This is a genomic window from Marinobacter sp. NSM, from assembly GCF_052380025.1.
In the GTDB taxonomy this organism is placed as follows: domain Bacteria; phylum Pseudomonadota; class Gammaproteobacteria; order Pseudomonadales; family Oleiphilaceae; genus Marinobacter.
On record NZ_JBQTCK010000005.1, the window covers coordinates 113,391 to 228,291 of the forward strand.

The 114,901-nt window shown below is 57.7% G+C and carries 110 protein-coding genes and 3 tRNA genes (2 of these 113 only partly in view); 51 read left to right on the forward strand and 62 right to left on the reverse strand.

Going from position 1 to position 114,901, the window contains the following annotated elements:
• From ACTZWX_RS12450 to rpoE, 6 genes are all read right to left on the reverse strand, one after another.
• Window positions 1-1,275, reverse strand: partial view of a bifunctional diguanylate cyclase/phosphodiesterase gene (locus ACTZWX_RS12450; protein WP_444714206.1) — the start only. 1,452 nt of this gene lie to the left of the window's left edge; the window shows 1,275 of its 2,727 coding nt (coding positions 1-1,275); the start codon lies at window positions 1,273-1,275; the stop codon falls past the left edge of the window.
• 116 nt (window positions 1,276-1,391) lie between these two features.
• Window positions 1,392-2,870 (reverse strand): DegQ family serine endoprotease, encoded by a 1,479-nt coding sequence (locus ACTZWX_RS12455; protein ID WP_444714207.1) that lies wholly within the window; start codon window positions 2,868-2,870, stop codon window positions 1,392-1,394.
• 80 nt (window positions 2,871-2,950) lie between these two features.
• A complete protein-coding gene (locus tag ACTZWX_RS12460) occupies window positions 2,951-3,400 on the reverse strand; it encodes a SoxR reducing system RseC family protein (protein ID WP_444714208.1) in 450 nt (149 codons plus the stop codon).
• The gene (locus tag ACTZWX_RS12465; protein ID WP_444714209.1) at window positions 3,397-4,449 is read right to left on the reverse strand and encodes a MucB/RseB C-terminal domain-containing protein; all 1,053 of its coding nucleotides are present in this window, start codon (window positions 4,447-4,449) and stop codon (window positions 3,397-3,399) included. Before ACTZWX_RS12465 ends, ACTZWX_RS12460 begins: the two co-directional genes overlap by 4 nt.
• A 16-nt stretch (window positions 4,450-4,465) precedes the next feature.
• Window positions 4,466-5,029 (reverse strand): sigma-E factor negative regulatory protein, encoded by a 564-nt coding sequence (locus tag ACTZWX_RS12470; protein WP_444714210.1) that lies wholly within the window; start codon window positions 5,027-5,029, stop codon window positions 4,466-4,468.
• 15 nt (window positions 5,030-5,044) lie between these two features.
• Window positions 5,045-5,734 (reverse strand): RNA polymerase sigma factor RpoE, encoded by a 690-nt coding sequence (gene rpoE, locus ACTZWX_RS12475; protein ID WP_061332282.1) that lies wholly within the window; start codon window positions 5,732-5,734, stop codon window positions 5,045-5,047.
• A 139-nt stretch (window positions 5,735-5,873) separates the two neighbouring features.
• Here rpoE and nadB point away from each other — a divergent pair, with 139 nt between their 5' ends.
• The 5 genes from nadB to ACTZWX_RS12500 all read left to right on the forward strand — a co-directional run bounded on the left by nadB (window position 5,874) and on the right by ACTZWX_RS12500 (window position 10,181).
• Window positions 5,874-7,481: an L-aspartate oxidase gene (gene nadB / locus ACTZWX_RS12480; protein ID WP_444714211.1), complete on the forward strand. Its 1,608-nt coding sequence runs from the start codon at window positions 5,874-5,876 to the stop codon at window positions 7,479-7,481.
• Between the two features lie 34 nt (window positions 7,482-7,515).
• Window positions 7,516-7,788 carry an FAD assembly factor SdhE gene (locus ACTZWX_RS12485; protein ID WP_444714212.1) on the forward strand — a complete coding sequence of 91 codons (273 nt, stop codon included), beginning with the start codon at window positions 7,516-7,518 and terminating at the stop codon, window positions 7,786-7,788.
• Entirely contained in the window at window positions 7,772-8,233 is a 462-nt protein-coding gene (locus ACTZWX_RS12490) for a hypothetical protein (RefSeq protein WP_444714213.1), read from the forward strand. Before ACTZWX_RS12485 ends, ACTZWX_RS12490 begins: the two co-directional genes overlap by 17 nt.
• A 28-nt stretch (window positions 8,234-8,261) precedes the next feature.
• Window positions 8,262-9,245 (forward strand): CAF17-like 4Fe-4S cluster assembly/insertion protein YgfZ, encoded by a 984-nt coding sequence (gene ygfZ, locus ACTZWX_RS12495; protein WP_444714214.1) that lies wholly within the window; start codon window positions 8,262-8,264, stop codon window positions 9,243-9,245.
• 102 nt (window positions 9,246-9,347) lie between these two features.
• Window positions 9,348-10,181: an HDOD domain-containing protein gene (locus ACTZWX_RS12500; RefSeq protein ID WP_444714215.1), complete on the forward strand. Its 834-nt coding sequence runs from the start codon at window positions 9,348-9,350 to the stop codon at window positions 10,179-10,181.
• A 169-nt stretch (window positions 10,182-10,350) separates the two neighbouring features.
• Here ACTZWX_RS12500 and ung read toward each other — a convergent pair whose 3' ends face one another.
• From ung to ffh, 13 genes are all read right to left on the reverse strand, one after another.
• The gene (ung, locus tag ACTZWX_RS12505) at window positions 10,351-11,085 is read right to left on the reverse strand and encodes a uracil-DNA glycosylase (RefSeq protein ID WP_444714216.1); all 735 of its coding nucleotides are present in this window, start codon (window positions 11,083-11,085) and stop codon (window positions 10,351-10,353) included.
• Between the two features lie 4 nt (window positions 11,086-11,089).
• Window positions 11,090-12,625 carry a lysine--tRNA ligase gene (gene lysS, locus ACTZWX_RS12510; RefSeq protein WP_444714217.1) on the reverse strand — a complete coding sequence of 512 codons (1,536 nt, stop codon included), beginning with the start codon at window positions 12,623-12,625 and terminating at the stop codon, window positions 11,090-11,092.
• Window positions 12,626-12,676: 51 nt separating this feature from the next.
• Window positions 12,677-13,772 (reverse strand): peptide chain release factor 2 gene (gene prfB / locus ACTZWX_RS12515; RefSeq protein ID WP_444714218.1). Its coding sequence is split into 2 segments (ribosomal slippage): window positions 12,677-13,699 and window positions 13,701-13,772, totalling 1,095 coding nucleotides; the frame shifts between segments, so codons are not numbered across the junction.
• A 339-nt stretch (window positions 13,773-14,111) separates the two neighbouring features.
• Window positions 14,112-15,845, reverse strand: coding sequence for a single-stranded-DNA-specific exonuclease RecJ (gene recJ, locus ACTZWX_RS12520; protein ID WP_444714219.1), 1,734 nt, complete (start codon window positions 15,843-15,845; stop codon window positions 14,112-14,114).
• 6 nt (window positions 15,846-15,851) lie between these two features.
• The gene (gene thrC / locus ACTZWX_RS12525; RefSeq protein WP_444714220.1) at window positions 15,852-17,252 is read right to left on the reverse strand and encodes a threonine synthase; all 1,401 of its coding nucleotides are present in this window, start codon (window positions 17,250-17,252) and stop codon (window positions 15,852-15,854) included.
• Between the two features lie 11 nt (window positions 17,253-17,263).
• Entirely contained in the window at window positions 17,264-18,565 is a 1,302-nt protein-coding gene (locus ACTZWX_RS12530; RefSeq protein ID WP_444714221.1) for a homoserine dehydrogenase, read from the reverse strand.
• A gap of 143 nt (window positions 18,566-18,708) precedes the next feature.
• Entirely contained in the window at window positions 18,709-19,443 is a 735-nt protein-coding gene (locus ACTZWX_RS12535) for a thioredoxin fold domain-containing protein (protein WP_444714222.1), read from the reverse strand.
• A 90-nt stretch (window positions 19,444-19,533) separates the two neighbouring features.
• Window positions 19,534-20,439: a site-specific tyrosine recombinase XerD gene (gene xerD, locus ACTZWX_RS12540; protein WP_230713728.1), complete on the reverse strand. Its 906-nt coding sequence runs from the start codon at window positions 20,437-20,439 to the stop codon at window positions 19,534-19,536.
• Between the two features lie 98 nt (window positions 20,440-20,537).
• A complete protein-coding gene (gene rplS, locus ACTZWX_RS12545) occupies window positions 20,538-20,894 on the reverse strand; it encodes a 50S ribosomal protein L19 (protein ID WP_022988899.1) in 357 nt (118 codons plus the stop codon).
• 25 nt (window positions 20,895-20,919) lie between these two features.
• A complete protein-coding gene (gene trmD / locus ACTZWX_RS12550) occupies window positions 20,920-21,678 on the reverse strand; it encodes a tRNA (guanosine(37)-N1)-methyltransferase TrmD (protein WP_152437469.1) in 759 nt (252 codons plus the stop codon).
• A gap of 3 nt (window positions 21,679-21,681) precedes the next feature.
• Entirely contained in the window at window positions 21,682-22,209 is a 528-nt protein-coding gene (gene rimM, locus ACTZWX_RS12555) for a ribosome maturation factor RimM (RefSeq protein ID WP_444714223.1), read from the reverse strand.
• Window positions 22,210-22,238: 29 nt separating this feature from the next.
• Window positions 22,239-22,478, reverse strand: coding sequence for a 30S ribosomal protein S16 (gene rpsP / locus ACTZWX_RS12560; RefSeq protein ID WP_058091782.1), 240 nt, complete (start codon window positions 22,476-22,478; stop codon window positions 22,239-22,241).
• A gap of 165 nt (window positions 22,479-22,643) precedes the next feature.
• Complete coding sequence (gene ffh, locus ACTZWX_RS12565) at window positions 22,644-24,029, reverse strand: signal recognition particle protein (RefSeq protein WP_444714224.1); 1,386 nt, start codon at window positions 24,027-24,029, stop codon at window positions 22,644-22,646.
• Window positions 24,030-24,188: 159 nt separating this feature from the next.
• On the opposite strand from ffh, the gene ACTZWX_RS12570 reads away from it, so the two are divergent.
• The 4 genes from ACTZWX_RS12570 to ACTZWX_RS12585 all read left to right on the forward strand — a co-directional run bounded on the left by ACTZWX_RS12570 (window position 24,189) and on the right by ACTZWX_RS12585 (window position 29,511).
• The gene (locus ACTZWX_RS12570; RefSeq protein WP_072677909.1) at window positions 24,189-24,995 is read left to right on the forward strand and encodes a cytochrome C assembly family protein; all 807 of its coding nucleotides are present in this window, start codon (window positions 24,189-24,191) and stop codon (window positions 24,993-24,995) included.
• 75 nt (window positions 24,996-25,070) lie between these two features.
• Window positions 25,071-26,372 (forward strand): HlyC/CorC family transporter, encoded by a 1,302-nt coding sequence (locus tag ACTZWX_RS12575; protein ID WP_061332299.1) that lies wholly within the window; start codon window positions 25,071-25,073, stop codon window positions 26,370-26,372.
• Window positions 26,373-26,533: 161 nt separating this feature from the next.
• Window positions 26,534-28,747 (forward strand): DUF1631 domain-containing protein, encoded by a 2,214-nt coding sequence (locus ACTZWX_RS12580; RefSeq protein ID WP_444714225.1) that lies wholly within the window; start codon window positions 26,534-26,536, stop codon window positions 28,745-28,747.
• 5 nt (window positions 28,748-28,752) lie between these two features.
• On the forward strand, window positions 28,753-29,511 hold the full coding sequence (locus tag ACTZWX_RS12585) for a TonB family protein (protein ID WP_444714226.1): 759 nt from the start codon (window positions 28,753-28,755) through the stop codon (window positions 29,509-29,511).
• Window positions 29,512-29,519: 8 nt separating this feature from the next.
• Here the strand turns inward: ACTZWX_RS12585 and grxD are convergent, their stop codons facing one another.
• Complete coding sequence (grxD, locus tag ACTZWX_RS12590; RefSeq protein ID WP_061332302.1) at window positions 29,520-29,846, reverse strand: Grx4 family monothiol glutaredoxin; 327 nt, start codon at window positions 29,844-29,846, stop codon at window positions 29,520-29,522.
• Window positions 29,847-30,056: 210 nt separating this feature from the next.
• On the opposite strand from grxD, the gene argF reads away from it, so the two are divergent.
• Together argF and ACTZWX_RS12600 are read left to right on the forward strand one after the other, a co-directional pair.
• Window positions 30,057-30,971, forward strand: a complete 915-nt coding sequence (argF, locus tag ACTZWX_RS12595) for an ornithine carbamoyltransferase (RefSeq protein WP_444714227.1) — start codon at window positions 30,057-30,059, stop codon at window positions 30,969-30,971.
• Between the two features lie 3 nt (window positions 30,972-30,974).
• Window positions 30,975-32,048 (forward strand): ABC transporter ATP-binding protein, encoded by a 1,074-nt coding sequence (locus ACTZWX_RS12600; RefSeq protein ID WP_444714228.1) that lies wholly within the window; start codon window positions 30,975-30,977, stop codon window positions 32,046-32,048.
• A 9-nt stretch (window positions 32,049-32,057) separates the two neighbouring features.
• On the opposite strand, the gene glpK is transcribed toward ACTZWX_RS12600, so the two are convergent.
• The 3 genes from glpK to ACTZWX_RS12615 all read right to left on the reverse strand — a co-directional run bounded on the left by glpK (window position 32,058) and on the right by ACTZWX_RS12615 (window position 36,165).
• Window positions 32,058-33,539 carry a glycerol kinase GlpK gene (gene glpK, locus ACTZWX_RS12605; protein ID WP_444714229.1) on the reverse strand — a complete coding sequence of 494 codons (1,482 nt, stop codon included), beginning with the start codon at window positions 33,537-33,539 and terminating at the stop codon, window positions 32,058-32,060.
• Window positions 33,540-33,797: 258 nt separating this feature from the next.
• Window positions 33,798-35,372, reverse strand: a complete 1,575-nt coding sequence (locus ACTZWX_RS12610) for an ATP-binding protein (protein WP_444714230.1) — start codon at window positions 35,370-35,372, stop codon at window positions 33,798-33,800.
• A gap of 58 nt (window positions 35,373-35,430) precedes the next feature.
• Entirely contained in the window at window positions 35,431-36,165 is a 735-nt protein-coding gene (locus tag ACTZWX_RS12615; protein ID WP_444714231.1) for a response regulator, read from the reverse strand.
• Window positions 36,166-36,406: 241 nt separating this feature from the next.
• Between ACTZWX_RS12615 and ACTZWX_RS12620 the strand changes: the two genes are divergently transcribed.
• A complete protein-coding gene (locus ACTZWX_RS12620; protein WP_444714232.1) occupies window positions 36,407-37,168 on the forward strand; it encodes a GNAT family N-acetyltransferase in 762 nt (253 codons plus the stop codon).
• Between the two features lie 17 nt (window positions 37,169-37,185).
• Window positions 37,186-38,001, forward strand: a complete 816-nt coding sequence (locus tag ACTZWX_RS12625; protein WP_444714233.1) for a lysophospholipid acyltransferase family protein — start codon at window positions 37,186-37,188, stop codon at window positions 37,999-38,001.
• Here the strand turns inward: ACTZWX_RS12625 and ACTZWX_RS12630 are convergent.
• The 4 genes from ACTZWX_RS12630 to ACTZWX_RS12645 form a co-directional block, all read right to left on the reverse strand.
• On the reverse strand, window positions 37,961-38,437 hold the full coding sequence (locus tag ACTZWX_RS12630) for an FKBP-type peptidyl-prolyl cis-trans isomerase (RefSeq protein ID WP_444714234.1): 477 nt from the start codon (window positions 38,435-38,437) through the stop codon (window positions 37,961-37,963). The two genes, ACTZWX_RS12625 and ACTZWX_RS12630, sit on opposite strands and share 41 nt — an antisense overlap.
• Complete coding sequence (locus ACTZWX_RS12635) at window positions 38,437-40,650, reverse strand: acetyl-CoA hydrolase/transferase C-terminal domain-containing protein (RefSeq protein ID WP_444714235.1); 2,214 nt, start codon at window positions 40,648-40,650, stop codon at window positions 38,437-38,439. Before ACTZWX_RS12635 ends, ACTZWX_RS12630 begins: the two co-directional genes overlap by 1 nt.
• A gap of 145 nt (window positions 40,651-40,795) precedes the next feature.
• Window positions 40,796-41,131 carry a hypothetical protein gene (locus ACTZWX_RS12640; RefSeq protein ID WP_444714236.1) on the reverse strand — a complete coding sequence of 112 codons (336 nt, stop codon included), beginning with the start codon at window positions 41,129-41,131 and terminating at the stop codon, window positions 40,796-40,798.
• 223 nt (window positions 41,132-41,354) lie between these two features.
• On the reverse strand, window positions 41,355-42,392 hold the full coding sequence (locus ACTZWX_RS12645; protein WP_444714237.1) for an NADP(H)-dependent aldo-keto reductase: 1,038 nt from the start codon (window positions 42,390-42,392) through the stop codon (window positions 41,355-41,357).
• Between the two features lie 86 nt (window positions 42,393-42,478).
• On the opposite strand from ACTZWX_RS12645, the gene ACTZWX_RS12650 reads away from it, so the two are divergent.
• Genes ACTZWX_RS12650 through ACTZWX_RS12660 form a run of 3 tightly spaced genes read left to right on the forward strand, consistent with a single transcriptional unit; the run spans window position 42,479 to window position 44,997 of the window.
• A complete protein-coding gene (locus ACTZWX_RS12650; RefSeq protein ID WP_444714238.1) occupies window positions 42,479-43,726 on the forward strand; it encodes a glycosyltransferase family 4 protein in 1,248 nt (415 codons plus the stop codon).
• Complete coding sequence (locus ACTZWX_RS12655) at window positions 43,692-44,255, forward strand: phosphatase PAP2 family protein (protein WP_444714239.1); 564 nt, start codon at window positions 43,692-43,694, stop codon at window positions 44,253-44,255. Before ACTZWX_RS12650 ends, ACTZWX_RS12655 begins: the two co-directional genes overlap by 35 nt.
• 55 nt (window positions 44,256-44,310) lie before the next feature.
• On the forward strand, window positions 44,311-44,997 hold the full coding sequence (locus ACTZWX_RS12660) for a hypothetical protein (protein WP_444714240.1): 687 nt from the start codon (window positions 44,311-44,313) through the stop codon (window positions 44,995-44,997).
• On the opposite strand, the gene ACTZWX_RS12665 is transcribed toward ACTZWX_RS12660, so the two are convergent.
• Window positions 44,960-46,372 (reverse strand): pectin acetylesterase-family hydrolase, encoded by a 1,413-nt coding sequence (locus tag ACTZWX_RS12665; RefSeq protein ID WP_444714241.1) that lies wholly within the window; start codon window positions 46,370-46,372, stop codon window positions 44,960-44,962. The genes ACTZWX_RS12660 and ACTZWX_RS12665 overlap by 38 nt on opposite strands.
• A 164-nt stretch (window positions 46,373-46,536) precedes the next feature.
• Window positions 46,537-47,601, reverse strand: coding sequence for a DNA polymerase IV (dinB, locus tag ACTZWX_RS12670; RefSeq protein ID WP_058091763.1), 1,065 nt, complete (start codon window positions 47,599-47,601; stop codon window positions 46,537-46,539).
• A 115-nt stretch (window positions 47,602-47,716) separates the two neighbouring features.
• Between dinB and ACTZWX_RS12675 the strand changes: the two genes are divergently transcribed.
• The 5 genes from ACTZWX_RS12675 (at window position 47,717) to minE (ending at window position 50,277) form a co-directional block, all read left to right on the forward strand.
• Entirely contained in the window at window positions 47,717-47,995 is a 279-nt protein-coding gene (locus ACTZWX_RS12675; RefSeq protein WP_058091762.1) for a DUF1244 domain-containing protein, read from the forward strand.
• Window positions 47,995-48,357: a HopJ type III effector protein gene (locus ACTZWX_RS12680; RefSeq protein ID WP_444714242.1), complete on the forward strand. Its 363-nt coding sequence runs from the start codon at window positions 47,995-47,997 to the stop codon at window positions 48,355-48,357. The genes ACTZWX_RS12675 and ACTZWX_RS12680 overlap by 1 nt, the downstream gene beginning before the upstream one ends.
• A 23-nt stretch (window positions 48,358-48,380) precedes the next feature.
• Window positions 48,381-49,145, forward strand: coding sequence for a septum site-determining protein MinC (gene minC / locus ACTZWX_RS12685; protein ID WP_444714243.1), 765 nt, complete (start codon window positions 48,381-48,383; stop codon window positions 49,143-49,145).
• 64 nt (window positions 49,146-49,209) lie between these two features.
• Window positions 49,210-50,022, forward strand: a complete 813-nt coding sequence (gene minD, locus ACTZWX_RS12690) for a septum site-determining protein MinD (protein ID WP_444714244.1) — start codon at window positions 49,210-49,212, stop codon at window positions 50,020-50,022.
• A 3-nt stretch (window positions 50,023-50,025) separates the two neighbouring features.
• On the forward strand, window positions 50,026-50,277 hold the full coding sequence (gene minE, locus ACTZWX_RS12695; RefSeq protein WP_058091758.1) for a cell division topological specificity factor MinE: 252 nt from the start codon (window positions 50,026-50,028) through the stop codon (window positions 50,275-50,277).
• 14 nt (window positions 50,278-50,291) lie between these two features.
• Here the strand turns inward: minE and ACTZWX_RS12700 are convergent, their stop codons facing one another.
• Entirely contained in the window at window positions 50,292-51,299 is a 1,008-nt protein-coding gene (locus tag ACTZWX_RS12700) for a DUF2804 domain-containing protein (protein ID WP_444714245.1), read from the reverse strand.
• Window positions 51,300-51,436: 137 nt separating this feature from the next.
• Here ACTZWX_RS12700 and ACTZWX_RS12705 point away from each other — a divergent pair, with 137 nt between their 5' ends.
• The 3 genes from ACTZWX_RS12705 (at window position 51,437) to ACTZWX_RS12715 (ending at window position 54,177) form a co-directional block, all read left to right on the forward strand.
• Window positions 51,437-52,171 carry an START domain-containing protein gene (locus ACTZWX_RS12705; RefSeq protein WP_444714246.1) on the forward strand — a complete coding sequence of 245 codons (735 nt, stop codon included), beginning with the start codon at window positions 51,437-51,439 and terminating at the stop codon, window positions 52,169-52,171.
• 104 nt (window positions 52,172-52,275) lie between these two features.
• Entirely contained in the window at window positions 52,276-52,767 is a 492-nt protein-coding gene (locus ACTZWX_RS12710; protein WP_444714247.1) for a CBS domain-containing protein, read from the forward strand.
• Window positions 52,768-52,791: 24 nt separating this feature from the next.
• Complete coding sequence (locus ACTZWX_RS12715; RefSeq protein WP_444714248.1) at window positions 52,792-54,177, forward strand: PhoH family protein; 1,386 nt, start codon at window positions 52,792-52,794, stop codon at window positions 54,175-54,177.
• 2 nt (window positions 54,178-54,179) lie between these two features.
• Here ACTZWX_RS12715 and ACTZWX_RS12720 read toward each other — a convergent pair whose 3' ends face one another.
• Window positions 54,180-55,163, reverse strand: a complete 984-nt coding sequence (locus ACTZWX_RS12720; RefSeq protein WP_444714249.1) for an AraC family transcriptional regulator — start codon at window positions 55,161-55,163, stop codon at window positions 54,180-54,182.
• 114 nt (window positions 55,164-55,277) lie between these two features.
• Here ACTZWX_RS12720 and ACTZWX_RS12725 point away from each other — a divergent pair, with 114 nt between their 5' ends.
• From ACTZWX_RS12725 to ACTZWX_RS12735, 3 genes are read left to right on the forward strand one after another with little or no spacing between them, the layout of a single operon-like run.
• Window positions 55,278-56,891, forward strand: coding sequence for an FAD-binding dehydrogenase (locus ACTZWX_RS12725; protein WP_444714250.1), 1,614 nt, complete (start codon window positions 55,278-55,280; stop codon window positions 56,889-56,891).
• A gap of 4 nt (window positions 56,892-56,895) precedes the next feature.
• Window positions 56,896-58,083, forward strand: a complete 1,188-nt coding sequence (locus ACTZWX_RS12730) for an L-lactate dehydrogenase (RefSeq protein ID WP_444714251.1) — start codon at window positions 56,896-56,898, stop codon at window positions 58,081-58,083.
• The gene (locus ACTZWX_RS12735; RefSeq protein WP_444714252.1) at window positions 58,080-59,738 is read left to right on the forward strand and encodes an acetolactate synthase large subunit; all 1,659 of its coding nucleotides are present in this window, start codon (window positions 58,080-58,082) and stop codon (window positions 59,736-59,738) included. The genes ACTZWX_RS12730 and ACTZWX_RS12735 overlap by 4 nt, the downstream gene beginning before the upstream one ends.
• A gap of 9 nt (window positions 59,739-59,747) precedes the next feature.
• Here the strand turns inward: ACTZWX_RS12735 and ACTZWX_RS12740 are convergent, their stop codons facing one another.
• From ACTZWX_RS12740 to ACTZWX_RS12765, 6 genes are read right to left on the reverse strand one after another with little or no spacing between them, the layout of a single operon-like run.
• Window positions 59,748-60,173: a secondary thiamine-phosphate synthase enzyme YjbQ gene (locus ACTZWX_RS12740; protein ID WP_058091873.1), complete on the reverse strand. Its 426-nt coding sequence runs from the start codon at window positions 60,171-60,173 to the stop codon at window positions 59,748-59,750.
• A gap of 18 nt (window positions 60,174-60,191) precedes the next feature.
• Entirely contained in the window at window positions 60,192-61,259 is a 1,068-nt protein-coding gene (locus ACTZWX_RS12745) for a succinylglutamate desuccinylase/aspartoacylase family protein (RefSeq protein WP_444714253.1), read from the reverse strand.
• A gap of 6 nt (window positions 61,260-61,265) precedes the next feature.
• On the reverse strand, window positions 61,266-62,171 hold the full coding sequence (rimK, locus tag ACTZWX_RS12750) for a 30S ribosomal protein S6--L-glutamate ligase (protein ID WP_444714254.1): 906 nt from the start codon (window positions 62,169-62,171) through the stop codon (window positions 61,266-61,268).
• Between the two features lie 2 nt (window positions 62,172-62,173).
• Window positions 62,174-62,665, reverse strand: coding sequence for an ATP-dependent zinc protease family protein (locus tag ACTZWX_RS12755; RefSeq protein ID WP_444714255.1), 492 nt, complete (start codon window positions 62,663-62,665; stop codon window positions 62,174-62,176).
• Entirely contained in the window at window positions 62,646-63,533 is an 888-nt protein-coding gene (locus ACTZWX_RS12760; protein WP_444714256.1) for a mechanosensitive ion channel family protein, read from the reverse strand. The genes ACTZWX_RS12755 and ACTZWX_RS12760 overlap by 20 nt, the downstream gene beginning before the upstream one ends.
• A gap of 22 nt (window positions 63,534-63,555) precedes the next feature.
• On the reverse strand, window positions 63,556-64,368 hold the full coding sequence (locus tag ACTZWX_RS12765; RefSeq protein ID WP_444714257.1) for a hypothetical protein: 813 nt from the start codon (window positions 64,366-64,368) through the stop codon (window positions 63,556-63,558).
• Window positions 64,369-64,507: 139 nt separating this feature from the next.
• On the opposite strand from ACTZWX_RS12765, the gene phrB reads away from it, so the two are divergent.
• Window positions 64,508-65,899, forward strand: a complete 1,392-nt coding sequence (phrB, locus tag ACTZWX_RS12770; RefSeq protein ID WP_444714258.1) for a deoxyribodipyrimidine photo-lyase — start codon at window positions 64,508-64,510, stop codon at window positions 65,897-65,899.
• Window positions 65,900-66,042: 143 nt separating this feature from the next.
• Here phrB and ACTZWX_RS12775 read toward each other — a convergent pair whose 3' ends face one another.
• From ACTZWX_RS12775 to hemA, 4 genes are read right to left on the reverse strand one after another with little or no spacing between them, the layout of a single operon-like run.
• Window positions 66,043-66,789, reverse strand: coding sequence for a HesA/MoeB/ThiF family protein (locus ACTZWX_RS12775; protein WP_444714259.1), 747 nt, complete (start codon window positions 66,787-66,789; stop codon window positions 66,043-66,045).
• A gap of 11 nt (window positions 66,790-66,800) precedes the next feature.
• Window positions 66,801-67,655, reverse strand: a complete 855-nt coding sequence (prmC, locus tag ACTZWX_RS12780) for a peptide chain release factor N(5)-glutamine methyltransferase (protein ID WP_444714260.1) — start codon at window positions 67,653-67,655, stop codon at window positions 66,801-66,803.
• Window positions 67,645-68,733 (reverse strand): peptide chain release factor 1, encoded by a 1,089-nt coding sequence (prfA, locus tag ACTZWX_RS12785; protein ID WP_152437432.1) that lies wholly within the window; start codon window positions 68,731-68,733, stop codon window positions 67,645-67,647. Before prfA ends, prmC begins: the two co-directional genes overlap by 11 nt.
• Complete coding sequence (gene hemA / locus ACTZWX_RS12790; RefSeq protein WP_319636142.1) at window positions 68,730-70,019, reverse strand: glutamyl-tRNA reductase; 1,290 nt, start codon at window positions 70,017-70,019, stop codon at window positions 68,730-68,732. The genes prfA and hemA overlap by 4 nt, the downstream gene beginning before the upstream one ends.
• Before the next feature lie 234 nt (window positions 70,020-70,253).
• Here hemA and ACTZWX_RS12795 point away from each other — a divergent pair, with 234 nt between their 5' ends.
• From ACTZWX_RS12795 to ACTZWX_RS12860, 14 genes are all read left to right on the forward strand, one after another.
• Window positions 70,254-72,005: a tetratricopeptide repeat protein gene (locus ACTZWX_RS12795; RefSeq protein ID WP_444714261.1), complete on the forward strand. Its 1,752-nt coding sequence runs from the start codon at window positions 70,254-70,256 to the stop codon at window positions 72,003-72,005.
• Window positions 72,005-72,631 carry a lipoprotein insertase outer membrane protein LolB gene (gene lolB, locus ACTZWX_RS12800; RefSeq protein ID WP_444714262.1) on the forward strand — a complete coding sequence of 209 codons (627 nt, stop codon included), beginning with the start codon at window positions 72,005-72,007 and terminating at the stop codon, window positions 72,629-72,631. Before ACTZWX_RS12795 ends, lolB begins: the two co-directional genes overlap by 1 nt.
• Before the next feature lie 4 nt (window positions 72,632-72,635).
• Window positions 72,636-73,499, forward strand: a complete 864-nt coding sequence (gene ispE / locus ACTZWX_RS12805; protein WP_444714263.1) for a 4-(cytidine 5'-diphospho)-2-C-methyl-D-erythritol kinase — start codon at window positions 72,636-72,638, stop codon at window positions 73,497-73,499.
• Window positions 73,500-73,521: 22 nt separating this feature from the next.
• Window positions 73,522-73,596 (forward strand) — tRNA-Gln (locus ACTZWX_RS12810).
• A gap of 52 nt (window positions 73,597-73,648) precedes the next feature.
• Complete coding sequence (locus ACTZWX_RS12815; protein WP_061333292.1) at window positions 73,649-74,599, forward strand: ribose-phosphate diphosphokinase; 951 nt, start codon at window positions 73,649-73,651, stop codon at window positions 74,597-74,599.
• A gap of 166 nt (window positions 74,600-74,765) precedes the next feature.
• Entirely contained in the window at window positions 74,766-75,404 is a 639-nt protein-coding gene (locus tag ACTZWX_RS12820) for a 50S ribosomal protein L25/general stress protein Ctc (RefSeq protein WP_061333314.1), read from the forward strand.
• Window positions 75,405-75,425: 21 nt separating this feature from the next.
• Window positions 75,426-76,016, forward strand: coding sequence for an aminoacyl-tRNA hydrolase (pth, locus tag ACTZWX_RS12825; protein WP_444714264.1), 591 nt, complete (start codon window positions 75,426-75,428; stop codon window positions 76,014-76,016).
• A gap of 83 nt (window positions 76,017-76,099) precedes the next feature.
• Window positions 76,100-77,191 (forward strand): redox-regulated ATPase YchF, encoded by a 1,092-nt coding sequence (gene ychF, locus ACTZWX_RS12830; RefSeq protein ID WP_444714265.1) that lies wholly within the window; start codon window positions 76,100-76,102, stop codon window positions 77,189-77,191.
• A 90-nt stretch (window positions 77,192-77,281) separates the two neighbouring features.
• A tRNA-Met gene (locus ACTZWX_RS12835) sits at window positions 77,282-77,358 on the forward strand.
• Between the two features lie 102 nt (window positions 77,359-77,460).
• Window positions 77,461-78,672: a serine hydrolase domain-containing protein gene (locus ACTZWX_RS12840; RefSeq protein WP_444714266.1), complete on the forward strand. Its 1,212-nt coding sequence runs from the start codon at window positions 77,461-77,463 to the stop codon at window positions 78,670-78,672.
• Window positions 78,673-78,773: 101 nt separating this feature from the next.
• The gene (locus ACTZWX_RS12845; RefSeq protein WP_444714267.1) at window positions 78,774-80,051 is read left to right on the forward strand and encodes an O-acetylhomoserine aminocarboxypropyltransferase/cysteine synthase family protein; all 1,278 of its coding nucleotides are present in this window, start codon (window positions 78,774-78,776) and stop codon (window positions 80,049-80,051) included.
• A gap of 132 nt (window positions 80,052-80,183) precedes the next feature.
• Window positions 80,184-81,230, forward strand: a complete 1,047-nt coding sequence (gene lipA / locus ACTZWX_RS12850) for a lipoyl synthase (RefSeq protein ID WP_444714268.1) — start codon at window positions 80,184-80,186, stop codon at window positions 81,228-81,230.
• A gap of 7 nt (window positions 81,231-81,237) precedes the next feature.
• Window positions 81,238-82,458: a methyl-accepting chemotaxis protein gene (locus ACTZWX_RS12855; protein WP_444714269.1), complete on the forward strand. Its 1,221-nt coding sequence runs from the start codon at window positions 81,238-81,240 to the stop codon at window positions 82,456-82,458.
• 48 nt (window positions 82,459-82,506) lie between these two features.
• Complete coding sequence (locus ACTZWX_RS12860; protein ID WP_444714270.1) at window positions 82,507-84,984, forward strand: efflux RND transporter permease subunit; 2,478 nt, start codon at window positions 82,507-82,509, stop codon at window positions 84,982-84,984.
• A gap of 50 nt (window positions 84,985-85,034) precedes the next feature.
• On the opposite strand, the gene ACTZWX_RS12865 is transcribed toward ACTZWX_RS12860, so the two are convergent.
• On the reverse strand, window positions 85,035-85,478 hold the full coding sequence (locus ACTZWX_RS12865) for a Spy/CpxP family protein refolding chaperone (RefSeq protein ID WP_444714271.1): 444 nt from the start codon (window positions 85,476-85,478) through the stop codon (window positions 85,035-85,037).
• Window positions 85,479-85,717: 239 nt separating this feature from the next.
• Here ACTZWX_RS12865 and ylqF point away from each other — a divergent pair, with 239 nt between their 5' ends.
• Together ylqF and fnr are read left to right on the forward strand one after the other, a co-directional pair.
• Window positions 85,718-86,641: a ribosome biogenesis GTPase YlqF gene (gene ylqF, locus ACTZWX_RS12870; RefSeq protein ID WP_444714272.1), complete on the forward strand. Its 924-nt coding sequence runs from the start codon at window positions 85,718-85,720 to the stop codon at window positions 86,639-86,641.
• A gap of 275 nt (window positions 86,642-86,916) precedes the next feature.
• Window positions 86,917-87,669, forward strand: a complete 753-nt coding sequence (gene fnr, locus ACTZWX_RS12875) for a fumarate/nitrate reduction transcriptional regulator Fnr (RefSeq protein ID WP_058092256.1) — start codon at window positions 86,917-86,919, stop codon at window positions 87,667-87,669.
• A gap of 27 nt (window positions 87,670-87,696) precedes the next feature.
• Here the strand turns inward: fnr and ACTZWX_RS12880 are convergent, their stop codons facing one another.
• Window positions 87,697-88,578, reverse strand: a complete 882-nt coding sequence (locus tag ACTZWX_RS12880) for an SDR family oxidoreductase (RefSeq protein ID WP_058092232.1) — start codon at window positions 88,576-88,578, stop codon at window positions 87,697-87,699.
• Window positions 88,579-88,734: 156 nt separating this feature from the next.
• On the opposite strand from ACTZWX_RS12880, the gene ACTZWX_RS12885 reads away from it, so the two are divergent.
• Window positions 88,735-89,091, forward strand: a complete 357-nt coding sequence (locus tag ACTZWX_RS12885) for a hypothetical protein (RefSeq protein ID WP_058092233.1) — start codon at window positions 88,735-88,737, stop codon at window positions 89,089-89,091.
• 30 nt (window positions 89,092-89,121) lie between these two features.
• Here ACTZWX_RS12885 and alr read toward each other — a convergent pair whose 3' ends face one another.
• From alr to rnr, 8 genes are all read right to left on the reverse strand, one after another.
• Entirely contained in the window at window positions 89,122-90,195 is a 1,074-nt protein-coding gene (gene alr, locus ACTZWX_RS12890) for an alanine racemase (protein ID WP_444714273.1), read from the reverse strand.
• On the reverse strand, window positions 90,195-91,601 hold the full coding sequence (gene dnaB / locus ACTZWX_RS12895) for a replicative DNA helicase (protein ID WP_058092235.1): 1,407 nt from the start codon (window positions 91,599-91,601) through the stop codon (window positions 90,195-90,197). Before dnaB ends, alr begins: the two co-directional genes overlap by 1 nt.
• A gap of 147 nt (window positions 91,602-91,748) precedes the next feature.
• Entirely contained in the window at window positions 91,749-92,195 is a 447-nt protein-coding gene (gene rplI, locus ACTZWX_RS12900; RefSeq protein WP_444714274.1) for a 50S ribosomal protein L9, read from the reverse strand.
• 20 nt (window positions 92,196-92,215) lie between these two features.
• On the reverse strand, window positions 92,216-93,082 hold the full coding sequence (locus tag ACTZWX_RS12905) for a hypothetical protein (RefSeq protein WP_444714275.1): 867 nt from the start codon (window positions 93,080-93,082) through the stop codon (window positions 92,216-92,218).
• A 25-nt stretch (window positions 93,083-93,107) separates the two neighbouring features.
• The gene (rpsR, locus tag ACTZWX_RS12910) at window positions 93,108-93,338 is read right to left on the reverse strand and encodes a 30S ribosomal protein S18 (RefSeq protein WP_008937282.1); all 231 of its coding nucleotides are present in this window, start codon (window positions 93,336-93,338) and stop codon (window positions 93,108-93,110) included.
• Window positions 93,339-93,362: 24 nt separating this feature from the next.
• On the reverse strand, window positions 93,363-93,776 hold the full coding sequence (gene rpsF, locus ACTZWX_RS12915) for a 30S ribosomal protein S6 (protein WP_061333280.1): 414 nt from the start codon (window positions 93,774-93,776) through the stop codon (window positions 93,363-93,365).
• Between the two features lie 243 nt (window positions 93,777-94,019).
• Complete coding sequence (rlmB, locus tag ACTZWX_RS12920) at window positions 94,020-94,757, reverse strand: 23S rRNA (guanosine(2251)-2'-O)-methyltransferase RlmB (protein WP_444714276.1); 738 nt, start codon at window positions 94,755-94,757, stop codon at window positions 94,020-94,022.
• Window positions 94,758-94,782: 25 nt separating this feature from the next.
• Window positions 94,783-97,242 (reverse strand): ribonuclease R, encoded by a 2,460-nt coding sequence (gene rnr, locus ACTZWX_RS12925; protein ID WP_444714277.1) that lies wholly within the window; start codon window positions 97,240-97,242, stop codon window positions 94,783-94,785.
• A 251-nt stretch (window positions 97,243-97,493) separates the two neighbouring features.
• Between rnr and ACTZWX_RS12930 the strand changes: the two genes are divergently transcribed.
• Window positions 97,494-97,580, forward strand: a tRNA-Leu gene (locus ACTZWX_RS12930).
• Window positions 97,581-97,688: 108 nt separating this feature from the next.
• Complete coding sequence (locus ACTZWX_RS12935; protein ID WP_444714278.1) at window positions 97,689-99,275, forward strand: DUF6538 domain-containing protein; 1,587 nt, start codon at window positions 97,689-97,691, stop codon at window positions 99,273-99,275.
• Between the two features lie 52 nt (window positions 99,276-99,327).
• Here the strand turns inward: ACTZWX_RS12935 and ACTZWX_RS12940 are convergent, their stop codons facing one another.
• Window positions 99,328-100,221, reverse strand: a complete 894-nt coding sequence (locus ACTZWX_RS12940; protein WP_444714279.1) for a hypothetical protein — start codon at window positions 100,219-100,221, stop codon at window positions 99,328-99,330.
• Window positions 100,222-100,371: 150 nt separating this feature from the next.
• The gene (locus tag ACTZWX_RS12945) at window positions 100,372-100,917 is read right to left on the reverse strand and encodes a recombinase family protein (protein WP_444714280.1); all 546 of its coding nucleotides are present in this window, start codon (window positions 100,915-100,917) and stop codon (window positions 100,372-100,374) included.
• A 589-nt stretch (window positions 100,918-101,506) separates the two neighbouring features.
• Between ACTZWX_RS12945 and ACTZWX_RS12950 the strand changes: the two genes are divergently transcribed.
• Window positions 101,507-102,664: a DNA cytosine methyltransferase gene (locus ACTZWX_RS12950; RefSeq protein ID WP_444714281.1), complete on the forward strand. Its 1,158-nt coding sequence runs from the start codon at window positions 101,507-101,509 to the stop codon at window positions 102,662-102,664.
• On the opposite strand, the gene ACTZWX_RS12955 is transcribed toward ACTZWX_RS12950, so the two are convergent.
• Together ACTZWX_RS12955 and ACTZWX_RS12960 are read right to left on the reverse strand one after the other, a co-directional pair.
• The gene (locus ACTZWX_RS12955; RefSeq protein WP_444714282.1) at window positions 102,600-103,337 is read right to left on the reverse strand and encodes a hypothetical protein; all 738 of its coding nucleotides are present in this window, start codon (window positions 103,335-103,337) and stop codon (window positions 102,600-102,602) included. The genes ACTZWX_RS12950 and ACTZWX_RS12955 overlap by 65 nt on opposite strands.
• Window positions 103,330-103,554 carry a helix-turn-helix domain-containing protein gene (locus ACTZWX_RS12960; protein WP_444714283.1) on the reverse strand — a complete coding sequence of 75 codons (225 nt, stop codon included), beginning with the start codon at window positions 103,552-103,554 and terminating at the stop codon, window positions 103,330-103,332. Before ACTZWX_RS12960 ends, ACTZWX_RS12955 begins: the two co-directional genes overlap by 8 nt.
• A gap of 846 nt (window positions 103,555-104,400) precedes the next feature.
• On the opposite strand from ACTZWX_RS12960, the gene ACTZWX_RS12965 reads away from it, so the two are divergent.
• Window positions 104,401-104,598, forward strand: a complete 198-nt coding sequence (locus ACTZWX_RS12965) for a hypothetical protein (protein ID WP_058092241.1) — start codon at window positions 104,401-104,403, stop codon at window positions 104,596-104,598.
• Here the strand turns inward: ACTZWX_RS12965 and ACTZWX_RS12970 are convergent.
• Window positions 104,595-105,584 (reverse strand): L-threonylcarbamoyladenylate synthase, encoded by a 990-nt coding sequence (locus ACTZWX_RS12970; protein WP_444714284.1) that lies wholly within the window; start codon window positions 105,582-105,584, stop codon window positions 104,595-104,597. The genes ACTZWX_RS12965 and ACTZWX_RS12970 overlap by 4 nt on opposite strands.
• Before the next feature lie 6 nt (window positions 105,585-105,590).
• Window positions 105,591-106,190: a DUF6671 family protein gene (locus ACTZWX_RS12975; protein ID WP_444714349.1), complete on the reverse strand. Its 600-nt coding sequence runs from the start codon at window positions 106,188-106,190 to the stop codon at window positions 105,591-105,593.
• On the opposite strand from ACTZWX_RS12975, the gene ACTZWX_RS12980 reads away from it, so the two are divergent.
• The gene (locus tag ACTZWX_RS12980) at window positions 106,107-106,325 is read left to right on the forward strand and encodes a hypothetical protein (protein WP_444714351.1); all 219 of its coding nucleotides are present in this window, start codon (window positions 106,107-106,109) and stop codon (window positions 106,323-106,325) included. The two genes, ACTZWX_RS12975 and ACTZWX_RS12980, sit on opposite strands and share 84 nt — an antisense overlap.
• 86 nt (window positions 106,326-106,411) lie before the next feature.
• Here ACTZWX_RS12980 and cysD read toward each other — a convergent pair whose 3' ends face one another.
• The 4 genes from cysD to ACTZWX_RS13000 all read right to left on the reverse strand — a co-directional run bounded on the left by cysD (window position 106,412) and on the right by ACTZWX_RS13000 (window position 112,859).
• The gene (gene cysD, locus ACTZWX_RS12985; RefSeq protein WP_444714285.1) at window positions 106,412-107,326 is read right to left on the reverse strand and encodes a sulfate adenylyltransferase subunit CysD; all 915 of its coding nucleotides are present in this window, start codon (window positions 107,324-107,326) and stop codon (window positions 106,412-106,414) included.
• Window positions 107,327-107,345: 19 nt separating this feature from the next.
• Window positions 107,346-109,703, reverse strand: a complete 2,358-nt coding sequence (locus ACTZWX_RS12990; RefSeq protein WP_444714286.1) for a YbcC family protein — start codon at window positions 109,701-109,703, stop codon at window positions 107,346-107,348.
• Window positions 109,703-111,277 (reverse strand): NADH-quinone oxidoreductase subunit L, encoded by a 1,575-nt coding sequence (locus ACTZWX_RS12995; protein ID WP_444714287.1) that lies wholly within the window; start codon window positions 111,275-111,277, stop codon window positions 109,703-109,705. Before ACTZWX_RS12995 ends, ACTZWX_RS12990 begins: the two co-directional genes overlap by 1 nt.
• A 559-nt stretch (window positions 111,278-111,836) precedes the next feature.
• The gene (locus tag ACTZWX_RS13000) at window positions 111,837-112,859 is read right to left on the reverse strand and encodes a Fe(3+) ABC transporter substrate-binding protein (RefSeq protein ID WP_444714288.1); all 1,023 of its coding nucleotides are present in this window, start codon (window positions 112,857-112,859) and stop codon (window positions 111,837-111,839) included.
• Between the two features lie 194 nt (window positions 112,860-113,053).
• Between ACTZWX_RS13000 and ACTZWX_RS13005 the strand changes: the two genes are divergently transcribed.
• Window positions 113,054-114,181 (forward strand): ABC transporter ATP-binding protein, encoded by a 1,128-nt coding sequence (locus ACTZWX_RS13005; protein ID WP_444714289.1) that lies wholly within the window; start codon window positions 113,054-113,056, stop codon window positions 114,179-114,181.
• Here the strand turns inward: ACTZWX_RS13005 and ACTZWX_RS13010 are convergent.
• Window positions 114,178-114,901, reverse strand: the 3' portion of a protein-coding gene (locus ACTZWX_RS13010) for an ABC transporter permease (RefSeq protein WP_444714290.1). It continues 956 nt past the right edge of the window; only the last 724 of its 1,680 coding nucleotides appear in the window; its start codon lies off the right edge, out of view — the gene reads right to left on this strand; the stop codon is at window positions 114,178-114,180. The two genes, ACTZWX_RS13005 and ACTZWX_RS13010, sit on opposite strands and share 4 nt — an antisense overlap.

The window sequence follows — 114,901 nt, forward strand, 5'->3', positions numbered from 1 at the left end:
GACGACCGGCATCTGTTTGCCCGGAGCACGCATGGATTCCTCGAACCCGCGCTGCAGCTGGAGCAGATCGTCCGGGTGCACCTGGGCTTCAAGTTGCATTGAGTGGACCTTGTCAGGGTCGAAGCCCAGAATGTCTCGGCTGGATGGGCTGGCATAAAGGGGCTCGCCGTGGCGATCCATCACCAGCGTAACGTTGGCAGCCCCTTCCGTAATGGCCCGGTAGCGGCCTGCGCTGATCTGAGCGATCAGTCGGGAGCGAATCAACGCCAGCACAAACAGGCACAGCAGAACACTGATGGCCAGACCGGACCCAAGCACAATCGGTGGGCGAGGGTCTGCCGCCAAAAAGTCGAAGGCAGGCGTGGAGCGGGTCTGCAACAGCCAGTTCCGCCCCCCGTGGGAAATGGTCTGGCTCATTTCGAAACTGTAGTCGTTGTCCAGTGAACCGAGATTGGACCCATACATCAGTGTATCGCGGGCGGCCACCCTGCTATCGTAGATCCGCACGTCAAGAAAGGGAGAGATAAGGCCAACAATGCCATCAATCAGGTTATTCATCCGGAAGGCACTGAACACATAACCAGACAGCATCATTCGACGCTCTGCGCGAACGTCCGGGATTTCTCCGCCCTGATATACCGGGTAGTACATCAGAAAGCCGGCCTGGTCTTCCGCCAGCGATTCCTGAACCAGAACCACCTTACCCGTCACGGTTGGTACAGCATCGTCCCGGGCCCTTTCCATTGCTATCCGGTGTATCGGATCACTGAAGGCATCGTAACCCAGCGCCCTGCGGTTGCGATCTGTGCCCGGTTCCAGGTACACCATGGGGTAATAGAACGGGCCCGTACCGAGCGGCTTGACCAGATAGTTATAGACACCTTCGGCCCGCACCGAAGCGATGTGATCGGCCATATCCCGAACACCAATCCGTTGCACATACCCGATACCCTGAATACCCGGGTAGTAACGGTCGATATCGACTTTTTCGACATACTCCCGCCACTGCTCCCTGGTTACTTCCCCGGCGACCGAGAACAAACCGGAACTGCCTGCCAGCACCTGCTCATAATTGAGTAACCGTTCTTCGATGGCGCTTTTCAACTGCAGGGACTGGGTTCGGAAGTGGGCCTCGGTGCGGTCTTCCACAAGGCGGATTGACACCTGCCATAGAAGCAGGGTGGCGGCTACGGCAACAAAGAACACAAGCCAGGCAATCCAGGCATGGCGTAATTGCAGAAGCTGTCGGAGGGGAAGTTCCTTGCTGGTCATCATCGTTTTCGGTCCGTTCCATGACCCCATTTATTATCAGTTTGGGCGATTATAGCAAAAGCCCCCGGGCCTGTCGTCAAAGACACCGGGGGCTTGCGAAACGCCTGTTTTCTATGGTGTCAGGGCTTCATCACCAGATAGATGGCACGACCCTGGCGGACGATTCTGACCGAAACCGCCCGGTTAGACGGCAGCTTGCGGGTAGCGTGCCGGAAATCCTCCACTGAGCGCACCTGTTCGCGATTAATCTCGGTGATGATGTCCCGGGAACGAATCCCGGCTTCCGCTGCCGGCCCCTGGCCTACCCGGGTCACCAGCACGCCGCCCTGAACACCGGCGGCACTGGCCTGCTCCGGCGCCAGGGATTCTACCGCCAGGCCCAGCGGGTCCTGTGACGGCGCATTGTTTTCACCTACCACGGGGTCTGAACTGTCATCGCCATCTTCCGGCAAGCGGCCGATGGTCACATCCAACTCAATTTCCCGACCACCCCGCAGTACCGTCAGCCGGGCCGATTCGCCCACCGGCGTCCGGCCCACCAGCGGCGGCAGGTCTGATGACAACTGAACCGGCTCGCTGTTGTATTCCAGCACGATATCTCCGGATTCCAGGCCTCCCTTCTCAGCCGGCGACCCCTGCATGACTTCCGCAATCAGCGCGCCCCTCGGGCGTTTCAGGCCAAAAGATTCCGCCAGGTCCCGGTTTACTTCCTGAATCAACACACCAAGCCAGCCCCGCGCAACGCTGCCCTTGTCCCGGATCTGGTTGAATACGCTCATCGCATCGTCAATCGGAATGGCGAAAGAAACCCCCATGAAACCGCCAGAGCGGGTATAGATCTGGGAGTTGATACCCACTACCTCACCATCAAGATTAAACAGTGGCCCACCGGAGTTACCGGGGTTGATTGCCACGTCTGTCTGAATGAATGGCACGTAGTTTTCGGAGGGCAATGAACGACCAAGGGCGCTGACGATGCCTGCCGTAACCGTGTAGTCAAAACCGAACGGAGAACCGATGGCAAACACCCATTCGCCCACCTTGAGGTCACGTGAACGCCCCACCTTGACCACGGGCAGATCCTCACCGTTCTCGATCTTCAGCACGGCCATGTCTGAACGGGGGTCGGTGCCAACAATGGTGGCCTGAAACTCACGACGGTCGTTCAACCGCACGATGACCTCGTCAGCACCTTCCACTACATGGTTGTTGGTGAGTACATAACCATCTGTTGACACAATGAAACCAGAACCCATGGAGCGCTGGGGCTGCTGCGAACGGGGCGAGCCGCCGAATGGCGATTGCGGGCCACGGAAAAATTCCTGCAGGAACGGCGGCAACTGCTCAAGCTGCCGTTCATCGAACGGCGAACCCTGGAAACGGGAGCCCTGATTACGTGGTTCACTTGTGGTGCTGATATTCACTACCGCGCTGGAGTTCTCTTCAACCAGTTCGGTAAAGTCCGGCAAGCCGCGCGCGGCCAGGGATTGGCTCCAGAAAACTGAAACCATGACGGAAAGCGTCAGTAAGGCCGCCCAGTAGTGTCCTGCGCTCCGGACCGGAGCCAGACGGGCAACCTCTGTGTTTGATCTCGGCATGTGGAACCCCTGTTCTGCTTGTAATTACGCTGTAATTCTGGGGCCGGCAACCCGATTTTCAACTTACAAAACGGTAGGATTCACAGACATGTCACGGAATGAGCACTGTTCACTCTGATCAGCCGCGGCTGGTATCGATCTCCACCCCGGCGCTGCCATCGACGCACCCACCAGAATCCCGCCCCGAGCCCTGCCAGGGCGCCCGCGATGGCCGCGGCATCGGTGCCGCTAAACCATCGATAACCAACAATACTGGCCAACACCATCAGCAGCAACGGAGCACCATACACAGCCAACGATGCTGTCAACAGGGACTGTTCATCAATACCGATCACCACTTCATCACCAACCCTGGCACCCAAGGTATTCCCCACCAGAATCTGATTCGCGCGCCCCCCGGATACTTTGGCCAGTGCCCGCTGACCACAACCAGCTCTGGCGGAACAGCTCTGACAAGCGCCGGTGCGGATGGTTTGCACCCAGACACTATCGCCACTCAGGGCCACCACCTTACCGGTCTCGGTGATCACAGCCCTGATAACTCCAGGGCCAGGGAGTCATCTATTTCAACGGCATCCGCCACTTTCCGGGCAGTACGAGGGGGAATCTCGCCCACCACGGCAACCAGGAACGGTCTGTCGGCGACCAGGATCTCGCGCATGTATATAGTGGTTGCCCCCACCCGCGAGGCCCCTGTCGGCATTTTCAACTGGCCAACCGGTTCGACAAACACCGAAAACGCTGCCAGGCCATCCGAGAAAGCGACGGCTTTGCCCTTGCCAGACCGCGGCGCGGCCGCTGGCACAAAGCCCTCGGGCCGCCAGTTGAGAGTCCAGCCGCTCATGCGGCCGACCACCGATTGCTGAGGGTCTCTGGTCGCCAGCGTGCGGGTTATTTCGCGCCCCTGGGTCTGTATTTCCAGCTCCTCGTCGGCGATCTCATCGGTAATTTCGAGACTGGTAAACTGAAAGTGCTCCAGCACTTCGCCATCACCATCGCGGACCTGGCTCTTGACCAGCAAGCCGGTGTCTTTTTCCATCCACAGCCGATGGCTGTATCGCTCGTCATCACGGGCGGTTAACGCAATGGTCACCACATCATAACCGGCGATGCGATCTTCACCCGCAAGCTCTGAGCGATACCATTGCCCAAACGGCATCAGCTGACTGGTGAACGCCTCGGCAAACGGGCCGGAAGGAATCACTTCGTTAAGGCTCACCCGACCACGGTCAGGGAGCACACAAACCACATTCATGCCTTTACGGACAATCTCGCCACTGCCACCATCCTGCATGACCAGTCGCTCTTCCACCTGGCCATCCCGAAAACGATGGGCAATCTTCATGGAATGGACCTGATCCCCACGGGCATAGACGAAAACACCTCGGTAAGAGGTCATGTTCAAAGCCGGCCCCAGGCGCTCCAGCCACGACATCGCATCAGCGGGATCTGCAGAAACAGGTTTGTTACTCGTCTCAGCATTGGCTCCGTGAGCAGGCAGCATGATCAACACTCCGGCAAGCACACCGGCGAACACGCTTCGGCTCAGGGACACCAGGCTGCTCACCACCCACTTCATCGGCCGTTCCCCAACGTCAGTAGCCACTGCTGGCACTCACCAGCCGGGCATAACCAACAGAACCCCGGCCTGCGCCAACACTGTTGTGCTGCGCGTGTTCGAGCATAAACTGGCGCATCTGCTTAAGCTGATCTTCGTCCAGACGCTGCAAGGCAACTTCCTCGACACTGGCAGACAAAGCCAGTGCATCCTCATCAGACAGCTCGGTCACTGCCACCGCAGCTACCGGCTCCTGGGCTTGCCCATCCCATCCGGCGCCGGCGCCAAATCCAATGACCAGAGCCATAACGACCATCGCCGCCACCGGCCATCGCCAGTAGGAGCCTGCGGCAACCTGAGTCTTGAGCCTTGAAGGTTCAGGGCGTACGTGACCATCGAGAGCCTCACGGACAGCCACCGCCACATCGACGCTCTCTTCAGGGCCATGACTTTCATGCATGAGGTCACGAACCTGTTGCCAGCGTTGCCACTGGTTCCTGACCTCATCCTGATTACCATGAGACAACAGGCGACGAACCGATAGTTCATCTGCTTCGTCGTCCATCATCGCGGACAGGGTTTCTCTGAGACGCTCATCCATCGGATGCAACCTCATTTACGTCACTGAATGATTGAGCAAGGGACCCAAGTGCCGGTCCACTGCATCCCGGGCCCTGAATATCCGCGACCGAACGGTTCCGATCGGGCATTCCAGAATCCGGGCGATATCCTCATAACTCAGGCCATCATATTCCCTGAGCAGAAAAGCGGAACGAAGTTCCTCAGGCAGGCCTGCTATTGCTTCCGAAAGTGCTTTTTGCAGCTGCTCCCGCTGCAACAGCCGCTCGGGAGAAGCGACATCCCGCAGCCGACCACCATCGTCAAAATTCTCTGCGTCTGCTGAGTCCGCCGAGCCCTGCGGCCGGCGACCACGGGCTTCCAGATAGTTCTTGGCGGTGTTAACGGCAATCCGGTACAGCCAGGTGTAGAAAGCGCTGTCGCCACGGAACCGCTCGACCGCCCGGAACGCTTTGACAAAGGTTTCCTGGGTCAGGTCCATTACTTCCTGGCTGTCGTAGACGTATCGACTGATGATGGAGGCCACCCGCGACTGATACTTGACCACAAGCAGATCAAAGGCCGCACGATCGCCATTGCGAACCTTGCGCACCAACTGCAGATCCGTCTGACTGTCGGTCTGCTCACCCGGTTTCCAGTCGTTATCAGGAGTCATGGACGACGTAACAGAATGTCCTGTCTTGGTAGCCAACGGAGTGGCCTTGATAAGATTTGCTGCTTGTGTCATTCGGCTCTTCCGGCGTTCGATCATGAACCCATGGTCCTGGACAGCAACCGGCGGGCGGCTTATCCATCAGGCCAAATAGACAGCAAGCGTAAAGTTTAGTTCAATACACGTCCACATTATGGCCCGCGATAACGACTCAATGCCACAGCCCTTCGAATACGACGTTCTCATTATCGGCAGCGGCGCTGCCGGTCTGACCGTAGCGCTCAATCTGCCAGAGCACCTCAGCGTGTGCGTGGTCAGCAAGGCAGACATTAGCTCCGGCGCCACACTCTGGGCCCAGGGCGGCATTGCTGCGGTGATTGATGATGCCGACTCCGTCGAAAACCATATCCTGGATACCCTCAACGCCGGCGGCGGTCTGTGCCACGAAGATGCCGTGCGCTTTACCGTGGAGCACAGTAAAGAGAGCATCCAGTGGCTGATTGATTCGGGCGTAAAGTTCACCCGCCAGGATGACAGCGAAGACTACCACCTGACCCGGGAAGGTGGCCACAGCCACCGGCGCATCATCCATGCCGCCGACGCCACTGGTCATGCGGTGTCGACCACACTCGCCAGTCAGGCACAGGCTCGCCCGAACATTGATCTTAAAGCGGGCCGGGTGGCGGTAGACCTGATCACTAACCGCAAACTCGCCCTGCCAGGCAACCGATGCGTAGGCGCCTACATACTGAACCTGGAAGATAACCACGTAGAATTGTTCCGCGCCCGGTTTACCGTGATTGCCACCGGCGGCGCCTCCAAGGCCTACCGCTACACCACCAATCCGGACGGTGCATCCGGCGACGGCATCGCCATGGCCTGGCGGGCCGGTTGCCGAGTGGCCAACATGGAATTCAACCAGTTTCACCCCACCTGCCTGTACCATCCACATGCCAAATCGTTTCTGATTACCGAAGCGGTTCGTGGCGAAGGCGGCGTGCTGAAACTGCCAGACGGCAGCCGATTCATGGACCGGTTCGACAAACGTGCCGAACTGGCGCCCCGGGATATCGTCGCCCGGGCCATCGACCATGAAATGAAACGCCTGGGTGCCGACCATCTGTACCTGGACATCAGCCACAAACCGGCGGATTTCATCAAGCACCACTTCCCCACCATTTATGAAAAGTGTCGGGAGTTTGGCATCGACATCACCAGGGAGCCCATTCCGGTGGTGCCGGCCGCCCATTACACCTGCGGCGGCATTGTCAGCGACGAACGGGCTCGCACCGACATCAACCAGCTGTATGTGGTGGGCGAAGCTGCCTTCACCGGCCTGCACGGTGCCAACCGCATGGCCAGCAACTCCCTGCTGGAATGTCTGGTGTACGGCCGCGCTGCCGCCGCTGACATCGCCCGGCGGGAATCCGACATACCGGAGCCGCCCATCGCACCGGACTGGGATGAAAGCCAGGTGCGTGACTCCGATGAAGACGTTGTGATTTCCCACAACTGGGACGAATTACGCCATTTCATGTGGGACTACGTGGGCATTGTACGCACCACCAAACGTCTGCAGCGAGCCAAGCACCGGGTGGATCTGTTGTCCCGAGAAATCGGCGAGTTCTACAGCAATTACCGGGTCACCAACGACCTGATTGAGCTGCGTAATCTGGTCACCGTTTCCGACCTGATTATCTGCTCAGCCCTGCAGCGTAAGGAAAGCCGGGGCCTGCATTACACACTGGACTACCCAGGGCTACTGAACGATCCGCAAGACACGGTTCTGGTACCCACCACCTATCGAACAATTGCTCCCTAACCGGGAGGCACCACTCTTTTCAAGGCAACCGACTATGTCAGACACCAACGCATCCAACGACCATACCGACTTCCATCGCCTGTGGTGGCACAGCCGCCGGGGCATGCTGGAACTGGACGTTCTGCTGCTACCTTTTCTGGAGGAAGCGTACCGGGATCTTAATCCGGATGACCAGGCCCGTTTCAAGAAACTGCTGAGCTGCGAAGACAGCGATATGTTCGAGTGGTTCATGCAACGCAGCCGGCCGGAAGACCCGGATCTTCAGCGCATCGTTGACATCATCCTGAACCGTGTCCAGCCGGATTGATCTGACTCTATCCCCCTCCGGCATCGCGGGCCTGCTGGCCAGTACACCCTGGTTACTGCTCAGCGCTTTTGCCCTTGGTACGGCACTGGAAACCAGCCTCTGGTTACTGATGGCAGTGCCGGTCACAATCGCTTTCGCCTGGCGAAACTTCCGGCGCTATGGCCTGTTACGCGGGCCCAAGGCCCTTAAGTCCCTGCGCACCGACAGCGGCGGCATAACCTGCCAGTTCGGCGATGGCCATGAGACACCCGTTCGGGTCTGCGTCTCAAGTACCCTGGGTGCGTCCTGCCTGATCTTGAAACTCCACCCCCAAGACTCCAGATCAGGTAGCATCATGGTAATGATTACCGGCAAGATCGGGCCATTCCAAGCCAATGCTCCCGAGCATGAGTTTCGACGCCTGCGGGTATGGCTGAGAATCGGCCATATGCGTAACGCACACTGAACTCCGCTGACCCAACATGGAGATCACGATGAACCCCACGGAAAACCCTCGGCCACACTACTCGTCTGACGCCGGGTACACACAGCTCACCAACAGACTGGTGGTGCGCATCAGCGGCCCCGGCGCCGACAAGTTTGTTCAGGGCCAGTTTTCCCAGCATGTGGATGAGGTGATACAGGCCCAGTCTTTGCGGGCAACCGCCTGCACACCCAAGGGACGAGCTTACTGCGTAACCCGCATGGTACGGCACGGCCAGGACCTATTGATGGACCTGGATACAGAGCTGGCGGATGACACCCTTAGCCACCTCCGCAAGTACCTGATGCTGTTTCGTGGGACCAGCATGGACGTGCTGCCTTCCGCCCGAATCCTTGGCCTGATCGGTAAACCCGCCGCCATCACCGCCTGCGGAGACGCAGCCGAATCGCTTTCCCGGCCGGGGCAGACGCTGGCCACCGGTTCCGGAATCCTGATTCGAATCGAGGATACCAGTGACCAGACGGCCCGCTACGAATGGTGGCAGCTTGAGGGAGATCAACCGCTGCCGGAGGAACTGCCCGAGTTATCCATCGCACACTGGAACGCTTCCAGTATTTCCGCCGGCGTGCCTTGGCTAACGGCCCAGACTCGGGAGGCCTATGTTCCGCAGATGCTCAACCTGCAACACCTGCAAGGCGTTCATTTCAAGAAGGGCTGCTACACCGGTCAGGAAGTGATCGCCAGAATGCACTTTCTGGGGCAGCTCAAGAAGAGCCTGTTCCGGTTGCGTTTTGAGGGTTCCGGCACTGCACCGGAACCGGGCACCAGGCTACTGAGCGAGGGCAAGAACGTTGGCGAGGTAGTTAACGCAGAGCTCACGTCTGAACAGGCTGGTGAGATGCTGGCGGTTATCCGGCACGACGCTCAGCAAGGCACCCTGGCTCTGGAAGGCATGAACACGGTGACCGTGACCATGCAACCGCTGCCTTACCCGGTGCCCGAGCAACAGCCCGCAACGCAGGCAGATACATAAGTTGACAGGAAAAACCGGAAAAATTTGCTATAAATTAAACCACATACCGGTTTACCCCGTGCGCGCGAGCAGCGCACCCAGACAAGCGGAACGTTACTGACCATGGCCAACATTGTAGATACCATCAAGGCTGACCTGACCGACGCCATTGAGAACGACAAACTGGTGCTGCCAACGCTGCCGGAGGTGGCGCTTCAGGTTCGGGACATCGCCGAGTCCGAAGACTCGGCCATCGCTGACCTGGTCAAGGTCATCAGTAACGACACAGCCCTCTCTGCCCGGATTATCCGCGTGTGCAACAGCCCGCTATTCCGGGGCAGCCGCGCTATTGAAAACCTGAACATGGCGGTCAGCCGCCTTGGCATGGCCTACACCAGCAACCTGGCCATGGGTCTGGCCATGGAGCAGATGTTCCAGGCCACCTCAGACATGGTCGATAAGCGGCTGCGCGCGACCTGGCAAACCAGCACTGAAGTGGCCGGCGTATGCCACGTTCTGGCCCAGCATTACACCAAGCTCAAACCGGATCAGGCCACGCTGGCGGGGCTTGTGCACCTGATTGGGGTGCTGCCTGTTCTGCGCTATGTGGAGGACAGGGACATCCAGATCAGTAGTATCATGCTGGATAATGTCATTGATCAGCTGCACCCGCGCATTGGCGCGCTGATTCTCAAGAAGTGGGATTTCCCGAGCGATCTTCAGAATGTGCCGCTGGAGTATGCCAATTTCCAGCGCGAGGTGCCGGCGGCGGATTATGCCGATCTGGTGATGGTGGCGAATCTGCAACTGGTGGCGGGTACAGATCACCCGTGGACTGAGATGGACTGGAATACCATTCCCGCCTTTGGGCGTTTGGGGTTGGATCCGATTATCGACATGAGCGAGGAGGAGGATCTCAACGCTCAGATGGAAGCGGCGATGGCGTTGCTTCAGTAAGCTTCAACATCACGCCTGGAAGCAAGGAGCTTGACGCCCGTCTTTACGGCGGGGTTGAGCTCCCAAAACACGCTGTGAATACCTCCCTGTACGCTCTGCTCCGCCATCCCTGGCTCCGCAAGGTTTCGTGAGCTCAACCCCGCCGCAAAGACTACTCACCAGAGAGCCTTCAGCTCTTCGCATATCTCTGGATAAGCTGAAATCTATCCGGCAGTGACCAATCGACTTGAGCTATTCCCTGCTTTTGCAGCCAGTCATTAGCTTGCGAGAAGTGCTGACAACCAAAAAAACCTCGATAAGCACTCAGCGGTGACGGGTGCGGCCCTTCCAGAACCAGATGGCGATTGCGATCAATGTGCCGGCCTTTCTTCCTGGCGTAGCTGCCCCAGAGCAGAAACACCACGCCCTCCCGCTCCCGGTTGATGGTTTCGATCACTTTGTCGGTGAAGGTCTCCCATCCCTTGTTCTGGTGCGCACCAGCGTTGCCCTGTTCGACGGTGAGCACCGCGTTCAGGAGTAATACGCCCTGTTCTGCCCAGGGTTGCAGGCAGCCGTGGTCTGGCGGGGTGATGGCCAGGTCGGTTTCGATTTCTTTGAAGATGTTCACCAGGGACGGCGGCGTGGTAACGCCCGGGCGGACGGAGAAGCAGAGGCCGTGGGCCTGGCCGGGGCCGTGGTAGGGGTCCTGGCCGAGGATGACGACTTTGACCTGGTTAAGGGGAGTGCTGTTCAGGGCGTTGAAGCAGTGTCTTTGCTCCGGGAACAGTACTTTGCCAGCCTGCTCTTGGGCGGCCAGGAATTCGGCCAGCTGCCGCATGTAAGACTGGCGGAACTCGTCCGCCAGCCACTGGTCCCAGCCGCGGCCGGGCTTCAGTTGTTGAGCCAGTGCCTCGGCAGGGTGCATGGGCTTACTCGCTTTCCGGTTTCTGTTCGGCTTTGTGCTCGGGGCGCATGGCCGGGAACAGGATCACGTCGCGGATGGACGGTGAGTTGGTCAGCAGCATGGCCAGGCGGTCGATACCGATGCCCTCGCCGGCGGTCGGCGGCAGGCCGTATTCCAGGGCCATGACGTAGTCGTCGTCGTAGAACATGGCTTCGTCGTCGCCGGCGTCTTTCTCTGCCACCTGGGCCTGGAAGCGTTCGGCCTGGTCTTCGGCATCGTTCAACTCGGAGAAGCCGTTGGCAATCTCGCGGCCACCCACGAAGAACTCAAAGCGCTCGGTCACGAACGGGTCGCTGTCTTTACAGCGGGCCAGTGGAGAGATCTCTTTCGGGTATTCGGTGATGAAGGTTGGCTGCATCAGGCGGTGCTCGGCCGTCGCCTCGAAGATCTCGATCTGCACCTTGCCGAGGCCCCAGATGTCTTTCACATGGATACCCAGGTTCTTGGCCACGGCACGGGCCTGCGCGTCGTCTGCCAGCTGCTCGCGGGTAATGTCCGGGTTGTAGCGCAGGATGGCGTCAACCACGGTCAGGCGCTCGAACGGCTTGCCGAAATCGTATTCGATGGTTTCTTCGCTGCCGTCCTTGAGTACCCGGGTGTTGATCACCGTGGTGGTGCCCAATACTTTCTGGGCGATGGTGCGCAGCATGTCTTCGGTCAGGTCCATCAGGTCGTTGTAGTCGGCGTAGGCCTGGTAGAACTCGACCATGGTGAACTCGGGGTTGTGCCGGGTAGACAGCCCTTCGTTACGGAAGTTGCGGTTGATTTCAAACACCCGCTCAAAGCCGCCGACCACCAGGCGCTTGAGGAACAGCTCCGGGGCAATCCGCAGGTACATGTCGATGCCCAGGGCATTGTGATGGGTCACAAACGGACGTGCGGTGGCGCCGCCGGGGATCACCTGCAGCATGGGGGTTTCCACTTCCATGAAGTCACGGTCGGTGAAGTACTGGCGCATGGCGTTGATGATCTTCGAGCGAGCGTGGAACACGCGGCGGCTGTCTTCGTTTACCATCAGGTCCACATACCGGTGGCGGTAGCGGGCTTCGGTGTCGGTCAGGCCCTTGTGCTTCTCCGGCAGCGGGCGCAGGGATTTGGTCAGCAGCACGTATTCGTCCATGGTGACGTACAGGTCGCCCTTGCCGGATTTCGACAGGGTACCGCGCACGCCCACGATGTCGCCCATATCCCAGTGCTTGGTGTCTTTCTGGACATCCTTGGAGGCGTAGATCTGGATACGACCCGTCATGTCCTGAACCACTTTGAACGCCTTGCGATCGAGCATCATGCGGCCGGCAATGGCCACTTTGATACCCGCGGACTCCAGCTCTTCCTTGGATTTGTCACCGTATTTTTCCTGCAACTCGGCAGCGGTGGCATCGCGACGGAAGTCATTGGGGAACGGATTGCCCTGCTCGCGCATGGTTGCCAGTTTGGCGCGGCGCTCGGCAATCAGCTTGTTGTCCTCGGGCTGTGCAGCGTTCTGGGTGTGTTCAGTCATGTTGGCTCACTAAGAAGTCGGGATTGTCCGGGTATGGGTGAATGGCGCCGCTTACAGCGCCATCTTCAGACTGGCTTCAATAAACTTGTCGATGTCGCCATCCAACACCGACTGGGTGTTGCTGGTTTCCACCTTGGTGCGCAGGTCCTTGATACGGCTGTCATCCAGCACGTAGGAACGGATCTGGCTGCCCCAGCCGATGTCAGACTTGGAGTCTTCGGCTTTCTGTTTCTCTTCGTTGCGCTTCTGCATTTCCAGCTCAAAGAGCTTGGCCTTGAGCTGCTTCATGGCCTGGTCTTTGTTCTGGTGCTGGCTTCGGCCGGCCTGGCAGGCAACCACGATGCCCGTGGGGTTGTGGGTCAGTCGTACCGCGGATTCGGTCCGGTTAACATGCTGACCACCGGCACCGGAGGCACGGTACACGTCGACCCGCAGATCCGCCGGGTTGATTTCGATCTCGAAGCTGTCGTCCACTTCCGGAGACACAAACACAGAAGAGAAAGAGGTGTGTCGACGGTTGCCGGAATCGAACGGGGATTTACGCACCAGCCGGTGCACGCCGGTTTCGGTACGCAACCAGCCGTAGGCGTAGTCGCCCTGGATGTGAATGGTGGCACTTTTGATGCCAGCCACTTCACCTTCCTGCAGTTCGACGATTTCGGCCTTGAAACCACGGCGCTCGGCCCAGCGCAGGTACATGCGAAGCAGCATGTTGGCCCAGTCCTGGGCTTCGGTGCCGCCGGAGCCGGCCTGGATGTCCAGGTAGGCGTTGTTGGCGTCCATTTCACCGGAGAACATGCGGCGGAATTCGAGTTTCTCGAGTTCTTTGTCGAGGCCTTCAAGGTCGGCTTCGATTTCCTGGACGGTGCCTTCGTCGTCCTCTTCCACGGCCATATCCAGCAGGCTTTCTGCGTCGGCCAGGCCGTTGGTGAGGTTGTCGATGGTTTTGACGATCAGTTCAAGGTCTGAGCGCTCTTTACCCAGGTTCTGGGCCCGCTCGGGATCGTCCCATACGGTGGGGAGCTCGAGTTCCCGTTCTACTTCGACCAGCCGTTCACTTCGCTGATCGTAGTCAAAGATACCCCCTCAGCGCTTCGGTGCGCTCGCGAAGTTCTTTGATCTTCGTCACTATGGGATTAATTTCCATGAAACCTTGTCTCGCTTTGGAAAATGGTGCGATAAAAACAGAGGGCGGATTCTACCGGAATTTGCGGGGTAAATCAGCAGGCGGAAAGTACAGAGTATTCAGGCTATGGGCTTGAGCTCAGGTGCAAGCACAGGGTGGGAGGGAACCTTTCCGGGAGACGCTGTGAATACGTCCATGTACGCTTAGCGAAAACATCCCTGTTTTCGATACTCCCGGAAAGGTTCCCTCCCACCCCGCGCCCAGACATAGCTCTGGGACTCCCCACTCGCCGGCTACAAAGGGGTCTGACCCCTCGGGGTCAGACCCCACCCTTCTCAAGCGCCAATCTCCAATGAGAGTTCAGCCCAATGGCTCCAGATAATCCACCAACAACTGAAGGTTGGTTCTCCCCCGAAAGGTATTGGCATCCGGCTTATAAACCACCCGCGCCCCACTCCGGGTAAAGTCCGGCACTTCCGGCCCGGTGTTGAACGCAATGCCATCAATAATGCCCCCGCCCTCAACCGGCTGCAGCACCAGTTTTAGATGGTTCTCGCCGACAATGCGCTGGCTTACTACCCGGAACTCGCCATCAAACACCGGTTCGGGGAAGTGCTGCCCCCAGGGGCCGGCGCGTTTGAGCAGGTAGGCGGTGTCCAAGTTCAGTTCGTCCGGTGTCAGGGGGCCGTCAGTGGTGATGGCGGCTTCCAGGTCTTCCGGTTTCAGGGTATCACGCACGGCCCGGTCGAAGGCGTTGCTGAAACGTTGGAGGTCATCCCTAGCGATGGTCATGCCGGCGGCCATGGCGTGGCCGCCGTATTTTTTCATCAGGCCTGGATTTTTCGCGTCTACCACGGCCAGAGCATCGCGGATGTGCAGGCCGGGGATGGAGCGGGCGGAGCCTTTGAGGTGTTCGCCGTCATCATCGGGAGCGAACGCGATGGTGGGGCGATGAGTCTGTTCGCGGATTCTGGCGGCCAGGATGCCAATCACGCCCTGGTGCCAGTCCTGGTCGAACAGGGCCAGGCCCCAGGGCAGGCCTTCAACGTCGAGGGACATGGAGGCAAGCAGGTCCTGCGCCTGTGTTTTCATGTCCTTTTCGATGGTGCGACGTTCGCGGTTGAAGTTATCCAGCTCCCGGGCCAGGCGCAGAGCTTCGTCGCGGCTGTCGGCGAGCAGGCAGGCGATGCCGATGCTCATGTCATCCAGCCGGCCGGCGGCGTTCAGGCGCGGGCCAACCACGAAGCCGAGGTCCGTAGCGCTGATTTCGGTGTAGTCACGGCCCGCCACTTCCAGCAGGGCCAAGATGCCCGGCCGGGCTTCGCCCTTGCGAATGCGGCGAATACCCTGCTCGACAAAAATCCGGTTGTTATGGTCCAGCGGCACCACGTCGGCGACGGTACCCAAGGCCACCAGGTCCAGCAGGCTGCCCAGGTTAGGCTCCGGGTCCGGCAACAGGGTGTTGTCTCGCAGGTACTTACGCAGCGCCGTGAGCACGTAAAACATCACGCCCACTCCGGCCGCATTTTTGCTCAGGAACGGGCAACCGGGTTGATTGGGGTTCACAATGGCATCGGCATCTGGCAGCTCTTCTCCGGCCAGGTGGTGGTCGGTGATGACTACTTTGATGCCCAGTTCCCGGGCAGCACGCACACCTTCGATGGCGGAAATACCGTTATCGACGGTAACGAGCAAGTCGGGTAAATCGCCTTCGTCCTGTAACCGGTGAATGATGCCCGGCGTCAGGCCGTAGCCATCGGAGAAGCGGCTGGGCACCCGGAAATCAATGGCTGCAACACCGAGCATGGACAGCCCGAGCATGGCGACGGCAGTGCTGGTCGCGCCGTCGGCATCGAAATCCCCCAGCACCATCACCCGCTGCTTCTGGGCAACGGCCTCGGCCAGCAGTTCAACCGCGCGATCTATGCCACGCAACTGCATGGGCGACGCCAGGTGTTTCAGGGTGTACTGGAGCTGGTCGTCGGAATGCACACCTCGGGCGGCGTACAGGCGGCGAAGGATGGGGGGCAGGTTTTGCCCCCAGCCCGTCACGTCTGACGGCTGGGGACGACGCAGGATTTTTTTAGGAGTCATGCCGGATCAGGCGTTCTTCCAATGCTTGGCGATAAAGCCCTGCACCTCGGACACGTTGTTATCCAGCACGGTGTAGCACTCTTCCCGCTCAAACAGGTCCGCCATGTGGGCCGGCAGTTGCGGCTTCACAACCAGGCCAGACTCGGCGATGGCGTCCGGGAACTTGGCCGGGTGGGCGGTACCCAGGGTAATCATCGGCACCGTGCTGTCGCGGCGGCAGTTGCGGGCGGCGCGCACGCCGATGGCGGTGTGCGGATCCAGCAGGTATTCATTCTGCTCATAGATGTCCCGGATGGTGTCGCAGGTGGCTTTGTCGTCCACCGCATCGCTGTCGAACAGCTTGCGGGCGTGTTTCCAGCGGTAGTCTTCGATACTGACCGGGCCCTTGGCGGCGCGTTCCAGCAGATCTTTCACGGCAGCTCCGTCACGGCCATGCAGGTCGAACAGCAGGCGCTCGAAGTTACTGGAGACCATGATATCCATGCTCGGCGACAAGGTATGCTCCAGCTGATGCTGCTCATACTTGTTGCCGCTCATGAAGCGATGCAGGATGTCGTTCCGGTTAGTGGCAATCACCAGCTGGGAAATCGGCAGGCCCATTTTCTTGGCCAGGTAACCGGCAAAAATGTCACCGAAGTTGCCGGTGGGTACCGAGAACGCCATGCTGCGATCCGGGCCACCCAGGGCCAGGGACGCCTGAAAGTAGTAAACAATCTGGGCCATGATCCGCGCCCAGTTGATGGAGTTCACCGCTGCCAACTGGGTTTTGCCACCCAGGAATGACTGGTTGCCGAAGCTTTCTTTTACCATGCGCTGGCAGTCGTCGAAGTTCCCCTTGACCGCGATGTTATGGATGTTGTCACCCTGCACCGTAGTCATCTGCCGGCGCTGTACTTCCGATACTCGCTGGTACGGATGCAGGATAAAGATATCCACATGCTCGCAACGGCGGCACCCTTCGATGGCGGCAGAGCCGGTGTCACCGGAGGTGGCACCCATGATCACCACATGCTGCTTGCGCTTTTCGAGCACATAATCGAGCAGACGACCCAGCAACTGCAGGGCAAAGTCCTTGAACGCCAGCGTGGGTCCGCGGAACAACTCCATCACCCACTCATTGGTGTCCAACTGAACCAGGGGCGCTACCGCCTGGTGGGTAAACACGCTGTAGGTTTCATCCAGCATCTTGCGAAAGTCATCCGCCGGAATAGCGTCTTCTACAAACGGATACATGACTTTGTAGGCCAGCTCTGCATAGGAAAGCCCGCGCCAGCTGCGGATTTCTTCCACGCTGAAATGCGGGAGCGATTCCGGCACATACAGGCCGCCGTCTGTGGCCAGGCCAGTCAGCAGAACGTCTTCAAAGCCCAGAGCGGGCGCTTCACCCCGTGTACTGATGTATCTCACGTGCGTACCTGTCAGTTAAAGTTTTCAGCGCGAATACGGACAACCTTGCCATCGATGTCGGCCAGAGCTTCCATTTCCTCGATGGCCAGGTTCATCTGGCGTTCCTGAACCGTGTGGGTCAGGATGATGACCGGGATGCGGCCATCCTTGAATTCGGACTCTTTCTGCATGATCGATTCGATGTTGATGCCATGCTCACTCAGGATCGCGGCAATCTTGGCCAGCACACCCGGATGGTCAAAGGCCTGGATACGCAGGTAGTACGCCGACTGAACATCTTCCATCGGCAATACCGGCAGGTCCTCCAGAGCCTCGGGGCGGAAGCCCAGATACGGGATGCGTTGCTGACTGTTGCTGGCAACGGCACGGGCCACATCAACAATGTCGGCGATCACAGCAGACCCAGTGGCCTCGTCGCCAGCACCCGGGCCGTAATACATGGTCTGACCAACGGCGTCACCGTCTACCAGTACCGCATTGAGTACGCCATCCACCTGGGCAATCAGGTGACTTTGCGGCACCAGCGTTGGGTGGACACGCAATTCAATACCGTCATCACGGCGGCGGGCAATACCAAGGTGCTTTACCCGATAGCCAAGCAATTCCGCATGGGAAATGTCGTAAGGGGTGATGCCGGAAATACCCTCGGTGTATGCCTTCTCGAACTGCAGCGGCACACCGAAACCAGACGCCGCCAGAATCGTCAGCTTATGGGCTGCGTCGATGCCCTCAACATCGAAGGTCGGGTCTGCTTCGGCATAACCGAGGGCCTGGGCTTCTTTCAATACTTCGCCGAATTCGCGACCGGCGCGCATCTCGGTCAGGATGTAGTTACCCGTACCGTTGATAATACCGGCAATTGTATCGATACGATTGGCCGCCAGGCCTTCCCGCACTGCTTTGATCACCGGAATACCACCAGCCACGCCGGCTTCGTAGGCGACAACAACACCGGCTTTTTCGGCCGCTTCAAAAATCTCGTTGCCGTGCACTGCGATCAGAGCCTTATTGGCGGTTACCACATGCTTGCCTTGGGCAATCGCAGCCAGCACCAGCTCTTTGGCGGCATCATAGCCACCGATCAGCTCCACAACGATGTCAATTTCAGGATCATTAACCACATCGAAGATGTCGGTACTGAAAGGAACGCCGCCAAGCTCCAGGTCATCCCGGCTGTGACGACTGGCCACCCGGGTAATCCGGATATTGCAGCCCGCACGCCCCGCAATAATCGCGGCATTGCGAGTCAGGACATTGAATGTACCGCCGCCAACGGTTCCCAGTCCGCAAATTCCGACATTAACGTCTTTCAAGCTCTCACCTCTGATCCCGATGGGGTGCTGATGGATTGCAACAAAGGGCAATAGTATACCGATTCGGGGCCCTCTGAATAAGCCCCGAATCAGTTGCAGTTAACACGATAAACGTCGGAGCTGTGCGACAGCTCCGGGGAAAATTACAGAATCCCGAGACCTTCGGCCAGGTTTCGCGCAGGTACGTAGCCCCGGACCATGTTACCGTCTTCGAGAAGAATGGCCGGCGTACCGGTGACCCCTACCTGACCACCCAGGCGGTACTGTTCTTCAACCGGGTTATCACAGGTTTTCTGGGCCACAGACTTGCCACCCTTGGCGGCATCCATTGCTTCCCGCTGATCTTCGGCGCACCAGACCGACTCATACTTTCTGAATGACGGGGTTCCCGGGCCAGAACGGGGGAAACCGTAGTAGTTCACGGTGATACCGTATTCGTTTAACTGCGGCACTTCATCGTGCATTTTCCGGCAGTAGGGGCAATCAATGTCGGTAAACACATCAATCACCGCCTTCTGCTCACCCTTGGCCGGATAGGTAATCACACCCTTGCCGGCAAACGCCGCCATCTGCTCTTGCCGCTGCCCGGCCCGCGACGCCTCTGACACGTTGGCAATACCGTTGTCGGTAATCTTCAACAGATCACCGGTCAGCAGGTATACACCGTCAGCCGTGGTGTAAATGGTGTCGCCATTGTTGCTTTGCACTTCGTAAAGGCCTGCCGCCTCGGATTCCCGCACCGAGGTCACTTTCAGACCCGGCACCGCATCCATCAGGCGCTTGGCAATTTGATCCTCGGTGTCGGCAGCACTCGCCCCGGAAACCCAGGTCAGTGACATCGCCAGACCCGCCACAACGGCCACAATATTCAGATTCATCGGTTTAACTTACCTTCTGTGTTTGTAATTTCGAAACCTTGTGATGCGACACCGCCACTCAGCAAAAGTTCATCCGGCTAACATACCAGATTAACCCCGGGGATGGTGCGCCTGGTGCAAATCCTGAAGCCGCTGACGCGCCACATGGGTGTAGATCTGAGTCGTGGAAAGATCGGAATGTCCCAGCAACATCTGCACCACCCGCAGATCGGCCCCGTTATTGAGCAGGTGCGTGGCAAAGGCATGGCGCAGGGTATGCGGTGAAATGGGCTTGCGAATGCCCGCACGAACGGAATAATGCTTGATTCTGTGCCAGAAGGTCTGGCGCGTCATGGCCGTGGCCCGATTACCAGGAAACAGGGCGTCGCTACTTTTACCTTTCAACAATTCGTTGCGGGCCTCCTTCATGTAACGAACCAACCAGTCCACGGCCTCCTCGCCCAGCGGCACCAACCGCTCTTTACCACCCTTGCCACTGATACGAACAACCCCCTGGCGCAAATTGACCTGATCAACGGTCAACCCGGTCAGCTCCGACACCCGCAGTCCGCAACCGTATAGAATTTCCAGCATAGCCCGGTCGCGCAGTTCAATCGGCTCCTGTGGGTCCGGCTCTGTGAGCAAGGCATCTACATCATCTTCTGTCAGGGTATCCGGCAGCCGCCTGGGCAACCGCGGACTGTCGATTCTCAGCGTCGGATCTTCGGCGATCAAACCTTCACGCAGCAGGAAACGATAGAAACGACGAATACCAGACAACCGCCGGGCCGCGGTACTGGTTTTGATACCATCCGCCAACCCCCTCGACATCCAGGCCAGCAGATCGGTGCGCCGGGCAGCACGGAGCGTTGGCGAACCGGGCTGGGCCTGCAACCAATCGGCCAGCCTGAACAAATCGCTGGCGTAGGCTTGACGGGTCTTCTCACCCAAGCCGTCTTCCAGCCAGATGGCATCGGAAAACCGGGCTATCAGTTGCTCATCGTCTGGCCGGGGCAAGGTTATACCTCTTCACTTGCTGCCTGTAGGCATTACAGCATAAAAAAAGCAGCCCCTCGAGGCTGCTTTTTTTGCAACTGATTAGCCAGGGGCTTGAATCAGTTAAGCTTTTCCTTGATACGAGCTGCCTTACCAGACAGATCGCGCAGGTAGTAAAGCTTGGCCTGACGCACGTCACCACGACGCTTCACGCTCACGCTGTCAATCAGCTTGGAGAAGGTCTGGAAGGTACGCTCAACGCCCACGCCGTAAGAGATCTTACGAACGGTGAAGGAAGAGTTCATGCCACGGTTGCGCTTGCCAATAACCACGCCTTCAAACGCCTGCAGACGCTCACGGTTACCTTCAGTTACGCGAACCTGAACAACCACGGTGTCACCCGGCGCGAACGCAGGGATTTCCTTGGTCATCTGTTCTGCTTCAAGTTGACTGATGATGTTGTTCTTGCCGCTCATCGTAATGCTCCTGATACCCAATCTTTCAATGCCCTGATGACTCAGAGACACCCGGTTCGTTCAAAATTTCTTCCAGAAGCTGACGCTCTTCTTCCGTAAGCACCCGCTTTTCCAGCAGGTCGGGGCGTCGCTCCCGGGTTCGCCTCAACGATTCTTTCAATCGCCAACGCCGGATCTGTTCATGGTGACCGCCCAAAAGAACTTCCGGCACCGCCTGACCTTCGTAAACCTCGGGCCGGGTATAGTGCGGACAATCCAGCAAACCGTCAGCAAAGGAATCCTGCTCCGCTGACTGCGCATGACCCAGCGCTCCGGGGATGAGGCGTGTTACCGCATCAATCACAGCCATCGCCGCCAGTTCGCCACCTGAGAGTACAAAATCCCCCAGAGACACTTCCCGGTCGACTTCCGCCGATATCAGGCGCTCATCAACGCCTTCATAACGACCGGCAACGAGAATCAGCTGCTGTTCGGCGGCCAGAGACTCCACCACCGACTGATCCAGCCTTTCACCTTGTGGCGAAAGGTAGACCACACAGGCCTTGCCGGGTGCCGATGCCCTGGCCTCATGGATGGCATCCCGGAGGGGCTGAATTTTCATCAGCATTCCGGGGCCGCCGCCATAGGGCCGGTCATCCACCGTGCGATGTCGGTCGTGGGTATAATCCCGGGGATTCCAGCAGCTGAAGGTCAGTAACCCTTCACGAACTGCCCTGCCGGTAATACCGTAATCCGTCACCGCAGAAAACATATCCGGGAACAGACTAACCGCGCCAATCCACACCCGTCAGAACTCCGGATCCCAGTCGACCACCATGCGCGAGTTATCCAGATCCACCCCGTGAACCACCTGATCAGGCAGATAGGGGATAAGCCGTTCGCGCTGGTCAATGGAGCTCGCCGTCGCGCGCACCACCAGGACATCGTTGGAGCCTGTTTCCAGCAGGTGATGCACCTTACCCAGGCACTCACCCACAACCGTGAACACTTCAAGTCCCTCCAGCTGGTGCCAATAGAATTCCCCTTCAGGCAATTCCGGCAATTGCTCGGTTGGAACCCGGATCTCGGCACCGCCATAGGAGCGGGCCAGCTCACGGTCATCTATACCTTTAAGTCTGACGACGATCCCCTGCCCCTGGCGGCGACCTTCCTCAAGCTTTACCGGGATACGCTTACCATCAAGAACCAGAGTCCAGTCACGATAAGTGAGTATCCCTTCCCGGGGCTCAGTGTAAGAGAAGACTTTAAGCCAACCCTTGACCCCGAACACCGAGGTGATCTGGCCGATCACAGTTTCCTGTGGATGCTGTGTCATGCCTGTCAAACCCCGGTCTTTACGTGCAATTAACCAGCAGTTTTGAGCAGCTGGGCAACGCGATCACTTGCCTGGGCGCCCTGGCCCAGCCAGAAATCAACGCGCTCACGATTTACACGCAGACGCTCTTCCTGGCCGCGGGCAACCGGGTTAAAGAAACCAACACGCTCAATGAAACGGCCGTCACGGGAGTTACGGCTGTCAGTGACTGTCAGATGGTAGAACGGGCGCTTCTTGGAGCCGCCACGAGCCAAACGGATTGTTACCATTTCGACCAATATCCTGTTCTGTTGTACGAACTTTGTACGATTCCCACCATGCCGACTGGCGGCTGACGAGAAGACCCATACTCGAAAGGGGCGCTATTCTATGCCAAAAAAGCGCCAATGAAAACAGGGAAACGCTCGGTTTCCCCATTTTATATGTAAGGCTTTTTACATACGGCCGAACGGGGGCATGCCACCACCACCGCCGGGCGGCATCATACCACCAAGACCACGCATCATGTTGGCCATTCCGCCTTTCTTGCCAAATTTCTTCATCATCTTCTGCATCTGCTTGTGCTGCTTCAGCAGTCGATTCACATCCTGTATCTGGGTACCGGAGCCGGCGGCAATCCGGCGTTTGCGGGAGTTGTTGATCACATCCGGGTAACGGCGCTCCTTGGGCGTCATGGAGCAGATGATGGCTTCCATCTGGCCAACCGACTTGTCATTTACCTGCTGCTGCGCCATCTGGGCCATCTGCCCCATGCCCGGCAACTTATCCAGCAGGCCACCAATGCCGCCCATATTTTTCATTTGCTGGAGCTGGTCACGAAAATCTTCCAGATCAAAGCCCTTACCCTTCTTGATCTTTTTGGTAAGTTTCTCGGCCTTCTGTTTATCCAGCTTGCGCTCTGCTTCCTCAATAAGGGAAAGCACATCCCCCATCCCCAGAATGCGGGACGCAACACGGTCTGGATAAAACGGCTCCAGGGCATCGGATTTCTCACCAACACCCAGGAACTTGATCGGCTTGCCAGTGATATGGCGTACAGAAAGCGCCGCGCCGCCCCGGGCGTCGCCATCGGTCTTGGTCAGCACCACACCGGTCAACGGCAGGGCATCGTTGAACGCCTTGGCGGTATTGGCGGCATCCTGACCGGTCATTGCGTCAACCACGAACAGGGTTTCCACCGGGTTCACGGCCTTATGCAGCCGACCGATCTCACCCATCATCTGCTCGTCTACGTGCAGACGACCGGCGGTATCGAGAATCACCACATCAATATGCTTGCGGCGCGCCGCCTCAATCGCCCCGCTCGCAATGTCCACGGGGTCCTGTTCGGTGGTGCTGGGGAAAAACTCGACACCCACTTCACCGGCCAGGGTTTCCAGCTGCCGGATGGCCGCCGGCCGATAGATATCGGCACTGACCACCAGCACGGATTTTTTCTGACGCTCTTTAAGGAAGCGGGAGAGCTTGGCCACCGTCGTGGTTTTACCAGCACCCTGCAGGCCGGCCATCATGATCACCGCAGGCGGGCGGGTGGACAGATTGAGGGACTCATTACCCTCACCCATCACCCGCTCCAGCTCCTGCTGGACAACCTTTACAAACACCTGGCCCGGCGTGAGACTGCGCTGGACTTCCTGGCCAATCGCCCGCTGCCGGACACCCTCAATGAAATCCTTGACTACCGGCAGCGCGACGTCCGCTTCCAGCAGCGCCATACGAACTTCACGAAGCGTATCTTTAATATTGTCGTCGGTCAGGCGTGCCTGACCAGAGATCTTGCGCAAGCTGCCGGAAAGCCGGTCCTGGAGATTCTCAAACATGTTGCTCTTCCGTACCCCGGAGAAATTGTTCACACAAATCAAGAAGCCAGCCCGGGCTGCTTGATTCCTGTTGCATAATCGCGACATTATACCCAGACTACGGAGCCTCTGAACAACTCCGTGCCCGCTTTCATTACAAGGCAATACACTAAGGATGTCATGGGAACGCTGATTCTCGCGGTTACCGCACTCTTTCTTTACAGCGTTGGAACCGCCCTGCAGGCGCTGCATTTCAGGGGGCGGGTACAGAGTAATCTGGCCATCACCACCCTCATTGGCATCCTGGCACTGATTGGCCATGGCCTGCTGATTGCCCAGACCGTGCACATGGATGGCGGCTTCGATTTGAGCTTTTTCAAAAGTTCCGTGCTCATTTCCTGGCTGATCGTGTTTTTGTTATTGGGACTGAACCTGACCAAGCCCGTCGCAAGCCTGTTCCTCGGCGCCTACCCGATCGCGGCACTGACGATTGTGATGACACTGATCACCCACACTCCCTCCCGCCTTGTGCCGGACCAGAGCTATGGCATGCTGTCGCACATCGCGCTTTCAGTGACAGCTTACAGCCTGTTCACCCTGGCGGCCATTCAGGCGGTACTGCTTTACTTCCAGAACCGGCAGCTCAAACACAACTACAACAGCCTGCTGGTCCGCAACCTGCCACCACTGCAAACCATGGAATCCCTGCTGTTCGAAATGGTCTGGGCGGGAGTTGTCCTGCTGGTACTGGCCATTGTCACCGGAGCAGTCTTCATCGAAGACTTGTTTGCCCAGGACTTGGCCCACAAAACGCTGTTTTCCATGCTCTCGCTTATGGTGTTTATTGGCCTGCTGGTAGGCCGGTACACCAAAGGGTGGCGGGGAATGACGGCCAGCCGCTGGACTCTGGCCGGGTGCGCCTTGCTCATGCTGGCATTCTACGGCAGCAAATTCGTGCTGGAACTGCTGTTCCAGAGAGGCGGCTGACCACCTGAATCGCTTGACACCACAAACCAATTCACCCTATTTTCCACTCTTGTCGTCAATATAAGGGCTTTTCTTTTGAACGAAACATCGCTGACGGCGCTGTTCATTCTTCTTGTCTGCCTAATTATCCTTTCAGGCTTCTTCTCCAGCTCAGAGACGGGAATGATGTCCCTCAACCGGTACCGCCTGAAACACATGGCGAAAACCGGCCACAAAGGTGCGCTCCGGGCGCAGAAACTCCTGAACAGGACCGACCAGCTGATTGGCGTCATACTGATCGGCAACAACTTCGTCAATATCTTTGCCTCGGCCATCGCCACAGTGATCGCCATCCGGATCTGGGGCGATGCAGGCATCGCGATAGCCACCGTTCTGCTCACCATCGTTATCCTGATCTTTGCCGAAGTCACCCCGAAAACATTGGCGGCACTGTTCCCGGAGAAAATTGCTTTTCCTGCCAGCTTCGTGCTCAGGCCGTTACTGAGAATCCTCTACCCACTGGTGTGGTCCGTCAACCTGTTCACCACCGGCATTTTGCGCGTGCTCGGCGTATCTTCAGCCCAGGCCACGGAGGATCACCTGAGCCGGGAGGAACTCAGAACTGTCGTCAATGAAGCCGGCGCGCTGATTCCCGCCAAACACAAAGATATGCTGGTTAGCATACTGGACCTGGAAAAAGTCACGGTGAACGACATAATGGTGCCCCGCAATGAAGTAGCGGGTATCGACCTGGACGACGACACGGACACTATCGTCCGCCAACTTAGAAGTAGTCAGCACACCCGGCTCCCTGTATTCAAGGGCGATATCAACAATATTCAGGGTATCCTTCATATGCGCAGCGCCGCAAAACTGCTGCAAGAGCCGGAAATCAACAAAGCTATGGTGATGCAGCTAAGCCAGGAGCCCTATTTCATTCCGGAAAGCACCCCCCTGAATACCCAGCTTCTCAATTTCCAGAAGGGCCGGCGCCGCTTTGGCATCGTAGTGGATGAATACGGAGAGGTTCTGGGCCTGGCGACACTGGAAGACATCCTTGAAGAAATTGTGGGCGAGTTCACCACCGATTACTCCGCCACTTCACAAGACATCATTCCACAGGATAACGGCACTTATATCATCGACGGCGGTACAGCGGTCAGATCCATCAACAAGACCCTGGGCTGGAAACTGCCCACCGACGGACCAAAAACCCTGAACGGCCTGATCACCGAAACCCTGGAAAACATTCCGGAAACCAACGTCTGCCTCAAGGTGGGTGGACATCGCGTGGAAGTGCTTCAGATCAAGGACAACGTGGTGAAAGCGGCGATTGTGCACCCCAAACGCCTCGGCAAACGGTCTCGGCCGGCCCTGGAACCCCGACCGGCTCGGTAAACTGGACACGGCCGATGAGGCCTGCTTTTTGAATGACGTCCCAGGTTAGCGTTTATTCATGTTAATCCAACCAAAAATGCGCTAAGTTTAACCAATAATTCAGAATAGAAGAAGAGCAAGCTCGGTCATGTATCCGGTTGAGGCGTAAACAGGAGTCGGCCATGAACAAGCAGTCCGGCATACATTACCTCCGCGAACACCGGGAAGCCGCAAGCTCCCGGCCGGTTCCCGCGGAGGTAACCCGTATCCGTGACACGGTTGTCGCGGGACTGGGAGATTTGCTGCAAGGGGCTTTTGACGCTGTCGATGATTCACTCTTCGAACTGGCGAATAATGCCCGTAGTAATAACGAACAGAACCGGTACTTTGAAGCGATGCGGGAAATCCGCATAAAGCGCAAAGGAGTTGAGCGGCATTTCCAGAACGCCGTTGCCCAATTCTTTGCTAACCCGCCTCACGCCGGACAACTGCAAGCCCAGGACACCACCCAACAGGCGAGCGTAGACACCCTGTCGCTGGTCGGCGATGATGATCTGGAAGAACAGGTTGCCCTGAACGCCATGATTACCAAAGCCAAGGCGCACTTTCAGGGGCCCCTGATTCAACTGCAGGCAAGATTCACCGAGGTATACCCGGACGCCTCAGAAGAGGTGCCAGTTAACCCTATGGCACCGGAACACCTGTGCAGCGCGTTTACCGAGGCCATCCAGGCACTGGAAATCCAGATTCGGGAGCGGCTGATCGTTCTCAAGCAGTTTGACCGCTACGTGGTGTCTAACCTGGGTATGCTGCTGGACGAAGCCAACCGAATACTGATCCAGGCCGGCGTCATCCCCAACTTCCGATTCCACGGCAAGGCTGGCCAACAGCAAAAAGCCTCTGGCAAGCCAGCCCAGGGCGAAGCAACCCAGACTGGAACCGGTGAAGCCGTCGCTTACGAGCAGAGACCGGAAGATACCGCCCTGTTTGACCAGATTCGCCAGATGCTGGCGCTGCAAAAGGCCAATTCAGGCATGCCACCTCGTAGTGCCGATCCCGCCTTGCGCGTCGTCGGAGGGCCGGAGCTGGCAGATATGCTCAATACTCTGCCCAGCCACTTCAACCTTCAGGACAGTGACGATCTGAGCACCGGCGAACCGGTGGAGATCGATCTGCGCCAGGTTGTGCAGCAATTGCTGGCAAGAGCCGAAGGCCAGGATGGACGCAAGCCGGCACTGAATGAAGTAGACGAAGACCTGATCAACCTGGTCTCCATGTTGTTCGAGTTCATACTGGATGACTACAACCTGTCTGCTCCGGTACAGGTACTGATCAGCCGGCTGCAGATTCCGATATTGAAAGTGGTCATCAAGGACAAGAGCTTTTTCAGCAAAGCTACCCACCCGGCCCGCAAACTGCTCAACTCCCTTGCCCGTGCCGGTATTGGCTGGAGCTCCAGTGATGAAAAAGCCAGAGACAAGCTCTATGGCCAGATTCATAACGTCGTACAGCGAATTCTCAATGAATTTGACGGCGATATCGCCCTGTTCGAAACACTGAACCAGGAGTTCGAACAGTTCCTGGAGCGCGAAAACCGCAAGGCGTCTCTGGTGGAGCAACGTACCCGGGAGTCTGAACGGGGCCGCATCAAGTCCCAGAAGGCCCAGGAAGCGGTCGACCGGCTGATCAAAGAAAAAGTCTCCCGATACCGCCTGCCCGAGCCGGTTCACGATATTCTGACTAATGGCTGGAGCCGGGTCATGTTTCTCGCTTACCTGCGTGACGACACCGAGCACCGCTGGCACGAGACGGCCCGGGTGGTGGACGACCTGATCTGGTGCCTGCATCCCCACGAGGAAGACGAAGAGCGGGATCAATGGGTCCGGGTTGTTCCTGCCTTACTCAAGACACTCCGGGCGGGGCTGGAGGAGGTCTCTTACAACGCTTCCCGTCTGGACCAGATGATGGGGCAGCTTAAGCACGAACTGGCAGAAGCCTTCCGCACCAATGCGGCCATCGAGGCACGCCAGGACAGCCCTGAAGAGATCGAAGAAGAAGCACCCACCGTGCATCAGACCGCCGTTGAGCGCCAGCAGGAACTGGAAGATGCTGCCATTGCTGAGTATGTAGCGAAGCTGGATGACATCGAGATCGGCAACTGGGTCGAGTTCAAGCTGGTCAACGGTGCCAACTTCCGATGTAAACTGTCTGCGGTTATCGAAGAGGCTGATTGTTTCGTGTTCGTCAATCGCATGGGCCTGAAGGTGATCGAGAAAACCAGGGTGGAACTGGCCCACGAAATGCGCCGGGGCCGCCTGACGCTTCTGGAACAGGGCGCCCTGATCGACCGCGCCTTGAATGCCGTCGTGGGCAACCTGCGCACCAAAACCGCCTGATTGCGATGTCAGAGCCAGGCCTTCGACCTCCGTCGATCCCGGCGTCCCATCGGCTAATTCTGGCCATCTCTCTGGCCCTGACAGTGCACACCTTGCTACTGGCCGTGCTTCCCTCCCCCCTGAGGGAAGCACGGGAGTTCAGTCATCGCCTGGTGTTTACTCTCCAGTCCCCGGCCTCCGAAACCAGCACCGCATCCAGCCCCAACGCCGCTGAACCACAACCCCCGAGGCATCCGGATTTTACCGTTGAGGCCCCAGAGCAAATCACGACCGCCTCAGCAAACCGACCTGTTGCCGAGCCAGTCTCGACCCACACCGCCCGGCCCACCCCAAAACCAGCAGCCAGAACCGAAACCAGCCGACCCCGCTCACAACAGCATCCGGCCAGTCCTGAATCGATGGCATCCACACCGTCAACCTCAACCACCAAAGACGAGCCGGAAGCGATTCAGCGGATAACCATGTCGCCGTCAGAGCAGGACCCGTACCTGATTCTGCTGGCCACCCATCTGGCGGAACAACTTGAACAGGAGCGAGTGCCTGCAATAGCGGGCCTGCAGGAGACACTCACGATGGCACTGGAATTAAGACTGCTCGCCAATGGCGCGCTGACCCGGGCACGGGTTGTGGAGTCGACGGGTGTCCAGGGGATTGATGATGCAGCGTATCGTGCAGCGCTGGCTGCCAGCCCCTATCCGGAGCCAAAAGGAGAGGAGCGGGACCGCTTCGAGGTAAAGCTGGTGTTCACCCCGAAGCGCCGCTAAAAGAAAGCTCAGGCCTCGGCTTGCTTGACCGCGTCTTTAACCGCCTTGGCCAGTTCACCGCTCTCGGACATTTCCAGAACAATGTCACAACCGCCCACCAGCTCACCACCAATGTAGAGCTGCGGGTAAGTCGGCCAGCTTGAATAGACTTTGAGGGCTTCGCGAAGCTCCTGATTGTCCAGAATGTTCACGAACGCAAACCGCTCACCGCACGCCATCAGAGCCTGAACGGTACGGGCGGAGAAACCGCACTGCGGTGCCTGCGGAGTGCCCTTCATGTAAAGAATGACCGGGTTCTCTTCGAGCTGGCTCTTGATGGTTTCATTGATATCCATGAACTCATACCTCTGGTTGAAATCAGGTTTACCGTTACACGGCACTTAACCGCCATTGTACACGGCTGGTCGATTAGCCACCAAACCGATGTGTTTGACCCAGAGCAACCACCCCACCCCCGGCGTTGTTTTACGGGTTGTGAAGGGCTAGACTTGATGCCCTTTTCAGATGCTAACCGTACAGCAGTTTCCTTGAAACAGGGGCCTTTCATGGCGGCAAGACATTTTCTGACTCTGAACGACATGACCACCAGTGAGCTGGAACAGCTCCTTGATCATGCGTCCAGGCTTCGTAAAGAGTGGCATGCGGGTAAAACCCGGGATTCCCTGAAAAACCGGGTATTGGCGATGATCTTTGAAAAATCGTCCACCCGCACACGGGTATCCTTTGAAGCGGGCATGACCCAGCTCGGTGGCACCGCCATGTTCCTGTCTCCCCGGGACACCCAGCTTGGCCGGGGCGAGCCCATCGAGGACTCCGCCATCGTGATATCCAGCATGGTGGATGCGGTGATGATTCGGACCTTTGCCCACGAAACCGTTGAGCGCTTTGCCTCGGCTTCCAGCAAGCCGGTGATCAATGCCTTAACCGACGAATTCCACCCGTGCCAACTGCTGGCGGATATGCAAACCTATCGTGAACATCGCGGCAGCATCCGCGGAGCTACCGTTGCCTGGATTGGTGATGGCAACAATATGTGCCACTCCTACATCAACGCGGCGGCCCAGTTCGATTTTCACCTGAACGTAGCCTGCCCGGAAGGGTATGAACCAGACAGTAACCTGCTGAAAGCCCACAGTGATCGCGTAACCGTGGTGCGCACACCGGAAGACGCTGCAAAGGGTGCCAACCTGCTGGTCACCGACGTTTGGGCCTCCATGGGCCAGGAAGACGAGCAGAAAGCCCGAGAGAAAGCCTTTCAGGACTACCAGATCAACCAGGGACTGATGTCTTTGGCCGCCAAGGATGCCTTGTTCATGCACTGCCTGCCTGCCCACCGTGGCGAGGAGATTTCCGCCGACATGATGGAGCACCCGGGTTCAGTGGTGTGGCATGAAGCGGAAAACCGCCTGCACGCCCAGAAGGCCCTGCTCGAGTTCCTCATTCTTAACCGCCTGGACTGATCCATGCCTGAATCTTTGCTGCCACCGGCCGACTGGCTGCTGGAAGTCAACAACCTGTCCTGCGGGTATGGCGGCGACTCTGTCGTTAAAGACGTCAGCTTCGCCCTGAGCCACGGCGACATTGGGTGCCTGCTCGGCCCCAGTGGCTGTGGCAAAAGCACCATTCTCAGAGCCCTGGCCGGCTTTTTGCCTTTAAACAGCGGGGAAATCCAGCTCCAGTCCCAGTCAATCAGCCTTCCCGGACGCACCCTGGCTCCTGAAAAGCGCCGTATCGGCATGGTGTTTCAGGATTACGCGCTATTCCCCCACCTGACCATCGCCGACAACGTCGGGTTTGGCCTGAGGAATATGACCAAGGCCGAACGTCGCCAGAAGGTCATGGAACTGCTCAACCTTGTGCACCTGCAGGACCTGGCAAACAACTATCCCCACGAGCTATCCGGCGGCCAGCAACAGCGGGTCGCCCTGGCCAGGGCACTGGCGCCAGAGCCAACGCTGATTCTGCTGGATGAGCCGTTCTCGAACCTGGATACCGACCTTCGGCGCCGGCTGAGCCTGGATGTACGGGATATCCTGAAAACACTCGGCATCAGCGCTATCCTCGTCACCCATGACCAACAGGAAGCGTTTGCCATGTGCGATCAGGTGGCGGTGCTCAAAGACGGCACTCTGCAGCAATGGGACGTACCCTACAACCTGTATCATGAACCCGCCAACCGCTTCGTAGCCAGCTTCGTTGGCCAGGGCGGCTTCATTCCCGGTACCGCCCTGGGGCCGGACACCATTGAATCCGAACTGGGGGTTATCCACGGCAACCGGGCCTATAAATGGAAGCCGGGCACGCTGCTGGATGTGCTGATTCGCCCGGACGATATCGTCTACGATGAGCACTCCGACCTGAAGCCTAAAGTGGTGGAGAAGACCTTCGCAGGCACGTCAACCCTTTATCGGTTCCGGTACTCGGAAGATACCGAATTCGAGGCCCTGTTCCGGAGCCACCTGGATTTCCACATGGGCGAGCACGTGCCGGTGCGTGTCGAAGCCGATCACCTGATTGCCTTCGAACGCACCAGTTGAGAGAGCGGGTCAGTTGTTACAGACCCGCTCGACTGCATCCAGCCAACCCGCATACAGCGATTCCCGAAGCGCCGGCTTCATATCCGGCCGGAATTGCCGTTCGCACTCCCATAGGTCGGAGATCTGCTCCAGGCTTTCGAACACCCTGGTCTGTAATCCTGCCAGATACGCCGCGCCCAGGGCCGTGGTTTCCGTTACCTGAGGCCGGTCGACAGTGACGTTCAGGATGTCGCAAAGAAATTGCATCACCCAGTCATTTACCGCCATGCCACCGTCTACCCGAATCGACTCCAGGCGCGCACCATCGTTGCGAATGGCCCTCACCAGATCCTTGGTCTGATAACACACCGACTGCAGGCCCGCAGTGACGATCTCAGCAATACCGGTGTCCCGTGTCAGGCCGAGAATGGCGCCTCTGGCATTGGGGTCCCAGTGAGGCGCCCCCAGCCCAGTGAAAGCCGGCACCAGGTAAACCGGGTTGTCCACGCCCACCGTCTCGGCATGGCCTGCCGACTCACTGGCATGGGTAATCAGACGCAGACCGTCCCTAAGCCATTGCATGGCCGCACCGGCGACAAAAATACTGCCCTCGATCGCATAGCACGGCTTGCCATTCAACCGGTAGGCCATGGTGGTCAGCAACCGGTTTTCCGAACGCAGCGCTTCGTCACCGGTATTGAGCATCAAAAAACAGCCCGTCCCGTAGGTGCTCTTGGCCATACCGGGCTCGAAACAGGCCTGGCCGATCAGCGCCGCATGCTGATCACCGGCAATACCCGCCACCTTGACCGGCGCACCGAGCCATTCCGCATCGGTATCTCCGTACTCATCGGCACAGTCCAGAACCTCTGGCAACAACGCCCTAGGTACCCGAAATAGCGCCAGCAGGTCATCGTCCCAATCCTGGTTATGGATATTGAACAGGGCCGTTCGTGATGCATTGGTGGCATCGGTGTAATGAGACTGACCGTTGGTCAGGTTCCACAGCAACCAGGTATCGACGGTACCAAACGCCAGCTCACCGGCTTCAGCTCGCTTGCGGGCACCTTCCACATTGTCCAGCAGCCAGGCAACCTTGGTGGCAGAAAAGTAGGGATCAATCAGCAGGCCCGTGCGTTCAACGACCAGGGCCTCATGGCCATCCGACTTGAGCTTGGTGCACAACGATGCGGTGCGGCGATCCTGCCAGACAATGGCATGGTGGATCGGCTCGCCGGTCTCACGGTCCCATACAACTGTCGTTTCCCGTTGATTGGTAATCCCGATGCCGGCCAGGGCAGACGCCTGGACCCCGGCTTTGTCCAAAGCCTCGCGACACACCGCCAGGGTGCTGTCCCATATCTCCACGGCGTCATGTTCAACCCAGCCGTCTCGGGGAAAATACTGGTGAAACTCCTGCTGGGCGACTGCCACCTGCGTACCCCTGGCATCGAAAACGATGGCCCGGGAGCTGGTGGTACCCTGATCAATGGCAAGCAAATAGCGGGACATTCAGATCTCCTTTTTTCAGTAGAGTCTACCAGCCCGAGAGCAGTCCGAGTGTGAATAACCACTATTGGCGGGAAATTTTGCATAAAAAAAGGGCCGGATAAATCCGGCCCTCAAATGACGAATGAAACAAGGAAAGTTCGTAAGAACTACAACCTCAAAAGTCATCCCTTACGCCGTCTATTCTCAGCCCGGAAGCTGACGAATTCAGTAGCTATTCTGTAGAGCTTTGTTACATCAGGTGAGGTCGTGAGCACTGGCTCACAAAATGGCGTCATCCGGCTTACGTCTTGGCCAAACCAGGCTGAATCGCGCGCCGCCGAGCTCGTCACTGCGCCCAACAAAGGCCTGACCGCCATGCCAGTAAAGAATGCGCCTTACGATGGACAACCCCAGGCCATAGCCACCCGAGGTTCTGGTGCGGCTGTCATCCAGCCGGGCAAAGGCGGTGAACACCTTCTCCCAGTCTTGCTCGGGGATCCCCGGGCCGTCGTCTTCCACGTCAACCCGGCAGTTGTCCTCGTCAAGATGGCAGTTCACCAACACCCGGCCAGCAGCATACCGGCCAGCGTTGCCCACCAGATTCTGGATAGCCCGGTGGATGTACCTGGGCTCCACATCCGACAGGGCCCAACGCTCGGATTCCTCATCTATACGACACTCAATCCGGATCTCCGGGCGGATCATCTGTTGTTCAGAAACCACTTGCCGAACCAGGTCTGTTACCGAGTCCTCTCGCAAGCTGAACACCGGCCCACCCTGCTCCAGGCGGGCGTAGGTCAGTATTTCATCGATCAGCTCATCGAGCTCCTGGATATCACCATCGATACCCTCCAGCTGCTTCTCGAGAACCTCCGGGCTGCTTCCGGATTCGATCATCTGGACACCAAAGCGAATTCGGGCTACCGGAGTGCGCAACTCGTGGGAAACGGCGTGGATCATTTCCCGTTGAACCTGAACCAGCCGCTGTATGTGCTCCGCCATACTGTTAAACGAACAGGCAAGCCGCGACACCAGTGTGCCATCCTCAGACTCCACCCGGGCACCCATTTCGCCACGGCCAATACGCACTGCCACAGATTCCACCTTCCGGAGATGGCCATCGACAAACCTCATGGCCAGGAACAAAGCGGCCGCCAGCACCGAGCCCACCACGATGCCAAGCAAGACAATCATTCGCCAGGCCCAGGGATTGAACGGTGACGGCATGCGAACGACAACCAGATCACCTTCCTCAAGACGCAGCAGCACCTGGGTGTTTCGGGTGCCCTGCTCATTGAAAACCACCAGCCCCGTGTTGGCGATGTCTTCGATAACGTCCTGATTGGGCAGCGCCTTCAGGTCCTGTACCGGTTCAACACGCACGCCCAGGGCCTCCGCCAGTTGCGCGGCAACATCGGCCCGCTGCTCAGCGCTCACCGTTTCCAGATGCCATCGAACTACCAGGGCAACTGCCTGGGCCATTTCCCGGTATGGTTGCTCAAGGCGCAGGCTGACGAGGCCACCCTCGAAAGAGCGAACCAGATAACGAAACCCAACATCGGTACGTTGCGCCACCACCTGCCCATACCCCAGCCGCTCCATGGCCACTTTGTCCAGGTCGAACTGTTCAGGCGGGCCAGATCGTAGGTCGAACAGGGAGGGCATCCAGTGATACTGCCTTGTGGGCGCGGGCGTCGCCGCCAGCCAGCGCATCAAAGGGTTCGCGAACCGTTCATGCCAGAATTGATGACGAACGGAGTTGATACCGTTGAACAGAAGAACACACAGCAGAATGACCAGCGCGGTGACACCGGCCAGGCGAGCATAGACTGTCAGGAAAAATTTCAGGGACATTGGGCCTACCCTGGTAACACGGCCTGCCCACCAGGGAGGACAGGCCGCGGAAAAACGGTCAGGCTTCTTTTACGAACAGGTAGCCTTTACTGCGTACCGTTTTTATTCGACGAGGGTGAATGGGATCATCTCCGATTTTCGGCCTTATACGGGACACCCGAACATCAATGGAGCGGTCCTGGCCGTCGTACTCGATACCACGCAAGGCGGTAAAGATCTCTTCACGGCTGAGCACCCGACCGGCATTACTGGCCAGCAACCAAAGCAGGTCAAATTCTGCGCTCGTCAGGTCAATGCTTACTTCACTGAGCCAGGCCTCCCGCATGGAGCGATCAACCACCAGGTCATTGAACTGCAGGCGCGCAGGCTCCTCACCACCTTCTTCCGGATTACCGGCAGGGGCGGTTTCCATCCGCCGGAGCATGGCGCGGATTCGGGCCAGCAGAACCCTTGGCTGTACCGGCTTGCCGATGTAATCATCAGCCCCCATTTCCAGACCAAGTACCTGATCCAGGTCGTCGGTTCGGGCAGTGAGCATGATGATGGGGCCAGCATAGAAGGGCCTGACTCGACGGCAGATCGACAGGCCGTCTTCGCCCGGCAACATGAGATCCAGCACAACAAGATCTGGCTGCTCATTACGGATTCGTTCAACTGCGGCTCCACCGTGAGTTTCCAGGGAGACTGTCAGCCCGTTGCTTTCGAGGTACTCGCGGGTAAGGTCCGCAAGCCGTTCATCGTCCTCTACGATCAGGATTCGCCAACTCTCGTTTGTCTGTTCCACGCCATCCATCTCTGTTTTTTTATTCCGGTTTTGGGGGTCGTCCACCCGACAATACAGGCAACGTACCGTTACGGCAATTATACATGCTATACAGAAATATACATGGAACGGTCATAGCGTTACAGCCTGTGACACAAATCCGGTTAGCGACAGATCCCGGCCATTGTCATATAGACGTCACCGGCAGTTCACCTCACTGTCACAGGAGCTTCATAGCCTTGGCGTGTAATTGAAACAAGAGGCCAAGGCCATGACAGCACAAATCGCCCGTTCCCAGCCGCGCCGGGGGCGCCAGCTGAAAACCACCCTGACACGGTGCCCACAACTCATCGAAACCGCCCAGCGACTGCGTTACAGGGTTTTCTCCGAGGAGTATGGCAGTGATCTGGGCGCCACCACGCCGGGTATCGATGCCGATGCCTACGATGCCCTGTGCGACCACCTGATCGTTACCGATGGCGGCACCGGTGAAGTGGTTGCAACCACTCGCATCCTGCACCAGAGCGACGTGCCTTCGGTTGGCGCCTTCTATTCTTCAGGCGAGTTCGATCTGAGCAACCTGGGTAAATTGCCGGGCACCCTTGCGGAACTGGGCAGGACCTGCGTTCATCCCGATTACCGCAATGGCGGCACCATCACCCTTTTGTGGGCGGCCCTGGCGGAATACCTGGATAGCCGGAACGTGGACTATCTGATTGGCTGCGCCAGTATCAGCATGGCCGATGGAGGCATGAAAGCCTGGCGGATAGCACGGCACCTGCAGAATGAATACCTTGCCGCTCCTGCATTCCGGGTAACCCCACTCCGTGCCCTGCCACACCTGACCCGCGCCGAACACGAACACAGCGATGACGTGCCAGCCCTGATTCGCGCCTACATGCGCCTTGGCGCAAGGGTGTGCGGCGAACCCTGCTGGGACCCGGACTTCCGCTGCGCGGACCTGCTGGTGGTTCTGGAAGTCAGCAAACTGACCGCCAGGTATAGCCGGCATTTCATGGGGCGCACTGCCTGAAGGCAAAGGAGCAGCAGATGGGGTGGATACGATTACTAATCCGGCTTACCGGGTTCCTGGTGTTTCTTGCGGGCACCTGCGCCCTGGCCATCACCCTGAAACTGGTCGACCTGTTCCGACGACAACCTGTCGACCGCTCACCCTGGGCCGCTTTCTGCTTCCGTCGGGCCTGCCAATACCTCGGGTTCCGTATCCGGGTGCACGGCCAGCCCGCGGAAGCCCATGCACTCTACGTTGCCAACCACATCAGCTGGTCTGACATTCCCATATTGGGGTGCATAACGCCGTTGAGATTCCTGTCCAAGGCTGAGGTGGGCAACTGGCCAATTATCGGCTGGCTCGCTAGGCAAGCCGGCACCTTGTTCATCCAACGCGGAAGCGGCCAGGCCAGGCGAATAAAAACGGAGATAAGCCGATGTCTGAATGCCGGCGAGTCTGTCCTGGTGTTTCCGGAAGGCACCACCAGCTCGGGATTGGCTGTGCTACCGATCCACGGTTTTTTGCTGGCCTCCGCCCGCGACGCCAACACACCGATCCAGCCAATAACCATCGGTTACCGCAGAGAACATCGTCCGGATCCGATCGCCCCGTTCATCGGTGACGACAGCTTCCACGCCCACCTGATCCGGCTGCTCAGGCAACCGCCGACCCAGGTGGATGTGGTGATTCACCCGACCATAGACCCGGCCTGCCCGGAATCGAGTAACGCCCTGACCGCTTTAATCCATCAGCAGATCAGTGCCGGTTTGAAGCGTATTCACGCAGGCGAATTCGAGGCCACGCCCACCGGCCTCAGGACAGCGGACGCCCCTGGGCTACCTCGTCTTCCGTAGCCTCTCTGCGACCGACGATCTCCAGGTCAAAATACAGGGTAAAGCCAGCCAACGGATGGTTGGCATCTACCTTCACCAGGTTGCCATCGATGGACACCACCTGCACCACCTGGGCCTGATCGCCGGAATTGGTCTGGAACTTCATACCAACCTGCAGGTTCTCCACACCTTCAAACAGCGAGCGGGGCACTTTGCGGACCAGGTCTTCGCGGTAGTCTCCGTAGGCCATTTCCGGCGGAATGGTGACTTCGAGGCAATCGCCCACCCGGCGGTCTTTCACCGCTTCCTGGATGCCCGCGATGATTTCCGGGGTGCCGTACAGGAAATGCAGTGGCTCACTGCCTTCCGAGGTATCCACCAGCTCACCTATACGGTTCTTGAGCACGTAATGGACAGTGAATACTTCGGGCTTGAGTTGCGGCTTATCGGCTTGCATCAGCTTGTTTTGTTTCCTGTTTCTTTACGGGGTTCGAGTTTTTGCAGGCCATGGATTACCAGCTTCCGGTCCAGTTTTTCCCGGAATCCTGACGGCTTTTTCAAACCCATTCGATCAAGCAGGGCGTCATAGCGCCCCTCTTCGTCATCCGCCTTCAGGGCCTGCCAGATGGTCGCCAGTTTACCACGGGGAGTAGAGGTTGCGGCTTTCAGCCCCTTAAGGGCTTTCCCTAATTTCAACTCTTCGTCGGTGAAATCCTTGCCAAACGGGAAGGCCGGGAACCAGTCGCCTTCCCCCCCGGCCTTCAGGGCCCGGGCGACTTTCTCAGGGGTATTCTGGCGCCAGTGCGCCGGGAGTTTGAAGTCCGCTTTTACCTTGCCCGCTTTCTTGGCCTGCGCCAGCAATGACTCCTGGAATCGGGAGTCGGCAATCCGGATCAGCCTGAGGAACACTTGTTCATCGGACTGCCCACGAAGGTCCGCGATGCCGTATTCGGTAATCACGATATCCCTCAGGTGTCTTGGGATGGTGCAGTGGGCGTAGTTGAATACAATGTTCGAGACGGTCTTACCAGCGGAGACCCGCGTGGCTCTCAGGGCCAGGATGGAGCGAGCCCCCGGCAACTCATGAGCCATGGCCACAAAGTTGTACTGGCCGCCGACACCACTCACCACACGGCCATCCGCCAGCCCGTCCGACACCGCCGAACCGTTGAGAGTGTACATCATGGCGGAATTGATAAACCGTCCATGGACCCGTTGTGCCACCTTGAGCTTCTGATCACCGAAGCGATGGTCATAAAGGTGATTGATAAAATTAACACTGGTCATGCAGATCTTGTCGCGCTGGTCGTCCGACAGCTCTCTCAGGGCCTGATAGAACTTCTCCGGGCCAACGTAGAAACCACCGTGCAGGGCAATCCCACCAGCCAGCTTGTCGCCCAGCGCCAATGCCTCGAGCGCTTTACGGGTGTCGGCATTGGATAGATCCGCCTCAACCGATACCTCCTCATTGAGTCGTATCCTTCCGCCCTTGAACTCAACATGGTCGCGCAGCACCCCGTGCCGGACCAGCCAGTTCACATCCCGCGCCCGCAATGGTGAGGCGATCAGGCCTGCGTTGTGCAAAACGTCCAGGGCCTCCAGGCTTGGGGTCTCGGTGAGTTCACCCCGGTTGATCAGGTTCTGCAATTCCGGGTGGTTGTAGACTTCGCGCTTGAGAATACCTTCCTGAAGCAGGTAGACAAAACCGTCCACCATCATTTCGCTGCATCCATACAGTCCCTGTTCAAAAGGTTCTGTACCACCATACTCCTGCACCACCGGAAACTGATCCTGCACCTGCAGGTGATCGAACACGGCTTTCCAGGCGTCATTATGCTTGTGTCTGGTGATGGCACTGTGTACCAGGGCAGCGCCAAGAGACCCGATCCCCACCTGCAGAGTGCCGCCATCCTTCAGCAAGCTGCTAGCGTAAAAGCCGATCAGGTGGTCCGCGGGGCTCACCGCCATCTGGGGCGCGGAGAATAACGGATAGTCGGAGGCCCGGTGAGACAGGATCACGTCAAACTGGCTGGCTTCAACCTCGGCGTGATGACCGAACCACGGCAGGTGGTGATTGAGCTCTGCCACCATGGCCACCGGTGTGCCAGCGGCTTCCCGTTCCCGAAGCAGCGGGAGGATGTCCAGGGTCAAATCCGGATTACAACTGAAGCTGAGGTGTCCTGGCTGACCATGATCTTCGCCAGGCGACATCAGCTGGCCCAGCACATTGACGCCCTGCGCCATCAGGTCCCGGACGGCGTGGGTATAGTTGGTACAAACGTAGTGGCGCTGCTGGCTTTGATTGTTGAGATAACTGCCGGCCTTGAAGAAGAATTCCGAGACAGTCACGTTGTCTGGCAACCGGTTACGATTGACGTCTCGCGCGTAATCCAGCTCAGGAATGTTGCCATAAAGGCGTTTGGTAAAAGGCCCCAGAAAACGCTTCTCCAGCGACGATGCGCCCTCGGGAGCCAGTAACGACAACGCAGTGACAATATGCAGCTGAATTTCCGGATCATTCTTGGCGCGCTGGTAAAGGGCATTCGCAAAGCGAACGGGCTTACCAAGACCGAGAGGTAACCCCAGAGTAATGCGCTTTCCTACCCGTTCGATTACCCGGTCCACGCACGCGTTCGCGTCGTCGTAATAGACTCCGTTCTGTTCTGCCATCACCAGCTCTCCACTTTTTGAGAATCGCAACGGGTTCGATGATCACACGACAGAATGAAGCTGACAATGCGTCAGGTCATGAGATTGGCTGATTGGTGGGAGTAACGTAGGAAGATACGGTTAAAACAGGGGCCTTGAAGATGGTTCAGAAACGCCAGCGCAGGTTAAGAGCCGCACCCTCGTTCAACAGACCGATGCCATGATCCGGCTGCGCGGGGTCAGATGCGTAGGTTTTCTCCTGCGTACGGCGGCTCAATCCGATACTCAACAAACGCGAACCGATAGCGGCAAAAGCATCCAAATGGTCGTCTTCGTAATCTCCAGACATCCATTCCTGAAGCTCATAGATTTCCTCGGCCGATACCATGTCATCACGCTCAGCCATCATACGATCGGTCAGAATCGGCTCAGCGGCTTCGGCGCGCACTACGAACGCGACGAAGTTGAGGGCCAGCAGGGCGATAAACAGACGAATGATCATGATGACAACAAGCACCCGGAAAAATGATTTCGGAACATTAACGCTTCAGTACCAAAGTCTAATGATTCTCCCTGAAAATGGTGTGACTTTGTACACAAATGCGCCAGTAGCCCGACGCAAACTGGTCACTTTTTTGTCAACAAATGATCACTTGTATTGCAATCTGTAACCGCCCCGCCCCGAGAAACCGGAAACAGGGCAACCTCGCCGTAGGCTGCCTCCCTCAGGGACAAGGGTAGGTAAATTCGTCGTGAATAGCCTCCACGGCCGCCACCAGATCGGGGCTGAGCCGGATATCTGCAGACCCGACATTTTCCTTCAACTGGTCCATGGTGGTTGCACCGATAATGTTACTGGTCACAAACTCGCGGCTATTCACCCAGGCCAGAGCTAACTGCGCCGGGGTCAGCCCATGATGATGGGCCAGCTCCACGTAGGCACGGGTTGCATCCGCAGCCCGTTCCCCGGTGTATCGGCTGAAGCGCTCGTAAAGCGTCAAGCGGGCCTTCTCCGGCCATTTTCCGCCCAGATACTTGCCTGTCAGCATACCGAACGCAAGGGGTGAGTAGGCCAACAACCCGGTGCTTTCCCGGTGGGCAAACTCCGCCAGGCCCAGCTCGAAAGATCGATTCAGGAGGCTGTAGGGGTTCTGGATGGAAGCCACCCTGGGCCACTGTTTCTCGCGGGCCAGACGCAGGTATTCCATGGTCCCCCAGGGCGTTTCGTTGGACAATCCCACGTGGCGCACCTTGCCCTCTTTGACCAGCTCTTCGAGGGCGCCCAGCGTTTCCTCGATAGGGGTCGAGGTTTCGTCCGGGTTACGCTGATACCCCAGCTTGCCGAAGAAATTTGCACTGCGGTCTGGCCAGTGCACCTGGTAAAGATCGATGTAATCGGTTTGCAGGCGCGCCAGACTACTCTCACAGGCTGCGCGAATATGCTGCCGGGTCAGCCTCGGGCCGCCGCGCAGATAACTCAAACCATTGCCCGGTCCAGCCACCTTGGTGGCAATCACCAGATCCTCCCGGCGCCCTCTTCGAGCAAGCCAGTTGCCCAGATAGGTCTCGGTCAGGCCCTGGGTCTCCGCTCGTGGCGGCACCGGATACATCTCGGCCACATCGATGAAGTTGATGCCTGCCCCGATAGCGTATTCCAGTTGTTCAAACGCTTCCTGCTCGGTGTTCTGCTCCCCCCAGGTCATGGTTCCCAGGCAGATCAGACTGACATCAATGTCGGTTTGTCCAAGTTTTCGCGTTTGCATGAGATCTCCTCGTGCACATAGAAGACGTAAAGGGAATGTCACAAAGTTGTCGCATGGCTGTCATGCCGGATTTCCATAGTAGAAGCATGACAGCGACATATTCAGGACGCACCGTGACCAACCCCAAGCTGGCTGACCGGCGCCCGCAACACATTACCATTGTTTCGGAGACGTTTCCGCCGGAAATCAACGGCGTGGCCAACACCTTGAAGCACCTGTGCCAGGGGTTGATGCAACGGGGCCACAAGATCACGGTGGTAAGGCCAAAGCAGGCCCATGAGCAAAAAGGGTTGTTTGAAAGCACCGGTGACGGCCTCTTTACCCGTGAACTGGTGGTCACCGGCCTGCCCCTGCCCGGATACAGCGATCTGCAGTTCGGCGTGTCGCGCCCGGCCACCCTGAAAAAACTCTGGCAAAGTCAACGACCAGACGCCATCTACGTTGCCACCCAGGGACCGCTGGGTGTAGCAGCGGTATCCGCCGCCCGAAATCTTGGCATCCCGGTGTCGTCCGGCTTTCACACCAACTTCCATAGCTACTCCCGTTACTACGGTGCCGGCGGCCTGGAACGATTACTCTGCGCCTATGGCCGCTGGTTTCACAACCGGACCGCCATCACTCTGGTGCCAACCCGCAAAATGCAAACGGTTACGCAAGCCATGGGCATCCACCCGACCGGCCTGTGGAGCCGCGGCGTGGACTGCCATCGTTTCACTCCCCATAAGCGTGACCATGACCTGCGCGCCCGCTGGGGGCTGACCAACCGTGACCGGGCGGTACTTTACGTGGGCCGACTGGCCGCCGAGAAGAACCTGCGCATGGCGGTCGCCTGTTTTGAACGGATCCGGGGCCTCCATCCCAATGCCCGCTTCATTCTTGTGGGAGACGGCCCAATGCGCAAACAACTGGCGGAACGCCACCCGGAATACATTTTCTGCGGCACCCAACGCGGAGAGGATCTGGCCAGGCATTATGCGTCGGGCGACCTGTTCCTGTTTCCAAGCAAAACCGACACCTTTGGCAACGTGGTTCTCGAAGCCATGGCCAGTGGGCTCGGAGTGGTCGCCTTTGACGACGCGGCGGCCGCTGAACACCTTCGCCACGAAGAAAACGGTCTGAAAGCAGAGCTGTCGGAGGACGAAGCCTTTATCAACCACGCATTGCGACTGGCTGACCAGCCCACCCTCTTGAGCCGGGTTCGCGCCCAGGCCCGCCTGGATGCGCTGGATCTGAGCTGGAACAGCCAGATTGAACAATTTGAACACCTGGTACTCAACCAACCGGCACAGGCCCGATACCATGGCATCAACAAACAAGGCATCTCGCTTCTTTGACCTGGCAGACCAGCGTGAATATGCGCTGTGCCAGGCCATCAACCGTGCAGTCCGGTTCCGGCCTGTACTGAGCTATTTTCGGGTCGTCAGCCGCCTTGGCGACGGCTGGTTCTGGTATGCACTGATTCTCGCCCTGCCCCTGCTGGCTCCGGAACAGGGGTTGGGGCTGGCGGTGCTGATGGCCTTTACCGGACTCACCTGCACCCTCACCTACAAAGGCCTGAAACACAAACTTATCCGGGAGCGCCCGTTTATCTCGTTTCCGGCCATCAATTGCGGCACACCACCGCTGGATCGCTACAGCTTCCCTTCCGGGCACACCCTGCACGCAGCCTGTTTCCAGGCCATGCTGTTCGTCGCCATGCCAGTGGCCGCCTGGTATGTTCTACCCTTCACCCTGTCGGTAGCCGCCTCCCGGGTGGTTCTGGGCCTGCACTACCCGAGCGATGTTGCCGCGGGGGCTGTCATCGGCGCAGGCATGGGCTGGGTGTCAGTACGGATGTTCGGCGCGACCTTCGCCACGCTTTAGTGTCCCTGAGAAACTGGTCTAAACTGGTTCCGAAGCCTTATTGCCGGAGCCCGTCATGAAGCACGGAAAACCCTTCATCATTGCCGTGGCCACCGCAGCAGCACTGGTGTTACTCTGGCCTGAACCGGCCGACACACCACCAGGGCAGGTCAACGACCAGCCCCCCAACGCCCCCCTTTCACAAGCCCCTGCAGACACGCCAGTGCCGATCGATCTGGCCCCCGAGCAACGGGCATTGCTGGAAGACCCCAGAATCATTCAGTTCGCCCAACGACTCGATTTCGAAGAGGAACTGCAACGCTTTTTCCAGGAAGCCGCCGAACTGGACGCCCAGCAAAGACAGAACCGGGCCGACCAACTGGAACAGCAGCTTGCACGCTACGAGCAGGAAACCCAGGTCAGCGCGCCAGAAGCGCTCATGATCAGACTCGCTCTGCTACAGCTGCTGGAGCAGGACGAAGCGGCCGCCAAGGCGGCGGCCACAGAACTGATCGAACGCTATCAGGCCCGGTCTGAGGAACGCCTTGAGGCCTGGCGATCTGCCCCCAAACCCGAGTTTGATCGCTACAAGGTCCGGGAGAAAGAGATTGTTGAAGAGGTCATGGCTCTTGACCGGATACCCGGAGGGCTGACCCGCGACCAGTATCTGCGTCAACGCCTGCTAGAGGCGCGGATCGAGACCATGGGCCAGCCCGAACAAACCCTCAGAGCAACTGGTCCAGCGACCAGTAGAGCAGATTGAACGGTTTGTTGTAATCCGCCACCGTGTCAGTCTCTGAAGCCTGCATAACCGCACCGCTGCCGTTCATCACGTTGTTCACGAAGTGGTACAGTTCCAGGCCCAGTTCCTGAATATCCGAATTGGCGAACTCGATGATTGAGGTGCAGTGGCTTTCATTCACATCCCGGAACATGGCCAGGTAGTAACCGAAGTTATCAAGCCCGGCCAGGGTGTTTTTCAGGCGTTCGGTATCCTGCACCCATTTCTGGTGAAGCAGGGCCTCCTTGGTAGCCTGATCCGGCGCCTGTTCGATGTCATCGAAGAAACGTTCGTAGGAATAGGATGAGTAGTTCAGGTCGCGCCAGAAATGAGTATGCCCCTTGCGGTCCTGAGGTAATGCGCTGGCCAGGGCGGGATACAGCGACCCAAGGTCACTCAGGTTCAATCCGGGCAAGCCAGACTTCAGATAGGCCAGAGGTCCATTGGCCTGATCCAGCCCCCACACCTGCCGGATCAAACCCTGCAGCAGGACCGATGGGTACTGTTGCGGATCTGCCCCTGCCGGCGCACTGAATGCCGGCCCGGAATCGTTGATCAGAAAACTGCGGGTGGGCGCAATGTCCCGGCGGGCCGGATAATAGTTCGTCAAGCCACCGATACCACCTGCGCTGCAGCCAGTTGTCAGCATCTGCCCGGGCCGCTGGAGATTGTCTTTCAACCAGGAAATAACCGCCCGGCTATTACGCAGCCCGTTGTGGTGCCAGACCAATGGTTCAGCCTCGCCCTCCGGGTCCTGGTACACCGCTACCCGGTCGCCGGAGTATATGTCGCCGGTGCAATAAGGCACGTAGACCATATTCCAGTTCTGGGTTTTAACCCGGCTCCAGGGATGCAGGCGCACCACAAACGGGCTGACCAGGCTTGCGCCGGGGTTCAACAACGACAGGTAGTCGTCCGGTATACCATCGGGGTTACGGGCACCACGAATGCCAGTCTGACCGCTGCAACTTTCATAGTCCCAGCAGGCACCACCACCTTCAAAATAAACCACCGTATTGGAGGTGTTGGGCACCCGGTTTACAAAGAACTTGTATTCGGAACCGTTGCCACATACCGCACCGGTTTCCGGCGCCAGTGGAACAGTCTGCCACTGGTAGTAGGCACCGGGCGAAAAGCCGTCGTTATACCCTGGCGGATTTGCCAGCAGGGGGTAGTCTCCCTGGCGCTGGTCAGAGGTAACCGGATTATCCGCTTCGGGCGGCGAAACCAGATTCCCCAAGGTTCGCCAGAACCCGTAATCACCAAGTTCTGCAGCGGCGGGGGCGGCAAAGGCTAATAGTAACAACCCGGCCAGCGCACTATGGCGACACCGGGACCACCTGCCAGGCTTGTTCATTTTTTGCTCTCCCGCACTTGTTATTTTAATGGGCGGGCCTGGCCCGCAACGATTACAGCAGGAAATCGTCAACCTAAAACTAGATATGACACAATGTCACGTCAAAGAGAGCGCAAGACCGATTTACACTAAAAAAGGCGGGGATATAGCCACTTGGGAAGAGATCAGTCGAACAGCCTCAGCTGGGTAACCGGGGCTTCATCGTTGCGAAAACGCACACCCACCCCCAACAAACGGACTGGGCGATCGGCCCGGGTAACCAGTTCATCCAGCAGGGGCTGGTAATCGGCAACCTCTGGTTCGGCCACCGATTCCCGTACCCGCTCCAGGGTATGAGTTGAAAAATCACTGTAGCGGATTTTCACAAACAGCTTGTGGATGGGCTTCTGCCGCCCCTTTCTCGCCAGTCTCAGATTGAGATCCGCCACCAGGGCGGGCATCACGGTTTCACAGGCAGTTTTGTCCGGCAGATCCTGGGAAAACGTCCGCTCCACGCTGACCGATTTCGCCACCCGCGAGACAATTACCGGCCGCTCATCCCGGCCCGCGGCCATTTCAAATAACCGGTAGCCCTGCTTGCCGAATTTCTCAATCAGGGTGTCCACCCCCAGCAACTGCATGTCACCGCAGGTTTTCACGCCCATGGAATGCAGCTTGGCGGCCGTCACCTGGCCCACACCGAACAGCTTTTCCACTGGCAGGGATTCGACAAATTCCGGCACCTGCTCCGGCGTGATCACAAACAGGCCGTCGGGCTTGCGCCAGTCACTGGCAATCTTGGCCAGAAACTTGTTCGGGGCCACGCCGGCGGAGATGGTAATACCCACCTCCTGCCGAACCCGCTCTCGCAAATGCCGGGCCATCAGGGTGGCGCTGCCCCGGTGTTCGGTTATGTCAGACACATCCAGAAAAGCTTCATCCAGCGACAGGGGCTCAACCAGATCGGTCATTTCCCGGAGAATGGCCATTACTTGCTGAGACGCGGCCCGGTATCGCGCCATATCCGGTGGCACGGTCACCAGCCCCGGGCACAGCCTGCGGGCTTCACTGCCGGGCATGGCCGAGCGCACACCAAAGGCCCTTGCCCGGTAGTTGCACGTCGTCACCACGCCCCGGCCCTCGGCGCCGCCAACTGCCAGGGGCACGTCCCTCAGCGTTGGGTCGTCGCGCATCTCGACCGCCGCATAGAAGCAGTCGCAATCCACATGAATGATCTTGCGCTGGGGCATGGTCCTTGGGCTCGCGTAAACAATCTGTACATTTATACAGCCTTGTATCTTAAGCTAACATGCAGAGAATGTCAGGAACCCGAACATCAAACCGGAACGTCATCTGCGAGGCCCCATGACCAACCCCATACCCGAGTCTGACCGCACTGAGATCGAAGCCGCTGCTTTCAGGCGCCTGGTGGAGCATTTACGCCAGAATACCGACGTGCAGAACATTGACCTGATGAACCTGGCGGGCTTCTGCCGCAACTGCCTGTCCAAATGGTACCGGGCAGAAGCACAGGAAAGAGGCTTTGAGCTATCCGATCCGGACGCCCGGGAAGAAATCTACGGCATGCCCTATGAGCAGTGGAAAGAAAAATATCAGATTGGTCCGAAGCAGGATCACAAATAATGAACATAAATGAGACAGTGCGCATCCACCTGGCTTCCCTCGACGCGGGCCACGCCAATTTCGATGACACCCTGGCGCTGATCGACCAGCATTTTGAGTTTCAGCCCACGGGCTTCAACAATGGCCCGGTGCGAAACGATGCCGGTGAAAATGCCGGTTCCTGCCGGGTGTTCGCACTGGGCCAGTACTGCAACCTGAGCGAGGTGGATACCCTGAACCTGTTTGCCCAACACTATCAGCAGGTCCTGGGCGACCCAGCAGGCGACAGCCATGGCAACATCCGTCAGTTCATCAGCACGGGCTGGTCTGGCATCCGGTTTGATCAGCAGCCACTGCGCGCCCGCACCGAACCCACCCAGTAAGCCACCAGGGAAGACACTGATTCATGAGCGATACCGCCGCCTCCGGGCTAAAACAGAGTTTCCAGCTGAAAAGTGCCTCTGTTTCGCTGACAGCCCTGGAACTTTATTACTTCGACAACGACGAGTTCGAAGCCAATCTTCGGGACAAGATCAGCCAGGCTCCGGGATTTTTCAAGGACATACCCCTGGTGATCAGCCTGGAGAAATACGAGGGGCTGGACAGTGAGCTGGACTTCTTCAAGATGATCGGCACCTGCCGCCGCCATAACATTCATGTGATTGGCGTTCGCGCCGGTAACGACGACCAGCGCCGCCTGGCCCGCGGAGCCTCACTGGCCCTGTTTCCCGGCAGCAGCGTGCGGGAACAGGCGCCGGCCAGCGCGCAGTCTGAAGAGAACGCCGCCCCGGACATTGAGACCGCCAGCCCAGCCGCTCCCACGGCGATCGAACCGGCGCCGGCAAAAATCATCAACCAGCCCGTTCGTTCCGGCCAGCAGGTATACGCCCCGGAAGGCGATCTCATCATTCTGGCTCCGGTTCAGGCCGGCGCCGAAGTGCTCGCCGCAGGCAATATCCACGTGTACGGACCACTCAGGGGGCGCGCGTTGGCGGGCATCCATGGGGCTGAAACCGCCCGGGTGTTCTGTCAGTCACTTGAAGCAGAGCTTGTGTCCATCGCCGGACACTATAAAATCTCCGAAGATCTTCAGGACAATGGCTGGAAAAGCGCTGTGCAAATCCAGCTCAGGGACGACCTGCTGGTGGTGACGCCACTGGACAAGGCCTGATGTTGTGACAGCCAATAACAACGTTGAAGACATGACGAATCCACTGCGAAACAGGAACTGAACCTTGGCTAGAATCATTGTCGTTACCTCAGGAAAGGGCGGCGTTGGCAAAACCACCACCAGCGCCTCAATCAGTACCGGCCTTGCCAAGCGCGGCCACAAGACCGTCGTAATCGACTTCGATGTGGGCCTGCGCAACCTCGATCTGATCATGAATTGTGAGCGCCGCGTGGTCTATGACTTCGTCAACGTGATTCAGGGCGAAGCCACACTCAACCAGGCGCTGATCAAAGACAAGCGGGTAGACACGCTGTTTATTCTGCCCGCCTCCCAGACCCGTGAAAAAGAAGCACTGACCAAAGACGGTGTGGAAAAAGTCATCAACGAGCTGTCGGAAACCTTCGATTACATCGTCTGTGATTCCCCGGCCGGCATCGAGCACGGTGCTCTGATGGCCCTGTACTATGCCGATGAGGCCATTGTGGTCACCAACCCGGAAGTCTCCTCTGTACGGGATTCCGATCGAATCCTGGGCATCCTCCAGAGCAAGTCGCGGCGGGCCGAGATGGGACAGGACCCGGTCAAGGAGCACTTGCTGCTCACCCGCTACAACCCGGACCGGGTAGAGCGTGGCGAGATGCTGTCTGTCAGCGATGTTGAGGAGATCCTTGCCATTCCGTTGCTCGGGGTTATCCCGGAAAGCCAGGTGGTACTCAACGCCTCCAACCAGGGCCTGCCCGTCATTCTGGAAGACCAGAGCGATGCCGGCCAGGCCTATGATGATGCCGTTGCACGACTTCTGGGTGAGGAGCGTGAACACCGCTTCATGACCTCTCAGAAGAAGGGCTTTTTCTCACGGATGTTCAAGGGGGGCTAAGGGATGAGTTTTCTGGATTACTTCAGGAGCAAGAAGACCAACACGGCAAGTGTGGCAAAAGAGCGATTGCAGATTATCGTGGCCCACGAACGTGGCCAGCGCGACATGCCGGATTACCTGCCACAACTTCAGCAGGAACTGCTGGATGTCATTCGCAAATATGTGCAGATCAGTGACGATATGGTTCAGGTGGACGTGGACCGCAACGAAAGTTGCTCGGTCCTGGAACTGAACGTCACGTTGCCGGAAAAGTAATCGCTGCGCCCGCCTTACCAGCGGGCATAGTGATCTTCCATCAGTCCCCGCAGTCCGTCTACGGGGACTGACTGGCCCGCCTCATCTCTCACCGTTCCCCGGAAGGTGCCCACAAACTGCCGGAAATTGGAAGCAAGCACGCCGGCGTTCAGGCGTTCTTTGCGCGTGCCGGCTGGCACAAAGCTCAGATCCACCAGGCCGTCCTCAGTGGTCACCCGCCAATCAGCCCCCGGCTGATACCGGTCAAACTCAAAGCGGGCGGCACCCAGTTTCACGCACCGGCCATCCAGCCACAGGGCGTTCTCGGTCATCCCGGTTTCATTCACTCCGGCCGCCAGATTCAGCCCGATCGACACTCCCTGCTCCGTTACCCCGGCCAGACAGGCCCAGTTCCAGGCAGTTTCCCGGCGCATAAAGCCACAACTCCAGTCGATGGAGCCGCGGGTTTGCTCATCACAGCGCCATACCTGCTGGCCCCAGCGCACTTCGCCCTCAACCGGTATACCGGCGGATTTGCGGGTAAAAACCCAGCCGTTGTAGCCCGCCGGGCAGACCAGCCTCAGGGGTTGATCGGTATCTTGCAACTCCAGGTCCACCTGAATATTTCCCGGGGCCGTTACCCGAATGTTGCGGCCTCCGGTGGCCGGCTCGATGGCCAACGACACGTCACCTTTGCGGAACCGGGCATGGCCATGCTCAGGATAGGGTTCAATCTCGGTGTGCCGGGCCAGTGGCTGGATAAACGATTGCTCGAACATTTGCCCGCTTTCAAAATCGAACAGGTAAAAGAACCCGTTACCCAACAGTTTCAGGTCCACAATCGCCATGCCGAACACCCAGCCGGGCGCCATGGCGCTGACGAACTGGAACTGATTGAACCGCCAGTGCCGGGCCAACCGGGACCGGGGCCGGTCCATAACCGTGCGCAGGTCAAAGTCCATGTAGTTAATGGTCTCAACCGGCTGGTGCAACACACCCGGTACAATTCTGCCCCTGGCATCAATCAGGTTCTTTTTGTTCATAGTTATCGTCAGATCAGGCCATTCATGAGTTGTGGCGCACCAGTTCGCAACCTGGTTCACAATCCCTTATTCCCGCCAAAAAGCAGAAACCGGCACCGTGTTAGACTCAGCGCACCTTCATCAAGGAAGTGTAGCTTATGACAATAACCAGAGCCCATGGCTTCAAGGGCATGATGGCGGGCCTGCTGACTTTTCTCATGTTTCTGCCCCTGCCCAGCCTGGCCAGTGACCACCCATCCCTGCCCTCGGAGGATGCCCCGGAGTGGTCCCTGCGCAAGGAAGTCGACAACATCCGCATTTACACCATGGACCAGAGCAATTCCGGGTTTCAGGCCTTCAAAGCCGTGGCCGATCTGGACGTTCCGCTGGAAAACCTGATGGCGGTGATGATCAACCCGGAATCCTGCAAGGAGTGGGTTCATAACTGCACCGAGTCCTACGCCTTTGGTCAGGGCAGCTTTCACGATCGCTACGCCTACTCCGTCAACGATATGCCCTGGCCGGTAACCGACCGGGACTACGTTCTGCGCATTCAGACCCGTGGCGATGCCAAAACCGGCGAAGTGGTTATGGACCTGAACGCCGTGCCCGATATGCGGGCGGAGTTCAAGAGCAGGGTACGGGTTGATCGCTCAGACACCCTTTACCGCTTTACCCCGGACGGCGACGACAAAACCCGGATGGTCTGGGTGCAGCACACCGAACCCAACGGTGCGCTACCCGGCTGGCTGGTCAACAACCTGCTGGTCGACATACCGATGAAGTCCATGCAATCGCTGGAGGCCGTTGCCAAAGAAGAGAAATATCAGGGCCATCGCCTGGAATGGTCGGAGAACGGTAATCTGCAAGCAGTTGTGCCGGCTAACCGTTAACCGGCCACGCCCGGCGCTTGAACAAGGCGCAGATACAGGGGTGACTGAAAGCCAAGGAACGGCTAAGCTTCCTCAAAAGGACTGCAAATGGAAGATGCCCACCAATGAGCGTTCTCGCCCATGAAATCATGACCCCGACCGTCAAAGCCGTGCCACACCACTGGACCATGGACCGTCTGGCTCGTTTCCTGACGGACAACGAGATTACCGGCAGCCCGGTGACAGACGACAATGGCGATATCATCGGCATCGCTACCCTCAAAGACATCACCGAGTTTCGCTGGAACGCCAGCCGTACCGGTGATCAGCCCCAACTGACTCCCGAAGAACAGGAAGAAGCCCGCCGGTTGCGCATGGTTATTTTTGAAGAAATGGGCAAAGTGCCGGTTGAAGTGCGCGATATCATGACGCCCATCGTATTGTCGGTTGACGAAGATACCCCGGTGCGAGACATTGCCAACATTATGATGCGTGAGCACCTGCATCGCATTTTCGTCACCAGGGATTCAAAAATTACCGGCATCATAACTACTTACGATATGCTGAAGCTAATTTCCCACCAGGAACTGACGCAACGCTGCGCCGAGAACGACTGAGCCACCAGAGAGGTAGCCCTACCTATGCCAAGAGCACCGCAAGCTCGCCGAAAAATGTACGTCCTCGACACCAACGTCCTGATTCACGACCCGAATGCCCTCCTGAATTTTGAAGAACACGACGTCATCATTCCGATGACGGTCCTCGAAGAACTCGACAGCCTCAAGTCCGGCAAACAGACCGTCGCCGCCGATTGCCGCCAGGCCATTCGCAACATCGACAAATTGCTGGGCGATGCCAGCCCGAAAGTCATTGAAAAAGGGGTGCCGATTGTACGCGGCAAAAAGGCCGAGCCGCTGGGCACCCTGTCCATCATCATGAGCACTGAGGGTACCGGCGCCCATTCCCTGCCGGAGCACCTGAACGACAACAAGATCATCAATACCCTGGCCGCCCTGCAGGCCCGGCACAAATCCCGTGACATTATCCTGGTTAGTAAAGACATCAACATGCGCCTGAAAGCCCGGGGCTTTGGTGTGGAAGCCCAGGATTACCACAACGACCAGTTGCTGGACGACATCGATCTGTTACCCAAAGGCTACAAGGAGTTCCAGAACTCCTTCTGGGATAACATCGCCAAGGTAGAAACGGTACAGCGTGAAGGGGTCACCGAACACCTGCTCAAACGTGAGGGCGAACTGGCCAGACTGAACATCAACGAGTTCGTGATTGATGAACACGGTTTTGTCGGCCAGGTGGTGGACATCTCCGACGACCAGCTGGTGATCAAAGACCTGCACCAGCACGACCTGATGAACGAGGAAGTCTGGGGGCTGGTGCCACGGGATATCTACCAGGCCATGGCCCTGCACCTGCTGCTGGACCCAGACATCCACCTGGTCAACCTGACCGGCTCCGCCGGCTCTGGTAAAACCATTCTCGCGCTGGCCGCCTGCATTGAAATGACCGTGGCCAGCAAGCTTTACAAGCGGATTATCGCCACCCGCTCTACCCAGGGGCTGGACGAAGACATCGGCTTTTTGCCTGGCACCGAGGCCGAGAAAATGGAGCCCTGGCTGGGCGCCATCGTGGATAACCTGGAAGCCCTGCATGAAGACGATGAGAACATGACCGCCAGCGTCGACTACATCCTTAGTAAGGTGCCCCTGCACTTTAAATCGATGAATTACATCCGGGGCCGCAGCTTCCAGCACAGCCTGATCATTATTGACGAGTCCCAAAACCTGACGCCGCACCAGATCAAGACCATCATCACCCGGGCAGGTAACGGCTCAAAGGTGATTTGCCTGGGCAACCTGGCGCAGATCGATACGCCGTACCTCAGCCCTTTGAGCTCCGGCCTGACTTACATGACCGAGCGCTTCAAGGGCTTTCGCCACGGAGGCCACATTCACCTGCAGGGTGTACCGAGGTCGGTGCTGGCGGAGTTCGCCGAAGCCAACCTGTAAGCCTAAACTGCCTCCAGCTTGCGCCAGCGCGCCGGGGGCATCCCTGTCCAGCGGTGGAACGCCCGGTAGAAGGTACTCGGTTCGGCGAAGCCGAGGGATAGTGCAATATCCGCCAGGGACTGGCGGGATGCTCGTACGGCCGCCAGGGCAAGTTCCTGGCGCACCTCATCCAGCAAGCTGTTAAACGTGTAACCCTGAGTCTCCAGCCTGCGCGCCAGCGTCCGCTCACTGATACCCAACGCTCCCGCTGCCTCTGCCCGACGGGGCAAGGTTGGCCCGACACGTGCCACCAGCCATTGCCGCAGATCCTCTGCCGACACCGCTCCCTTTTCCAAGGCGGCCAGGCGCCCGGCATTGTATTGCTCGTGTACCTGAGCCAGGGCCGGGTCTGCCTGTGGCAGAGGCTTGTCCAGCATCTCATGACTCACCAGCAGACCGCTGAATGCCTGTTCAAAATCCACTGGGCAGCCAAACACCTCCCGATAACCGCGAACCGGCCCCAACCGGGCCTGACTGAACTGAACCCGCACCGGCCGCACCGCCGATCCCGCTATCCAGTCTGTCAGGCTCACCACCGCCGACAATACGGCCTCAATCTGGTGCGGACTGAATGCCAGCCGGCCCTGCCTTGGATGGTAGACAATCCAGGTACCCCGGCTGCCGGGCAACATCTGGAAGCGCCCACCGTCGGAGATCAGGCGCTGATACTTCTGCACCAGGGTAATGGCTTCGCGCAGTGTCGCTGCACTTTGCATGGCAAAACTGACGGCATCAATGCTGGCCGGGCGCACGCCCGTGCCCACTTTCAGACCAAAACCCGGATCGTGGGTACAGCGCTCGGCAGCGTGCCAGAGCCGGGTAATGAAATCGATGGGCCAACGCTCCCAGGCCAGTGCCTGTGCTGGCAAGCCCGCAGTTTCGAGCAACACCGTGTCGCCAACCCCCAGACGGCGTGCGGCATCGATCACGGTGTTGACCCATCCCATGGAAACGGTGGCTTCTAAAGTCAATTATTCTGGCCTCTGAAGTCAATTCAGATCCGATCATAGCGTTATATGGTCTGTAACAACAAAACCAAAAACACAGTTTGGACATGCACCATGGCAAAACCTGATTGCTCAGACATCCTGATTGCCGGCGGCGGCCTGGCGGGCATGGTTACCGCCCTCGAAGCCCTGCGGGCGGGCAAGACTGTTACCATCGTTGACCGGGACACTCCCGAACGCTTTGGCGGCCTCGCGTTGTGGGCCTTTGGTGGCATGGCGCTGATCGACACCCCACTGCAGCGGCGTATGAAAATCGCCGATTCGCCGGAACTGGCCCTTCAGGACTGGCTGCGCTTCGGCGAGCTGGACCCGAACGATGAGTGGCCCATGCAGTGGGCCCGCTATTACGTTGAACATTCCCGTTCCGAGGTGCACGACTGGCTCGCCAACGAGGGCATTAAATTCATGCCTGCGGTGAACTGGGTAGAACGTGGTCGGTTTGGCGATGGTAACAGCGTGCCCCGCTATCACGTCACCTGGGGCACCTCCCGGGAACTGGTGCGTTGCATGGTTAACGCCCTGCATGAGGAAAATGCCAGCGGCCGCCTCACCATTCATCATCGCCACCGGATCACCGGGCTGGACCATCAGGCGGGTGAGGTCTGCGGCGCCGTTGCCATTAACGAGGAAACCGGCGAAGAGGTCAGGTTTGAGGCCCACAATGTGGTACTGGCCATGGGCGGCATCAACGGCAGCCACGCTGAGTGCCGGGCGAACTGGCCACGTACTCGCCCGCAACCGGCCACCATGCTCAATGGTGCCCATCCGTTTGCCGATGGCAAACTGCATCACTGGGCCAAAGACCATCTGGGCGCGCTCATCACCCACGCCGGTGAAATGTGGAACTACGCTGCGGGCTTTCCCCACCCCTATCCGCATTTCCCGGGCCACGGCCTGTCGACCATTCCGTGTAAATCGGCCCTGTGGCTGAACCACCGGGGCGAACGCATTGGACCGGAACCCCTGGTGACCGGTTTTGATACTCACTGGCTGTGCCAACGGGTAGCTGAACAGGAAAAACCCTGGACCTGGCACCTGCTGAACCGCCGTATCGCCCTGAAAGAATTTGCCATCTCCGGTGCCGAACACAACGCCCGCATCCGGAACAAGCAATTCCCCCTGTTCCTGAAAGAACTGCTGCTGGGTAACAAACCGCTGGTCAACCAGATGCAGAATGAAAGCCGTCACTTCCTGGTGGATGACACCCTGGAAGGGCTGGCGAAGAAAATGAATGCCCTTACCTGTTCCCTGGACATCGACGCTGCCACTCTGAAAGCCACCGCCGATGCCTTCGACGCCAATTTCAGCAAGGGCAATCAACTGAACAACGATCCGCAAATCCGCATGATTCGCCACGCCCGCCAATGGGGGCCGGACCGGCTGCGTACCTGCAAACCGGCGCCGCTGCAGAAGCCAGGGGCCGGCCCCTTCATCGCCATCCACATGCAACTGACCACCCGCAAGAGCCTGGGCGGCCTGCGTACCGACCTGCAAAGCCGGGTGCTGGATGCCAGCGGCCAGCCCATCCGAGGCCTGTACTGTGTGGGTGAAGCGGCCGGTTTTGGCGGCGGTGGCAGCAACGGCAAACGGTCATTGGAAGGCACCTTCCTGCCCGGTTGCATTCTGACCGCCCGGGCGGCCGCCCGTTCCATCACCAACGGAGGCTGACACCATGCCCCTGAGTTATCCGGCCACCGCCGCCGATTATCAGCAACTCGCCCGGCGCAAACTGCCCCGGTTTCTAGCGGATTATCTGGACGGCGGAGCCACCGAAGAGCAAACCCTGCGGGCCAATGTCAGCGGCTGGCAGGACATCGCCCTGCGCCAGCGTGTGTTGATTGATGTCGACAACGTAGACACCCGCGCCGAGCTGGCCGGCCAATCCTGCAGTATGCCAGTGGCCCTGGCCCCTCTGGGGCTGGCCGGCATGATGGCACAGCGGGGAGAGGTTCAGGCGGTAAAAGCGGCCAATGCCGCCGGGGTGCCGTTTACCCTATCCACCGTTGGCATTTGTCCGCTGGCAGAGGTGAAAGCCGCCGCCAGCGCGCCCTTCTGGTTCCAGTTATACATGATTCGTGATCGGGACTACGTAGACACCCTGCTGAGAAAGGCCTGGGACGTCGGCTGCCAGACGCTGATCTTTACCATCGACCTGCCACTGCCTGGCCCCAGGCACCGGGATACCCGCAACGGCCTGAACAGCGCCGGCGCACGATCTGTCGGCCTGAAAGCCCAGCAACTGCTGTCGCGGCCGGGATGGCTCTGGCAGGTGGCCATAAAAGGCAAACCCCTGACCTTCGGCAACCTGAGCGACGCAGTGCCAGAGGCCAGCAATCTGGATTCCTTCAAACAGTGGGTGGATACCCAATTCGATGCCTCCGTTACCTGGCAGGCCATCGAATGGCTGCGGGAACGCTGGCCCGGCAAGCTGATCCTCAAAGGCATTCTGGAGGTGGACGATGCCAAAGCAGCCGTCAACGTGGGTGCCGATGGCATCGTGGTCTCCAACCACGGCGGTCGCCAGCTCGACGGCGTGGCCGCCACCGCCAGCAAACTCCCTGATATCGTTGCCGCCGTTGGTAAAGACACCGAGATCCTGGTGGATGGCGGCATCCGCAACGGCGTGGACGTTTTCCGGGCCCTAGCCCTGGGGGCTAACGGCGTGATGGTTGGCCGCCCCTGGGCCTGGGCCTTGGCGGCGGAAGGCCAGGCAGGATTAACCCGACTCCTGAACACCTGGCAGCAGGAACTGAAGCTGGCCATGACCCTGACCGGCGTCACCCGAATTGCCGACATCAGCGCGGCCCACCTGGACCTGCCCAACACACATAAATTGACCCAAGCTGGAGAACAACAATGACCAACGGCGCTCAGGCACTCATGAAAACTCTGGTGGATTCGGGTATTGAAGTCTGCTTTACCAACCCGGGCACCAGCGAAATGCATTTTGTCGCCGCCCTGGACAGCGAACCCAAGATGCGGGCCGTGCTGGCGCTGTTTGAAGGCGTCGCCACTGGCGCAGCGGATGGCTATGCCAGGATGGCGGACAAACCTGCCGCCACCCTGCTGCACCTGGGCTGCGGCCTGGGCAACGGCCTGGCCAACCTGCACAACGCCCGCAAGGGTAAGGTACCGGTGGTCAACATTGTTGGCGACCACGCCACCTACCACGTGAAGTACGACGCCCAGTTGCAGTCTGATATCGAGACCGTGGCCCGCAACATCTCCCCTGGCTTTGTGCGCACGTCACAAAGCACCGAAGCCCTTTGCCAGGACGCCGCCGAAGCCATCACTGCGGCCCGGGGTTTGCCGGGCCAGGTAGCCACGCTGATTCTGCCGGCGGACGTGTCCTGGGGCGAAGGCGGCAAACCTTGTGCAGCACCAACACAGCCGCAGGCACCGGCGGCCGATGACCACGCCGTTCAGGCCGCCGCCGAAGCCATTGGCAGTGGCAAGAAAACCGCCCTGCTGCTGGGTGGTCGGGCGCTGCGTGAGCCCGCCCTGCTGGAAGCAGCCCGCATTGCTGCCCACAGCGGTGTCACCCTGTTCGCCGAAACCTTCCCGACCCGTATCGAACGGGGCGCCGGGCTGCCGCCGGTGGAGCGGATTGCCTACCTGGCGGAACTGGCGACGCTGCAGCTTTCCGAGTTCGACCACCTGATTCTGGTGGATGCCAAGGCGCCGGTATCGTTCTTCGCCTACCCGGGCAAGCAAAGCTACCTGGTGCCGGATAACTGCACCGCACACACCCTGAGCACCCCGGAGCAGGATGCCGCCGCCAGCCTGAAGAAACTGGCCGACACCCTCGGTGCCAGCAACGCCGAACCCAAGCTGCAGGCGCCCGGGCGCCCCGGCCTGCCGAAAGGCAAACTCACCGCCGAAAAAGTTTGCCGGGCGGTGGGCGAACTGATGCCCGAGAACAGCATCATCGTGGATGAATCCATCACCTCCGGCCTGATGCTCAACGCCATGACCGCGGGCTCACCAAGGCACGACATGATCACACTGACCGGGGGCGCCATCGGGCAAGGCATGCCCAATGCCGTCGGCGCGGCCATCGCCTGCCCGGATCGCCAGGTTTATGCGCTGATCGGCGACGGCACCGCCATGTACACCAACCAGGCACTGTGGACCATGGCCCGGGAAAACCTGAACGTGACCACCATTATCTTCAACAACGCCTCCTACTCCATCCTGAACGTAGAACTGGAACGGGTCGGCGCCGAAGAAGCCGGGGCCAAAGCCAAGTCGCAACTCGACATCAGCGGCCCGGTTACCAACTACGCGTTACTGGCCCAGAGTATGGGCGTGCACGGCACCCGGGTAACCACCGCCGAAGAGCTGATCAAAGCCATGGAGTACGCCAAACACAACCCCGGCCCGCACCTGATTGAAGCGGTGGTACCGGAATCCCTGAATGGCGTAAAAAGAAAGGTACTGCCCTGGCTGCTGAAATCGCTGCCGAGCCTGCCAAGGCCGCTGACCAAGGCGCTGAAGAAGAAGATTGCGCCCTGAAAAGGGCGCCTACCACCGCCCCTGCAAGGTAGCCACAATTTTCCGGCTACCCGCATTGTCACGGTGTTCACACACATAAATGCCCTGCCAGGTACCCAGGGCCAGATGGCCATGGCTGATCGGCAGTGTCAGTGACGGGCCGATCATCACACTCTTGATGTGGGCGGGCATGTCGTCCGGGCCTTCCATGGTGTGTTCATAATGCGGGGCATTCTGGGGCACCATGACGTTGAAATGGCGCTCCAGGTCACCCCGCACATCGGGATCGGCATTCTCGTTGACCGCCAGTGAGGCGGAGGTATGCTGGATGAACAGGTGCAGCAGCCCCACCTCACAGTTGGTCAGCTCCGGCGCCTGAGCCAGGATTTCATTGGTTACCAGGTGGAAGCCCCTGGGCAGTGGAGCCAGCTCAATGGTGTTTTGGTGCCAAATCATATGTGCTCCAACGTTCGGTTATTTCTGAAGTTCATCCCAGGGGTGTACCGGCACCACGGCCTCTTCCGACACTTCGTTCTCGAAGGAACTGCGGAAGTAGTCCATGGCCTTTTCCGCCTCACCCAACTCATCAAACCGGGCCACATGGTAGATGGCCTCACCTTCGTTCACCAATGGCAGATTGTTCACGCAGATGACGATCCCGGAACAGGGTGAGGTAATCGCAACTTCGGTCTCGCCAAACGGATCGGCTACCATGGCCAGCCGTTGGCCCTTGCGTACCTTCTGGCCCAACCGTGCCACCGGGCGCATAATGCCATCGATGTCTGCCCGTACCCACTGGGAATTGGCCGCCGTTTCCGAGCGTTTTTTCGGTGCTTTGGGGCCTTTCTTGGCCGGCACCATTTCCAGCTCCCGCATCACCCGGATAATACCTTTCACACCACTGGCGATCACCACATCATCAAAGCGCAAGGCCTCTCCACCTTCGAAGGTGATGACCGGAATATCCAGGGAATCCGCGTAGGCCCTCAGACTTCCCTCCCGCAACCCGGCATTGATAATGATGGGAGCACCAAAGGCTTCCGCCATCCGGGAGGTTTCCGGATTCTGCAGCTCTGCTCTTATCTGTGGCAGGTTAAAGCGGTGAATAGCACCGGTGTGCAGGTCGATGATGTGAGTAACCTTTTCCATAATCTGGGTGCGCAGCAGGTAGGCAATACGCCCCCCCAGAGAACCGGTTTCAGAGCCTGGAAAGCAACGGTTAAGATCCCGACGGTCCGGCAGGTAGCGGGTGCGTTGGACAAATCCGAAGATATTGACAATGGGCACGGCCACCAGGGTACCGCGCAGATAACGCAAGGCTGAGTTTTTCAATACCCGGCGGATGATTTCCACTCCGTTGATCTCGTCGCCATGTATCGCACCACACACCATGAGAACCGGGCCGTCACGGCGGCCGTGCACCACCTCCACAGGAATGTGCAAGGGTGTGTGGGTGTAGAGTTTGGCCACCGGCACTTCCACAGTTTCCCGGGTGCCGGGTTTTACCTGCACCCCGGCGATTTCAAACGGAGCTCTTGCCATGCGCGCTTATCCCCTGCCCCGGGTTTTGGTTTTCCAGGGTTTGTAATTCTTCTCAGTCCAGTTGATGATCATGCCGGCTACGTTCTTGCCAGTGGCGTTCTCTATACCTTCAAGGCCTGGAGAGGAGTTCACTTCCATCACCAGCGGGCCACGGCTGGAGCGCAGAAGGTCCACCCCGGCTACGTTCAGGCCCATGGCCTTGGCAGCGGTAATCGCGGTGCGGCGCTCTTCCGGAGTAATCCGTACCAGCGAGGCGGTACCACCCCGGTGCAGGTTGGAGCGGAATTCACCTTCGGCGCCCTGGCGCTTCATGGCGGCAATCACCTTGTCGCCGATCACAAAACAGCGAATATCGGCGCCACCGGCTTCCTTGATGAACTCCTGCACCAGAATGTCGGCTTTCAGGCCCATAAAGGCTTCAATCACACTCTCGGCCGCCTTACGGGTTTCCGCCAGCACCACACCGATGCCCTGGGTACCCTGAAGCAGCTTGATCACCACCGGTGCACCACCCACCATTTTCAGAAGCTCAGGCACGTTGTCCGGCTTGTTGGCGAACCCGGTCACCGGCATGCCCACGCCCTTGCGGGCCAGCAACTGCAGCGAACGCAGTTTGTCCCGGGAACGGGTAATGGCAACGGATTCGTTAACAGGGAAGACACCCATCATCTCGAACTGGCGCAGTACCGCCGTTCCATAGAAAGTCACCGAGGCGCCTATCCGCGGAATCACCACGTCGAAGTCTTCAAGCACTTCCTCGTGATAATGGATCAGCGGGTTCGCAGAGGTGATATTCATGGAGCAATGCAGGGCGTCAATCACTCTCACTTCGTGGCCACGATTGATGCCTTCCTCCACCAGGCGCCGGGTTGAGTACAGGTGACGGTTTCGCGACAGTACCGCAATTTTCATATTCAGGTCCTTAATGCCGGGTTACCGGCCAGGTAGGAAGCTTCAGGGTAAATCAGGGATCGGCCCGCCATGGCGGTGCGCCCCAGTAACATCCGGAATCGCATGGAATCCCGGTTGGTCAGTGTCATTTCAATCGGCCAGCTCTGGTCACCAATCACCAGCGTGGTTTCAATTACCAGGCGCATCTCTTTGTGACCTCCGGAATCCGACACCGTCCGCTCATCCAGCACTTTGGCATCGCACTCCACCACCTGGTGCAAATCGTTCTGCACAGGGTGCACCCAGAATTTCACCCGGCGTTCGCCGTTCTCAGTATACGGCTCGGTGCGAAACGTATGCAGGCAAGAGGTGCGCGCGCCGGTATCAACCTTGGCCTTGATGCGGCTGATATCCAGATCCGGTAAGGCCACCCATTCCCGCCAACCCAGGGCGACCTTGTTGTCCGCCTGGGTGGGTTGAGTCGTCTTGATTACTTCAGTGGTCTCGGTCGACATCCGGGGAGTCCTTAGTTTTTTGTTGTTCCGGGCCCATCAGTTGCACCCGGAAAGGCGCGGAATGGCTACCAGCATAAATGCTGGTGTGGGGAAACGGAATCTCGATCCCTTGTTGATCCAGTATCTTCTTGATCGCCACCATCATGCCGCCACGGCCCTCAAAGAACTTGTCTTTGGGCACCCAGAAAGAAAACTGCAAATCCACAGAGGATGCGCCAAAACCGGTTACCAGTACAAAGGGCTTGGGCTCTTCCAGGCACATCGTGTTTTTTTCCGCCAGCTCCAGCAACAGGTTGCTGACACGCTCAACATCTTCCGCGTAGGCAATACCAACAGCCACATCAATCCGGCGAATCGGAAAGCGGGATCGGTTAACCACCCGGGTTTTGATCAGGGTTTCATTCGGGATTCGCACATAAAGATTGTCTGGTGTGCGCAGTTTCACGCTGAGCAGATCAATAGAGACGATCTCGCCAATCGTGGCGTCTACCTCAATAAAATCACCAATCTCGAAGGGTTTCTCCATAACCAGGAACAACCCACTGATGATGTTGGAGGCAGAGGTCTGCGACGCAAAACCGATGGCAACGGTCAGAATGCCGGCAGCTCCAAGCACCACCTCCAGTGAAAACCCGGCTTCCCGCAGCGCCGCCATGGCAAACAGGAGAAAAATGACATAGAAAAACAGCCGCCGGATCAGAACCTGGTGGTGCCTTGAGGTACGTTTTTCTACCAGCCTGCCAACGCTCCGGGCCAGCCAGGAACCGAGAACAATACCCAATACCAGCAGGAAGGCGGCAGACAACCACTTGCCCCAGGCGATACCGTTGATCACCTGGACCACCGTCGTTTGTATTGCGTCAAACACTCAAATACTCCTGTTGCCGGTATCAGCCAAACATATGATCAAAGGCTCGGACCAGTCTTCGACCCTTGGCCAGTTTTTCCCTGGCCGGTGCGATGGTCTCGCACCAGCCAGCCTCGGCAATCACTGACGGCTCAATGTGCAGACTGGCTGAGCTCATATCGGTTTCGCACTCTACCGTAATGCCGGGGGTCCAAAGCTGCCCTTGCCCGTTCCTGTGCAGCGACAACAAAGGGGTCGGCATGCTGAAACGCTCCAGCAACAGCGGTTGTGCCCTGCTGTTGATAATGGTGACTGGCGTAACTGCTCGCCAGGGGCGTTTGGGTACTGCTTCCAGGGCGAGCCGCCCGTAGGTGGACGAGGCATAGCACAGCTCCCCTTCGCAGGTGTTTCTGCCCAGCCAGGTCAGTGATGGCGGTGCCAACGGCACCTCCGCCAGCTCCACCTGGGCTTCGCCCACGCACACCTTCATCCACAGTGCCGTTCCCACATAAAGCACACAGCGGGCGCCGGGCGGGATGGTCAGTGGCTGGTAGGGTCGAATGACTGTGGGCAGGCTGGCCATGGCGGGATAAAAACTCACCATGCCGTTGTCCCCCGAGCGAACAAACCGCTGGACTGCAATATCCGCAGACGGCAGAGTGTGACCAATACTTTCCACCCAGAGCTGGGGGTCTGCGTCTGCATCCACCTTCTGTTCGCGGATCTGCCACTCCAGGTCCAGCAGCGTTACCCACAACCGGGTATAACCAAGCAGATGCTGTTGGGTCTGGCCCGAAGCCAGTTGATAAGAATGCGCCCATAAACCGTCGCGCTGGCTTTCGGTAGTTTCCATCATGCCAAGAGAAAGGCTCCTGTATCGTGGCCCGCTTGTCTGCTTAACTATAATCCAATCCGGGAGTTGCAGCGAATATACAAGCCAATGATTTATTGCCTGTAATTTCACCTATGCCACATACTCAAGGGTACGCATCCTGATGACAGAACTGGTCTGGTTCCGCAACGACCTCCGCCTGGCTGACAACGCTGCCCTGACTGCCGCCTGCGGCCGCAGCAAGCCCGTTAAAGCCTGTTTTCTGGTCACGCCCGGGCAGTGGCAAGAGCATGACTGGTCCGCCGCGCGGGTTACGTTTGTTCTGGAACACGCCAATACCCTGGCCCGGCAGTTGGCCAAACTGGGCATTAGTTTGTCGTTTCTGCATGCGGATACCTTTACGGCCAGTCTCGACAAGCTCGAAGCCTTCTGCAAAGACCAGCAGATCACGGGCTTGCACTTCAACGAAGAGTACGGCATCAACGAGCGGCGACGAGACAAGCAGGCCCACGACCGGCTGACCGCCCTCGGCATTCGGGTGGCCAAGTACCGGGACCAGACCGTGGCCCCGGTGGGCGAGATTCTGACTCAGCAGAATGAGCCCTATTCCGTTTTCACCCCGTTTTCCCGCCGTTGGCGCAGCTGGATTGAAGAAACCCAGCCCACGCTTTATCCAGCGCCATCCTCCATGGGCCCGCAAGTAGAGCCGGAGCAAACCGATACCCTACCGGCACCATTCAAGGATGCGCCCGAGCCACTGGTAACCACAGGCGAGGACGCTGCCCACAGTCAGCTGGAGGCATTCCTGGCCGAACGGGCGAAAGACTACAAAGACAACCGGGACTTCCCCGCCGTGGACGGCACCAGCCAACTCTCGCCCTACCTGGCCAACGGCGTTTTGTCCGGGCGCCAGTGCCTTATAGCTGCAAGGCAGTCTTGTCTCTCGGGCGACGGCATCGAAACCTGGATCAATGAAATCGCCTGGCGGGATTTTTACGTTCACATTCTCTATCACTACCCGCGCGTCAGCATGCACCGGGCATTCAAACCAGAAACGGAGGCGCTGGTATGGAATAAGCCGGGAGACCACTTTGAAGCCTGGAAGGAAGGCCGAACAGGAATCCCGATTGTGGACGCTGCTATGCGTCAGCTCAAAACCACTGGCTGGATGCATAACCGCCTGCGGATGATCACCGCCATGTTCCTGACCAAGAACCTGTTTATCGACTGGCGGCTGGGCGAAGCCTGGTTCATGCAGAATCTGGTGGATGGTTTTTTGGCATCGAACAACGGGGGCTGGCAGTGGAGTGCCTCAACGGGAACCGATGCAGCGCCCTATTTCCGGGTGTTTAATCCGGTAACTCAGAGTGAGAGGTTTGACCCGAAGGGAGAGTTTATTCGGCAATGGGTGCCTGAGCTGGCCAGACTGGATAACAAACGGATTCACGATCCTTCCAAGGGCGGAGTTATCCCGAAAGGCTACCCAAGACCGATCGTCGATCTGAAAGAGAGCCGGAGAGAGGCCATTGCGAGATTTCAGGCTTTGAAAGATTGAGACTTTGGAGTCTTGTTACCGGTCAGGGTTGGGGACGGCCTTTCCAAAACACGCCGTGAATACGTCCCTGTAGGCTCCGCTCCGCCATCCATGGCTCCGCAGGGTTTTGGAAAGGCCGTCCCCAACTCTGACCTACCTTTGAGCTAGCCGGCACAAACCGGGCAATTGGGGTCCTTCGCCAGCTTCATTTCCCGCCATTCCATTTGCCAGGCGTCCAGGATTAGTAAACGGCCCACCAACGGCTTACCGACTTCAGAGATCACTTTGATGGCTTCCATAGCCTGGGCTGAGCCGATCATTCCCACCAGGGGAGCTATAACACCCGCCTCGGAACAAGTCAGGTCTTCATTACCTTGCTCAGGATACAGACAATGGTAACAAGGACTATCCACCTGCCGCGGATCGTAAACGGACAACTGCCCTTCACCACGGATGGCAGCACCGGATACCAGCGGGACCTTGTTGGCGACCGAAGCCCGGTTCAGGGCAAAGCGGGTATTGAAGTTGTCGGTGCAGTCCAGCACCAGCGTGGATTCAGCAACCAGCTGTTTGAGGTCGTCGCCATCCACCCTCCGATTCACCGCACTAACGGTGATCTCCGGGTTGATCGCCCTTACCCGCTCGGCCAGGCGCTCCGCTTTTGAATCGCCAAGCCAGCTCTGTTCAAACGCAATCTGCCGTTGCAGGTTGGCCAGTTCGATCTGGTCATCGTCTACCAGAGTCAGATGGCCAACGCCGGCTGCGCCCAGATACAACGCAACCGGGCAACCTAAACCACCGGCGCCGATGACCAGTACATGGGCGGCCTTGAGTTTTTCCTGGCCGGCGATGTCGAACCGGGGCATCAGGATCTGGCGGCTGTATCGGAGCAGTTCTTCATCGCTGAGCATGAGGGGTCTCGCTACTGGTCGCTGGCCGGCTTCCGGGCCAAAGTCATTCGGTCGTTTCCGCCGTAGTCTTTACGGGTTTCTATGTTGAGCCATCCGGCCCTGGCAAACAAATCCCGCACGGCATCGCCTTGATCATAGCCGTGTTCCAGCAGCATCCAGCCACCGGGATTCAGGCGTTTGAAGCCTTCGGTGACCAGCAACCGGATGTCGTCCAGGCCATCGTCACCCGCCACCAAAGCGGATGACGGTTCAAAGCGTACGTCGCCTTCGTTCAGGTGATGGTCACTGGCGGGTATATAAGGAGGGTTGGAGATAAGCAGGTCAAAGCCCCTCTCTGGAATCTGGTCGAACCAGTGGCTGCGCACTACGGTAATCGGCAGCTGCAGGGACCGACTGTTTTCACGGGCCAGTTCGACGGCCTCTTCAATACGATCGCTGGCCATAATCTGCCACTTAGCTTTCTCGCTGGCCAGCGCGAGCGCAATGGCGCCAGTACCGGTGCCCAGGTCCAGCACGCGGGCGTTTTCAGGCAGCGGTAGTTCCAACGCGGTTTCCACCAAGCACTCGGTGTCTGACCGGGGAATCAGGGTGGAAGGGCTGACTTTCAGGGGCAAAGACCAGAAATCCTGCTGTCCCAGCAGGTAGGCGATGGGTAAGCCCTTGACTCGTTCAGCCACCAATTCACGAAACGCTTGCGCCTGTTCCGGCGTTACTTCCCGCTCGGGCCAGGCCCGGAAGCTGGTGCGGCCCAGGCCGGTTACGTGGCTCAACAGTAATTCGGCGTCCAGTCGGGGAGAGTCACCACCGATCCGTTCAATGGCGTTATTCAGAAGGGCTTCACAGGTCAGCGAGGACTCACTGCTCATTAGCCAGTTCTGCCAGCAATTCAGCCTGGTGTTCCTGTTGCAGGGGGACCACCACGGCGTCGAGATCGCCGGCAATCACCTCGTCCAGCTTGTACAGGGTGAGGTTGATGCGGTGGTCGGTTACCCGGCCCTGGGGGAAATTGTAGGTGCGAATACGTTCCGAGCGGTCGCCACTGCCCACCAAACTTTTGCGGGTTTCCGCCATGCTCTTCTGCTGTTTCTCCAGCTCGGCATTCTGCAACCGGGACGCCAGCAGGCTCAGGGCCTTGGCGCGGTTCTTGTGCTGCGAACGTTCTTCCTGACACTCCACCACAATACCGGTGGGCAGGTGGGTAATGCGGATAGCAGAGTCGGTTTTGTTGACGTGCTGGCCACCGGCGCCGGAGGAGCGGAAGGTGTCTACCCGCAGGTCAGCTTTGTTGATTTCGATGGCTTCGGATTCATCGGCCTCCGGAATCACGGCCACGGTGCAGGCGGAGGTGTGAATGCGGCCCTGGGACTCGGTTTCCGGTACCCGCTGCACCCGGTGGGCTCCAGACTCAAACTTGAGCGTTCCGTAGACGCCATCTCCGGACACCCGGGCGATGACTTCTTTATAGCCGCCGTGCTCACCCTCGTTCTCGCTCAGCACTTCCACCTGCCAACGGTGTTTTTCCGCATAACGGGAATACATGCGGAACAGGTCGCCGGCAAAAATCGCGGCTTCGTCACCGCCGGTACCGGCGCGCACTTCCAGGAACACATTTTTGGTGTCGTTCGGGTCTTTCGGCAGCATCAATCGCTGCAGCTCTTCATCAAGCTCTTCACTACGCGCTTCGGCGGCGGCCAGCTCTTCTTCCGCCATGGCCCTCATCTCGGCGTCGCCGTCTTTGGCCAGTTCCTTCGCTTCCGCGATATCCTCATGGGATTGGCGCCAGGCCTGGAAACACTTTACCACCGGCTCAATCTCAGAAAATTCCCGGGACAGTTCCCGGAATTTGTCCTGGTTGGCAATCACCGAGGCATCGCTCAGCAACGCGTTGACCTCCTCGAACCGTTCAACAAGCTGTTCGAGGCGGGACTGGATCGATGGCTTCATAATTTTTCCGTGGTGGTGGGCTCGTCAGCTTCCAGGGCATCAAGCTGATACAGCTCCCGCAGGCATTCGGTGACTTCGGTGCGGCCCTCGGCCATGGCTTTACGCACTTGCACAGAGGGCTGGTGAAGCAGTTTGTTGGTGAGGCCACGTGCCAGGCTGCGCAGCACCGTTTCCGGGTCGACGCCGTTGCGTAAGGCACGCAGGGCCTTTTCAGATTCAATATCCCGCAGCAGTTCGGCACGCTGGCGAAACACTTTCAGGGTAGAGACCGCATCCAGGGCCCGGAGCTGGTCCAGGAATTCCTGTACGCCACTGCTGATCAGGTTCTCGGCTTCGCGGGCAGCGCCTTCACGGGAACGGATGTTTTCTTCAATCACCTGCCGCAGATCGTCAACGGTATAGAGATACACATCGGCCAGCGACCCCACCTCCGGCTCAATATCCCGGGGAACCGCAATGTCGACCATGAAGAACGGACGGTGTTTGCGCTTCTTCAGCGCGCGCTCCACCGCTCCCTTGCCAAGTATTGGCAACGGGCTGGCCGTAGAGGAAATGATGATGTCGACGTCCGCCAGGTGATCGGGAATTTCCGACAGAACAATGCCCTTGCCACCGTGCAGTTCGGCCAGCGCCTGGGCACGTTCCAGGGTGCGATTGGCCACCAGGAAGTCTTTCACGCCGGCATCGGCCAGGTGGCGGGAGACCAGTTCAATCGTTTTGCCCGCGCCAATCAACAACGCCTTGTTGCGGGACATATCGGCAAAGATATGATGCGCCATGCTGACAGAGGCATAGGCCACCGACACCGGGTTTTCCCCGATGGCGGTCTGGGTTCGAACCCGCTTGGCTACCGAGAATGTCTGCTCAAACAGGCGGGACAGGAAAGAGCCGGTGGCACCGTGCTCACGGGCCAGGGAGTAGGCATCCTTTAGCTGACCGAAGATCTGCGGTTCGCCGAGCACCATGGAATCCAACCCCGCCGCTACGCGCATCATATGGCGAACGGCCTCGGAATCCCGGTGAACGTAGAGCACGTCTTCCAGGTCGGCCACATCCAGCTCATGAAAACCGGCCAGCCAGCGCAGTACCGTGGGCGCGCAGTCGTCGTCCCCGGCCAGATAAAGCTCGGTGCGATTGCAGGTAGACAGAATGGCCGCTTCACTGGCACCGGACGCCGCCCGGAGTTCCGAAAAGGCTTCCGCCATCCGCTCCGGGGTAAACGCCACACGTTCGCGGATCTCCACGGGTGCGGTTCGGTGATTGATTCCCAGTGTCAGCAATGCCATTTCGAGGTTAAAAAACCTTATGCCAGTCGTGGATAATATTGTGCCATTCTACCGGTGAGGGCCACCGCCTGCCACCCGAAAACACGCCGCCTTCGGGAACTGCGGACAGGTTGGGCAAGTTATAATCCTTATGCCATTATAGAGGCTCGGCCACGGCCTAAACCCGATCTGCCTCAATTCTACGGCAGAACAGAACATACTCTGACGTACTGCCGACAGCACACGGGAAGTTGCATGCAAAAATCCGCACCGTATCTGGCTACCAGCCTGCTGGCCTTCACCATTGCCGCCCTGCCCGGCTGCGCCAGCTTTTCCGAAACGACAGAACCAAAGGCTGATGAACCTACCCCCGTAGCGGTCACCCCGACGCCACAGGAAGAGATTCGTTATGCGGATTTCGAGCCAGAAGTGCTTTACCAACTTCTGGCGGCGGAGATTGCCGCCCAGCGTGGGCGCTACGACGTAACCCTGGTCAACTACCTGCAGGCAGCCAAAACCTCAAAAGATCGCGGCGTCATTACCCGTGCCATGCGCATTGCCCAGTCCCTGAATGCCGATAACGCGCAGCAGCAACTGGCAGACCTATGGCTGCAACTGGAGCCCGACAACCTGCTGGCACACCGGGTCTCCGCGATTCAGGCGGTCAAACGTCAGGATCTTGAAACCGCTCTGGTCCACATGGAACGCATTATGGAGCAGGGAGAAGATGCCGACTTTGACAGCCTGGCGGCGATGTCTGCCAACCTGCCACCGGCCCAGCAACGGGAACTGCTGCAGCTATACGAGCGACTGGCTGAACGGCACCCGGGCAATCCCGAGCTTGAGTACAGCATTGCCCTGCTCCTGAAAATCACCGGCGCCCCGGAGCAGGCCCTGGAGCGCATTGATCTGCTCACCAACCAGCAACCCAACTTCCAGCCCGCCATCGCACTCAAAGGCGACCTGCTGTACCAGACCGGTCAAACAAGAGAAGCCCTGACCTACCTGACCACAAACACCCGGCGATTCCCGGCCAACCGGCAACTGGGCACGCTTTACGGCCGCATCCTGATTAACGAGGGAGAGCTTCAGGCTGCCCAGGACGAGTTCGAGCGACTGGTCAAACGCTATCCCCAGACCCCCGGGCTGCGACTGTCGTTCGCTCTGGTTGCCCTGGAGAATCGTCAGCCGGAGCTGGCCAAAGAAGAGCTTACGGAACTGATCGAACAGGGCCACCACACCGATGAGGCCAGCTACTACCTCGGCCGCATCGAGGAGGAAGAAGGCAACATCACCCACGCCATCGGTTACTACATGAGCGTAGAAGGCGGAAACTACTTCTTCCCCGCCCTCGCCAGGGCAAGTGAACTGCAAGCCGAGACAGGGGATCTGGATAGCGCACTTGCCAAGATTGACACACTGAGGGATTCAAACCCGGGGCAGGCTGAAAACTTCTGGCTCCTTGAAGTCAACCTGCTGCTCGACCAGCAGCGCGAACAAGACTCCATGGCAGCCGCCAACCATGCCCTTGAGGCCTTTCCTGAAAACATTCAGATCCGGTACGCCCGCGCCATGCTGCACGACTCTCTCGGCAACACCGAACTGGCGGAATCGGACCTCAGGGCCATATTATCGAAGCAACCCGACAACGCGGTGGCGCTGAATGCGCTCGGGTATATCCTGACCATTCGTACCGAACGTCTGGATGAAGCCCGCGGTTACATTGAACAGGCACTGGCCCTGGACCCGAATAATCCCGCCATTCTCGACAGCATGGGCTGGGTGCTGTTTCGCCAGGGCGATACCGAAGCTGCCCTGGAATACCTGGCAGACGCCTGGGCCGCCTACCCGGACCCGGAAGTAGCCGCCCACTATGGCGAAGCTCTCTGGGTCAGCGGCAATGAGGAACAGGCCCGCATCGTCTGGGAAGAAGGCCTGGAACAGGATCCGGACCACGACATTTTAATTGAAACCATCCAACGCCTGACTGGCAACGGAAGCTCCTGATGCTGAAGAATCTGTTTGCTGCTCTGCTGGTACTAAGCCTGCTGGGCGGCTGTACCACCATTCAGCTCGAACCACTCCCGGAAGGCATGACCGACCAACCCCCAGCTGACTGGGCCGAACGATCCCGCACGCTCGGCCAATTCGAGCGCTGGCAACTTTCCGGAAAACTCGCAGTGCGCCAACCGTCAGACAGCGGTACAGCGGTGATTAACCACTGGGAGCAGCAAGGCGAATACTACGACCTGGCATTGTCATCATCCTTTCTAGGAATGGGCAGCACCAGCCTGCGCGGCACGCCAGGTTTTCTTGAGCTGCAGATGGCCAACGGCGACACCTATCAATCATCCAACCCGGAACAGCTAGTGCAGGCGGCAACCGGCTGGCAGCTGCCCATCGACAGCCTTACCTGGTGGGTTCGCGGACTACCCGCACCGGACGGCAACTTCCGGTTATTGTTTGATGACCAGCAACGATTGGCCATCATTCGCCAGGACGGCTGGGAAATACGCTACGATCGCTGGCAGGCGTTTATTGACGACCTGCCCCAGCTTCCCGCCCGAATCACCGCCCTGAAGGACGACAAGCGCGTACGTGTGGTCATCAGCGACTGGCAGAGAAAGGATTGAGAACGTGAGTAACAGCATTACCCTGCCCTCGCCGGCCAAACTTAACCTGTTCCTGCACATTGTGGGCCGACGACCGGATGGCTATCACGAACTGCAAACCCTGTTTCAGTTTCTCGATTATGGCGACGAGATCACCTTCACCCTGACCCCGGGGGATGCCCGCATACGCCTTGAGGAACCGGTTCCCGGGGTACCTGACGACGACAACCTCATTATTCGCGCAGCCCGTGCCCTGGCCGAACGCGCCAGCCATGCATTGCCCGGCGTGACGATCCGCATTCAAAAACGACTTCCCATGGGCGGCGGCCTCGGGGGCGGCAGCTCCAACGCCGCGACCACCCTGGTGGCACTAAACCACCTCTGGGAACTGCATCTTGATGAAAACGAGCTTGCCGAGCTGGGCCTGGATCTGGGCGCCGATGTACCGGTGTTCGTTCGCGGCCGCTCCGCCATTGGCGAAGGGGTGGGTGAAAAGCTCACGCCCGTCAATCCGCCGGAAGACTGGTTTGTGGTCCTCAAGCCTGACTGCGAAATAAACACCGGGAAGATTTTTTCGGAAGAAGGGTTGACAAGGGACACCCCAAAAATGAAAATAGCGCCCGCTTTTGAGGGAGACGCCTCGAGGTACCGAAACAACTGTGAGGATGTAGTTCGAAAACTGTATCCTGAGGTTAACAAGAGCCTGGAATGGCTTTCACAATTCGGACCTGCAAGATTAACCGGAACCGGGGCTTGCATTTTTGGACGTTTCCCGACAGAATCCGCAGCCCGGATTATCTGGGAAAGCAAACCCTCCGGCATCACGGGGTTCGTAGCTAAAGGGGTGAACCATTCACCTCTGCACAAAAAGCTGACAGAGCTGAAATGATGCCAAGAAAGCACGATGATATTGGGGTGTCGCCAAGTGGTAAGGCAACGGGTTTTGATCCCGTCATGCGCAGGTTCGAATCCTGCCACCCCAGCCACCTTTCTCCCGCTTCTTCTGAATCAAACGCCGATACTGAGAAGGATGCTGTCGTGTCCAAATTGATGATCTTCGCTGGCAATGCCAACCCTGAACTGGCGCGCGATATTGCCAGGAAACTGCATATTCCCATGGGCCAGGCCACCGTTGGCCGTTTCAGCGATGGTGAGACCACCGTTGAGATCAATGAAAATGTTCGTGGTCACGACGTTTTCATTATCCAGCCCACCTGCTACCCCACTAACGACAACCTGATGGAACTGATCGTGATGGCCGACGCCCTGCGCCGCGCTTCCGCCACACGGATCACCGCCGTTATCCCTTACTACGGATACGCCCGCCAGGATCGTCGCGTTCGCTCTACCCGGGTAGCCATCAGCGCCAAAGTGGTTGCTGACATGATTTCCAGCATCGGCGTCGACCGTGTGCTGACCGTCGACCTCCACGCTGACCAGATTCAGGGCTTCTTCGACATCCCGGTGGACAACATCTATGCCACCCCGGTGCTGCTTGAAGACATCGAAAAGCAGCGCTTCGAAAACTTTGTCGTGGTATCCCCGGATGTAGGCGGCGTTGTACGCGCCCGCGCCGTTGCCAAGCGCCTGGATGATGCCGACCTGGCCATCATCGACAAACGCCGCCCGAAGGCCAACGTTTCCCAGGTTATGCACATCATCGGTGACGTCAAAGACAAAACCTGCATTCTGGTTGACGACATCGTCGATACCGCCGGCACCCTGTGCAAGGCAGCCAACGCCCTGAAAGAGCACGGCGCCTCCCGCGTAGTCGCCTATATTACTCACCCGGTGCTGTCTGGCCCGGCCGTCGAGAACATCAACAACTCGGAGCTGGACGAACTGGTGGTGTGCGACACCATTCCACTGGGTGACAAAGCCAAAAATTGTGCTAGAATCCGCCCCCTCAGCATGGCTGGACTGCTTGCGGAATCGATTCGTCGCGTGAGCAACGAAGAGTCCATCAGCGCCATGTTTGAGAACGTCTGAACGGGCCAAGCTCCGTAACACTCAGACTTTAAAGGCAGTTTTCGGGTCGGGAGTCCAACAGGGCTCCCGACTCTTTTAGTCGATCGGAAAAAATCCGATCATTCAAAGAACTCATCTGTCCCGAGCCTGGTCGCGGGCCGCTCAGATGAACAACGAGGTACATACCATGTCTCAGGAATTCCTTATTGAAGCATTTCCTCGTGACGATCAGGGGAAAGGTGCGAGCCGCCGCCTGCGTCGCGAAGAGCGTAAAATCCCGGCCATCATCTACGGTGGCGGTAAAGACGCAACGCCAGTCTCCATCTGGCACAACGAGCTGAAAAAGGCCCTCGAAAACGAAGCCTTCTTCTCTCACATCCTGACCATCGACATTCAGGGCAAGAAAGAAAGCGTGATCCTGAAGGATCTGCAGCGCCACCCGTACAAGCTGCTGCTGACCCACGCCGACTTCCTGCGCGTAGACAAGGATCACGAGATCCACGTTAACGTACCGCTGCACTTCCTAAACGAAGACACAGCGCCGGCCGTTAAGCTTCAGGGTGGTATTGTTTCCCACACCATGACCGAAGTGGAAGTTATCTGTCTGCCGCAGAACCTGCCTGAGTTCATCGAAGTCGACCTGACTGACGTCGCCATGGACCAGGTTGTCCACCTGAGCGACCTGAAACTGCCGAAAGGCGTTCGTGTTGCTGCCCTGCTGCAGGGTGAAGACCACGACCAGCCGGTTGCCTCTATCCACAAGCCGAAAGGTGCCAAGGCGGACGACGCTGCGGACGCCGAAGGCGAGGAAGGCGGCGAGGAGTAATCACTCCGGGGGCAAAGGCGAATGGCACAGGATATTGTCATGGTGGTTGGCCTGGGAAATCCCGGTGCCGACTACGAGAATACCCGCCACAACGCCGGCGCCCTGTTCGTCGAAGCGCTGGCCCGCCATGCGGGCCAGACGCTTCGCCCCGAAAAGAAGTACCACGGGCTTTACGCCCGCATTCAGTGGCAGGGCCTCGACCTGCACCTCCTGAACCCCAGTACTTTCATGAACCGCAGCGGCATTGCCATCAAGGCCCTGGCGGATTTCTTCAAGATCTCTCCTGAACAGATTCTGGTTGCCCACGACGAGCTCGATCTGCCTCCCGGCACGGCCAAGCTGAAGAAAGGCGGCGGTCACGGTGGTCACAATGGCCTGCGGGACACCATTGCCCACCTCGGCACCAACGACTTCCAGCGACTACGCCTCGGCATCGGCCATCCCGGCGACAGCCGTAAGGTCACCGGTTTTGTACTGGGCCGACTCGGCAAACTGGAAACCGAGCAGCTGAGCGCCGTGTTCGACGAAGTCATGCGAGTTTTGCCAGACGCCGCCAACGGCAAACTGGCTGCCGCCATGAACCGGTTACACAGTTTCAAACCGACCCCCTGAGCAAGGCACATCCCCTGACTCGCACCCGTACCGATACCCCGGTATAATCCGCCCAAATTTTTCAGTTCCAGCAGAGGCATTCCATGGGATTTAACTGCGGCATCGTCGGCCTTCCCAACGTCGGCAAATCTACCCTGTTCAACGCACTGACCAAAGCCGGCATCGGCGCAGAGAACTTCCCGTTCTGCACCATCGAACCCAACGCCGGCGTGGTGGCCATGCCCGACCCGCGCCTGACCAAACTGGCCGAAATCGTAAAGCCCGAGCGAGTCGTGCCCACCACCATGGAATTTGTCGACATCGCCGGCCTGGTCGCCGGCGCCTCCAAAGGCGAGGGCCTGGGCAACCAGTTCCTGGCCAACATCCGCCAGACCGACGCCATTGCCCATGTAGTGCGCTGCTTCGAAGACGGCAACGTCATCCACGTAGCCAACAAGGTTGACCCTGCCTCAGACATCGAAGTGATCAACACCGAGCTGGCCCTGGCCGACCTGGACACCGTCGAGAAAGCCATCAAGCGTGTACAGCGCGTAGCCAAGAGCGGCGACAAGGAAGCCAAGGCCCAGCTGGAGATGTTCGAGACGCTGCTGCCGGTACTGAACGAAGGTAAACCGGTGCGCAGCATGGGCCTGGACAAAGACCAGATGGCCCTGGTGCGGGAACTGTGCCTGCTCACCGTCAAGCCCACCATGTACATCGCCAACGTGAATGAAGACGGCTTCGAGAACAACCCTCACCTGGACAAGGTTCGCGAAATTGCCGCCTCAGAGAATGCCGTGGTGGTGCCCATCTGCAACAAGATGGAAGCCGAAATCTCTGAACTGGAAGACGAAGAAAAGGCCATGTTCCTCGATGAAATGGGCATGGACGAGCCCGGCCTGGACCGCGTGATCCGCGCCGGCTACGGCCTACTGGGCCTGCAAACCTATTTCACTGCAGGGGTGAAGGAAGTACGCGCCTGGACCGTCAAGATCGGCGCCACCGCCCCCCAGGCAGCGGGCGTTATCCACACCGACTTCGAACGCGGCTTCATCCGCGCCGAAGTAATCAGCTACGACGATTTCGTGCAATACAACGGTGAAGCCGGCGCCAAGGACGCCGGCAAATGGCGCCTGGAAGGCAAGGAATACATCGTTAAGGATGGCGACGTAATTCACTTCCGGTTTAACGTGTAATTTTTCCGGATTTTTGGCCCCAAAGCCTTGACACCTTGGGCCCAAATACCGAAAATACGCGCCTCGTTTGGGGCACGCCTCGATCGAAATGGCAAGGTAGCTCAGTTGGTTAGAGCACAGCACTCATAATGCTGGGGTCGGCGGTTCGACTCCGCCCCTTGCTACCAGTATTCTTAAAAGCCCGGTTCGAAAGATCCGGGCTTTTTTCGTTCTGGCCCAACCCCGGTTGAGAGCCCGATTTGGTGTCACCTAACACAGGATAACCTGCCATGCCGGAATCTCTCGTTTCAGGTCTTTCTCTGGATCGCATGGGGCGGCTCAGCGAGCACTTAGAGCAGAACTACCTGCAACCCGGCAAACTCCCTGGCTATACAGCCCTGGTCGCGAGACACGGCGAGGTCGCCTGGTGTGATGCACGGGGCCTCCGGGATGTAGAGCGAGACCTGCCCATGGAACGGGATACGGTATTCCGCATCTACTCCATGACCAAACCCATCACCTCCATCGCGATGATGCAGCTGTACGAACAGGGCAAGTTCCTGCTGAACGACCCGGTGCACAAGTATATTCCGTCCTGGCGCAACCTGCGGGTTTACAAGGGTGGCAGCTACCCGGATTTCAAAACCGAACCGGCAGCTACCGCCATGACCATCCGGGACCTGATGACCCACACTTCGGGGCTGACTTACGGTTTCACCGAGCGAACCGAAGTGGACGCCGCCTACCGTCAGCTGAAGCTGGATGGCAGCTCCATCCTGACTCTGGACAAGCTGGTGGATCGGCTGGCTGACCTACCACTGGAGTTTTCGCCAGGGACCGCCTGGAACTACTCGGTATCTACAGATGTGATCGGCTATCTGGTCCAGTTGTTCTCCGGTCAACCGCTGGATGACTATTTCCACGAGCATATATTTAAACCACTGGGTATGACCGAGACAGGCTTCCAGGTTCGCCCGGACCAGCAAGACAGGTTCGCCGCCTGTTACCTGCACCAACCCGGCGACACCATGAAACTGCAGGATGACCCGCAGCGCTCGAAATACCTCAAGCAGCCCCGCTTCCTCTCTGGCGGTGGCGGGTTGGTCTCCACCATTGATGACTATTACCGGTTTGCCCAGGCCTTGTGCCAGGGTGGCGAGTATCAGGGCCAATGGATTATCGGGCGAAAGACCCTTGAGTTCATGCGCCTGAACCATTTGCCCGGGGGCAAGGATCTGCCGGCGCTCTCAATTGGTGGGTTCAGCGAAACGCCCTACGCGGGCAGCGGCTTCGGCCTGGGCTTTTCGGTCAAAACCGATGTCGCCAGGTCAGCCACCATCGGCTCAGAAGGTGAGTTCGGCTGGGGCGGGCTGGCCAGCACCAGCTTCTTTGTCGATCCGGTAGAAGACATGGTAGTGATCTTCATGACTCAGCTAATGCCCTCCTCCTCTTATGCAATTCGTCAGGAACTCCGAGCTCTGGTTTATGGAGCCCTGGACTGATCTGTGGCGATTGACAGGCATCATCCTCTTCTGGAAACCTCTGTGCCATACTTCAGGGCCTCAAACCAATAACGAACAAACCACCAGCAAGGAATGTTGTGATGAAAGCGGAAACCCTCGCACTGCACGCCGGCTTCAAGAGCGACCCGACCACCAAGGCCGCCACCACACCCATTTACCAGACCACGTCTTACACCTTTGATGACACCCAGCACGGTGCGGATCTGTTTGATCTTAAGGTGCAAGGCAACATCTATACCCGCATCATGAACCCCACCAACGCGGTTCTGGAAGAGCGTATGGCAGCGCTGGAAGGCGGTATCGGGGCCCTGGCTGTGGCCTCCGGTATGGCGGCCATCACCTATGCCCTGCAAACCATCTGCAAGGTTGGCAACAACATCGTCAGCACCAGCCAACTCTATGGCGGCACCTACAACCTGTTCGCCCACTCCCTGCCCAACCAGGGCATCGAGTGCAAGATGGTGCCCCACGATGATTTTGCGGCGGTGGAAAACGCCATCGACGACCAGACCCGCGCCCTGTTCTGCGAGTCTATTGGCAACCCGGCAGGCAACGTGGTGGATATCCAGAAGTGGGCGGAGATTGCCCACAAGCACGGCATTCCGCTGATTGTCGATAACACCGTCGCCACCCCGTTCCTGTGCCGACCCTTTGAGCATGGCGCCGATATCGTCATTCACTCCCTGACCAAATACATCGGCGGCCACGGCACCACCGTAGCGGGTATTGTGGTGGATTCCGGCAAATTTGACTGGAAAGCCAGCGCCGACAAGTTCCCGATGATGAACCAGCCGGACCCGTCCTACCACGGTGTGGTTTACACCGAAGCCCTGGGCGAAGCCGCCTTTATCGGCCGCTGCCGCGTTGTGCCCCTGCGTAACACCGGGTCTGCCTTATCGCCATTCAACGCCTTCCTGATCATGCAGGGCCTGGAAACCCTGGCCCTGCGCATGGAGCGCCACTGTGACAACGCCCAGAAAGTTGCCCAGTTCCTGCAGGACCACCCTGCCGTGGAGTGGGTGAACTACGCCGGCCTGACCGCCAGCCCCTACAAGGCCACCTGCGACAAGATCTGCGGCGGCAAGGCCTCCGGCATTTTGAGCTTTGGCATCAAGGGTGGCCGCGAGGCCGGCGCCAGGTTTATCGATGCGCTGGACATGATCCTGCGCCTTGTAAACATTGGCGATGCCAAGTCCCTGGCTTGCCACCCGGCCACCACCACCCACCGCCAGCTCAACGCAGATGAGCTGAAGAGTGCCGGTGTCAGCGAAGACCTGGTGCGCCTGTCTATCGGCATTGAACACGTAGACGACATCATTGCTGACATCACCCAGGCCCTGGACAAATCCCAGGCTTGATAACCATCAACCGGGTACGACCAAAGTCGTGCCCGGTTACCCCGTGATTGCCCGTATCTGCCTTGTAACTGCTCGCCCCGCCGATTAACCTTTAAGGTTCTCCATACCTTTTCTGCGAGAGTCTCCGGCCCAATGAGCGAAAGCGCAAAGCCCCGCATTACCAGTGGTTCCAAATTCCGTAACGAACACGGCTTTTCCGCCATCAAGGACGGCGTGAAAAGAACAGCCTCCAGCACGGAAGACAAACCCCTGGAGCGCAAGCCAAAATGGCTGAGAGCGCGCATGCCCGGTGGCGAACGCTACGATGCCGTGCGCCGCAACGTCTCGGAACACCGCCTGAGCACCGTATGCCAGGAATCCCACTGCCCCAACATCGGCGAATGCTGGACCAACGGCACCGCCACCATCATGGTAATGGGCTCGGTGTGTACCCGAGCCTGTAAATTCTGCGCGGTCGACACCGGCAACCCAAAAGGCTGGCTGGACCCGGAAGAGCCAGAGAACACCGCCAAGTCGGTGGAGCTAATGGGCCTGCGCTACATCGTTCTGACCTCGGTAGACCGGGACGATCTGGACGACGGTGGTGCCGCGCACTACGCCGCCTGTGTCTCTGCCATCAAACAGCGCACCCCGGAAGTGGCCGTTGAAGCCCTGACCCCGGATTTTGACGCGGTGATGAGCGACGTGGAAAAAGTGGTGGATTCCGGCCTGGACGTGTTCGCCCAGAACGTGGAAACCGTCAAACGCCTGACTCACCGTGTGCGCGACCCCCGTGCCGGGTACGAGAAAACCCTGAGCGTACTGGCCCACGCCAAGAAGCACCGGCCAGACGTACTCACCAAGACCAGCCTGATGCTCGGCCTGGGTGAAACCGAAGAAGAAATCCTGGCAACCATGGATGACCTACGGGCTATTGGCGTCGACATTCTTACCCTTGGCCAGTACCTGCGCCCCACGCCCAACCATCTGCCGGTGGAACGCTACGTGACCCCGGAAGAGTTCAACCGCTACCGCGACATCGGCCTGGAGAAGGGCTTCATGGAAGTGCCATCAGGCCCCATGGTGCGCTCCAGCTATCGGGCTGACCGGGTGTTCGACAAGAACAACCTGGGGCTGGCCGTGCCCGACGTTCCGCAGGCGAGCAACGCCATGCAGATTCCCGTTAAAGCCGTCGACTGAGGCGCCCATGCTGACACTGCTGCGCAATGCCCGGCTGAAGTACAGGTTCTGGTTGCTGAATATTGTGGTGTTTGCTGTGCTCTGCCTGCTGGTGCTTTACGCCATGCAGCTGATCGCTGACCAGTCTGGTGCGACCTTCTCACAGGTATTTGCCGACACCGCACCGGGGTTTGCCCTGGTGGTTGCCGTGCTTATGGCACTTGAGATGGCCGGTTCCCAATTGCTGATTTCCTTTATAGAGCGGCACATACACCGCCTCAAAGACACCATGGTGTCGGTTCAGGCCAGCGGCAATCTCAGCGAGCGGGCCCCGGTGGATTCCACCGATGAGATCGGCGAGATGGCTACCGCTTTTAACGCCATGCAGGATCGTACCGTCGAGGTTGTTCGCAGCATGAAGGAGGCTATCGAGCGTCTGAACCGGGAGGTTCAGGAACTGACGCTCGCAGCGGAATCCCGACGGGATAATCTGGCACGCCAGCAGGCCGGGGCCGATCGCTCTGCCGAAGTCATCGAAACCATGCTGCAGAGTTTCGTTGGCATTGCCGAGCAGTCTGGCATTGCCAAAACCCTGTCCCACGAAGCCCGCGATACGGCGCTTGCCGGCCAGGAACGGGTGGGCAGGAGCGCCGACAGCATTCGCCAGCTCGAACAGGTTATCCGCAACTCGGCCAGCAGCGTCGAATCCCTGGCCGAGAACAGCCAGGCTATTGGGCAGACCATCACCGAAATCAAAGGCATAGCCGAGCAGACCAATCTGCTGGCGCTTAATGCCGCCATTGAAGCCGCCCGCGCTGGCGAGCAGGGACGAGGCTTTGCCGTCGTCGCGGATGAAGTGCGCAAACTGGCCCAACGGGTGCAGGATTCCACCGACCAGATCCAGACCAGACTGGACAAGCTGCTGGCCGCCATGAACACCTCGGTACAGCAGATGACCGGCAGCTCAGAGAGCGCTGCCCGCTGCGTGGAGGAGTCGGAACAGGGGCGCCAGGCCCTGGAAGCCATCAATGAAGTGGTTACCCGCATTGACCGGACCAACCAGGAAATAGCGGACATGTCCGCCGAACAGACGGCCGGTACCGATGACGTGCTGGCCAATGTTCAGGGTATCCGGGACACCACTCAGAGCATGGTCACCCAGCTTTCCGACAGCGCCGAGATGACCCGCCGACTGAAACACCTGATCGAATCGCTCGAAGACGCCGCATCAAAGGTCAAAGTTCACTGAGGTTTGTGGCACACTCTGCAGTCGTTTTTCACTGCAGAGTCCTGATCCATGAACCGCATCGGCGCCTTTTACGATCGTTTTATCCTTCCCCACCCCTGGATTGTCCTGGTGCTGTTCGGAGCCATCCTGGCCCTGGCGGCCTTGCGCTTTGACCAGTTCCGGCTGGACGCCTCGGCGGAATCGCTGGTGCTTGAGAACGATCGCTCACTGGAAGAGTACCGGCAGGTAAACCGCACCTTCACCACCTCAGACGACTTCCTGGTGGTGACCTACACGCCCCACGAGCCACTCTTCACCCCGGAAGGCCTGGGCCGCCTCAAAGCCCTGCGGGACGAATTGCAGGCGCTGGAAGCCGTCAGCTCGACCAACAGCATCCTGAACGTACCGCTGCTACACAGCCCTGACCTAACGCTGGATACCGTCGACACCGAGATCAAGACCCTGGACGAACACAAGGTTGCCCCGGACACCGCGCGCCAGGCGCTACTGGACAACCCCATGTACCCGAACCTGTTGCTCAGCGAAGATGCAGGCACCACCGCCATCCAGGTTAACCTGCCCACACCCGAGCGCTATTTCGAGCTGCTGAACCAGCGCGACAACCTGCGGGACAAGGTGAACTCCGGCAACGCCAGCGCCGATGACCAACGGCAACTGGAACAGGTCAGCCAGGAATTCATTCGTTACACAGAATCCCTGGGCAAGGAGAGGGATGCCACCATCAAGAAGGTCCGGGTGATCCTCGATAACCACCGGGAGCACGCCAGCATTCACCTGGGCGGCGTACCGATGATTGTGGCCGATATGATTCGCTTCATTCAGAACGATCTGTCTACCTTTGGCCTGGGTGTACTGGCGTTCCTGCTGCTGACTCTGGCGATTATCTTCCGGCAATGGCGCTGGGTTCTGGTGCCCCTGTTGTGTTGCGGCTTTACCGTGTGGCTGATGATCGGCTTCCTTGGCTGGGCCCAGTGGCCCGTCACCGTCATCTCATCCAACTTTATTTCCCTGCTGCTGATCATGACCCTGTCGCTCACCATTCACCTGATTGTGCGCTACCGGGAGTTCCAGCACGACGAGCCAGGTGCTGCGCCCCGGGATGTCCTGCGCCGCACCGTCATGGCCATGATCAAACCCTGCTTCTATATGGCCATCACCACCATTGTCGCCTTCGGGTCCCTGACCTTCAGCGGCATTCGACCAGTGATCGATTTCGGCTGGATGATGACTCTGGGGCTATCCGTAGCCTTCATCATCACCTTCCTGGTGTTCCCTGCCCTGCTCAGCCTGCTGCCGCCACCTTTGGACAGCCGGGTGACCTCGGACAGGATTCCGTTCACCGATGCCTTTGCCCGCTTTACAGAGCGGTTTGGCGGCACCGTGCTTGTGGGCTCCGGGGTGATTGCCGTGCTGTGCGTGATTGGTCTGAGCCGGCTAACCGTGGAGAACAGTTTCATTGATTACTTCAAATCCTCCACAGAAATTCATCAGGGCATGATCACCATTGACGACCGGCTTGGCGGCACCACGCCGCTGGATGTGGTGATCACCGATGAGCCGCCACCTGAGAACTACAGCGACGACCCCTTCGCCAGCGATTGCGATCCGTTTGTGGAAGACTGCGACGAAGAAGACTACCGGGACACCTGGTATACCTACCAGAAAATGCGCCAGCTTGGTGACGTGCACGACTACCTGAACAGCCTGCCAGAGACCGGCAAAGTGCTGTCGATCAGCACCACCCTGGACCTGCTCGCCCAGATCAACGGCGGTACGCCACTGAACGCCGTTGAGCTGGCGTTTGTGCCCGCCGCGGTGCCCGACGATTTGCAGGACATTCTTCTGACACCCTACATATCGGAAGAGCAGAGCCAGGCCCGGTTCAGCATCCGGATTCTGGAAACCATGCCGGATTTGCGCCGGCAGGACCTGCTGGACCGCATACACAACCACCTGACGACGGAGCTTGGCTATGCCCCGGAACGAGTCCAGCTCTCGGGTATGACAGTGATGTACAACAACATGCTGCAAAGCCTGTTCGACTCCCAGATCAAAACCATCGGGGTGGTTTTCGCAGCTATTATGGTGATGTTTTTGATTCTGTTCCGGTCACTCAAACTGGCGCTGATCGGCATGGCCCCGAACCTGATAGCGGCTGGCTCGGTGCTTGGGTTGATGGGCTGGCTGGGAATTCCACTGGATATGATGACCATCACCGTGGCGGCCATCACCGTGGGCATTGCCGTGGATGACACCATCCACTATATCCACCGGTTCAAAACCGAGTTAGCCAAAGACGGCGACTACGTGGCCACCATGCACCGATGCCACCGCAGCATCGGCCAGGCCATGTTCTTCACCTCGCTGACCATCATCTCCGGGTTCTCGATTCTGGTGCTGTCCAACTTCATCCCGACCATCTACTTCGGCCTGTTCACCGGCTTTGCCATGTTCATGGCCCTGGTGGGAGCCCTGACGCTGCTGCCAAGGCTGATCATCCTGTTCAAGCCTTTCCCTGCCCGATAATAAAAAACCCCGCCGGAGCATCGCTCGGGCGGGGTCTGATTCAGCCGGTTTTACTGGCCAGGCTGCATCATCTGCTGTTGCTGACGCATCTGCTGCTGCATTTCCCGCATGCGACGATCCAGCTCATCACGCTGCTCTTCGGTGAATACCGCATCCACCTTTGCCTGCATCAACGCAGACAGCGCGGCGATCTCGCCTGTCACATCACCCAGCTTCTCGGCGTTGTCCCGAATGGCAGATTCGCTGTAGTCCGCCTTGATTTCAGCCTGCAGTGCCTGCTGCAGTGACTGGGCATTCTGACGCAGCGCACCAATTTCGCCCTGCATGTCGTCAATGATGCCGCGAATTTCAGTTTGCTGGTCATCAGACAAACCCACCATCTCGGCCAACTGGTCTACCTGGTCAGGCTGGCCAGGGGCGGCTTGCTGGGCAAATGCAGGCATTGACAGGCTCATGGCCACCAAAGCAGAACCAATAATTTTTGCAATCTTCATAAGTTTCTCCAAATGGCCGGTGGCCACGCTCTAACCACCGGATTTCGTTGCTTTCACTGTTCAAGGCTGTACACACTAAAACATTCCAGCCCCACTTTTCACCCCGATCACCCTTCTTTTTGTACACACTTCCGAAAAAATCTCCGTCGGCTCCCGGCACACGGGGGTCGCAGCGACTATGAAAATTTAGTCATTCCCCTGCATAATGGCGCCTTTAAACAGCGAGCGGAGCACACAACATGGCGATTAACTGGTTTCCCGGGCACATGCACAAGGCCCGAAAGGAGATCAAAAAAGTCATGCCTCAGATGGATCTGATCATCGAGGTAGTCGACGCGCGCATTCCGTTTAGCAGTGAGAACCCGCTGGTGCCCTCGCTTCGTGGTGACACCCCGCTGATCAAAGTCCTGAACAAGCGTGATCTGGCAGACCCGGCGATCACCGATCAATGGCTCCAGTGGCTGGAGCAGGAACGGGGCGTTCGTGCCATTACCCTGACCCATAACGAACGTAAGGAAGCGTTGGGTATCCTCAAGCTGTCCGAGGAACTTACCCCTGGCCACGATCGGCAGAAAGGCGCGCTTCGGGTGATGATCCTGGGCATTCCGAACGTTGGCAAGTCTACCCTGATCAACACCCTTGCCGGCCGGCCGGCCGCCAAGACCGGCAACGAGCCGGCGGTTACCCGGGCCCAGCAAGCCATCAAACTGCCAGACAACATACTGCTCTATGACACGCCAGGGTTCCTCTGGCCCAAACTGTCCCCGGAACAGTGCGGTTACCGGCTGGCCATTTCCGGCGCCATTCGCAGCGCCGTGCTGGACTTCGAAGATGTGGCGATGTTTGAGGCGGACTACCTGGTCAAGGCCTACCCGGAACTGGTGATGGCCCGCTACGGACTGGAACAGCAACCGGCCGATGGCCTGGCGCTGATGGATGCCATTGCCGCGAAACGAAAGTTCTTCCGCCGGGGTGGTGTGCCAGACCTCCACAAAGTGTCGGAGATCCTGCTCAATGAATTCAGGGCCGGAACCATCGGCCGGATTTCCCTGGAAACACCTGAGATGGTAGAGAGAGAACTTCAGCAGGCCCGGGCCGATGAAGAAGCCAGGGAAGCCGAGAAGCAGGCCCGTACCGAGCAACCCAAGAAGAGGTCGTCCTGAGCGAATACCCACCGTTTGGCCACCGGCCCGGTTAGACCAAAGCCTTCTTAAAATCCACGCATAAGACTAGACTCTTTTGCTATACTTGATTTTGATCAATGTATGAGAATCCAGATGTCTCAGCATTGTCACCCATGGCGGTCCGCTAAACTTTAAGCGTATCCGGATTGGCCATGGTCTTGCTTCCTGAGCAGGGGCAATCCTTGCCAACCAGGAATGAGGACGGCTGCGCATGACCGCAGCCTGATATGGATCAACCCGGATGGTTCGTCAATATGGCCCAGGCAATTCGACTTCACCAAGTGTCTCCCCTCAAGGCCTCCTGCCAGCAGTGCAGCCTGAGTAACCTGTGTCTTCCCCTGGCGGTGGAAGAAAACGATCTGGAGCGGTTGGAAGACATTGTCCAGCAGGGACGGATTTTCAATCGCGGCGAGCACATCTTTGATCAGAGCACGCCATTCCGCTCGTGCTTTGCGGTCAAGAGCGGTTCCATCAAAACATCCATCATTACCGAAGGTGGAGACGAGCAAGTGACGGGCTTCTTCATGCCCGGCGAACTGGTGGGCCTCGACAGCATGAGCAGCGAACACTATGCCTGTACCGCGAAAGCCCTGGAACGGACCAGCGTGTGTGAATTCCCGGTAGACAAGCTGGAAGAACTCACCGGCAAGCTGCCGGAACTGCAGCACCACATGTATCACCTGATGAGCCAGGAAATCCAGAACAGCCATCAACTGGCCATGCTGCTGAGCAAGAATACCGCCGAAGAGCGCATCGCTGCCCTTTTGCTGTCGCTGTCCAGCCGGTTCCGTCGTCGCAGAATGTCGCCCACCAACTTCAGCTTGCCCATGGCGAGAAACGATATCGCCAATTTCCTGGGGCTGGCCGTGGAAACCGTGAGCCGGGTGTTCACCCGCTTCCAGAATCAGGGCATCATCCGGGCCAAGGGCCGGGAAGTGGAACTTCTTGATGTTGAAGCCCTGCAGATGGTCACTCGGGATTTCGCTCGCCAGGGCTGCCAGCAGTAAGCCCGGGGACCAACAGCGCCGGCAGCTTCAGGAGCTCGCCGGCGCCTTGTCTGGCTCTACTTCTGGCGTCGTTTTCAGCATCGCCACCTCTTCCGACAACCACGTTCGCCAGGGCAGCTGCTTGATGCCAAAGGTATTGCGAATCTTGCTGCACACCATGGTGGTATTCACCGGCTCCAGATGCCCCCACCCAGGCACTTCGTCCACTATCCTTATGTCTTCGGGAATACCGGGCATCCCAGCAATGGCCAGCCCCAGCTCATAGAGGTTGATTTCTTCAGCCCCGGCGTACTGATAGGTGCCCCATACCTCAGCACCACAATCCACCTGCAAAACCACCGCGGTAATCACCCGTGCCAGATCCTGCACGGCCACCGGCTGGCCCTTGCAACGCCCAGGCAAATGCAGCCCTTCGTTACCCGCCGTGCTTTTCTGGACCTTCTCGATAAACCGGGCGAGGCTCCAGCCGGTTCTCAGCAGTATGTGCCTGGGCAATACGGTGCGAAGCGCCTGTTCACACTCCCATTGCCAGCGGCCCAGTTCATTGACTGGTTGCCCGGGATTGGAAGCAATGTAAGCCGCCTGCTTACGGCCATCAAAGACATAACAGGACGATAGCTGTAACAGGGCCATGTTCCGGTCACGGGCAAACTCCGCCAGCGCCAGGGGTAGGGAAAACGCCGCCTGGTGCGTTGCCTCGCGATTATCCTCGGCCTTTTCGGGGTCTACCAGCCACAGGGCATTCACAATCAGGTCAGTGTCTTCAGGAATCCAGTTTTCCAGGGCGTGCAAGTCGGCGTTGGCCGGGTCGCTGACCAGTAACGGGCTGACCTGAAGATGGGTTCTTCGCAGCCGCTCCAGCAACACCCTGCCAAGAGGGCCATAGTCGTGAACCACAAGTACATGCACGTTGAATCACTGCCTCCGGAATATCACTGATATGACGGGCGCTGGCAATCACTCAGGCCAATGGCCCGGGCAATCCATTTGCTGCACTATCATGCAACTTCGAGCGCCGGTGTAAAACCCATTCTCACTGACGAGCATACAACAACAGGAACCTCTATGCTGAAACAACAAAGCCATATCGTGGCCCCCATCCCGGACGAACTGCGCACCCGGGCCCTGTATACCGTAAGCGAGCTCAAGGGGCGCGGTAAAGCCGATAAGGAAGCCATCGAAAAGCTGTACAACCTGATTGTCGAGCTGACTGAACAGGGCCTGGATTTCTTCTTCCTGGAGCCCCTGCGGCGCCTGAATGCCAGCAGCATGATGATGGGCATGGCCAAAATGGGCATCAGCAGCATGCTTAAAGGCAGCAAGATGGTTGTTCACAAGGTGCTGAAAAAGCTGGATGACCGGAGCCTGGCGGCGATTCTCGACTTTATCGAAGAAATCATTCACGAACCTGAAGCCCACTAAACTCGCCCAAGAGCCCTGTGGGTCTGCCTTTTACTCGCAGACCCTGGGCACTCTGGCGGTGACCCCGGTCAGCAGCTCGTAGGCTATGGTACCGGCACAGCTTGCGACTTCGTCGACGCTGACCGTCGTACCCCACAGCTCCACGGGATCACCCTCACGGGCCTCTGGCGCACCGGTCAGATCGACTGCCAGCATATCCATGGATACCCGGCCCAACAGGCGAATGCGCTTGCCACGAATGGCTGCCGGCGTTCCGGTACCGGCATGGCGAGGATAACCATCACCATACCCGATGGCCACCATACCCATTCGGGTATCCTCCTGAGCCACCCAACTTGCACCGTAACCCACAGATTCTCCGGCGCGAACAACCCGCGTGCTGATCAATGGCGCCTCAAGAGTCATCACTGGCTGCAGCCCCAGCTCCGGGCCGGTCTTGCCGATCATGGGCGAGGCCCCGTACAGCATAATACCGGGCCGACTCCAATCATAGAGCGGCTGGCCCGGCCGAAAATGGGCCGCAGAATTGCCCACACTGCGCATTAACGCTGGCCAGGCAGCCGTGGCGCCCGCAAACAAACGGGTTTGACAATCGGTCATATCGCTGGTGAGGTCATCAGCACAGGCGAAATGGGTAACAAACCCCAGCAATGGCCCCCTCGTCGCTGACGGCCCCAAGGTGGCAACCACGGAATCCAGTTCTTCCGGGCGGAACCCCAAACGGTTCATGCCAGAGTTCACTTTCAGCCAGAACCGGGGGGGCGGGCCGGCAACCAGCCAGTCAAGTTGCCCGTGGCAATGCATCACGGGCTCGAAACCATGCTGTACGCAATCACGCAAGTCGTCAGGGGCATGCACGCCCTGCAGCAACACGACAGGCTGCCCGAGGCCGGCGCTCCGGATTGCCAGCGCTTCCTCAATACAGGCCACGGCAAATTTTTCTACCTCACCGGCCAGAGCCCGGACAACGTTAACAATCCCGTGGCCATAGCCATCCGCCTTGACCACAGCCATGGCACGGGCGCCACCGGCCCTCGCCTGAGCCAACCGATAATTATGCCTTAGAGCATCCAGATCAACGCGGGCAACGGTACTGCGTGGCATTAATAATCACCACCGTAATCGCTGTAATCCCCATGGGCCAGGTCTTCAAACTTGGTGTATTTACCGATAAACGCCAGGCGAATGGTGCCGATAGGACCATTCCGCTGCTTACCAATAATAATTTCCGCGATGCCCTTATCCTGGGTGTCTTCGTTGTAGACCTCATCCCGGTATACGAACATGATAACGTCGGCATCCTGCTCGATCGCACCGGATTCCCGCAGATCCGAGTTCACCGGCCGCTTGTTGGGCCGCTGCTCCAGGCTACGGTTAAGCTGTGACAGCGCCACGACCGGGCAACTCAGTTCCTTTGCAATACCCTTGAGTGAGCGCGAAATCTCGGAGATCTCCGCAGTACGACCTTCGGTATTGCCAGGCACCCGCATCAACTGAAGGTAGTCGACCATAATCAGGCCGATTTTGCCGCCATTCTCCCTGGCAATCCGCCGTGCCCGTGACCGCATTTCCGTCGGGCTCAGGCCCGGCGTATCGTCAATATAGAGGGGTTTGTCCTTGAGCAGGCTCACCGCAGAGGTCAGCCGAGGCCAGTCGTCCTCCTCCAGCTTACCGCTCCGGACTTTGGTCTGGTCTATCCGCCCCAGGGAAGACAACATACGCATAGCCAGAGCATCTGCCGGCATCTCCATACTGAACACCAGTATCGGCGTGCCGGTACTGATCAGAGCGTTCTCGACAATGTTCATAGCGAAGGTGGTCTTACCCATGGAGGGCCGGCCTGCAACGATAATCAGGTCCGCTGGCTGCATACCGGAGGTCTGGTCATCCAGATCACGGAAGCCTGTGGTCAAACCCGTGGTCTGTTCACCGGATTCAAACAGCTCTTCAATACGGCTCAGCGTTGTCGCCAGAATGGGGTTGATCGCCTTGGGGCCAGAGCCTTCCTTCGACCGGGATTCGGCGATCTGGAATACGCTGCGCTCGGCCTCGTCCAGAATCTCGCTGCTCTTTCGCCCCTGGGGATTGAACGCAGAGTCGGAAATCTGGCCAGAGACCTCCACCAGTTTCCGAAGCACCGAACGCTCACGGACAATCTCGGCATAGGCACGGATATTTGCCGCACCCGGCGTTTTCTCTGCAAGCTCGGCCAGATACGACAAGCCACCGGCATCTTCAATGTCACCGGCACGCTCCAGAAACTCGGCCAGGGTAACCACATCCAGGGGTTCACTTTCACTGGCGAGGCGCTCCACGGCACCAAAAATCAACCGGTGGTCCTGGCGGTAAAAGTCAGCAGCAGAAATGATCTCGGAGACTTCATCAAAACGCCGGTTATCCAGCATCAAACCACCGAGCACCGCCTGCTCCGCTTCAACAGAATGGGGCGGAACCTTGATACGGCTGGTTTCCGGATCAATGGATGCAGGTTTCAGAGTGGGATTGGCCATAAACACCAGACAACGTTGAATTGAATAACAGGAAACAAGAATACCAGAAAGCAACGGGCCCGAAACCGTTTCCGGCTCGGGCCCGTCTCAGAATGTTCAAGCCGTTGGCTTCAACACTCCACGCTTACATCAATCAACGATGACCGATTACTCGGCAACAACCGCCAGCTTGATGGTTACTTCTACGTCTGTGTACAGCTGCAGTTCGATCTCGAACTCGCCAGTGGTCCGGATAGGACCTTCCGGCAGACGAACTTCGCTCTTCTCGACTTCCGTGCCACCGGCAGAAACCACGTCTGCGATGTCACGAACACCGATAGAACCAAACAGCTTGCCTTCGTCACCAGCCTTGGAGGTAATGGTGAAGGATGCACCTTCCAGAGCTTCGGCACGGGCCTGGGCAGCAGCCAGCTTCTCAGCAGCGGCTTTTTCCAGCTCAGCGCGACGCTCTTCGAACGCCTGTACGTTTGCGGCCGTGGCAGGAACAGCTTTGCCGTACGGCAGCAGGAAATTACGACCGTAACCGGCCTTAACCTTTACCTTGTCACCCAGGGAGCCAAGGTTTGCTACTTTCTCGAGCAGAATAACTTCCATCTCGTTAACCTCTTCGTGCTTTATTCAGCTGGCCCGGCGGGTTGTATACGCCCCCGGATATCCAGCCAGCTATCCACAAAAGCCAGAACCAACAACAGCAACATCAGACTCGGACCCAGCAATACCAGCGCCAGATAAAACATGGCCAGCCAGTTACCGCTCAACTGCTTACGACCAACAACACCGTGAACCAACCCCAGCGCAGCGATGAACAGCGGCGTACCCGCTGCCCAGGCCAACAGCATGGAATTGAGCCCCAACACCGGGCCAATCACCATGGTGAGTGCACAAACCACCGCAATGGCCGGCGACAACCTCAGGGCGTGGAATTCCTTCCGGAATCCGCCTGGGTTATAGAGCCCCGCCTGCCAGGCCCTCGCCAGCATGGTCATACCAACCGCTGTCGCGAAGTAAGTGCCCGCCATACTGGCGTTCATGGTGTCCCGGATGATCAGCTCGAGATCGCTGCCCAATGACCGGGCCACTTCGGCGTTGTACTGCTCGTAAAAGCTGACACCGGTCTGAACCAGATCGTTCAGCAGTGCCGGATACATGACGGGCAACATCAGCCCGCTCAGTATTGCCAGAAAAGCACCCGACAACAGTGCTTTCTCCCAGGCCAGGGTTGTTCGCAGGATGGATGCCATCAGCATCACCTGCAGCAGCACCACCAGTGACGTTGGATCCTGGCCGTAAACGGCCCAACCCAACGCCGGCATTAATGCCCAGAGGCCGATATTCAACCCCTGCCGGATGCCCAGTCTGAGAATGACCAGGCCGATAACCGCTGCGCCAATCCAGAACAACAGGGGCACTGCAGTGGTAACTGCTGCAACCCCGCTAGCCTGCAGGGGACCGCGCATTACATATTGTGCCAGTGCACGCATGGTCCCGGGTCCTGTCTATCTGTGCTTAGTGGTCGTGGCTGTCCGTATACGGCAGCAGTGCCAGGTAGCGGGCACGCTTGATAGCGGTAGCCAGCTGACGCTGATAACGTGCTTTGGTGCCGGTGATACGGCTGGGCACGATTTTGCCGGTTTCAGTGATGTAGCCTTTCAGGGTGTCCAGATCTTTGTAATCGATCTCTTTCACACCTTCTGCCGTGAAGCGGCAGAACTTACGACGTCTGAAAAAACGAGCCATAACGTAACTCCTAACTCCGGTTGATTACTCTTCTTCGTCCTGGGATGCGCTCTGACGATCTTCAGAGTCAGCTGAACGACGCGGACGATCGTCTCCGCCGGAACGACGGTCCTCACGGGACTCGGCAGCTTTCATCGGAGACATGTCGGTAACAGCCTCATCGCGACGCAGAATCAGGTCACGGATGATGGCATCGTTGAACCGGAAGTTATGAGTCAGCTCGTCCATAGCGGCTTGTGAACATTCAGCGTTCATCAGCACGTAGTGAGCCTTGTGGATCTTGTTGATCGGGTAAGCCAGGTGACGACGGCCCCAATCTTCCAGGCGATGTACCTTGCCGCCATCTTCAGTGATGACGCTGGTATAACGCTCGATCATTGCGGGCACCTGCTCGCTCTGATCCGGATGTACCATAAAAACGATTTCGTAGTGACGCATGAGTTCTCCCTACGGTTTAAACAGCTTTCTTCTGCGGCGGGCGCGGTTAAGCCCCGAGCCCGAGCATGAAAGCAAGGAGGTGACAGCAAAGCTGCCGGCTTCTTTTTGCTTTTATCAACAAGACCTTAAACGCAAAGGCCCGATCAAAAGCCAGGTTCTGCCTGCCTGCATTCAGGCAATACAAAACCACCCCTTGGAAAAGGGGTCACGTATTCTAGGCGTATGAGCGGTGTTGTGCAAGACTTAACCGAGCCGCTGGCGCAGGGCTTCATACAGGCAAACTCCGGTCGCCACCGACACGTTCAGGCTATCGACATGCCCCAGCATGGGAATGTTGATCAACTGGTCGCAGTGTTCCCGGGTTAAACGGCGCAGACCCTTACCCTCGGCGCCCATCACCAGGGCCACCGGCCCCTTGAAGTCTGCCTGATACAGGTTTGCACTCGCCTCGCCGGCCGTACCAATCAGCCAAACGCCGAGTTCCTTGAGCTCGCGCAGGAAGCGAGCCAGGTTGGTCACCCGAACAAACGGCACGGTCTCCGCCGCACCACAGGCAACTTTTCGGGCCACCGGAGTCAGCGAAGCGGATTTGTCCTTGGGCACAATCACCGCCTGTACTCCCACGGCATCTGCCGTACGCATACAGGCACCGAGGTTGTGCGGGTCGGTCACCCCGTCCAGAACCAGCAGGAATGGTGGCTTGCCACTGGCGGCCAGCTGGGCCAGCAAGTCCGCTTCGGTCCACTCACGGCTTTCCGCCACGGCGGCAACAATACCCTGGTGAACACCGGCGACCCGCTCATCCAGCTCACGACGATGCACCACCTTCCAACGCACACCCAGGCTATCCAGAGTGTCGGTAACCGATTTAACCCGCTTGTCCTGCCGCCCGGTCTGAATCCAGACTTGCTGCAGGCGCTCCGGCTCCCGCTTGAGAACGGCATCGACAGCATGCCAGCCAAATACATATTCCTGTGACACTGACGCTTATTTCCTGTGCAACGGTTTACTTTCGGGCCTTACGGGCTTTACCGCCGGCAGAGGGCTTGCCCCTGCCGCCTTTTCGGGACGCCGCCCTGGCCGCCTCGGCTGCCAGCTTCTCTTTGGCACTCTCGGGCTTGCCGGATTTACCGCGCTTTCCACCCTTTCCGCCCTTACCGGCACGATCACCTTTGCCGCGGGTCTCGCGTTTGGACATGTCCAGAGCGTCACGATCTGCCGTCCGCTTTCTGGGCGTACTGACCAGTTCCAGATCGATCTTGCGATCTTCCAGGCCTACCCTAACAACCCGAACGCGAACCTCATCCCCTAACCGGAAGCTCACCGCGGTGCGCTCACCGATCAGGCGGTGCTTGGCGGAATCGTGGTGAAAGTAATCGCCACTGAGGGTGGACACGTGCACCAGCCCCTCAATATAGATATCGGACAGCTCGACGAAGAAACCGAAGGGTGTGACGGCCGCAATCACACCGTCGTGCTCCTCGCCCACGTGATCCCGCAGGAACTCGCACTTGAGCCAGGCCATCACGTCACGGGTGGCATCGTCGGCACGGCGCTCGGTCATCGAACAATGCTCACCCATCTGCTCCATACGGGCATAGTCGTAGGGATACACCGCCAGCTCCGGATCGTAGCTTTTCGGCGACACCACGTCTTTCTGAACTTCAGGATTGTGAATTCGGGACTTGATGGCCCGATGAACGATCAGGTCCGGATACCGGCGAATGGGCGAGGTAAAGTGGGTATAGCTGGGGAAGCCCAGACCAAAATGGCCGGCTTCTTCAGGGCTGTATACCGCCTGACTGAGGGAACGCAGCATCACCATCTGGATCACATTGGCATCTGGACGGTCGGCAACCTGGGCCAGCAACTGCTGGTAATCCCCGGAAGTTGGTTTGTCACCACCCCCCAACTGCAATCCGAGCTCACCCAGGAACAAGCGCAGGTTATTCAGGCGCTCCTCGGAGGGCCCATCATGCACCCGGTAAAGCGCCGGCACCTGATGCTTTTTCAACAGCCGGGCCGTAGCCACGTTCGCGCAGAGCATGCACTCCTCTACGATCTTGTGGGCATCGTTGCGGTGTACCGGCACGATTTCCTCAATCTTGCGCTCGGCATCAAAAACGATCTTGGTCTCGGTAGTCTCGAAATCAATCGCCCCACGCTCAGTCCGAGCACGGCGTAGCAGCTTATAGAGCTCATAAAGGTTATGCAGATGCGGCAGCAAATCGGCGTAATGGGCCGACAGCTTGTAGCCCTGCTCCGAGTCCGGGTGCTCCAGCATGGCACTGACCTTGTTATAGGTCAGCCGGGCATGGCTGCGCATAACCGCCTGGTAGAAGGTGTAGCCACTGATATTACCGGCTGCGCTGATGGTCATATCCGCCACCATACACAGTCGATCAACACCCGGGTTCAGTGAACACAAGCCATTGGAGAGCTTCTCCGGCAACATGGGCACCACATGGTCCGGGAAGTACACCGAGTTACCTCGGCGAATCGCCTCCTCATCAAGCGGTGAGCTGGGGCGAACATAATGCGACACATCCGCAATGGCCACTACCAGCCGGTAACCGCCGCGGGGGCGAGGCTCACAATAAATGGCATCGTCAAAATCACGGGCGGTTTCGTCATCAATGGTGACCAGCCGCATGTTGCGGATATCCACCCGGTTGGCCTTGTCTTTCTCGGCAACCTCTTCAGGAATCCCCGCTGCCTGCTCACCCACGGCACTTGGCCAACTGTGGGGAATCTCATAGGAACGGATTGCCACATCGATTTCCATGCCAGGAGCCATGTGCTCCCCCAGGACCTCGATAATCCGACCTGTCGGCTGGGTGCGTACGGTGGGCTGGCGCAGAATTTCCACCACCACGTACTGGCCGTGCACAGCCTTACCGGCGTGCTCATCCGGCACCAGAATTTCGTGATTGATGCGGGCATTCTCGGGCACCACAAATGCAATGCCGCTTTCCTTGAAGAAGCGACCAACCGTCTGACTGGTGCGATGCTCCAGAACCTCGACAATTACCCCTTCACGGCGACCACGATCATCCACGCGGTCCACCCGGGCAGCTACCCGGTCACCATGAAACACCTGGCGCATCTGGCGCGCGGTGAGGAAAAGATCGGAGCCGCCGTCATCGGGAATCAGGAACCCGAAGCCATCTTTGTGTCCAGTCACCTTACCCGTGACCAGATCCGCCTCTTCAATGGGCAGGAACGCATCCCGGCGGTTACAGATCAACTGGCCATCACGGCACATGGCAATCAGCCGTCGCCGCAACGCCTCGATACCTTCCTCGGACGTTTGCCCCAGTTCCTGGCACAACGTCTCATGAGTGGCCGGCGCACCTCGCTCTTTAAGGTGCTTGAGAATAAACTCCCGGCTCTGGATAGGGTTTTCATACTTCTGGGCCTCACGTTCAGCGTGAGGATCCCGTCCTTCTTTCTTCCTGGAAACCATTCGGATCCTTGTTATCAGGCCGCAAACACTGCGGCGGAATTCATTATTCCAGCAGTATAACGTCGGTAGGCCGTACCTGCCTAACCGCGGGCTGATTTATAGGCATAAATACGGCAGAAAGATTTTTTAAAAAATATTTGACAGCGTTCGGGGGAATTATTAAAGTACGCGCCATCGGTTGAGGGGCAACTTCTCAACACGAGCAAAACGCTAAGTTTTCAACAAACTAACAGCGATTTTGCAAATCACCTGCCGAGGTGGTGAAATTGGTAGACACGCTAGCTTCAGGTGCTAGTGGGGGCAACCCCGTGGAGGTTCAAGTCCTCTCCTCGGCACCATCGCTTTCCCCAAGTGATGAGAATCAAGAACTTACCTTAGAATCAATAGTTTAAGACGCTCTCTGGTACACAAGACTGGTACACAGAGGTTTTGTTGTGGGTTTAAGAATGGCCACACCCTATAGACCGTCGAATAGCGGAAACTACTGGATTCGGAAACGAGTACCCCAGGAACTACGCCCCATCATTGGGAAGCTCGAAATAAAGCGTTCCCTACGAACACCCGACCCTAAAGAAGCCAAACTTCGCGCCCCCACCGTCCTTGCAGAGATTGAGCTAGAGCTCGCCAACGCTCGTCGCTCACTAACCATGGGAGCAGAAGAGGTAAATAGTCTGGTCGGTGAGTACTGGCGAGATAGGACGGAAGCCATTATCCGAGAGGCCCGAAAGGAATATTGGTCTCCCGAGGATCTGGCTTATTTTCGGGATACCCTCGCCGAAATCCCTGAGGCGACCCCGCCTCAACGCCTCGATGACGAAGCCTACTCAGAGTATCGAGACACTGTCGCCGCCCAGTGGGGATTGAATGCCGCACAACCTATACTCAAGCGCTATGGGATCAACCCTCCGCCAGCTATAGCCTTTAGACTAGGAGGCCAGATATTCAGGGCTGAAAGAGCGGCTTATGATGCAGCAATCGCTCAGATTTCTGCAGATCCAGATTTCACTCCCCCAAGCTATGCATCTGCTCGCCTGGAAAGCACACTGACTCTGCCTGAGCTCTTCACCGAATACGCTAAGGCCGCCAACCTGGCACCGAGAACCGAGGATGGCTGGCGGACCTACATCAACAGAGCACACAATTTCCTTAAGGGTAAGCGCGCAGGTGCCATTACAAAGCAAGACATCTGGGCATTCGCTGAGGCCCTCCAGCGCGGGGACAGAGAAGCCAATCCGAAAGGACGGGCGCTAACGGCGAAATCGATCAACGACAACTACCTAACCTCCCTGTCCGCTCTTTTCAGCTGGGCAATGAAACGGGATTTGCTATCCGGCGACCCAACAGGAGGTGTAAGAGTTAAAGCGAGAACGTCTGAGTCTCGACCAGTCCAGGCTTACACTAGAGAGCAAGTGGCCGCAATTCTAAAAAGTACTAGGCTCCCCCAAGGACAGAGGGTCAAACCCGAAACCGCAAACATCAGACGCTGGGCACCATGGCTATGCGCTTTCACAGGTGCTCGAATCAGCGAAATCTTGTGGCTAAGGAAACGCGATATTCAACAGACCCAAGGGGTCTTCTTCATAGACATCTACGCAGACAGCACGGGAGCACGGCGAGTCAAGAACACCAACTCCATGCGCTGCACCCCGCTGCATCCAGCCATTATCAACGAGGGATTCCTTGATTACTGGAAATCGTTACCCGATGAAGAGGAATTTCTTTTTCCAGGAAACTGGTCAGATAAGCACGGGGACAGAGCGAAGATCCCCGCAAACAAACTGGGCGACTGGATAAAAAAACAGCTTCCCGACGCCGATTGGTCGCGCTTAAGTCCCAATCATAGCTTCCGCCACTGGCTAGTTTCTGAGTGTCGTACTGCGAAGATTGACGGAGACCGCCAGCGAGTGATTACCGGACATGGCCATAAAGACGTTCACGGGCGTTACGGTGCTGCCGATGTGCACACCCTCTATAACGACATTAAAGCCATTGAATCCCCGCTGCCCCCAAAACAACAAAAAAACAACAGGTAATCGGTCAGAAGGGGCCGGAGTTAACCTACCTCCAGCCCACTCCCTCAGCCTGTTAGAAGTCTGGACTTTCCGCATAACACAGCGCTTCTGCTCGCCCTGCTTCGTATGCCGCCCATCCCCCCAACTCGCCAAAAGCTGCCATTAATTCTTCAAAGCGAGTACCCGAGAATCTTTGAACCGCAGCCGCAAAGGTCTCTGTGGTATGGAACTCAAGCTTTCCGAAAACTTCCCGCAGTTTGATATGCATTCGCTCAATCGCCTCGTCATCGTTGAATTCCTCCAACTCTTCTTCACTATTAAACGTGGCCATTCGCGCTTTAATCCATGTTGGGTATGTTTCTGCATCGAACCCTTTTTCCTCCAGCAATCTCTTGGTTTGCCTCATGTACCCGACCATACGTTGCGAGACCCCTGACTGTTGTGCCGTTTCTCTTTTGCTCAACTTTCGCCCGCTAGAAACATAGAACCAGGCAACATCAGCCCGCTCTGCCTGGGTTAAGGGCAGAGAACGCTTGCGATTGGTCTCAACGGCTTTATCTAGGGCCTCCGCTGGGGTTCCGTTGAAGACTGAAACCGGGATACCCCGTTTCCAATTCACCGCCTTGTACGCTTCCAGGCGCAGATATCCATCGGCGACAGCCCAACCCCGAGATGTCCAAACTATTCGGATAGGATCCAAGCGCTGGCCGTTTCGCAGGTCTCTCGACAGTTCCTCAATAACTACTCTCTGCGTGTAGTCTTCTTCGATTGGCTGCCTGAATGAGAAAACCTCAATCGCTAGGTGCAGTTGGTCAATCCCAAGCCTTCTAGGTCTCGTCCTGGGGGCAGGTGTTGTGGGTTTGAGGGCTTTCAAAGCTTCACTGCGGCGTTCGGGAAAATCGCTACCAGAGGTGCCGTGGAGTTCTTGGAGGTCAGATATGCTGCTCGAATGGGGAGTGTCCTGCATCGTTTTATACCGACATGCTTGGTTGAAGGGACCTACGCAAGGTGTGCAAATTGCACAACGTAGGGGTGCACACCGTCCCCCTTGGCTGCTAATGCCAGTAAGCCGCGCCAACCAAGGGAAATCGGTGCTTTATCTAAAGGTGGCCCCTAATCACTTCTGCTTGTATTTGTAGAAGACCGCCCGACTGATTCCGGTAACCTTAACGGCCTCTGTAACCGCCCATCCCTGTTCGACCAATTCTTCTGCCCGCTTCAGCTTCTCTGGGTCAACAGGAGCTCCTCCTTTATATTTCCCTGCAGCTTTAGCCTTTGCGATCCCCTCCGCCTGTCGCTCAAGCATTAGCTCCCTTTCAAATTGGGCAATGGCACCCAACATGGTGAGCATGAGCTTTCCTGTCGGTGTTTTGGTGTCCAAATTGATATTGAGCACTTCAAGCCCCGCCCCCAGCTCTTCAAGCTCCTCCGCGATTTTTAGCAAATCAGCAGTAGACCGTGCTAGACGATCAAGCTTACAGACAACCAGCGTATCCCCTTGCCCCAGGACATGCTGAAGAAGTCCTTGGAGCTCTTCCCTCACAGCCGTCTTGCCCGACATCTTCTCTGATTTGATCCGATGGCATCCTGCAGCTTCAAGCTGTTCAATCTGAGACTCGAGACTCTGACCAGTAGTACTCACCCTCGCATAACCATACTTCATAGACGTCCTCCAAATGTCCACACAGGGTCTGTCTACAAAATATCTGTCTACGACTGTGAAAGTCAACTCTGTATAGACACTTTTAGGAGCCGATGGAGTGTTTTCTGGTGTCCACGTAGACCGTGGTCTGTATGGACGCCTAGCTTCCTTGATTTGCTCCTCACCGCACACTTGATTGTGGATGCCAGCACGAAAGAAGCCTAGAGCCTTTACAAGGAAGCCGCAGCATATTGATCTGCTTTGGTCGGTATCACAGAAGCATGTGAAACCAGGTGCATATCCGCGACCCACGACAACCACCGCCATGCAACTGTACGAAAACACCGGTACAATTACGCCAACGAAATTAACGATTACTCCCGAGCTTATCGTCAATCACAACTAAGCCGACCTTAGTGGGTCGAGACTATCCTTAGGCGATACATTCAATGTATCTAATCGGCGGGCACTCTATTGGGCACTTGCAATGCATTTGAGCTGCAGAACGGTTTTTATTGATGGACCAAGCGTCTCAGCGTAGGCGCCAACTTTACACGCAACTCTAGATTGAATACTATGAGTAACAATGGGACTTTGAATGGGGGAGAATGTGAAAGCGATTGACCTTTTCTGTGGCTGTGGGGGTATGTCGGCTGGGCTGAGAGATGCCGGTTTCAACCTTCTAGCCGGGGTTGATATAGAGCCCAAATACATCCGTACTTTCACGGAAAATTTCCCGGAGAGCCGTTCCATATGTGCAGACGTGAGCTCGATTGACATCCTGGATCTGCTTGAACAGTTTAACCTAAAGCAGGGGGAACTTGATCTCATAGCTGGAGGTCCACCATGTCAGGGTTTTTCCAAAAATGTGCCCAGGTCACGGCGTGCCATAGATAGCGACAACAACAAACTCGTCAATGCGTTTTTGGATCAATGCGAAAAGGCCCTCCCACGCTGGATTCTTATGGAGAATGTAGCGGAGATGAGAAATGGCTTTGATCAATACTACACTCAAGCTGTTGTGGAACGCTTGGAAGCCGCAGGATATAAAGTCATTCACGGCGTCCACAATGCCGCTGACTTTGGCGTGCCCCAACGAAGGCGACGGGCCTTCTTCATGGCTAGACGAGATGGGATTCAGCCAATAGAGCCGCGACCAACTCACTCGAAAGAAGAACTTGTCGACCTTTTTTGTGAGACGAAGTCTCATATCACGGTTTGGGATGCAATCAGTGACCTTCGCTCTCTGGAACACGGTGAAGATGCTGAAACAGATACTTATGTATCGCCACCTCAAAACGAATATCAAAGATTGATTCGTAACGGCTGCACTCATACTTTCAATCACATTGCACGGCGGTTAAAGCCGTTACAGTTGCAGAGAATTCAATCACTCGAACCTGGGCAAGGCATCAAAGATCTTCCACCTGAACTTCGCCCCAAGGGAGGGTATAGCGGTGCCTATGGGAGGCTTACCAAAGATATGATCATGCCGACTATCACCCGCTGGGTCTTTCATCCGGGGTCAGGTCGCTGGGGTCACCCTAAAGATTATCGCCTGATCACCATTCGTGAGGCTGCTCGCCTTCACGGCTTCAAAGACTGTTTCAAATTCGTGGGCTCATACAATGATCAGGCCGGGCAAATAGGCAACGCTGTTCCCCCGCTCCTTGCAAAGATCATGGGCGAAGCGTTTTTAACAACTAACTCGCATCCTTCAGAAGTTGCATCAACTCGTCTTGTGAAAGGCGAGTTTCTGGAAACCTAAAAACAACGTGGTGGTCATCCGTCGCCTTTGGCCACCACTCACTTTCTCCGCTAAAGTGCAATTGGTTCTCACCCAAGCCGTGCCAAGCGAACCATTTTTTACCTGTCTTTACGTGGGTTCCATGAAGTGCTGGCAACTGCTCTTTGCTTCCCTTTTTCGTCTTCTTCGGGGTAGACCAATGCCATGTGAAGTCGTCTTCAAAGAACACTCTCGGGTCGTCCGCGGTGCAGAGCAGTCTCTCGTAATATGTGATTCTTCCATCACTGTGCACAACAAGTCGAGAAAACCCTATCTCGTCAAGCGCATACTTCTGAATACTATGTTCTGCATGTTCGTTGCAGAACCGAATAATCCTGTTTCCTAAGTCTTGAAGTGCGTCAACGCTTTTACGTGACTCTTCAATAAGTCGGGCAGATCCAGCGATTTTTGCGCGCTTCCAAGTGACGGGTGTAGTGTCCTTCGTTGACTTAATTTGCCAACCAACTTTGTCAGCCGCAGAAATAACATCAACAAAGTCATACGTATTTAGAACAGTTGCGCCTCGAACACTCCCAATTACGTTTTCTAAGAGAGTACCTGGCACACTGTCCCCAGAAAACGGCAATTTAAGATAGCCAATCAACGCCTTCGAAATTTCTGTACGAGCAGCCGCACTCGAGAAAATCTTACTCATCATCCACACCCTCGATTAAAGAACTAACCGTCATGTCGAGAGCACAGGCAATAACAAAGATCGTAGTGAGCGTAGGGTTCCGTGCACCCCGCTCCAAGGAACTAATATAGGTTCGATGCAACCCCGAGATTTCCGCAAGCTGCTCTTGGGAAAGTCCCCTGTTTTTCCTGATTTTTTGAAGCCTGGCCCCAAACTTTTTGACGATATCCATGGGCATGACTATCGACGCATCGAACACTATGAGTCTACAGACTATGAGTAACGTTAATTCAGCGCGTCGAATCTTTGCCGAACTCCGCCGTTACACCAGCTGCCTCCCTTCAATTTTGGACTGCTCGGAATGTCCGCAAGTTCTCCGAGTCGGGCTTCTGCGGTGGACCAGAAAGCCAATCTCCAGTTAACCCTATCGCTAAAACTCATTGCAGAGGTCACCGAGGTCTAGGAGAGTTATACGGAGAGGCCAAGATTCACAATGGATCGCCCTCACCTAGGAATAGCCTAACGGTCTAATCCACATGAGAAATTCAATAACTTTGGCACCAACTGCATAGGGGACAGGGGGGGAGTCCACGGCTGTTAGCTAGCTCAGTGGGTGCTCAGAAATTTCTAATAAAATATTCATCGTATGGTGCATTGCGCGGGGAGCTGGATCGGAATCAAATTAATGCTTATATTACAGCAGTGTGTAGGCACTGAAGCTAGTACACACGGACAAACGGAGATATCTTAAGCCATTGATTCTAAAGTAACTTACTTGATGGAGTAACAGTCCTCTCCTCGGCACCATCACTTTCCCCAAGTGATGTAGATCAGAAACTTAATCTAGAATCAACGACTCAACACTCTCTTTTGCACACAGATATTTTGCTGTGGGTATAAGAATGACCGCAGCCCATAGACCGTCGAATAGTGGAAACTACTTTATTCGGAAAAATATACTAGGCACTGTGCTCCATCACCAAGAAGCTGCTTTAAAGTTGGCGACTTCGGGAGGCCTGTAGTAAAGCCGCCCGAGTATAAAGTGTCTCCGAAATCCAACACTCGTCGCAATTAAGAAAACAAGATGCCTATTCTGGCTCAGCTGAGGATGGGCCCCATCAATGCAGGTGTCAGCGTCGATCAGCTTTTGGTTGCACTCGATAACCAACGTTTTTCCGGCCATAAGCTAGCTGCGTTGCTTCTGGACCAGTTTTTCATTTTGCAAATAAGTAATGACCTCCGCCCTGAATTCTCTCTCAAAGGTCAGGCTGTGCCGGGTTAAGTGAATTGTTCGCTACAGGCCCGTCCCAGCCGATCGTGAACGGCCAGCCATTGGCTTTCCCGGGGCGGAAGCTCAATCACGATCCGATCGACGTTTGCCTTGTCCATGGAGTGCATGGCGGTGTACAGCATGCGAGCGTACTCATTTGGATCAGCACTGAGCATGATGGATTCGGATGCCCGTTCGCCCGGTGGCGACTGCCACCAGATAACGCCAATCTTTTCGCCTGCCGGCGTGACGTCTGGCAGAAGCCCGGTGAACCGATCCGTAGCCACGCCAACGGTAGGTGTGACCGGCTGATAGTGGCGCTTTACGCTCCCCGGCACGGCCTGACTGGCGCTTTTGCCTGGCGCGAGCGTGATGCCCAGGCAGGCTTCGATATCACGCTGTGCGATCTGCCCGGGCCTGGCAATGACTGGCGTATCGCCGGTCAGATCGATAATGGTGGACTCGATGCCTACCGAACAGTCCCCTCCGTCCAGTACCGCCTCGATTTTGCCGGACAGGCCTGCGAGGACATGCTCTGCGGTTGTAGGACTGATCCTGCCATAGGGATTGGCGGACGGAGCAACCAGATCCCGCCCAAGCTTCTCCATGGTCGCTAGCGTGGCCGGGTGCGCCGGCATTCTTACCGCCACGCCCGGATTGCCGCCGGTAATGAAATCGCTGATGCCTCTTTTCTTTGGCAGTAGCAGCGTTAATGGGCCCGGCCAGAATTCCTTGATCAACTGCATGGCGGTTTCCGGGATATGGTCTACCCAGAGCCGGACCCTGTCCACTGAGGCAACATGCACGATCAGGGGATGTCCGACCGGGCGCTGCTTTGCTTCAAAAACTTTTCTGACCGACTGTTCGTTGCTGGCATCGGCCGCCAGTCCGTACACAGTTTCCGTGGGCACGGCGACAAGGTGGCCGGCGAGGAGCAGGTCAGCTGCTTTCTCAATGTGAGCAGATTTTGTTGCGTCTAACTTGATGGTTGCGGGCATAGGGTCTCAGGGATTACAGGTTGGGCAAAAATCGGGTTCGGTTGTCACGGCCTCCACGGGGCGTGATTCTTTGTAGTCGCATGCTTGGCAGGACCAGACATAAGTTCTGGGTCGGCTTGTAGGTGTATCGCACGCACTGCACGGTAGTCCTCTTTCAAAATCGGTTATCCAGAAGCCGGGCAGAACACAACTGGGACACAAGCTTGCCATTTTGGCTCGGAGGTTTTCTGCAGCAAGGCCAATGTTGGCCATTCTACCTGGAGAATGATGTGCGCGAAGGTCGTATTCGACGAAAACCTGTCCAGACGCCGAGTTGCCTCGAAGCGCTCTGAACCGGGCATTGATTTCATGCTGGTGATGCAGTCCCTTGTGAATGTCCGGGTGCCCTGCATGCTCGGGCCGCATTACCAGCCCCTGACCCGTGGGGCAGCGATCCATAAACCTCTTCAGTTCTTCAGCAGAACTTATGGAGGCCTGTTCAAGGCCAAACGGCGCCGCGTGTTCTCCGTAAAGAGTTAGGCCGTGTTTCTGGTCAAACAAGCACACAATCTCCAGATTGATGCAGAAAAAACCACCGCCAAAGGCTCCTTCGCTGCCGAGGCCAATACGATTTTCGCCCTGCTCCGAAGCGATTTTCGCTTTCTCGAGCGCAGTCTCCCGTTGACCGGCGAAACGCTCTATTTCTCGGGTAAAGGTCCCGAGGCGATCGGTGTCGAAGCTGCTGTCGCAGGTTACTGTTAACCCCAGCTGTTCCAGTGGCCGCGCAATGGCGGGTAACTTGCCATGCCGGGTTAGCAGGATCGCTGAACGGGCGTTCCAGTGCGACATCAAAAATAGCCTTCACGTTTTTTCCGTTCCATGGAGGCTGTTTGATCCTTGTCCAACAGACGACCGTCACGCTCACTTGTCCGTACCGACATCATTTCCAATACAATATCTGAGGCCGTCGTCGCGGTGCTCTCGACGGCACCTGTCTGCGGGTAGCATCCAAGCGTTCGGAATCTGATGGTTCGTGTTTCGAGCGAAGCCTCTTCAGAAGGCGTTAGATGAGGCAGCATTCGGTCGTCATCAAGAGCCAGGATGGTTCCTGTGTCGTCGTCCAACCAGCTCAGGCGTGGGGAAGAATAGTACAGGGGCACTATCTCAATGTTTTCCCGAAGGATATACATCCATATGTCGAGCTCAGTCCAGTTTGAAAGAGGGAAGACTCGAACTGATTCGCCCTTGTTGATCTTGGTGTTGTAGATGGCCCAGGGTTCTGGACGTTGATTCTTTGGGTCCCACTGCTGGGATTCGTCTCTCACGGAGAAGATGCGCTCTTTGGCTCGTGATCTTTCCTCGTCCCGTCGAGCGCCGCCCAGTGCTGCATCGAATCGATAATGGGCAAGCGCTTGCTTCAAAGCCTGAGTTTTCATTTGGTCGTTATATACGACAGAACCGGATCGGATCGGGTGGACGCCAGCATCTAGCGCCTCTCTGTTAATCCATACCCGTAGGTCAAGGTTGAGCTTTTCCACCAAGGCGTCCCGGAACCGCCCCATCTCGGCGAATTCCCAGGTTGTATCTATATGCAGCAGGGTGAACGGCACGTTGCCGGGCCAAAAGGCCTTCCGCGCAAGGTGCAACATGACTGTTGAATCCTTGCCGATGGAGTAGAACATGCAGGGCTTTTCGAAGCATGCGGCCACTTCCCGCATGATATGAATCGCTTCTGCTTCAAGATGTTCCAGATGGGTCAGCACGTTTTGTCACCCCGCTCCGTCAGCCAACTTTTGCGCCGGTTTCCCACTGATTCCGGCAAAACCGTTCGATCAATGTTTGCTCGTCATCGATCCGGAACAGATATAACCACTCATTATCGATCAGTTCCTTCACCACTTTGTGCTTTGTCGCTATCTCAGCAATGGCTTCTTTGGGGGCAGCAATGTAGACGCTCAGACGGAGTGGTTCGTGCATCCAGCGTTGGCCGTCGTGTACTGACTGTAGTGGCAGCCCGATGCGCAAATCGCCGCCGTTGCCCTCGAAAACGCCCAGGTGGCCGCCAACCACGTTATGCAGGACCTTGTTTCCGCTGCCGTAATGAAAGTTATCGGTAACGGACATGAAGTACTGCAGGTTGATCCAGTGGGTGACCACCATGGGCGCGGTCATGATCAGCTCGAGGATTCCGAAGCCCTCGTCCTCGCGCCAACGGTAGTCGTGGAGGAAGCTGCGCCCCCCCAGATCCAGGTGTCGTGTAGCTGAGCGAGGCGCCACGATAAAGCTGGCGTTCCCGGCTAGCCCCCATTCGGGGCGAACTTCGGACCAGTCCTGGCTGCGTTTTCTGATGGCGCTGTCGACGTCATTTTCGGTCTCGATTCCAAGACGAACCGCTCGTTCACGGCGTGCCTGGGCACCGGCCCTGGCCAGGAAATGCCGGATGTCGTCGGGAACGTCACCGGCGCACTCTATCTCGTCGGTGGTGGTGTTATGCAGTGCTCCCACGAAACGGGTTTCCGACGGGATGGAAATTCCCTGTTCAGCCAGGACCGCGCGTACCTCGGTGTCGTTGAGTATGCCGGCGAGCACACGAACATTCACTGAGCCGGTCTGCCCGCCGCAGGCGCCGCAGTCAAGGCCAGCGGCGTGGGGGTTGTTACGGGTGCTACTGCCGTGCCCGACCAGCAGTACGGTGGGCGCAAACTCATGAGTCAGGGTCATGGCCCGGAGAATGCCGCCAGCCAGTTCTGCTTTCTCTTCCGCCCCCAGCAGGGCGCCATTCTGACGGATCTCGAACTCGGTATGTCCTTGATGGAGTTGGTCAACCGGGTTAGCCGAGGATTTGCCAAAAAAGGTCTTGCGCACCATGCGTCCCAGGCCCGCCAGCCCCATGCTCTCGATAAAGCTGAAGCTGGCCGGCCCCGCGTTGGAAAACTGGGACCAGTGGGAATGGTTGGCCAGTGACTGCCGACTGAAGCGTCCAGACGGCTCGGCCTCTGTGACCTCTAGCGCGGGCGCCAGCAAACCCGGTAGTTGGGGCCGGGAAAACCCAGTGCCTTCGGGGCGGTACGAAATCGGTAGCCCGAAGAAACCCGCAAACCCAAGAGTCTGGATCGCGGAGTCCTGGGCTTCCAGCGCACGGCGAAAAACCTCCGAGCGAACATCAATGCAGAAGGCGGCCTGAAGTTTGGGTGGCTGGTCGTCCGTCGAATGCTTTTCAGGTTTTGACAGGAGTTTATCGGCCAGCTGTGACTGGTAGGCCGTCTCGGCTTCTGTAAGCTGGCGCCACCCCATGGTCTGGGATTTTTCATGGATCTCCAGCATTTCGGGCCAGGTGTCCCACTGTTGAAGCCAACCCCGTTTCAGCTCGGCGAAGATGGCGCCGCCAATGTGTTGAACATGCCGCCAGATGGCCAGTTCCCAGGCCAGCCGGATGGCTAACAGGCCCGGCAGTAAATCTTCCTCGCTGCCACGTAGTCTTGCCTGCCAGCGTAGGTAGGCGGCCCAGGATGACCATCCGTTGATATCCAGCAAGAGCGCGTGGGCATAGTCCGCCGTGTAGGAAGGCTCTGCCGCGAGGGCGTTGAAGGCGTCTGTGATCAGCTTATCGTGCTGATCGGGCAGGACCTGAAATTGGGAAGGCAATGATGGTTCTTCCATGACGATGGCAATGCCACGGTCCGCCCGGGTCATTTCCAGCCAGCTTTGATACAGATCCTGGGCATCCGCCCTGAAATCTCCCGCATCCAGGCGCTGGAAGTAGTCTCCGCAGAACTGACTGATCTGGTGAATAACCTCGTCCTGCCAGCCTACGTGATGGGCGGTATCGCGGTTGCGATCCAGTTGGGCGCTGAGATTCTGCCAGTGCTCCGGCATGCTGGCAGTTTTGGCCGGGACAGCACCATCGCCCTGGTGTAAAAGCGCGGCCTGATTCTGACAGCAGGTGCCGTTGAGTGCCGCCATGCGTGAGGCTACCTTGGTAAACGGCAGATCCCGCATTTCCCAGAACGGGTTAACCGCGATCATCTGATCCAGCGGCCAGGACGGCGCAATCCGATTGCAGGCATCGGTGACGGCTTCCTGCCAATCCGGCGTGTCGGTGTTTGCTTCGGTGGTGGCATCAAAATCGGACGCTAACATTACACGGACTCCCTGGAACCAGAAGTTGAGGACACGCTGACCACGGCCCGGGGCCGCACAACATCGGGCAGTTTCGCCGGCCAGATTTTCAGGGTCAGGCGCGTGGACCACTCATCGAGATAGCCTGCGGCAAACAGGAATCGGTAAAGCCTGGCGCCGGCGGGTGAGAAACGGTGGTAGCGAATCTGGTAGTAGCCGCGCACGAGCAGGGCGATCAGGATAGCGACGAAACCCACGGCTACCAGTCCTGCCTGGCTATCCGGTGGCGTCAGCACCAGACTGAAGAAGGTTTTCTGAAGCCAGTACAGAGCCCAGAAAACGGCACCAAGAATCAAGCCTCTGCCAAGGGTGAAAACGCCACCGCCCGCAGCTAGGAATTCTGAAAGCAAAATCGTCAACGCGATGCCAGGCACGACCCATGAAAAAAGATCTGCCGGTCTTGCCTCGCTGGCCAGGAAGATGGTCGGCAGTATGAACAGGGCCGAAAAACAAACAGCGGTCAGCCATTGCCCAGGGCCGGGCTGGTTGATTTCAACCAGACGTTTTTTCATCGACAGCTCGACCGTGTTGCCCGCGTTAAGGAAGGTGTGTGCCTTGTAGGCGGAATGGGCCACGAGGTGCAGGAGCGCCAGCTCGTAAAGGCCTAGAGCGCACTCAACCAGCATCCAGCCCATTTGGGCGCAGGTTGACCAGGCCAGCCTCACCTTGATGGAGATGCGCGTCATCATGACGAGGCTGGCAAACACAGCAGTAGGTCCCGCCACCAACAATAAAAGCCATTGGGCAGCGCTTGCCTGGACAATCAGCGGCGCCATCAGAATCATCAGGAAGCCGCCAAGGTTAACAACGCCAGCGTGAAGCAGCGCAGACACCGGGGTGGGTGATTCCACCACCTGGATCAACCATCCGTGGAAAGGCATCTGGGCGCATTTAAAGAGGGCAGCCGCTGCCATCAGGATCGCAGCAATTTGCGCTGTGGCGGGCAGTTCTGATGAAGCGGATACCTGGGCCAGGATCCGATCAATAAATGGTGTGTCGTACTGGACATAAAGCAGGAGGAACGCCAGTGCCAGGCAGAACTCCGCAATTCGCGCAAAGATGAATTTTTTGTGCGCGGCCAGGGCGGCGCGTGGGCGATCAGGAAAGAACATCAGCAACTGGTGCAGGCTTGCGCTGATGGCAATCCAGCTAACTAGAAACACCAGCAAATGATTGGTGATGGCGATCATGGAAACGCTGGCAAGGATCCCCTGAAGCCAAATCATGAAGCGGCGCTGGCCCGGTTCCCCTGCAAGATACCTCTCCGAGAAACGTCCCAGCACCATTCCCAGCAAAGTGGTCAGCAGCAACATGATCGACGCCAGAGGCGCTTGACTGAACCAGACGCCATCGACCGGCCACCACCAACTTCCGATTGCAGCGGCCACAGCAGATACAAAGGCAAGCTTGAAGGTCAATGACCGTGCGAGAAGGCTGTTCTGGTTGGTTGCCAATCCGGTCGCGATTGCCCCAACACCGAAAAGCAGCGGTACCAGCAGTGAGAACGAGAATTCGATCGCCTGAACATCGAGCATGCGCGGACCTCGGGATCAGAAGTATTTAGTCCGCGTAGTATCCAAGGCTTTTGCTGCAAACAAAAATATATATATCTTATTAGATTGTTCGATATTAAAGAACGGACTAGGCGATTTACAAACACACTGCAAGACAGCCATCGCAACCACTTTGATGACCATGTGACGATCGTGCCTCCGCTGTCGCTGTGGATCCCTCTGATGGATGACAGTATGATCTGAGTCACCTCTGCCCATGCAGGCTCAGGGCGAGATAACCAAGCTTAACAACCGCTGGCTGACAGTTTCAAAAATCGGCACATAAGACGTGTGGGGAAAGGACTACGGCAGCTTTGAATCGTCCGACACCTCAGAACTGCTCCTTTGCAAAGAACACCACCGCTTCGCACAAAAAAGCCGCTCACTGGGCACAATGAGCTTTTTCGAAATGTTCACCGCAACTGGATAAAGCTCAATTGAAGGTCAAGACAGAAAGCAAGTGGGCGCCAAAGTAGCGCCCACTTGTTTTCATTCAACAGATCTTCTCAAATCCTACCCGTTTAGGGCAGCGGCGCTGCAATCAACGCCAACCAACCCTATCAAAGATCTTAACCGCTTCCGGATTGTTGGTACCCAGTACACTGACATTAATGTCATCAATGTTCAGGTTACCCCAGGAATCCAGCACCGGGTTCTTCAGAACACCCTCTACTGCCGGGTACTCGTGGTTGCTCTCGGCGAAGATCTGCTGGGCCGTATCGGAAGCCAGGAACTCCAGGAACCGCACCGCGTTGTCTTTGTTCGGTGCAGTGGCTACGACGCCCGCACCGCCGATGTTGGCGTGCACGCCACGGCCGTCCTGGTTCGGGAAGATGATGCCGACTTCACGGGCCACTTCACGATCAGCAACATCGTCGGAGTTCAGCAGACGGGCATAGTAGTAGTGGTTGCCCACCGCCAGGTTACATTCACCGGCAGCTACAGCACGAATCTGATCGGTGTCACCACCCTGGGGATCACGAGCCATATTGTCGACAACAGCCTGGGCCAATTCCTGTGCCCCCTCTTCACCGTGGTGCTCGACCAGGCTGGCCAGCAGAGACTGGTTGTAGATGTTGCTGGATGAACGGATGCAGATTTCGCCCTTGAACTCGGGCTTCGCCAGATCTTCGTACTGGCTGATCTGGGCCGGATCGAAATCAGAGCGATCGTAGTAGATCACACGCAGGCGCTGACTGAAACCAAACCAGTGGCCCTCAGGGTGACGCAGGGTATCCGGCAGTCGGCTGTTCAGGGTTTCAGAATTGACCGGCTGGAAAATGCCTTCCTGGTCGGCACGCCAGAGGTTGCCCGCATCGACTGTGATCAGGATATCCGCCGGGCTGGCGACGCCCTCGCGCTTGATCCGCTGGATCAGTGCATCCGACTTGCCTTCGATCAGGTTAACCTTGATGCCGGTTTCCTGGGTGAAAGCATTGTAAATGGCCTGGTCGGAATCATAGTGGCGTGCGGAGTACAGATTCACTTCGCTCGCAGATACACTGGTTGCCGCGAGGGTGGTTGCCAATATAGAAGCTGCCAATTTCGCTTTATAAGATACCACGGGTTCAATCTCCTTGGTTGTTGAGCGTTATTAAAGGTGATAACGATTTATATTTACGACGATTAGACCCAACTTCTTTGTGGAAGTCAATAAATAGGAATCAGTCGCTTTTACGTATTCAATACACAATTAGATGCAAGAAGATTACAATCTCATTTTCACCACAGTTTGTACCGGAAGGTTGGATTGGCAACATGAGCATTTATCAGCAAAGCCTCACCTACAACGACCAACTTGAAAACGGTCTGTCGGGCCCGTCACTCATGCTTGACCGGGTGCATTGCCAGTTTCATGGCGCTAGCGTTGTCAGAGACATCAACCTCCACTTGGAGGCGGGCGAGGTGGTGTGTCTGCTCGGGCCATCGGGTTGTGGTAAAACGACCCTTTTACGGATCGCAGCAGGGCTTCAGGTACCTTCCAGTGGCAAGGTGTTTCTGGGTCGGTCGCTGGTCTCGGCCCCCGGTGGCGTACAGGTGCCACCTGAGAAACGCAACGTGGGCCTGGCCTTCCAGGAATCTGCACTTTTCCCGCACCTGACTGTGCTTGAAAACGTCTGCTTTGGCATCAGCACTCTACCCAAGAAGCAGAAACAATCCAGAGCGCTGGATCTGTTGGAACGCCTGGGCATGGCGGATGCCGCCAATGTTTACCCACATACACTGTCGGGTGGCCAACAGCAAAGGGTCGCCTTGGCCAGAGCTCTTGCGCCGTCTCCCAGGGTGATGCTGCTGGATGAGCCCTTTTCCAGCCTCGATGCCCGCCTGCGTGATCAGATCCGCGACGACACCTTGCATGTGCTAAAAGAGCTGAACACGGCGACCCTGCTGGTCACCCACGATCCCGAGGAAGCCATGTTCATGGCGGATCGAATCGCCCTGATGCGCGATGGCGAGATTGTGCAAACTGGCTCGCCTACAGAACTCTACTGCAACCCGGCCGAGCCGTTCGTGGTGAATTTCTTCGGTCAGGTGAATGAACACGTCGGAATTGTGCATGACGGCCAGGTAGCGACGCCTCTGGGCCGACTGGACGCGTCACGATTCGACGAAGGCGCGAATATCAGGGTTCTGATACGACCTGAGGCGGTCAGAGTGACGCCCCTGGAGGGGAAGGTCGCTGAAGATCGCACCAGCCATGTCATTATGTCCCGCCTGCTGGGGCCGACCAGCCTGTTGCATATTTGCGCCCATGGACCAGACGGTCAGGAGATGCACCTGCACGCCAAAGTGCCGGGGGTGTTTCTGCCAGAGGAGGGTCAGGCAGTCTCCCTTGAGCTGGACATGTTCCAGGTTTTCCTGTTTGAGGCAGAAACCTGGCGTTAAACCCGGTCATTGCCCGGACGAGATCGGCGCATCGCCAGGCTGAGAATCACCACAGGAATGATGCCCACGGCAACAATGGCTAGAGAGGACATGGCGGATTCTGCCAGCCGCTCGTCAGAGGCCAGGCTGTATGCACGCACCGCCAGCGTGTCAAAGTTGAATGGCCTGAGAATGATGGTGGCCGGCAGTTCCTTCATCACATCCACGAACACCAGAATACCTGCTGCCAGCAGACTGCTGCGCATGATTGGCGTGTGCACCTTGCGCAGAGTCCCACCTGCTGTTTGGCCCAGCGTGCGGGCCGCTGCGTCCATGGACGGCGTCACTTTCCCGAGACTGGCCTCGACGGTGTTGAACGACACCGCCAGGAAACGCACGGTATAGGCATAGATCAGGACAAATGCACTACCACTGAGTACCAATCCCACCATAAAGCCAAAGCTATCCCGGAGAAAAAGATTCAACTGCTGGTCTGCCCAGGCCAGGGGGATCATGATGCCAACCGCAACAACCGACCCCGGGATGGCATAGCCCATGGCTGCAATCCGATTGGCGCCCCTGACCCAAGGACTGGGATTCAGGCGTGCACCATAGCTCAGCATAACTGCAAGACCAACGGCCACCAGCGCCGCGCTCGATGCCAGGATGAAGCTGTTGAACGCGAACTCCAGGAAGCGAGTACCGAAAAGGGCATCGCCGGTGGTAATGGCCATTTCCAAG

Bases quoted from the DNA above. Each gene is read 5' to 3' on its own strand.
- ACTZWX_RS12995 (WP_444714287.1), bottom strand. From the start codon at position 111,277: ATGCTCGATGTTCAGGCGATCGAATTCTCGTTCTCACTGCTGGTACCG.
- ACTZWX_RS12625 (WP_444714233.1), top strand. From the start codon at position 37,186: ATGGGGTGGATACGATTACTAATCCGGCTTACCGGGTTCCTGGTGTTT.
- rpsR (WP_008937282.1), bottom strand. From the start codon at position 93,338: ATGGCTCGTTTTTTCAGACGTCGTAAGTTCTGCCGCTTCACGGCAGAA.
- fnr (WP_058092256.1), top strand. From the start codon at position 86,917: ATGGCCCAGGCAATTCGACTTCACCAAGTGTCTCCCCTCAAGGCCTCC.
- ACTZWX_RS12955 (WP_444714282.1), bottom strand. From the start codon at position 103,337: ATGAGTAAGATTTTCTCGAGTGCGGCTGCTCGTACAGAAATTTCGAAG.
- ACTZWX_RS12705 (WP_444714246.1), top strand. From the start codon at position 51,437: ATGACAATAACCAGAGCCCATGGCTTCAAGGGCATGATGGCGGGCCTG.
- ACTZWX_RS12860 (WP_444714270.1), top strand. From the start codon at position 82,507: ATGAACCGCATCGGCGCCTTTTACGATCGTTTTATCCTTCCCCACCCC.
- ACTZWX_RS12580 (WP_444714225.1), top strand. From the start codon at position 26,534: ATGAACAAGCAGTCCGGCATACATTACCTCCGCGAACACCGGGAAGCC.
- ung (WP_444714216.1), bottom strand. From the start codon at position 11,085: ATGCACCCTGCCGAGGCACTGGCTCAACAACTGAAGCCCGGCCGCGGC.
- ACTZWX_RS12725 (WP_444714250.1), top strand. From the start codon at position 55,278: ATGGCAAAACCTGATTGCTCAGACATCCTGATTGCCGGCGGCGGCCTG.
- ACTZWX_RS12665 (WP_444714241.1), bottom strand. From the start codon at position 46,372: ATGAACAAGCCTGGCAGGTGGTCCCGGTGTCGCCATAGTGCGCTGGCC.
- rimM (WP_444714223.1), bottom strand. From the start codon at position 22,209: ATGACACAGCATCCACAGGAAACTGTGATCGGCCAGATCACCTCGGTG.
- ACTZWX_RS12905 (WP_444714275.1), bottom strand. From the start codon at position 93,082: ATGCGTGCACTGGCACAATATGTAATGCGCGGTCCCCTGCAGGCTAGC.
- alr (WP_444714273.1), bottom strand. From the start codon at position 90,195: ATGCCACGCAGTACCGTTGCCCGCGTTGATCTGGATGCTCTAAGGCAT.
- ACTZWX_RS12940 (WP_444714279.1), bottom strand. From the start codon at position 100,221: ATGCAGGACACTCCCCATTCGAGCAGCATATCTGACCTCCAAGAACTC.
- rimK (WP_444714254.1), bottom strand. From the start codon at position 62,171: ATGAAAATTGCGGTACTGTCGCGAAACCGTCACCTGTACTCAACCCGG.
- prfA (WP_152437432.1), bottom strand. From the start codon at position 68,733: ATGAAGCCATCGATCCAGTCCCGCCTCGAACAGCTTGTTGAACGGTTC.
- ACTZWX_RS12585 (WP_444714226.1), top strand. From the start codon at position 28,753: ATGTCAGAGCCAGGCCTTCGACCTCCGTCGATCCCGGCGTCCCATCGG.
- prmC (WP_444714260.1), bottom strand. From the start codon at position 67,655: ATGAGCAGTGAGTCCTCGCTGACCTGTGAAGCCCTTCTGAATAACGCC.
- pth (WP_444714264.1), top strand. From the start codon at position 75,426: ATGGCACAGGATATTGTCATGGTGGTTGGCCTGGGAAATCCCGGTGCC.
- ACTZWX_RS12640 (WP_444714236.1), bottom strand. From the start codon at position 41,131: ATGATCATTCGTCTGTTTATCGCCCTGCTGGCCCTCAACTTCGTCGCG.
- dnaB (WP_058092235.1), bottom strand. From the start codon at position 91,601: ATGGCCAATCCCACTCTGAAACCTGCATCCATTGATCCGGAAACCAGC.
- ACTZWX_RS12820 (WP_061333314.1), top strand. From the start codon at position 74,766: ATGTCTCAGGAATTCCTTATTGAAGCATTTCCTCGTGACGATCAGGGG.
- ylqF (WP_444714272.1), top strand. From the start codon at position 85,718: ATGGCGATTAACTGGTTTCCCGGGCACATGCACAAGGCCCGAAAGGAG.
- glpK (WP_444714229.1), bottom strand. From the start codon at position 33,539: ATGTCCCGCTATTTGCTTGCCATTGATCAGGGTACCACCAGCTCCCGG.
- ACTZWX_RS12535 (WP_444714222.1), bottom strand. From the start codon at position 19,443: ATGAATCTGAATATTGTGGCCGTTGTGGCGGGTCTGGCGATGTCACTG.
- ACTZWX_RS12775 (WP_444714259.1), bottom strand. From the start codon at position 66,789: ATGCTCAGCGATGAAGAACTGCTCCGATACAGCCGCCAGATCCTGATG.
- ACTZWX_RS12465 (WP_444714209.1), bottom strand. From the start codon at position 4,449: ATGAAGTGGGTGGTGAGCAGCCTGGTGTCCCTGAGCCGAAGCGTGTTC.
- nadB (WP_444714211.1), top strand. From the start codon at position 5,874: ATGCCACAGCCCTTCGAATACGACGTTCTCATTATCGGCAGCGGCGCT.
- ACTZWX_RS12615 (WP_444714231.1), bottom strand. From the start codon at position 36,165: ATGGATGGCGTGGAACAGACAAACGAGAGTTGGCGAATCCTGATCGTA.
- ygfZ (WP_444714214.1), top strand. From the start codon at position 8,262: ATGAACCCCACGGAAAACCCTCGGCCACACTACTCGTCTGACGCCGGG.
- ACTZWX_RS12735 (WP_444714252.1), top strand. From the start codon at position 58,080: ATGACCAACGGCGCTCAGGCACTCATGAAAACTCTGGTGGATTCGGGT.
- ACTZWX_RS12715 (WP_444714248.1), top strand. From the start codon at position 52,792: ATGCCAAGAGCACCGCAAGCTCGCCGAAAAATGTACGTCCTCGACACC.
- ACTZWX_RS12470 (WP_444714210.1), bottom strand. From the start codon at position 5,029: ATGGATGAGCGTCTCAGAGAAACCCTGTCCGCGATGATGGACGACGAA.
- rplI (WP_444714274.1), bottom strand. From the start codon at position 92,195: ATGGAAGTTATTCTGCTCGAGAAAGTAGCAAACCTTGGCTCCCTGGGT.
- rpsP (WP_058091782.1), bottom strand. From the start codon at position 22,478: ATGGTAACAATCCGTTTGGCTCGTGGCGGCTCCAAGAAGCGCCCGTTC.
- ACTZWX_RS12745 (WP_444714253.1), bottom strand. From the start codon at position 61,259: ATGGCAAGAGCTCCGTTTGAAATCGCCGGGGTGCAGGTAAAACCCGGC.
- ACTZWX_RS12720 (WP_444714249.1), bottom strand. From the start codon at position 55,163: ATGGGATGGGTCAACACCGTGATCGATGCCGCACGCCGTCTGGGGGTT.
- ACTZWX_RS12655 (WP_444714239.1), top strand. From the start codon at position 43,692: ATGGCATCAACAAACAAGGCATCTCGCTTCTTTGACCTGGCAGACCAG.
- argF (WP_444714227.1), top strand. From the start codon at position 30,057: ATGGCGGCAAGACATTTTCTGACTCTGAACGACATGACCACCAGTGAG.
- ACTZWX_RS12885 (WP_058092233.1), top strand. From the start codon at position 88,735: ATGCTGAAACAACAAAGCCATATCGTGGCCCCCATCCCGGACGAACTG.
- ACTZWX_RS12845 (WP_444714267.1), top strand. From the start codon at position 78,774: ATGAAAGCGGAAACCCTCGCACTGCACGCCGGCTTCAAGAGCGACCCG.
- ACTZWX_RS12600 (WP_444714228.1), top strand. From the start codon at position 30,975: ATGCCTGAATCTTTGCTGCCACCGGCCGACTGGCTGCTGGAAGTCAAC.
- dinB (WP_058091763.1), bottom strand. From the start codon at position 47,601: ATGCCCCAGCGCAAGATCATTCATGTGGATTGCGACTGCTTCTATGCG.
- grxD (WP_061332302.1), bottom strand. From the start codon at position 29,846: ATGGATATCAATGAAACCATCAAGAGCCAGCTCGAAGAGAACCCGGTC.
- ACTZWX_RS12740 (WP_058091873.1), bottom strand. From the start codon at position 60,173: ATGATTTGGCACCAAAACACCATTGAGCTGGCTCCACTGCCCAGGGGC.
- ACTZWX_RS12660 (WP_444714240.1), top strand. From the start codon at position 44,311: ATGAAGCACGGAAAACCCTTCATCATTGCCGTGGCCACCGCAGCAGCA.
- ACTZWX_RS12630 (WP_444714234.1), bottom strand. From the start codon at position 38,437: ATGCAAGCCGATAAGCCGCAACTCAAGCCCGAAGTATTCACTGTCCAT.
- ychF (WP_444714265.1), top strand. From the start codon at position 76,100: ATGGGATTTAACTGCGGCATCGTCGGCCTTCCCAACGTCGGCAAATCT.
- ACTZWX_RS12500 (WP_444714215.1), top strand. From the start codon at position 9,348: ATGGCCAACATTGTAGATACCATCAAGGCTGACCTGACCGACGCCATT.
- ACTZWX_RS12935 (WP_444714278.1), top strand. From the start codon at position 97,689: ATGGCCACACCCTATAGACCGTCGAATAGCGGAAACTACTGGATTCGG.
- ACTZWX_RS12755 (WP_444714255.1), bottom strand. From the start codon at position 62,665: ATGTCGACCGAGACCACTGAAGTAATCAAGACGACTCAACCCACCCAG.
- ACTZWX_RS12680 (WP_444714242.1), top strand. From the start codon at position 47,995: ATGAACATAAATGAGACAGTGCGCATCCACCTGGCTTCCCTCGACGCG.
- lipA (WP_444714268.1), top strand. From the start codon at position 80,184: ATGAGCGAAAGCGCAAAGCCCCGCATTACCAGTGGTTCCAAATTCCGT.
- lolB (WP_444714262.1), top strand. From the start codon at position 72,005: ATGCTGAAGAATCTGTTTGCTGCTCTGCTGGTACTAAGCCTGCTGGGC.
- rpoE (WP_061332282.1), bottom strand. From the start codon at position 5,734: ATGACACAAGCAGCAAATCTTATCAAGGCCACTCCGTTGGCTACCAAG.
- ACTZWX_RS12650 (WP_444714238.1), top strand. From the start codon at position 42,479: ATGACAGCGACATATTCAGGACGCACCGTGACCAACCCCAAGCTGGCT.
- ACTZWX_RS12945 (WP_444714280.1), bottom strand. From the start codon at position 100,917: ATGAAGTATGGTTATGCGAGGGTGAGTACTACTGGTCAGAGTCTCGAG.
- minE (WP_058091758.1), top strand. From the start codon at position 50,026: ATGAGTTTTCTGGATTACTTCAGGAGCAAGAAGACCAACACGGCAAGT.
- ACTZWX_RS13005 (WP_444714289.1), top strand. From the start codon at position 113,054: ATGAGCATTTATCAGCAAAGCCTCACCTACAACGACCAACTTGAAAAC.
- ACTZWX_RS12865 (WP_444714271.1), bottom strand. From the start codon at position 85,478: ATGAAGATTGCAAAAATTATTGGTTCTGCTTTGGTGGCCATGAGCCTG.
- ACTZWX_RS12960 (WP_444714283.1), bottom strand. From the start codon at position 103,554: ATGCCCATGGATATCGTCAAAAAGTTTGGGGCCAGGCTTCAAAAAATC.
- ACTZWX_RS12990 (WP_444714286.1), bottom strand. From the start codon at position 109,703: ATGTTAGCGTCCGATTTTGATGCCACCACCGAAGCAAACACCGACACG.
- ACTZWX_RS12645 (WP_444714237.1), bottom strand. From the start codon at position 42,392: ATGCAAACGCGAAAACTTGGACAAACCGACATTGATGTCAGTCTGATC.
- ACTZWX_RS12620 (WP_444714232.1), top strand. From the start codon at position 36,407: ATGACAGCACAAATCGCCCGTTCCCAGCCGCGCCGGGGGCGCCAGCTG.
- recJ (WP_444714219.1), bottom strand. From the start codon at position 15,845: ATGACTCCTAAAAAAATCCTGCGTCGTCCCCAGCCGTCAGACGTGACG.
- ACTZWX_RS12765 (WP_444714257.1), bottom strand. From the start codon at position 64,368: ATGATGGAAACTACCGAAAGCCAGCGCGACGGTTTATGGGCGCATTCT.
- ACTZWX_RS12965 (WP_058092241.1), top strand. From the start codon at position 104,401: ATGCCTATTCTGGCTCAGCTGAGGATGGGCCCCATCAATGCAGGTGTC.
- ACTZWX_RS12700 (WP_444714245.1), bottom strand. From the start codon at position 51,299: ATGAACAAAAAGAACCTGATTGATGCCAGGGGCAGAATTGTACCGGGT.
- ACTZWX_RS12570 (WP_072677909.1), top strand. From the start codon at position 24,189: ATGGGAACGCTGATTCTCGCGGTTACCGCACTCTTTCTTTACAGCGTT.
- ACTZWX_RS12855 (WP_444714269.1), top strand. From the start codon at position 81,238: ATGCTGACACTGCTGCGCAATGCCCGGCTGAAGTACAGGTTCTGGTTG.
- lysS (WP_444714217.1), bottom strand. From the start codon at position 12,625: ATGACTGAACACACCCAGAACGCTGCACAGCCCGAGGACAACAAGCTG.
- rnr (WP_444714277.1), bottom strand. From the start codon at position 97,242: ATGGTTTCCAGGAAGAAAGAAGGACGGGATCCTCACGCTGAACGTGAG.
- hemA (WP_319636142.1), bottom strand. From the start codon at position 70,019: ATGGCATTGCTGACACTGGGAATCAATCACCGAACCGCACCCGTGGAG.
- ACTZWX_RS12970 (WP_444714284.1), bottom strand. From the start codon at position 105,584: ATGCCCGCAACCATCAAGTTAGACGCAACAAAATCTGCTCACATTGAG.
- ACTZWX_RS12485 (WP_444714212.1), top strand. From the start codon at position 7,516: ATGTCAGACACCAACGCATCCAACGACCATACCGACTTCCATCGCCTG.
- ACTZWX_RS12840 (WP_444714266.1), top strand. From the start codon at position 77,461: ATGCCGGAATCTCTCGTTTCAGGTCTTTCTCTGGATCGCATGGGGCGG.
- ACTZWX_RS12635 (WP_444714235.1), bottom strand. From the start codon at position 40,650: ATGGCAGAACAGAACGGAGTCTATTACGACGACGCGAACGCGTGCGTG.
- phrB (WP_444714258.1), top strand. From the start codon at position 64,508: ATGACAGAACTGGTCTGGTTCCGCAACGACCTCCGCCTGGCTGACAAC.
- ffh (WP_444714224.1), bottom strand. From the start codon at position 24,029: ATGTTTGAGAATCTCCAGGACCGGCTTTCCGGCAGCTTGCGCAAGATC.
- ACTZWX_RS12455 (WP_444714207.1), bottom strand. From the start codon at position 2,870: ATGCCGAGATCAAACACAGAGGTTGCCCGTCTGGCTCCGGTCCGGAGC.
- ACTZWX_RS12710 (WP_444714247.1), top strand. From the start codon at position 52,276: ATGAGCGTTCTCGCCCATGAAATCATGACCCCGACCGTCAAAGCCGTG.
- minC (WP_444714243.1), top strand. From the start codon at position 48,381: ATGAGCGATACCGCCGCCTCCGGGCTAAAACAGAGTTTCCAGCTGAAA.
- ACTZWX_RS12730 (WP_444714251.1), top strand. From the start codon at position 56,896: ATGCCCCTGAGTTATCCGGCCACCGCCGCCGATTATCAGCAACTCGCC.
- rplS (WP_022988899.1), bottom strand. From the start codon at position 20,894: ATGAGCGGCAAGAACAACATCATCAGTCAACTTGAAGCAGAACAGATG.
- rpsF (WP_061333280.1), bottom strand. From the start codon at position 93,776: ATGCGTCACTACGAAATCGTTTTTATGGTACATCCGGATCAGAGCGAG.
- ACTZWX_RS12610 (WP_444714230.1), bottom strand. From the start codon at position 35,372: ATGTCCCTGAAATTTTTCCTGACAGTCTATGCTCGCCTGGCCGGTGTC.
- ACTZWX_RS12795 (WP_444714261.1), top strand. From the start codon at position 70,254: ATGCAAAAATCCGCACCGTATCTGGCTACCAGCCTGCTGGCCTTCACC.
- ACTZWX_RS12675 (WP_058091762.1), top strand. From the start codon at position 47,717: ATGACCAACCCCATACCCGAGTCTGACCGCACTGAGATCGAAGCCGCT.